Source organism: Phormidium tenue FACHB-1052, from assembly GCF_014696675.1.
GTDB lineage: Bacteria > Cyanobacteriota > Cyanobacteriia > Phormidesmidales > Phormidesmidaceae > Nodosilinea > Nodosilinea tenuis_A.
In genome coordinates this window covers 113,076-226,748 of sequence record NZ_JACJQN010000002.1, presented here as the reverse complement: position 1 = coordinate 226,748, position 113,673 = coordinate 113,076, and the positions used below count along the sequence as shown (strand labels likewise).

At 54.8% G+C, this 113,673-nt stretch carries 106 protein-coding genes, 2 tRNA genes and 1 pseudogene (2 of these 109 running past the window's edge); 58 read left to right on the top strand and 51 right to left on the bottom strand.

Features of this window, described 5'->3' with window-relative positions:
• Together H6G07_RS04900 and H6G07_RS04895 are read right to left on the bottom strand one after the other, a co-directional pair.
• Window positions 1-1,325, bottom strand: partial view of a circularly permuted type 2 ATP-grasp protein gene (locus H6G07_RS04900; RefSeq protein WP_073607287.1) — the 5' portion only. The gene continues 157 nt to the left of window position 1, outside the view; the window shows 1,325 of its 1,482 coding nt (coding positions 1-1,325); the start codon lies at window positions 1,323-1,325; its stop codon lies beyond the left edge, outside the window.
• Window positions 1,326-1,690: 365 nt separating this feature from the next.
• The gene (locus H6G07_RS04895; protein WP_073607288.1) at window positions 1,691-2,878 is read right to left on the bottom strand and encodes a transaldolase; all 1,188 of its coding nucleotides are present in this window, start codon (window positions 2,876-2,878) and stop codon (window positions 1,691-1,693) included.
• A gap of 323 nt (window positions 2,879-3,201) precedes the next feature.
• On the opposite strand from H6G07_RS04895, the gene H6G07_RS04890 reads away from it, so the two are divergent.
• Window positions 3,202-4,602 (top strand): IctB family putative bicarbonate transporter, encoded by a 1,401-nt coding sequence (locus tag H6G07_RS04890; RefSeq protein WP_073607289.1) that lies wholly within the window; start codon window positions 3,202-3,204, stop codon window positions 4,600-4,602.
• Between the two features lie 91 nt (window positions 4,603-4,693).
• Here H6G07_RS04890 and H6G07_RS04885 read toward each other — a convergent pair whose 3' ends face one another.
• Both H6G07_RS04885 and H6G07_RS04880 read right to left on the bottom strand, forming a co-directional pair.
• Complete coding sequence (locus H6G07_RS04885) at window positions 4,694-5,020, bottom strand: hypothetical protein (protein WP_073607290.1); 327 nt, start codon at window positions 5,018-5,020, stop codon at window positions 4,694-4,696.
• Between the two features lie 335 nt (window positions 5,021-5,355).
• Window positions 5,356-5,934, bottom strand: coding sequence for an SRPBCC family protein (locus tag H6G07_RS04880; protein WP_073607291.1), 579 nt, complete (start codon window positions 5,932-5,934; stop codon window positions 5,356-5,358).
• Window positions 5,935-6,030: 96 nt separating this feature from the next.
• Here H6G07_RS04880 and H6G07_RS04875 point away from each other — a divergent pair, with 96 nt between their 5' ends.
• The gene (locus tag H6G07_RS04875; RefSeq protein WP_073607292.1) at window positions 6,031-6,543 is read left to right on the top strand and encodes a HugZ family pyridoxamine 5'-phosphate oxidase; all 513 of its coding nucleotides are present in this window, start codon (window positions 6,031-6,033) and stop codon (window positions 6,541-6,543) included.
• Between the two features lie 7 nt (window positions 6,544-6,550).
• Here H6G07_RS04875 and H6G07_RS04870 read toward each other — a convergent pair whose 3' ends face one another.
• A complete protein-coding gene (locus H6G07_RS04870) occupies window positions 6,551-7,429 on the bottom strand; it encodes a DMT family transporter (protein ID WP_073607293.1) in 879 nt (292 codons plus the stop codon).
• Window positions 7,430-7,592: 163 nt separating this feature from the next.
• Between H6G07_RS04870 and H6G07_RS04865 the strand changes: the two genes are divergently transcribed.
• Entirely contained in the window at window positions 7,593-9,191 is a 1,599-nt protein-coding gene (locus H6G07_RS04865; protein ID WP_073607294.1) for a hypothetical protein, read from the top strand.
• Window positions 9,192-9,290: 99 nt separating this feature from the next.
• Window positions 9,291-10,115 carry an alpha/beta fold hydrolase gene (locus H6G07_RS04860; RefSeq protein WP_073607295.1) on the top strand — a complete coding sequence of 275 codons (825 nt, stop codon included), beginning with the start codon at window positions 9,291-9,293 and terminating at the stop codon, window positions 10,113-10,115.
• 133 nt (window positions 10,116-10,248) lie between these two features.
• Here the strand turns inward: H6G07_RS04860 and H6G07_RS04855 are convergent, their stop codons facing one another.
• Window positions 10,249-10,542 carry a DUF1816 domain-containing protein gene (locus tag H6G07_RS04855; RefSeq protein ID WP_073607296.1) on the bottom strand — a complete coding sequence of 98 codons (294 nt, stop codon included), beginning with the start codon at window positions 10,540-10,542 and terminating at the stop codon, window positions 10,249-10,251.
• Window positions 10,543-10,587: 45 nt separating this feature from the next.
• Window positions 10,588-12,165: a 23S rRNA (guanosine(2251)-2'-O)-methyltransferase RlmB gene (rlmB, locus tag H6G07_RS04850; RefSeq protein WP_073607297.1), complete on the bottom strand. Its 1,578-nt coding sequence runs from the start codon at window positions 12,163-12,165 to the stop codon at window positions 10,588-10,590.
• A 383-nt stretch (window positions 12,166-12,548) separates the two neighbouring features.
• On the opposite strand from rlmB, the gene H6G07_RS04845 reads away from it, so the two are divergent.
• Entirely contained in the window at window positions 12,549-12,944 is a 396-nt protein-coding gene (locus H6G07_RS04845; RefSeq protein WP_199311913.1) for a winged helix-turn-helix transcriptional regulator, read from the top strand.
• Here H6G07_RS04845 and H6G07_RS04840 read toward each other — a convergent pair.
• The 3 genes and pseudogenes from H6G07_RS04840 to lipA form a co-directional block, all read right to left on the bottom strand.
• Window positions 12,941-13,183 (bottom strand): DUF4327 family protein, encoded by a 243-nt coding sequence (locus H6G07_RS04840; RefSeq protein WP_073607298.1) that lies wholly within the window; start codon window positions 13,181-13,183, stop codon window positions 12,941-12,943. The genes H6G07_RS04845 and H6G07_RS04840 overlap by 4 nt on opposite strands.
• A 281-nt stretch (window positions 13,184-13,464) precedes the next feature.
• The gene (locus H6G07_RS04835; protein ID WP_084172901.1) at window positions 13,465-13,989 is read right to left on the bottom strand and encodes a CAP domain-containing protein; all 525 of its coding nucleotides are present in this window, start codon (window positions 13,987-13,989) and stop codon (window positions 13,465-13,467) included.
• 152 nt (window positions 13,990-14,141) lie between these two features.
• Window positions 14,142-15,023: pseudogene (lipA, locus tag H6G07_RS04830) on the bottom strand (lipoyl synthase); the annotation flags it as partial.
• A gap of 118 nt (window positions 15,024-15,141) precedes the next feature.
• Between lipA and H6G07_RS04825 the strand changes: the two are divergent.
• On the top strand, window positions 15,142-15,717 hold the full coding sequence (locus tag H6G07_RS04825) for a L,D-transpeptidase (protein WP_073607300.1): 576 nt from the start codon (window positions 15,142-15,144) through the stop codon (window positions 15,715-15,717).
• A 17-nt stretch (window positions 15,718-15,734) separates the two neighbouring features.
• On the opposite strand, the gene H6G07_RS04820 is transcribed toward H6G07_RS04825, so the two are convergent.
• The 3 genes from H6G07_RS04820 to H6G07_RS04810 all read right to left on the bottom strand — a co-directional run bounded on the left by H6G07_RS04820 (window position 15,735) and on the right by H6G07_RS04810 (window position 18,809).
• Complete coding sequence (locus tag H6G07_RS04820; RefSeq protein WP_073607301.1) at window positions 15,735-16,778, bottom strand: Gfo/Idh/MocA family protein; 1,044 nt, start codon at window positions 16,776-16,778, stop codon at window positions 15,735-15,737.
• A 316-nt stretch (window positions 16,779-17,094) separates the two neighbouring features.
• Window positions 17,095-18,540: a hemolysin family protein gene (locus H6G07_RS04815; protein ID WP_073607302.1), complete on the bottom strand. Its 1,446-nt coding sequence runs from the start codon at window positions 18,538-18,540 to the stop codon at window positions 17,095-17,097.
• Between the two features lie 17 nt (window positions 18,541-18,557).
• Entirely contained in the window at window positions 18,558-18,809 is a 252-nt protein-coding gene (locus H6G07_RS04810) for a hypothetical protein (protein WP_073607303.1), read from the bottom strand.
• 172 nt (window positions 18,810-18,981) lie between these two features.
• On the opposite strand from H6G07_RS04810, the gene H6G07_RS04805 reads away from it, so the two are divergent.
• A tRNA-Ile gene (locus tag H6G07_RS04805) sits at window positions 18,982-19,054 on the top strand.
• 78 nt (window positions 19,055-19,132) lie between these two features.
• Here the strand turns inward: H6G07_RS04805 and H6G07_RS04800 are convergent.
• Window positions 19,133-19,528, bottom strand: coding sequence for a hypothetical protein (locus H6G07_RS04800; RefSeq protein WP_073607304.1), 396 nt, complete (start codon window positions 19,526-19,528; stop codon window positions 19,133-19,135).
• Window positions 19,529-19,712: 184 nt separating this feature from the next.
• On the opposite strand from H6G07_RS04800, the gene pyrE reads away from it, so the two are divergent.
• Window positions 19,713-20,330, top strand: coding sequence for an orotate phosphoribosyltransferase (gene pyrE, locus H6G07_RS04795; RefSeq protein WP_073607305.1), 618 nt, complete (start codon window positions 19,713-19,715; stop codon window positions 20,328-20,330).
• A complete protein-coding gene (locus tag H6G07_RS04790; RefSeq protein ID WP_073607306.1) occupies window positions 20,330-20,806 on the top strand; it encodes an SAM-dependent methyltransferase in 477 nt (158 codons plus the stop codon). The genes pyrE and H6G07_RS04790 overlap by 1 nt, the downstream gene beginning before the upstream one ends.
• Window positions 20,807-20,890: 84 nt before the next feature.
• Here H6G07_RS04790 and H6G07_RS04785 read toward each other — a convergent pair whose 3' ends face one another.
• From H6G07_RS04785 to pedR, 3 genes are all read right to left on the bottom strand, one after another.
• Window positions 20,891-21,799: a ferritin-like domain-containing protein gene (locus H6G07_RS04785; RefSeq protein ID WP_073607307.1), complete on the bottom strand. Its 909-nt coding sequence runs from the start codon at window positions 21,797-21,799 to the stop codon at window positions 20,891-20,893.
• Between the two features lie 147 nt (window positions 21,800-21,946).
• Entirely contained in the window at window positions 21,947-23,275 is a 1,329-nt protein-coding gene (gene hisS / locus H6G07_RS04780) for a histidine--tRNA ligase (RefSeq protein ID WP_073607308.1), read from the bottom strand.
• A gap of 70 nt (window positions 23,276-23,345) precedes the next feature.
• A complete protein-coding gene (gene pedR / locus H6G07_RS04775; protein WP_073607309.1) occupies window positions 23,346-23,633 on the bottom strand; it encodes a photosynthetic electron transport-dependent transcriptional regulator PedR in 288 nt (95 codons plus the stop codon).
• Window positions 23,634-23,712: 79 nt separating this feature from the next.
• Here pedR and H6G07_RS26815 point away from each other — a divergent pair, with 79 nt between their 5' ends.
• On the top strand, window positions 23,713-24,249 hold the full coding sequence (locus H6G07_RS26815; RefSeq protein ID WP_244901902.1) for a DUF4168 domain-containing protein: 537 nt from the start codon (window positions 23,713-23,715) through the stop codon (window positions 24,247-24,249).
• A 6-nt stretch (window positions 24,250-24,255) separates the two neighbouring features.
• Here the strand turns inward: H6G07_RS26815 and H6G07_RS04765 are convergent, their stop codons facing one another.
• Window positions 24,256-26,175 carry a transglycosylase domain-containing protein gene (locus tag H6G07_RS04765; protein ID WP_073607310.1) on the bottom strand — a complete coding sequence of 640 codons (1,920 nt, stop codon included), beginning with the start codon at window positions 26,173-26,175 and terminating at the stop codon, window positions 24,256-24,258.
• Window positions 26,176-26,498: 323 nt separating this feature from the next.
• Between H6G07_RS04765 and tyrS the strand changes: the two genes are divergently transcribed.
• Complete coding sequence (tyrS, locus tag H6G07_RS04760; protein WP_073607488.1) at window positions 26,499-27,731, top strand: tyrosine--tRNA ligase; 1,233 nt, start codon at window positions 26,499-26,501, stop codon at window positions 27,729-27,731.
• A gap of 86 nt (window positions 27,732-27,817) precedes the next feature.
• Here the strand turns inward: tyrS and H6G07_RS04755 are convergent, their stop codons facing one another.
• Entirely contained in the window at window positions 27,818-28,585 is a 768-nt protein-coding gene (locus H6G07_RS04755) for a phycobilisome rod-core linker polypeptide (RefSeq protein WP_073607311.1), read from the bottom strand.
• A 230-nt stretch (window positions 28,586-28,815) separates the two neighbouring features.
• Window positions 28,816-29,532 (bottom strand): ribonuclease PH, encoded by a 717-nt coding sequence (gene rph, locus H6G07_RS04750; RefSeq protein WP_073607312.1) that lies wholly within the window; start codon window positions 29,530-29,532, stop codon window positions 28,816-28,818.
• A 302-nt stretch (window positions 29,533-29,834) separates the two neighbouring features.
• On the opposite strand from rph, the gene H6G07_RS04745 reads away from it, so the two are divergent.
• Window positions 29,835-30,389, top strand: a complete 555-nt coding sequence (locus H6G07_RS04745) for a P-loop NTPase family protein (RefSeq protein WP_073607313.1) — start codon at window positions 29,835-29,837, stop codon at window positions 30,387-30,389.
• Window positions 30,390-30,408: 19 nt separating this feature from the next.
• Complete coding sequence (dcd, locus tag H6G07_RS04740) at window positions 30,409-31,008, top strand: dCTP deaminase (RefSeq protein WP_073607314.1); 600 nt, start codon at window positions 30,409-30,411, stop codon at window positions 31,006-31,008.
• 68 nt (window positions 31,009-31,076) lie between these two features.
• On the opposite strand, the gene H6G07_RS04735 is transcribed toward dcd, so the two are convergent.
• Window positions 31,077-31,574 (bottom strand): DUF2165 family protein, encoded by a 498-nt coding sequence (locus H6G07_RS04735; protein ID WP_073607315.1) that lies wholly within the window; start codon window positions 31,572-31,574, stop codon window positions 31,077-31,079.
• A 40-nt stretch (window positions 31,575-31,614) separates the two neighbouring features.
• Here H6G07_RS04735 and H6G07_RS04730 point away from each other — a divergent pair, with 40 nt between their 5' ends.
• Window positions 31,615-32,298: an N-acetylmannosamine-6-phosphate 2-epimerase gene (locus tag H6G07_RS04730; protein ID WP_073607316.1), complete on the top strand. Its 684-nt coding sequence runs from the start codon at window positions 31,615-31,617 to the stop codon at window positions 32,296-32,298.
• An 87-nt stretch (window positions 32,299-32,385) separates the two neighbouring features.
• Here the strand turns inward: H6G07_RS04730 and H6G07_RS04725 are convergent, their stop codons facing one another.
• The 6 genes from H6G07_RS04725 to H6G07_RS04700 all read right to left on the bottom strand — a co-directional run bounded on the left by H6G07_RS04725 (window position 32,386) and on the right by H6G07_RS04700 (window position 34,762).
• Complete coding sequence (locus H6G07_RS04725; RefSeq protein WP_071527210.1) at window positions 32,386-32,505, bottom strand: photosystem II reaction center protein J; 120 nt, start codon at window positions 32,503-32,505, stop codon at window positions 32,386-32,388.
• An 83-nt stretch (window positions 32,506-32,588) separates the two neighbouring features.
• Window positions 32,589-32,708, bottom strand: a complete 120-nt coding sequence (psbL, locus tag H6G07_RS04720; RefSeq protein WP_073607317.1) for a photosystem II reaction center protein PsbL — start codon at window positions 32,706-32,708, stop codon at window positions 32,589-32,591.
• 9 nt (window positions 32,709-32,717) lie between these two features.
• Window positions 32,718-32,852 carry a cytochrome b559 subunit beta gene (gene psbF, locus H6G07_RS04715; RefSeq protein WP_073607318.1) on the bottom strand — a complete coding sequence of 45 codons (135 nt, stop codon included), beginning with the start codon at window positions 32,850-32,852 and terminating at the stop codon, window positions 32,718-32,720.
• A gap of 31 nt (window positions 32,853-32,883) precedes the next feature.
• Window positions 32,884-33,132, bottom strand: a complete 249-nt coding sequence (psbE, locus tag H6G07_RS04710; RefSeq protein WP_073607319.1) for a cytochrome b559 subunit alpha — start codon at window positions 33,130-33,132, stop codon at window positions 32,884-32,886.
• 97 nt (window positions 33,133-33,229) lie between these two features.
• Window positions 33,230-34,234 (bottom strand): photosynthesis system II assembly factor Ycf48, encoded by a 1,005-nt coding sequence (locus tag H6G07_RS04705; RefSeq protein WP_073607320.1) that lies wholly within the window; start codon window positions 34,232-34,234, stop codon window positions 33,230-33,232.
• 99 nt (window positions 34,235-34,333) lie between these two features.
• Window positions 34,334-34,762 carry a rubredoxin gene (locus H6G07_RS04700; RefSeq protein ID WP_084172903.1) on the bottom strand — a complete coding sequence of 143 codons (429 nt, stop codon included), beginning with the start codon at window positions 34,760-34,762 and terminating at the stop codon, window positions 34,334-34,336.
• 320 nt (window positions 34,763-35,082) lie between these two features.
• Between H6G07_RS04700 and ndhC the strand changes: the two genes are divergently transcribed.
• From ndhC to H6G07_RS04675, 5 genes are all read left to right on the top strand, one after another.
• Window positions 35,083-35,445, top strand: a complete 363-nt coding sequence (gene ndhC / locus H6G07_RS04695; protein WP_073607322.1) for a photosynthetic/respiratory NAD(P)H-quinone oxidoreductase subunit C — start codon at window positions 35,083-35,085, stop codon at window positions 35,443-35,445.
• Window positions 35,442-36,179 carry an NADH dehydrogenase subunit K gene (locus H6G07_RS04690; RefSeq protein WP_171972971.1) on the top strand — a complete coding sequence of 246 codons (738 nt, stop codon included), beginning with the start codon at window positions 35,442-35,444 and terminating at the stop codon, window positions 36,177-36,179. The genes ndhC and H6G07_RS04690 overlap by 4 nt, the downstream gene beginning before the upstream one ends.
• Window positions 36,180-36,728: an NAD(P)H-quinone oxidoreductase subunit J gene (locus tag H6G07_RS04685; protein WP_073607324.1), complete on the top strand. Its 549-nt coding sequence runs from the start codon at window positions 36,180-36,182 to the stop codon at window positions 36,726-36,728. It abuts the gene before it with no gap.
• Window positions 36,729-37,333: 605 nt separating this feature from the next.
• Window positions 37,334-39,532 carry a GumC family protein gene (locus H6G07_RS04680; RefSeq protein ID WP_073607325.1) on the top strand — a complete coding sequence of 733 codons (2,199 nt, stop codon included), beginning with the start codon at window positions 37,334-37,336 and terminating at the stop codon, window positions 39,530-39,532.
• Window positions 39,533-39,549: 17 nt separating this feature from the next.
• Window positions 39,550-40,659: a polysaccharide biosynthesis/export family protein gene (locus tag H6G07_RS04675; RefSeq protein ID WP_073607326.1), complete on the top strand. Its 1,110-nt coding sequence runs from the start codon at window positions 39,550-39,552 to the stop codon at window positions 40,657-40,659.
• An 840-nt stretch (window positions 40,660-41,499) separates the two neighbouring features.
• Here the strand turns inward: H6G07_RS04675 and H6G07_RS04670 are convergent.
• Window positions 41,500-42,768 (bottom strand): O-antigen ligase family protein, encoded by a 1,269-nt coding sequence (locus H6G07_RS04670; protein WP_073607327.1) that lies wholly within the window; start codon window positions 42,766-42,768, stop codon window positions 41,500-41,502.
• 635 nt (window positions 42,769-43,403) lie between these two features.
• Between H6G07_RS04670 and H6G07_RS04665 the strand changes: the two genes are divergently transcribed.
• Window positions 43,404-45,203 (top strand): ABC transporter ATP-binding protein, encoded by a 1,800-nt coding sequence (locus H6G07_RS04665; protein WP_338420680.1) that lies wholly within the window; start codon window positions 43,404-43,406, stop codon window positions 45,201-45,203.
• 114 nt (window positions 45,204-45,317) lie between these two features.
• Here the strand turns inward: H6G07_RS04665 and H6G07_RS04660 are convergent, their stop codons facing one another.
• The 9 genes from H6G07_RS04660 to surE all read right to left on the bottom strand — a co-directional run bounded on the left by H6G07_RS04660 (window position 45,318) and on the right by surE (window position 55,113).
• Window positions 45,318-46,469, bottom strand: coding sequence for a hypothetical protein (locus H6G07_RS04660; protein WP_139296933.1), 1,152 nt, complete (start codon window positions 46,467-46,469; stop codon window positions 45,318-45,320).
• 71 nt (window positions 46,470-46,540) lie between these two features.
• The gene (locus H6G07_RS04655) at window positions 46,541-47,284 is read right to left on the bottom strand and encodes a precorrin-2 C(20)-methyltransferase (protein ID WP_073607330.1); all 744 of its coding nucleotides are present in this window, start codon (window positions 47,282-47,284) and stop codon (window positions 46,541-46,543) included.
• Window positions 47,285-47,335: 51 nt separating this feature from the next.
• Window positions 47,336-49,294: a cation:proton antiporter gene (locus H6G07_RS04650; protein WP_073607331.1), complete on the bottom strand. Its 1,959-nt coding sequence runs from the start codon at window positions 49,292-49,294 to the stop codon at window positions 47,336-47,338.
• Window positions 49,295-49,360: 66 nt separating this feature from the next.
• Window positions 49,361-50,602, bottom strand: a complete 1,242-nt coding sequence (gene mltA / locus H6G07_RS04645; RefSeq protein WP_242026633.1) for a murein transglycosylase A — start codon at window positions 50,600-50,602, stop codon at window positions 49,361-49,363.
• Window positions 50,602-50,856, bottom strand: a complete 255-nt coding sequence (locus H6G07_RS04640) for a hypothetical protein (RefSeq protein WP_073607332.1) — start codon at window positions 50,854-50,856, stop codon at window positions 50,602-50,604. Before H6G07_RS04640 ends, mltA begins: the two co-directional genes overlap by 1 nt.
• 132 nt (window positions 50,857-50,988) lie before the next feature.
• The gene (locus H6G07_RS04635; RefSeq protein WP_073607333.1) at window positions 50,989-51,897 is read right to left on the bottom strand and encodes an AAA family ATPase; all 909 of its coding nucleotides are present in this window, start codon (window positions 51,895-51,897) and stop codon (window positions 50,989-50,991) included.
• Between the two features lie 130 nt (window positions 51,898-52,027).
• Window positions 52,028-53,065, bottom strand: a complete 1,038-nt coding sequence (locus H6G07_RS04630) for a bifunctional riboflavin kinase/FAD synthetase (RefSeq protein WP_073607334.1) — start codon at window positions 53,063-53,065, stop codon at window positions 52,028-52,030.
• 89 nt (window positions 53,066-53,154) lie between these two features.
• Window positions 53,155-54,063: an MBL fold metallo-hydrolase gene (locus tag H6G07_RS04625; RefSeq protein WP_073607335.1), complete on the bottom strand. Its 909-nt coding sequence runs from the start codon at window positions 54,061-54,063 to the stop codon at window positions 53,155-53,157.
• A 213-nt stretch (window positions 54,064-54,276) separates the two neighbouring features.
• The gene (gene surE / locus H6G07_RS04620; protein ID WP_073607336.1) at window positions 54,277-55,113 is read right to left on the bottom strand and encodes a 5'/3'-nucleotidase SurE; all 837 of its coding nucleotides are present in this window, start codon (window positions 55,111-55,113) and stop codon (window positions 54,277-54,279) included.
• A 118-nt stretch (window positions 55,114-55,231) separates the two neighbouring features.
• Here surE and pheS point away from each other — a divergent pair, with 118 nt between their 5' ends.
• From pheS to H6G07_RS04595, 5 genes are all read left to right on the top strand, one after another.
• Window positions 55,232-56,233 (top strand): phenylalanine--tRNA ligase subunit alpha, encoded by a 1,002-nt coding sequence (gene pheS / locus H6G07_RS04615; protein WP_073607337.1) that lies wholly within the window; start codon window positions 55,232-55,234, stop codon window positions 56,231-56,233.
• A gap of 334 nt (window positions 56,234-56,567) precedes the next feature.
• On the top strand, window positions 56,568-57,806 hold the full coding sequence (locus H6G07_RS04610) for a Zn-dependent hydrolase (protein ID WP_073607338.1): 1,239 nt from the start codon (window positions 56,568-56,570) through the stop codon (window positions 57,804-57,806).
• A 220-nt stretch (window positions 57,807-58,026) separates the two neighbouring features.
• On the top strand, window positions 58,027-58,692 hold the full coding sequence (gene msrA, locus H6G07_RS04605) for a peptide-methionine (S)-S-oxide reductase MsrA (RefSeq protein WP_073607339.1): 666 nt from the start codon (window positions 58,027-58,029) through the stop codon (window positions 58,690-58,692).
• Window positions 58,693-59,293: 601 nt separating this feature from the next.
• Entirely contained in the window at window positions 59,294-60,313 is a 1,020-nt protein-coding gene (locus H6G07_RS04600; RefSeq protein WP_073607340.1) for a glycosyltransferase family 2 protein, read from the top strand.
• Between the two features lie 71 nt (window positions 60,314-60,384).
• Window positions 60,385-61,632, top strand: coding sequence for a glycosyltransferase family 4 protein (locus H6G07_RS04595; protein ID WP_073607341.1), 1,248 nt, complete (start codon window positions 60,385-60,387; stop codon window positions 61,630-61,632).
• A 3-nt stretch (window positions 61,633-61,635) separates the two neighbouring features.
• On the opposite strand, the gene H6G07_RS04590 is transcribed toward H6G07_RS04595, so the two are convergent.
• The 5 genes from H6G07_RS04590 to H6G07_RS04570 form a co-directional block, all read right to left on the bottom strand.
• A complete protein-coding gene (locus H6G07_RS04590) occupies window positions 61,636-62,085 on the bottom strand; it encodes a hypothetical protein (RefSeq protein WP_139296934.1) in 450 nt (149 codons plus the stop codon).
• Between the two features lie 78 nt (window positions 62,086-62,163).
• A complete protein-coding gene (locus H6G07_RS04585; protein ID WP_073607343.1) occupies window positions 62,164-63,402 on the bottom strand; it encodes an alpha/beta hydrolase in 1,239 nt (412 codons plus the stop codon).
• Window positions 63,403-63,437: 35 nt separating this feature from the next.
• Window positions 63,438-63,728, bottom strand: coding sequence for a hypothetical protein (locus tag H6G07_RS04580; RefSeq protein WP_073607344.1), 291 nt, complete (start codon window positions 63,726-63,728; stop codon window positions 63,438-63,440).
• A gap of 124 nt (window positions 63,729-63,852) precedes the next feature.
• Complete coding sequence (locus tag H6G07_RS04575; RefSeq protein WP_073607345.1) at window positions 63,853-64,896, bottom strand: ABC transporter permease; 1,044 nt, start codon at window positions 64,894-64,896, stop codon at window positions 63,853-63,855.
• 8 nt (window positions 64,897-64,904) lie between these two features.
• Window positions 64,905-65,753, bottom strand: coding sequence for an Npun_R2479 family HD domain-containing metalloprotein (locus tag H6G07_RS04570; protein ID WP_073607346.1), 849 nt, complete (start codon window positions 65,751-65,753; stop codon window positions 64,905-64,907).
• Between the two features lie 642 nt (window positions 65,754-66,395).
• Between H6G07_RS04570 and H6G07_RS04565 the strand changes: the two genes are divergently transcribed.
• The 3 genes from H6G07_RS04565 to H6G07_RS04555 all read left to right on the top strand — a co-directional run bounded on the left by H6G07_RS04565 (window position 66,396) and on the right by H6G07_RS04555 (window position 68,574).
• Window positions 66,396-66,467 (top strand) — tRNA-Gly (locus H6G07_RS04565).
• A gap of 232 nt (window positions 66,468-66,699) precedes the next feature.
• Window positions 66,700-67,863 (top strand): site-specific integrase, encoded by a 1,164-nt coding sequence (locus H6G07_RS04560; RefSeq protein WP_073607347.1) that lies wholly within the window; start codon window positions 66,700-66,702, stop codon window positions 67,861-67,863.
• Between the two features lie 33 nt (window positions 67,864-67,896).
• Window positions 67,897-68,574: a hypothetical protein gene (locus H6G07_RS04555; protein ID WP_073607348.1), complete on the top strand. Its 678-nt coding sequence runs from the start codon at window positions 67,897-67,899 to the stop codon at window positions 68,572-68,574.
• Between the two features lie 57 nt (window positions 68,575-68,631).
• On the opposite strand, the gene H6G07_RS04550 is transcribed toward H6G07_RS04555, so the two are convergent.
• Complete coding sequence (locus H6G07_RS04550; RefSeq protein ID WP_073607349.1) at window positions 68,632-69,282, bottom strand: XRE family transcriptional regulator; 651 nt, start codon at window positions 69,280-69,282, stop codon at window positions 68,632-68,634.
• Window positions 69,283-69,378: 96 nt separating this feature from the next.
• Between H6G07_RS04550 and H6G07_RS27000 the strand changes: the two genes are divergently transcribed.
• The 3 genes from H6G07_RS27000 (at window position 69,379) to H6G07_RS04535 (ending at window position 72,595) form a co-directional block, all read left to right on the top strand.
• Window positions 69,379-69,705 carry a helix-turn-helix domain-containing protein gene (locus H6G07_RS27000; protein WP_073607350.1) on the top strand — a complete coding sequence of 109 codons (327 nt, stop codon included), beginning with the start codon at window positions 69,379-69,381 and terminating at the stop codon, window positions 69,703-69,705.
• Window positions 69,587-69,883, top strand: coding sequence for a helix-turn-helix transcriptional regulator (locus H6G07_RS04540; RefSeq protein ID WP_073607351.1), 297 nt, complete (start codon window positions 69,587-69,589; stop codon window positions 69,881-69,883). Before H6G07_RS27000 ends, H6G07_RS04540 begins: the two co-directional genes overlap by 119 nt.
• 315 nt (window positions 69,884-70,198) lie before the next feature.
• Entirely contained in the window at window positions 70,199-72,595 is a 2,397-nt protein-coding gene (locus H6G07_RS04535; protein WP_199311912.1) for a DUF3987 domain-containing protein, read from the top strand.
• A gap of 162 nt (window positions 72,596-72,757) precedes the next feature.
• Here H6G07_RS04535 and H6G07_RS04530 read toward each other — a convergent pair whose 3' ends face one another.
• Genes H6G07_RS04530 through H6G07_RS04520 form a run of 3 tightly spaced genes read right to left on the bottom strand, consistent with a single transcriptional unit; the run spans window position 72,758 to window position 73,831 of the window.
• Window positions 72,758-73,066 (bottom strand): type II toxin-antitoxin system RelE/ParE family toxin, encoded by a 309-nt coding sequence (locus tag H6G07_RS04530; RefSeq protein WP_073607353.1) that lies wholly within the window; start codon window positions 73,064-73,066, stop codon window positions 72,758-72,760.
• A complete protein-coding gene (locus H6G07_RS04525) occupies window positions 73,066-73,332 on the bottom strand; it encodes a ribbon-helix-helix domain-containing protein (RefSeq protein ID WP_073607354.1) in 267 nt (88 codons plus the stop codon). Before H6G07_RS04525 ends, H6G07_RS04530 begins: the two co-directional genes overlap by 1 nt.
• 16 nt (window positions 73,333-73,348) lie before the next feature.
• Entirely contained in the window at window positions 73,349-73,831 is a 483-nt protein-coding gene (locus H6G07_RS04520; protein WP_073607355.1) for a Fis family transcriptional regulator, read from the bottom strand.
• Window positions 73,832-74,014: 183 nt separating this feature from the next.
• Between H6G07_RS04520 and avs2 the strand changes: the two genes are divergently transcribed.
• Window positions 74,015-78,241 carry an AVAST type 2 anti-phage system protein Avs2 gene (gene avs2, locus H6G07_RS04515; RefSeq protein WP_073607356.1) on the top strand — a complete coding sequence of 1,409 codons (4,227 nt, stop codon included), beginning with the start codon at window positions 74,015-74,017 and terminating at the stop codon, window positions 78,239-78,241.
• Window positions 78,242-78,268: 27 nt separating this feature from the next.
• Here the strand turns inward: avs2 and H6G07_RS04510 are convergent, their stop codons facing one another.
• Together H6G07_RS04510 and H6G07_RS04505 are read right to left on the bottom strand one after the other, a co-directional pair.
• Complete coding sequence (locus H6G07_RS04510) at window positions 78,269-78,712, bottom strand: carboxysome distribution maintenance protein McdB (protein ID WP_073607357.1); 444 nt, start codon at window positions 78,710-78,712, stop codon at window positions 78,269-78,271.
• Window positions 78,705-79,481, bottom strand: coding sequence for a ParA family protein (locus H6G07_RS04505; RefSeq protein ID WP_073607358.1), 777 nt, complete (start codon window positions 79,479-79,481; stop codon window positions 78,705-78,707). Before H6G07_RS04505 ends, H6G07_RS04510 begins: the two co-directional genes overlap by 8 nt.
• Before the next feature lie 741 nt (window positions 79,482-80,222).
• Between H6G07_RS04505 and H6G07_RS04500 the strand changes: the two genes are divergently transcribed.
• The 17 genes from H6G07_RS04500 (at window position 80,223) to H6G07_RS04420 (ending at window position 104,011) form a co-directional block, all read left to right on the top strand.
• Window positions 80,223-80,699, top strand: a complete 477-nt coding sequence (locus tag H6G07_RS04500; RefSeq protein ID WP_190740683.1) for a hypothetical protein — start codon at window positions 80,223-80,225, stop codon at window positions 80,697-80,699.
• Window positions 80,700-80,768: 69 nt separating this feature from the next.
• A complete protein-coding gene (locus H6G07_RS04495) occupies window positions 80,769-81,104 on the top strand; it encodes a hypothetical protein (RefSeq protein WP_073607360.1) in 336 nt (111 codons plus the stop codon).
• Window positions 81,052-83,865, top strand: coding sequence for a putative type IV secretion/conjugal transfer ATPase (locus tag H6G07_RS04490; protein ID WP_199311911.1), 2,814 nt, complete (start codon window positions 81,052-81,054; stop codon window positions 83,863-83,865). The genes H6G07_RS04495 and H6G07_RS04490 overlap by 53 nt, the downstream gene beginning before the upstream one ends.
• A complete protein-coding gene (locus H6G07_RS04485) occupies window positions 83,862-84,584 on the top strand; it encodes a hypothetical protein (RefSeq protein ID WP_073607362.1) in 723 nt (240 codons plus the stop codon). Before H6G07_RS04490 ends, H6G07_RS04485 begins: the two co-directional genes overlap by 4 nt.
• Window positions 84,585-84,624: 40 nt before the next feature.
• Window positions 84,625-85,725 carry a hypothetical protein gene (locus tag H6G07_RS04480; RefSeq protein WP_073607363.1) on the top strand — a complete coding sequence of 367 codons (1,101 nt, stop codon included), beginning with the start codon at window positions 84,625-84,627 and terminating at the stop codon, window positions 85,723-85,725.
• A 23-nt stretch (window positions 85,726-85,748) separates the two neighbouring features.
• Window positions 85,749-86,483: a hypothetical protein gene (locus tag H6G07_RS04475; RefSeq protein WP_073607364.1), complete on the top strand. Its 735-nt coding sequence runs from the start codon at window positions 85,749-85,751 to the stop codon at window positions 86,481-86,483.
• Window positions 86,483-87,964: a TrbI/VirB10 family protein gene (locus tag H6G07_RS04470; RefSeq protein WP_073607365.1), complete on the top strand. Its 1,482-nt coding sequence runs from the start codon at window positions 86,483-86,485 to the stop codon at window positions 87,962-87,964. The genes H6G07_RS04475 and H6G07_RS04470 overlap by 1 nt, the downstream gene beginning before the upstream one ends.
• Window positions 87,961-88,689, top strand: coding sequence for a hypothetical protein (locus H6G07_RS04465; protein ID WP_073607366.1), 729 nt, complete (start codon window positions 87,961-87,963; stop codon window positions 88,687-88,689). Before H6G07_RS04470 ends, H6G07_RS04465 begins: the two co-directional genes overlap by 4 nt.
• A gap of 154 nt (window positions 88,690-88,843) precedes the next feature.
• The gene (locus H6G07_RS26810; protein WP_190740682.1) at window positions 88,844-90,427 is read left to right on the top strand and encodes a peptidoglycan DD-metalloendopeptidase family protein; all 1,584 of its coding nucleotides are present in this window, start codon (window positions 88,844-88,846) and stop codon (window positions 90,425-90,427) included.
• A gap of 11 nt (window positions 90,428-90,438) precedes the next feature.
• Window positions 90,439-90,957: a hypothetical protein gene (locus H6G07_RS04455; RefSeq protein ID WP_139296936.1), complete on the top strand. Its 519-nt coding sequence runs from the start codon at window positions 90,439-90,441 to the stop codon at window positions 90,955-90,957.
• Complete coding sequence (locus H6G07_RS04450; protein ID WP_073607369.1) at window positions 90,957-92,687, top strand: type IV secretory system conjugative DNA transfer family protein; 1,731 nt, start codon at window positions 90,957-90,959, stop codon at window positions 92,685-92,687. Before H6G07_RS04455 ends, H6G07_RS04450 begins: the two co-directional genes overlap by 1 nt.
• Window positions 92,688-92,697: 10 nt before the next feature.
• Entirely contained in the window at window positions 92,698-93,096 is a 399-nt protein-coding gene (locus tag H6G07_RS04445) for a hypothetical protein (RefSeq protein WP_073607370.1), read from the top strand.
• Window positions 93,084-94,754 carry a hypothetical protein gene (locus H6G07_RS04440; RefSeq protein ID WP_073607371.1) on the top strand — a complete coding sequence of 557 codons (1,671 nt, stop codon included), beginning with the start codon at window positions 93,084-93,086 and terminating at the stop codon, window positions 94,752-94,754. The genes H6G07_RS04445 and H6G07_RS04440 overlap by 13 nt, the downstream gene beginning before the upstream one ends.
• Before the next feature lie 2 nt (window positions 94,755-94,756).
• Entirely contained in the window at window positions 94,757-101,425 is a 6,669-nt protein-coding gene (locus H6G07_RS04435; protein WP_199311910.1) for a strawberry notch C-terminal domain-containing protein, read from the top strand.
• The gene (locus H6G07_RS04430; protein ID WP_073607372.1) at window positions 101,422-101,724 is read left to right on the top strand and encodes a hypothetical protein; all 303 of its coding nucleotides are present in this window, start codon (window positions 101,422-101,424) and stop codon (window positions 101,722-101,724) included. The genes H6G07_RS04435 and H6G07_RS04430 overlap by 4 nt, the downstream gene beginning before the upstream one ends.
• Window positions 101,696-103,222 carry a bifunctional DNA primase/polymerase gene (locus tag H6G07_RS04425; RefSeq protein WP_073607373.1) on the top strand — a complete coding sequence of 509 codons (1,527 nt, stop codon included), beginning with the start codon at window positions 101,696-101,698 and terminating at the stop codon, window positions 103,220-103,222. Before H6G07_RS04430 ends, H6G07_RS04425 begins: the two co-directional genes overlap by 29 nt.
• A 189-nt stretch (window positions 103,223-103,411) precedes the next feature.
• Window positions 103,412-104,011, top strand: a complete 600-nt coding sequence (locus H6G07_RS04420) for a Uma2 family endonuclease (RefSeq protein WP_073607374.1) — start codon at window positions 103,412-103,414, stop codon at window positions 104,009-104,011.
• Between the two features lie 14 nt (window positions 104,012-104,025).
• Here the strand turns inward: H6G07_RS04420 and mobF are convergent, their stop codons facing one another.
• Together mobF and H6G07_RS04410 are read right to left on the bottom strand one after the other, a co-directional pair.
• Window positions 104,026-106,719, bottom strand: coding sequence for a MobF family relaxase (gene mobF, locus H6G07_RS04415; RefSeq protein WP_073607375.1), 2,694 nt, complete (start codon window positions 106,717-106,719; stop codon window positions 104,026-104,028).
• Window positions 106,720-106,729: 10 nt separating this feature from the next.
• Window positions 106,730-107,047, bottom strand: coding sequence for a hypothetical protein (locus tag H6G07_RS04410; RefSeq protein ID WP_035985554.1), 318 nt, complete (start codon window positions 107,045-107,047; stop codon window positions 106,730-106,732).
• Window positions 107,048-107,648: 601 nt separating this feature from the next.
• On the opposite strand from H6G07_RS04410, the gene H6G07_RS04405 reads away from it, so the two are divergent.
• The 4 genes from H6G07_RS04405 (at window position 107,649) to H6G07_RS04390 (ending at window position 110,739) form a co-directional block, all read left to right on the top strand.
• Window positions 107,649-108,770, top strand: a complete 1,122-nt coding sequence (locus H6G07_RS04405; protein WP_073607377.1) for a ParM/StbA family protein — start codon at window positions 107,649-107,651, stop codon at window positions 108,768-108,770.
• Between the two features lie 205 nt (window positions 108,771-108,975).
• Window positions 108,976-109,311: a hypothetical protein gene (locus H6G07_RS04400; RefSeq protein WP_199311909.1), complete on the top strand. Its 336-nt coding sequence runs from the start codon at window positions 108,976-108,978 to the stop codon at window positions 109,309-109,311.
• A complete protein-coding gene (locus H6G07_RS04395; protein ID WP_139296937.1) occupies window positions 109,308-109,676 on the top strand; it encodes a hypothetical protein in 369 nt (122 codons plus the stop codon). The genes H6G07_RS04400 and H6G07_RS04395 overlap by 4 nt, the downstream gene beginning before the upstream one ends.
• A gap of 628 nt (window positions 109,677-110,304) precedes the next feature.
• Window positions 110,305-110,739, top strand: a complete 435-nt coding sequence (locus H6G07_RS04390; RefSeq protein WP_242026631.1) for a GNAT family N-acetyltransferase — start codon at window positions 110,305-110,307, stop codon at window positions 110,737-110,739.
• 104 nt (window positions 110,740-110,843) lie between these two features.
• On the opposite strand, the gene H6G07_RS04385 is transcribed toward H6G07_RS04390, so the two are convergent.
• Window positions 110,844-111,553, bottom strand: a protein-coding gene (locus tag H6G07_RS04385) for an IS1 family transposase (RefSeq protein ID WP_422393852.1) whose coding sequence is annotated in 2 segments (ribosomal slippage) — window positions 110,844-111,268 and window positions 111,268-111,553 — 711 coding nt in all. Because the reading frame shifts where the segments join, the coding sequence is not laid out codon by codon here.
• Between the two features lie 95 nt (window positions 111,554-111,648).
• Between H6G07_RS04385 and H6G07_RS04380 the strand changes: the two genes are divergently transcribed.
• The 5 genes from H6G07_RS04380 to H6G07_RS04360 all read left to right on the top strand — a co-directional run.
• Window positions 111,649-112,059 (top strand): heavy metal-responsive transcriptional regulator, encoded by a 411-nt coding sequence (locus H6G07_RS04380; RefSeq protein WP_073607380.1) that lies wholly within the window; start codon window positions 111,649-111,651, stop codon window positions 112,057-112,059.
• Window positions 112,060-112,265: 206 nt separating this feature from the next.
• Entirely contained in the window at window positions 112,266-112,640 is a 375-nt protein-coding gene (locus H6G07_RS04375) for a nuclear transport factor 2 family protein (protein WP_084172905.1), read from the top strand.
• A 183-nt stretch (window positions 112,641-112,823) separates the two neighbouring features.
• Entirely contained in the window at window positions 112,824-113,111 is a 288-nt protein-coding gene (locus H6G07_RS04370; RefSeq protein ID WP_139296938.1) for a hypothetical protein, read from the top strand.
• 74 nt (window positions 113,112-113,185) lie between these two features.
• The gene (locus tag H6G07_RS04365) at window positions 113,186-113,494 is read left to right on the top strand and encodes a hypothetical protein (RefSeq protein WP_139296939.1); all 309 of its coding nucleotides are present in this window, start codon (window positions 113,186-113,188) and stop codon (window positions 113,492-113,494) included.
• A gap of 49 nt (window positions 113,495-113,543) precedes the next feature.
• Window positions 113,544-113,673, top strand: the beginning of a protein-coding gene (locus tag H6G07_RS04360; RefSeq protein ID WP_073607381.1) for an efflux RND transporter periplasmic adaptor subunit. 1,169 nt of this gene lie beyond the right edge of the window; the window shows 130 of its 1,299 coding nt (coding positions 1-130); the start codon lies at window positions 113,544-113,546; its stop codon lies off the right edge, out of view.

Here is a 113,673-nt window from a genome sequence, read left to right as displayed (position 1 = left end):
ATGTCCTGGCCGTAGAGAATGTAGGGCCGGAGATCGACGTGGCAGCCCTCAAAGCTGCCGTCAATCAGGGTAGGTACCCGCGAGAGGCAGAGGGTGGGTTGAGCGATATAGCCTCGGGGGTTGGCGCGAATGCGATCGCCAAACTCAGCCCGCTCCTCAGCGCTGGCGTGGGGGCCAACCAACATGCCATAGCCGCCAGAAGCATTGGTGGCCTTCACCACTAGCTGGTCTAAATTATCGAGAACGTGAGCCTGCTGGGTAGCGTCTTCGCACAGATAGGTCGGCACGTTAGGAATCAGCTGGTCTTCATCGAGGTAGTAGCGAATCATCTCGGGCACATAGGCATAGACCAGCTTGTCGTCAGCTACCCCAGTCCCCAGGGCGTTAGCCAAGGCCACCCGCCCAGACCGATACACCTCCATCAGCCCCGGTACCCCCAGCAGCGAGTCAGGCCGAAAGGCCAGGGGATCGATAAAGTCATCGTCGATGCGGCGATACACCACGTCGACCCGCTCCAGACCCTTAGTGGTGCGCATTTTCAGGTAGCCGTCCGACACTACCAGGTCGCGTCCTTCCACCAGTTCGGCCCCCATCTGCTGGGCCAAAAAGGAATGCTCAAAGTAGGCCGAGTTGTACATGCCGGGAGAAAGCACCGCCACCCGAGGGTTAATCAGCGTCTCGGGCACCAGGTTCAACAGGGTTTCGAGCAGCTGGCTAGCGTAGTCGTCCACCGCCGCAATATCCATCGCCGCAAACAGGTGGGGAAAGGTGTTTTTCATCACCCGCCGGTTTTCGAGCACGTAGGAGACGCCCGAGGGGCAGCGCATGTTGTCTTCAAGCACGTACCAGGTGCCGTCTTTGTCGCGCACCAGGTCAGTGCCGGTGATGTGGCACCAGATATTATTGGGTGGGTTGAGGCCCATGCAGGGTTTGAGAAATCCAGGGGCCGACTCCACCACATGGCGCGGAATCACGCCATCGTTGAGAATCTTCTGATCGTTGTAAACGTCGTGGATAAAGCAGTTGATCGCGTAGATCCGTTGCTTGAGGCCCTTTTCAATCCATTCCCATTCGTGCCCCGGCACGATGCGCGGAATCACATCGAAGGGAAAGATGCGCTCGGTGCCCTGGTTGTCGTTGTAGACATTAAAGGTGACACCTAGCTTAAATAAAGCGTTTTGCACTGCTTTTTGCCGCTGCTGTAGCTCTACCAACGACATGGCGTTGACCCGCCGCACCAGCAGCTCGGCTTCGGGGCGAGGCTGGCCCTGGCTTAAAAACAGTTCGTCAAAAAAGTCGCCGGGGTCGTAGGCGTCAAATAGCACTAAGGGTCTCCTAAAAATCCAGGTTGGGGGTCATCTCTACAGGGTGCCCGGGTGGCCAGTCAGCACAGCAATAGGAATGGGGCAGGGCCTTCTCTCAGGGGTAGAGAGCAGCCCAGTAGCTCTAACCAATACTGGGGTAGGGGCGCGGCAAGCTGTAGCGCTCAATACGGTTTCGCGGAAACACTCTGGCAGAGCCACTCAGCCCAGCCCGGCAATATTGGGCTAGGCAACTGGTCAAAGCAATCGCCAGCCGAACCCGACAGTTGGGCTCAGCTGGCGATCGCTAACCAGCTCAGATTTTCTCATGCCCGTATCGACGACGAGAAAACCTCGGATTCTCACGGGATTATTTCAATTCCCAAAAGTTAGACCGAAGCAACCTCAAAGGCAGGCCCCAGTCCGGCCACAATCTCCGAGGAGGAAAGCTTGCCGTCGTGGTCAAGGTCAAGGGCATCGAAGGCGGCATCGGTGCCGAGCCATTCTTCCCGAGTAATAAAGCCGTCACCGTCTAAGTCATAGGCTCTAAACAGGTCAAACTGGTCATCTCGAGCGGTAGAGGTCGTGCCGGTGCTCTCGGTGAGCTGGGTCAAACGGTTGGCAAGTAAGCCCTCTAGGGTTTCGAGGGCCTTGCTAAACCCTTTGATGCCTTCGTCGAGCTTTTCGGTGGCCATGCGATCGCTCTCATGCATCGCTCGGAAAGTCGCTTCATCAATGGAGCTCTGCTCAATGTCCAGTGATGCGGCCTTGTCGGGGTCAAGCTTGCGGGGCAGGTCGGCCTGGGTCTCGTCGAGCTTGGCCAGCAACTGCGGCGAGATGGTCAGCAGGTCACAGCCCGCCAGCTCGGTGATTTCGCCCACGTTGCGGAAGCTGGCCCCCATCACCTCAGTCTTGTAGCCAAATTTCTTGTAGTAGTTGTAGATCTCGGTGACCGAGAGCACGCCGGGATCTTCGGGGGCGGGGTACTCTTCGCGACCGGTGTCTTTTTTGTACCAGTCAAGGATGCGACCCACAAACGGAGAAATTAGGGTGGTGCCCGCCTCGGCACATGCGATCGCCTGGTGAATGCCAAACAGCAGGGTGAGGTTGCAGTGAATCCCCTCTTTCTCAAGAATCTCAGCCGCCTTGATGCCCTCCCAGGTGGAGGCAATCTTGATCAGCACGCGCTCAGGGGTAATGCCGAGCTTGTCGTATTGGGCGATGATATCGCGGGCGGTGGACACCGTGGCTTCGGTGTCGTAGGAGAGCCGAGCATCGACCTCGGTAGAAACCCGGCCAGGGATAATGCCCAAAATCTTGTGGCCAAAGGCAACCGCTAGGCGATTAAAGGCCAAGTTAGCCACGTCTTTATCCGACGCTCCCTCTCCGGCATCTGCCTTTGCCTTGAGCAGGGTGTCATCGACAATGGCTTGGTACTGGGGCATCTGCGCCGCCGCCGTAATCAGTGAAGGGTTGGTGGTGGCGTCGCGAGGGGTAAATTTCTCAATGGCTTGGATGTCTCCGGTGTCGGCGACAACAACGGTCATTTGCCGAAGCTGCTCTAAGAGGCTGGCCATGGGTTTCTCCTGAAATTTGGGGGCAAAAGGGGATTTCTGGTTTTATCCCCATTGTAAACAGGGGATTCTGAGCCGGGCATTAACCCTTAGTTAAAGCTACAGGGCAGTTACAAAACATTGTGTGCCCTCCAAACGATCCCCTATTCCTAACGGTTTCTTAAAGGTTCAGGGTTCAGGGTATAGGGTTCAAGGCGGCATTCTAACCCTATACCTTGAACCCTATACCCAGTTTTCACTGCCAAAAGAAATTAATCGATTGCTTCAACTCGGTCAAAGCTTGGCATGATGGGAGGGATTTTATCGGCGATCGCCCCTCGATATTAATGCTGACTGACTTTTGGCAACAGCTCACCCTCTCTGGTTTTGCCCTAGAACAGTGGCGCGATGCCAGCCTGATCCACCGGCTGCTGGCCCCGCTGCGGCGGTGGCGGCAGGATAGTTGGCTGCTGCGCTGGGGCGACTGGATTGGCCTAGCTATTGTGGTGCTGCTGTTTGCCCTGGCCCCCTACGTCTCGACTACGCTGATTGGGGTACTGCTGTTAGCGGCGGCGGCCCTGTGGGCCTTGCTTACCCTCACCGATGAAGCCGGGGCGGGCCTGTCGCCCGTTCACTTGACGGTGGCGGTCTACTGGGGAGTAATGGTGCTGGCCACGGCTTTTTCGCCCGTGCGGGGGGCGGCTGTCAGCGGACTGATCAAGCTGACGCTGAATATCTTGCTGTTTTTGCTGATTGCGCGGGTAGCGCGACAGCCCCGGGCCAGGGGCCTGCTGATTTTGGCCTACATTTTGACCACTCTGCCCGTATCGATATATGGCCTGCGGCAATATTTCTTTGGGGCGACCGCTTTAGCCACCTGGGTAGACAGCAACTCGGCAGTAGCCGATGTGACCAGGGTTTACAGCTTTTTGGGCAATCCTAACCTGTTGGCGGGCTACCTGATTCCAGGGGTGATGTTGAGCGCGGCGGCAGTGTTTGCTTGGCCGCGCTGGGTGCCAAAGGGGCTAGCTATCTTGGCTACCCTGGTCAACACGCTATGCCTGATTTTGACCCTCAGCCGCGGCGGCTGGATTGGCTTTTTGATTGCGGGCTTTGTGCTGATGACACTGGTGGTGCAGTACTGGAGTGTTTGGTTTTCGCCTTTTTGGAAGCGTTGGGCGCTGCCGCTGTTGCTGGGTGGAGCAGCGGCGGTAGTCATAGCAGGGGTAATCTCGGTTGATTCGCTGCGGGCGCGGGTGTTGAGTATCTTTGTCGGTCGGGCCGACAGCAGCAACAACTTCCGTATGAATGTATGGGCCGCTGTCATTGACATGATTCGCGCCCGCCCCGTTTTGGGCATCGGCCCCGGCAATGACGCCTTTAACGCGGTTTATCCCCTCTTTCAGCGACCTCGCTACACCGCCTTGAGCGCCTACTCAGTCTTTTTAGAGGTGCTGGTGGAGGGGGGCATCATTGGATTGACGGCGTTTCTGTGGCTGCTGCTGCTGATTTTTCACCAGGGCTGGGTGCAGCTCCAGCGACTGCGGGTCACCCAGGATCAGCAGGGCTACTGGCTGATGGGGGCGATCGCCTCGATCACCGGCATTCTCGGCCAGGGCATTGCCGACACCGTGATGTATCGGCCTCAAATCAGTACGCTGTGGTGGATGGCGATCGCCCTGGTGGCTAGCTACTATCCAGCGCAGCAAGTGTGGAGCGGTCGCTCGTTTAAGGTGCGCCAGGAGTAGCCAGTTGCCTGGAACAGCTAACCGGCTCAGAGCTATAGACCCAGTGATCTATAACCAAAGATAGATTCGTCTCCTGAGCTGCCAAAGTACGTTAGTAGCTGTCTTCCATGCCTTCGGTGCCATCCCAAGTGGGGTGGGGCAAAAGCCTGACTTTGCCTTTTTGAGGCAGCTCTTGACCAACGGATAGAGTTCCCCCGTTGAGCGCCAAGTGAGCCTTTAAGCGCCTTTTGGCCTCCGCCATGGAGTTGACCCGGAAATTGAGAATGTAGAGGTAGGGCGAGGGGCTCTGATCTAAGTCAGTGGCACTTTCCCAAATGCGCAACCGGATGCCGTCGGCATCGGGCACGATCTTGTAGAACAGCAGATGATCGACGTCGGGGGCATAGCGGCTGAGGTTGGTGGAAAGCGGAGTTTGCATGTCCCAAAGACCAGAATCAAACGACCAGAAGAACGATTAGCCGGCAGCAGCACCTTCACCTTCTTTGAGAGTACCCATAGCCAGGGTCACAATCTAAGGGGGCTTTATGAATTCCTTACAATCAATTCGTGGAATTCCCGGAACAATCGGCATCCGGATAAACATTCCAAACTGTAAGAAATCGGCCTTGGGTTTGGCCTAGGTTCTGATAAAACTACCCTAACGCTTATAGAGCAAAGCGTTGGGGATCATTGATTTAAGTATCGAACAAGTTGCGACTGCCCGTCGACCTTTTTGCTCTGATCTGCGTAAAAATGCCTAAGACTTTATGTTTCCTAAAGATTAAGCGAAGTTGCCCTGCGTTCCATCTCGCCACGCAGGGCCTTGATGGTGTCGACTAAGCCAGCCTCAAACAGGTTATAAAACATTGACTTAAAGGGGCCGACATCGGCTTCGGCCCGCACTTGCTGCGAGAGCAAGCGCACTGGCTCGGTGCCTGGCGCTAGGGTGGCGGTATCGATGCGCCAGTGGCCGTACATGTATTCCAAGTTGCCCTTGAGCAGCCGGAAGCTGATCTGCTGACCGTCCAGCTCTAGGTTTTCGGTCAGCACCGTCGATTCCATAGTGGTGAGCAGAATGCGGCGGCGATCGATTTGCTCGACCACGGTGCGATCGCCGTCAATCTCGACCACGCGGCTTTTTACCACCGTCGGCAAGAACTGATAGAAGTTGTCGTAGTCGGTGAGCACGTCCCAGGCCATGGCGTGGGACACCGGGGTAGCCGCCATAATGCCGTACTGGCCCTTGCCGCCCTTTACCAACACATCGCGTTTGGCTAGGGTCGCCCAATCAGCCGGGGTTAGTTTGCCCAGATAGGCCTCAGCGGGCTGAACCTGACGAGATAAACGCGACATAATATCCAGAGTGCCAAACCTCAATTACTCTAACGCTAAGCCGCAGCGGCGGCATAGCCTTGCTCTGTTGTTTCTATAGCTTACTGCCATTCGCCAATGCCTAGTTTTGCAGCGGTTTTAGCGGCCTACCAAGACTTGCCCAACCGGGTACACAGCCTGATGCTGAGCACCGTCAACGGTGCTGGGCTACCCCACGCCAGCTATGCGCCCTACGTCATCGATGCGGACTACCAGATCTATATCTTTACCAGCGGGCTGTCGGCCCACACGGCGAACCTGCAAAGTAGTGGTTTAGCCAGCGTTCTGCTGATCGAAGACGAGGCCGCTGCCCCCCAGGTGTTTGCCCGCCAGCGGATTGCCTATGACTGCCAGGCCAGTCTGCTGCCCCGAGGTACTGCCGCTTGGGAAGCGGTGGCTGATCGCTTTGAGCAGCGCTTTGGCGAGATTATCCCCATGCTGCGATCGCTCGATGACTTTCAAATTTTTTGCCTCAGTCCCCAGGCCGGGCGGTTTGTAATGGGGTTTGGGGCGGCCTACGCTGTTGATTCTGAGAACTTGAATCAGCTGGTCGGCCCGCCTCAAACTGGCCCCGATAATGCCTCGGCCTAACTGCTGCCTAGCCGTTCACCAAAATGCCGATGCCGACTAGGGCCACGATTGCTCCTACGATCGCTCGGAGGCTGACGCGATCGCCCAGGGCCGCTGCCAAGGGCAGCACAAACAGCGGGCTGGTAGAGGTCAGCGCCTGGGCGACACCAGCAGCGGCATATTTCAGCGCCATCTGCTGAAGGTAAATCGCTAGGTAGGTGCCGAAGCCCGCTGCCAGCGCTACCCCGGCCAGCAATTTGGGCGATCGCAGGGGTCTGAGCTGCCCCACCACTGGCCCCTGCCAGCGCAAAATTCCCACAATGATAACGAAGCCGCCCCCCAGCCGCAGTAGCGAGCTCCACATGGGGGCGATCTCGGTGTCGGCCAGCACGGCCCGCGACATCACCGCCCCGGTGGCCTGGCCCAGAGCCGCCAGCACCCCATACAGCACGCCCCGGTAGTCAGCCCGGCCCGGTGCGGCCCCCGGCACTCGCTCAGCAATTACCCACACCACCCCGGCCAGGGTGAGGCCCATGCCCAGCCAGGCCCGACCGCTGAGGGTCTCCTGCAAAAACACCAGGGCCAGCAGGGCTGCCAGGGGCGGAGCTAGGGTTTCGAGCAGCAGCGCCCGTCGGGGGCCGAGGTGGTTAATGGCGGCAAAGTAGGCTGTATCGCCCAAACCAATACCAATTACGCCGCTGAGGGCCAAGATGCTTACGGCTTGGCGGTCTAGGCCTGCCGCACTCTGACCTATGAGCACCAGGGTTAGGGAGAGCAGCACCAGGGCGATCGCCCCCTTGGCCAAGTTGAGCACCAGCGGCGACAGCGCCTTGCCCAGCCGCCCAAACACCACCGTGGCAACCGCCCACAGAAAGGCCGCCGTCAGGGCCGCTAGTTCACCTCGCATAACTAGGTAAAACCTGCTTTACAACGTTTAAATTTTGCGTAATGTCACCATAGCGGAATGCAACAGAATCTTTACACTTCTGCCCCAGGAATGTGCTGATCGAAGGGGCGATCGCCGTAGAGAGAACCAAGACAGACTGACCAATCCTAGGAAAATTTGAGTTATGCGTGTCTGGGCTCTAGCATCATGCAGCGGGCTACTGGCTTTGGCCGCCTGTAGCGCCGAACAATCCAGCTCTCCTAACCCGAGCACGGCTCCCCCCGATGGGGACGCCGCTGAAATTAACACTCAACCAGGGCTCATCGCTACGGCGTCTAGCCCCATGGCCCGCCCCGAGGTGCGCCCTCGGCAGGTTATTCAAAGCGGCTATCGCCTCAACCCGACTGTGGGCAGGGCTTCTACCACAGCCAGGAGCGATGGCCAGACCATACCCCAGGCGACAGTCCTGCGCGATCGGCTACAGCGCCTGCGGAGTCAACAGGGGGCTCGGCTATCGCCATCGACATCGGTGACGGCTGCTCCCCAGCCCGCAGCCCTGGTTCGGCCAAATCTCTCTCAGCCCAAGACAGAGATTCCGGAAAATCCAGCTTTTAACGTTACCCAGGGCAACACCTTCAGCACCCAGGGGATCGCCCCTCTGCCCACGCCCTCCCGGCCTACGCCCATTATCCCCGAGGCAAACCCTTCCGCCGTCAATACTCCTGGCTTCAGTAGCGCCGCTTTGAACCCAGCACAGTCGGCCAGCGCCGCCCGCACCTATCCCATAGCCCCGCTCGGACACCAGGGCTATAGCACCCGACCCCAACAACAGGCTCCTGTGTTGACCATCGCCCAAGCCGAAGCAGAGACAGCCTCTAGCGCCCGGCTCCATGGGGGAACCCTAACCGCTCAGCAAGCAGATCCTGCCCTTGGAGGAACCCCAATTCCTCAGGTTGCTGTCCGCCCAGAAACGCTCTCTGGGCCTAGCAGCCCGACCAGTGCCGCTGCCATCAGCAACTCGGCACCCGTTAGCGACCTACGGGCAGCATCCCCTACCCCAGCCGCCCAGTCTACCGCCCATCAGTCTAGTGGCAGCGTAGCTCTGACTCCTACCCCAAGCTCAGTTAGTCAAACAAGCGCCGCAGACCACCAGAGTCAGGCGGGATCTGCGGTGGTAAACCCTGACCCCGTTGGTCAGGCACCCGTGCTGTGGGAGTCGGTTCGCTCAGTAGCGGCAACTGGCGAAGCGATCCCTTCCGGAGCCCTTCCCGAGAGCCTGCCTCTCAACGCGGCAACCCCTCGGCCTAATCTCGTTCCTCCCCAGCTGGCCCCATCGGCAGCTAATGTTGGCTCTGCCCCAAGGGTCACGCTGGCGGAAGAAGCTGCGATCGCGCCTTCACCCGTTGAACTGACAGGCATGCTCCCCAACCCGGACGCCCAGCCTGAAACTGCTGCCTTGAGGGACGACGCTGCACCAGTCCTACATCACCAAAGCCAGATTGGCTCCGAAACGGTTCACCTGATCCCGACCGCCGATACTCCTGCCAAGGGGTTGCCGATGGCCTACTGCCTGTCGCCTAGTGGTCAGCTCTTGCCCACTGCACTTGAAGCTCAAGGCTCGTTAGCATCACTGCCAAAATTCAGCTCCTCTAGCCCGAATGCCCCCAGCCTTGAGTTGGGAGCTAATCTGAGCGCTTTGAGCAAAACCGACGCTACCGAACTCTGTATGGGCTTGCCCGCTTCCACCCCGGAGCCGACTACCACCCCCGCCACCCCAGACTAAAGCCGTTTTGCTGAGCGCAAACCCAAGGTTGTCTAGCAACATCCCGCCCGGCCAAGCTATGGTAAATCGGGTGCGCTACAGCGGGGATCGCCACACACGATGAAACTTCATTGCACCATCCAGGGCCAGGGCTTTCCCATTCTTTGCCTGCATGGGCACCCGGGGTCGGCCAAAACCATGGGGGTGTTTACAGAACGGCTGAGCGATCGCTACCAAACCATAGCCCCTGACCTGCGGGGCTACGGCGCTAGCCAAACGCGATCGCCCTTTGACCTCGCCGACAGCCTCGCCGACCTGGTGGAACTCCTCGATACCCAGGGCCTTGATCGCTGCCTAGTATTGGGCTGGTCGCTGGGGGGGATTTTGGCGATGGAGCTGGCCCTGCGCTATCCCCAACGGGTGGCGGGGCTGATTCTTATTGCCACCGCAGCCCGCCCTGTAGGTGCTCACCCGCCCACCACCTGGCTAGAATTGGTCAACACAGGGCTGGGATCAATCTTAAATGTGATCGCTCCTGGTAATGGACTGGTGCGCTACGGGCTGGGGCCGCGATCGCTCTACCGCTATCTGCTGCGGCAGCATACCCCCCACGCCTATCACCGTTTGGCCAAAGAAGGTTTTTGGGCCTACCTGGGCACTTCGCCCCTGGCGAACCGCGCCCTCAACCGGGCATTGGCCCGCCGCTATAACCGACTACCCGACCTAGGGGCGATCGCCGTTCCCTGCTTAGTCCTCTGTGGAGCAGACGATTGCCACATTACTGCCCAGGCCAGTCTCGAAACCGCTGACCATCTTCCTAGGGCAGAGAGCCACTGTTACCCCAACACGGCCCACCTACTGCCCTGGGAAATTCCAGATCAGCTGCTGGCCGATATTGATAACTGGCTAGAACGGCATGGAGCCGAGCTAACGCTAACAAACTGACAGCCGGGCAAGATAAACCCGCTCAGGTGCAATCGCTTGCCGTGGCGAATCTACGGCAAGCCTAGCGAGATGAGCACGCGTCTCTAACCAAGATGTCTCAAAAGCAAAACTCATCAGCAACCGCCTTAGTTACCTAGGGATGGCCACTGAAGGCCGGGGTCGAAAATTTTTCCGTCGGGGTATCCCACTCATCGGTGATGGTGAGCTGCTTAGGGGGGCTGCACAGTGAAACTGATAGCTGAATGTTTTGCGCCCCTTCCTGCTCCAAATCTTCAACGTAACCGCCCTTGGCGCTGTGGGCCTCAGACTCGCTATCAAAGGGGCCAAAGTAGTAGGTGCAGGCGGGCTGACTGGTCTTAATCTCAACCCACCAAGCTTTACTCTGGCCTAAAATGCTGCTTAAAAAGCGACCTAAAAGGTTATTCATAGATCCTGCCTATCTGCCTGGTTTCAAATGTTTCTCAAGGGATAGCTACGGCTCTAGGCCATTCTTAGGCAACACCGCACCATTTTTCGTTATACTGCCTTGCTTTTGATTTTGCAAAGAGGAAATTTGTTCTTGGGCCACCCATTGATGACGATAGATCTCATAGAGAGCCATGCCTGTAGCCACCGATGCATTTAGGCTAGGAACTGTCCCCCGCAGCGGAATTGATATCAGCGTGTCGCAGCTCTGCTGCACAGTCAGGCTAAGGCCACTGCCCTCAGACCCGACTACAATCACCGTTGGGCGATCGAAGGTGGCGCGGTGCGCCGGCTGACTCGCTTCTGAGGACAGCCCGTAGATCCAAAATCCCTTTTCTTTAAGGGTATCGAGGGCGCGCTTTAGGTTAACGACCCGGGCTACGGGCAGACTTTCTAAAGCGCCAGCGGCCACTTTTGCCACGGTTGATGTCACCCCTACTGCTCGCCGCTGCGGGATCACGATCCCTTGAGCACCCAGGGCTTCGGCGGTGCGAATAATCGCTCCCAAATTGTGGGGATCAGTAATGCTGTCGGCGGCAATAATCACCGGCACCTTAGCCGCTCCCAAGGAGGTTTCGATCATCTCATCAAGGTCGTGGTAGGCGTGGGCGGCGGCTTGGGCCGCGATCCCCTGGTGGCTGGCTCCGGCAGTGATTTGGTTAAGCCGTATAGTATCTACTTCATCAATTACCGCGCCGTTGGCCTTGGCCTCATCGATCAACGGCAGAAACCGGGGATCGTAGCGAATGCGATCGTTAACCCACACGCGATTTAGGGGCCGCTGAGCCTGGAGAGCGGCTTCTACGGCGTGACGCCCGTAGATCAAATCGGTTTCGTCTTGCACATCGTCGCCATCCCCCGCCCCCTGGCTGCTGACCCCAAACGAACGTGGAGCAGCGGCAGCGCGATCGCCGCCCTTATAGCGAGACTTACCTTCGTCATAGCGGGGCTTGCCGCTCTCATACCGAGGCTTACCACCCTCGTAGCGAGGTTTGTCGTCTTTAAAGCGAGGCTTACCTTCGTCATAACGGGGTTTATCGCCTTCATACCGAGGCTTGTCGCCGCCGTAGCGAGGCTTGTCGTCTTTAAAGCGGGGCTTGCCACTGTCATAGCGGGGTTTTTCATCCCCTTGACGGGGCTTACCACCCTCGTAGCGAGGCTTGTCATCTTTAAAGCGGGGCTTACCGCTGTCATAGCGGGGTTTGTCGTCGCCATAGCGAGGCTTGTCACCGGCATAGCGGGGTTTTTCATCCCCATAGCGGGGCTTGTCGCCCCCTTGACGGGGTTTGCTGCCCTCGTAACGTGGCTTGTCGTCTTTATAGCGAGGTTTACCGCCGTCATAGCGGGGCTTCTCGTCGCCGTAGCGGGGCTTGCTGCCTTCGTAGCGAGGTTTGCCTTCACCATAGCGGGGTTTGTCGTCTTTAGAACGGGGCTTACCGCTGTCGTAGCGAGGTTTATCGCTGTCATAACGGGGCTTGCCCTCACCGCCCTGGCGAGGCTTGCCGCCTCGGTAACCCTCAGCATTTTGGCGAGGCTCCGACCCAGAAGAACGGTTGGGGTTGCGGAAAGGCTTTTGGGACGACATGGCCACACCTGATAGGAGTTAAAAACCAAAAAATTAAGCAGAAAGCCTAGGCTAGCACGGCATACGACTAACCCTATCATTCCTGATTTTTGCAAGCCGACTGCCTAAGTACTGATTTGGGCGGGCAAGCCCACTCGTGACAAGAGCCCCAACCCCTTAGACTACTGCTGTATCAAGAGCTTGGTGACTTCCCCACTGGCCCGGGTGCTGCCAAGCTCACCTTAGCCCAAGTACCTGTTTGCTTATCGTGACTCTATTCCAAAGAGCTTGGGGATAGATCTAAAAAGAAGCTTAAATTCTCGGCATCCAGTACCGAAGTAACCAACATCCCCGGAATAATCCTTCACAATGGAAAATGACACCCCCATACCGGAGTGATGCCTATGCCTCACACATCCAACGGTACGAAGCTCGATTGTCCGGTTCATCTGGTGTTGTCATACATTGGCGGCAAGTGGGCCATTCTTATCTTACGAGAGCTATTTCAGGGCAACCGCCGCACTAATGAGTTTTTGTCGGCCCTGCCCGGCATTAGCACTAAAACCCTGACTGCTCGGCTGCGCGAGCTAGAAGGCTACGGCTTGGTTAAACGTACGGTGTTTCCTGAGGTTCCTCCACGGGTTGAGTATTCGCTTACCCCTAAGGGACATGAAGTGCAGCCGATCATGGCAGCTCTTAGCCAGGTGGGGGAGCAGTGGTTAGTGCACAGGCCTGGTGATTCGCGCAGCGATCGCCCTGGAAAGCGCCCTACTACCCTCTATGGTTCTGGAGGTCGCTAGTCATTGCTCCAGGTTTCGTGGGGGATCAGATCGCCGATGCGATCGCGCAGACCGTAGTCGTGATTCTCCAATTCAGCCTCAATAAACGGCCACTCTCGGGCGGCAATGTAGCCGCACAGCGCACAGATGGGCTGACAGCGATCTAGGGTGCCGCAGTCCACGAGCTGCTTAGCCTCATCGCGAATATCGTCTAGGGTGTAATGCCGAGTCAGGGTCGAACTAGATGCTGTAGTAGTCATGGAATTGCCCTCCAATAATTGGATGGCAATGAGGATATCTACTTACCACCCAACTACATAGTGCAACCCCAATAAAAGGGAGCAAAGCAGTTAATACGCATCCTTAACGTTTGTTCACATGACGCAACATTGTAGCCTGGTATACCGTTAAAGCCTGTTCGAAAGCGGCCAGGGCTGGATGAGTACTCCAGTGATAATGATGCCATTGCGCATAGGCACTCATCCCGGCCACTGGTCTAGGTTGGCATTAACCTACCCTCAAAGACATGCCTTGAGTGGGTCTAGCGCGGTCTGGCAAACACCTGGGCCCAGTAGGGGCGATTTGCCCCCGTGGCATAGCCCACCCCTAGCTCCGTAAAGGCAGGATTGAGAATATTCTGGCGGTGGCCAGGGCTACTCATCCACGCAGCCATGACGGCAGCGGCGGTGGGCTGCCCCATGGCGACGTTTTCGCCAATGGTTGACCAGTTGTACTGGGTGGCGTCAATGCGCGATCGCATGGTTGAGCCGTCCGACCCGGTGTGGCTCATGCGGCGGCTCGTAGCCATATCTTGAGCGTGGCGCTGGGCGGCGGTGGTGAGCTTGTCGTTAAGCACCAGGGGCGGCGCATTAACCCGCTGGCGTTCGACATTGACCAGGCGCAAAATCTCTTGGGCGATCGTCACATCGGCCTGGGCTACTGTGACCGGCGGGCGTTGGGCGATCGCCGCTGGCCCTATTGCCACCGGCAGCAATCCTGCCCCTAGGGCCGCCAGTAGGGCAACGCTCGTCGAGCTAGTGCCTAAAACCTGTTTCCATCGGTGCATGGGTATCTCCTGAGGTGAATGCTTGAAGGCGATAGACGACCCTGCTATTCCTTTGACGGCAGCGCAGAATTCGCGGTTCCATTCGATTCACCTAAGATGCCCAGGTCTAATGCCACAGGCCAATTTTAGAATCTCAGCAGCGATCGCAGGCTCTAACGGGGATTCTGAGCCATCAGCCGCTGTACATCTTCGGCGTGGTATGAGCTGCGCGTCAGCGGCGACGATACCACCTGCAAAAACCCCTTGGTCTCACCCACCTGTCGCCAGGCATCAAACTGGGCCGGGGTGACAAACTCCGCTACGGGCAGGTGCTTTGGCCCCGGTGAGAGATACTGCCCCAGGGTCAAAATGTCGCAGTCTACAGCCCGCAGGTCATCCATCACCTGCTGCACCTCGGCGTCGGTTTCACCCAGACCCGCCATTAACCCCGATTTGGTGTAGACCCAGGGGGCTAATTCGCGGCTGCGGCGCAGCAGTTCGAGCGATCGCCCATAGTCCCCCTGGGGCCGCACTCGCCGATAGAGTCGAGGCACCGTCTCAGTGTTGTGGTTGAGCACGTGGGGTCGAGAGGCCAAGATCGTCTCCAGCGCCTGCCAGTTGCCGCACAGATCGGGGATCAGCACTTCAATAGTGGTGTCTGGAGTCGTCTGCTTAATCGCCTCGATGCAGGCGACAAACTGGCTAGCTCCACCGTCAGCCAGATCGTCGCGGTTGACCGAGGTGATCACCACATGGTTGAGTTTCATGCGCCGCACTGACTCAGCCAGGCGCAGAGGCTCAGTGGGGTCAAGGGCCTGGGGCTTTTTCTCAAAATCTATGTCGCAGTAGGGGCAGGCGCGGGTGCAGGCCGGCCCCATAATCAAAAACGTGGCCGTCCCCGCCTTAAAACACTCGCCAATGTTGGGGCATGAGGCCTCTTCACAGACGGTGTTGAGACCGAGGTCTTGCAAGATTGCCTTGACCTCGCCCACCCGCTCCCACTGGGGCGCTTTAACCCGTAGCCACTCTGGTTTTACCGCCACCGTCTCAAACCCCGACCTTGTGTTTGCGCTTTCATCATATCAACCCTCAGCATCACTTGTTGGGACTGTGCTTTGCCCCCGAGGGATAGCGCTATGCTGAAGAAGAGTACTGGGAGACTACACCAACTCGATGGATGCGCCCTCTCCCCTGAAACGCTGCCTCATGGTGCTGTGCTTCGGTGCAGCGGGGCTGCTGGCCGCTGGAGCATGGCAAGACCAGGTCAGCGATCGATGGCGGTTCGAAGAACCCTTTGCCCGCACCCGCCTGGTGCGGCTCGCTACCGTCATTACCCAGGCTCCAGACACCCTGATGACCGCTAACACTCGCGTGGTGATTAGCCTCAGTCGGCGGCGGCTCATTCTCTATCAAAACGACGAAGTACAGGGCGAGTTTTCGGTAGCCATTGGCCAAGACGACTGGGAAACCCCAGCGGGCGAATTTGTCGTCCGCGACATGCGCACCGACCCGGTGTGGCAACACCCAATTACCAAAGAAGCCATTGGCCCTGGGCCTAGCAATCCCCTCGGTTCCCGGTGGATTGGCTTCTTGGTGGAGGGGCAGTATCACATCGGCATCCACGGCACGAACCAGGAAACCCTGATTGGCGAGGCCGTCTCCCACGGCTGCGTGCGTATGCTCGAAGCCGACATCAACACCTTGTATAGCCATGTCAAAGTGGGCACTCCCATTAAAGTGGTGCCCTAGTTGAATCACGATAGAACTTATACAGCTACTGTCAGCTCTTTGCCAAGGGCCGTTGGGTCGAAGTGATGCCAGGGCTTGCCGTCTAGGGCCATCTGCTCAATCAGGCTGGCTAGGCGCAGCGCCTTGAGGGCCTGCTCGCCACCGACTGAGGGCTTTTCGCCGCCGCGCACGCAGTTCACAAAGTGCTCCAGCTCGGCATGGAGGGGTTCAATATTGCTGGTGTAGACCTTTTCAATCAGGCCGTCCTGGCGGTAGAGCACCTGGCCGTAGTCGGTGGAGCAGTCGGCGGTGGTCTGGCGGTGAATCAAAATCTCGTTGTTGAGAAAATCGGCATCGGTGAGGGAGTTTTTGCAGTGGGCCGTAATGCTGCGAATTTTGCGGTGGGTGACTTTGCTGGAGGTCAGCGTGGCCACGATGCCATTGCTAAAGCCCAGGGTAGCGGTGACGTAGTCGAGGTAGCCCGAATTGGAGGCGCGACTGCCGCTGGCGGTTAGGGTAGAAACCGTAGAGCCTGCCAACTCCAGCAGCAGGTCGATGTCGTGGATCATGAGGTCAAGCACTACCGACACGTCGTTGGCCCGCTGGGAGTAAGGGCTCATACGACGGGCCTCTAGGGCCAGAAGTTCTTCGGTTTTGAGTACCTTATGGAGCTCTTGGAAGGCAGGATTGAATCGCTCAATATGCCCCACCTGCAAAATGCAGTTGGCGGCGGCGGCGGCATTCACTAGCGACTCTGCCTCGGCAATGCTGGCGGCGATGGGCTTTTCGATTAAGACGTGAACCCCGGCCTGCAAGCAGGCCATACCTACGGTGTGGTGCAGTCGGGTAGGCACCGCTACGCAGACGGCATCGACGTGCTTGAGCAGCTCTTGGTAGTCTTCAAAAAACCGCACTCTATATTTGCCAGCTGTGTCAAGGCCTCGCTCTACGTTGACATCAGACACACCTACCAGTTCGACATCTTTAAAGCGGCTCAGCACGCGGGTGTGGTGCTGGCCCATATTACCTACACCAATAACGCCAACGCGGATGGGATCGGGCAAATTTCGCGATAGGTGCATGTCTAAGGCAGATGACAATATGGGTTTTTGCACGCCTGTCCTTCCTCTAGGAGACAAAGATACGCCGACAGTTGATAGGGTGCGAACGTCAGAGCGAGTGGAGAACTGAGACGGCCAGGTAAAATTACTCAGATACTATCACAATGCTTCACACTGTAAAGAATAGCGACATTCTTTGATGGAGAACCACGGATTTATAGCGCGATCGCGGTCTAGCAGACCATTTCTTGGTTTTCTCGCTGTTCCATTTCACCTTACCGAGACTAAGTTGGGGTGCTCAATGAGCTGTGGCAGTTCTTAAGCTGTCTAGGTGAGGTTAGCTGAGGGGAAAGCCATCGGAGTCGGTGGCCGCCGCTGCCGAAGCATTAAGCCCGCGCCCAGACGGAGGGGGCAAATCGAGCGATCGCACCAGAATGTCGCCGAGGCGGGGGCCATCAGTTGATAAAACCACCCATTCGCGATCGGCAAACACTAGGCGATCGCCCGCGTGGGGAATTTTTTGCATCTGAAAGATCAAAAATCCTCCCAAGGTTTGGTAGTCATCCGAGTAGGGCAGCGTGAGGTTGAGCAGCGTGTTGACCTCCTCCAAATCGGTGTGGGCTTTAACGCGGTACGACTGGTCTTCGAGCAGCTGCACGGGCTGCTCAATATCACTGTCGGGCTCGTGGATTTCGCCAATAATTTCAGTGGTCAAATCACGCAGGGTGAGCAGACCAGCGGTGCCACCAAATTCATCGACCACCACAACTAACTCCTCGCCAGTGCGCTGCATCGTGGCCAGCAACTCATGCAGGGACGTGTACTCGGGCACAAAGCGGGCGGGCTTGACCCAGGGCCGAATGGGGGTATCAGCGTTGATCTGCTGGTGGGCCAGAGGCTGCAAAAACTGCTTCAGTTCAACCATGCCCTGGATGTCGTCGAGGGAATCACCGATCACCGGGTAGCGAGAATGCTCGGTGTCAGCCACTACCTCAATCAGCTCACCAAAGGTCGCCGCCAGAGGAATGGCGTTGATCTGGGTACGAGGCACCATGATCTCTCCGGCGGTGACGTCGCGAAACTCAAATACGTTGTTGAGGATCACACGCTCTTCGGCCTCTAGGCCAGGGGTTTCGGCGGTGGTGCGAATGATTAGCTGGAGTTCTTCGGGGGTGAGGCGGCTGTAGCTCACCTGATCGCTGTACTGAATGTTGACTAGTCGCAGCAGCAGTCGGGTTGACTGGTTCAAGATCCAGATAAAGGGGTTGAACAACCGGGCGATGGTGAGGCTGGGAGGGCCTAGAAACCGGGCTAGCTGCTCGGGATAGAGCATTGCCACCGATTTAGGGCAAAGCTCTCCCAGCACGATTTGCAGATAGGCTACTAGAAAAAAAGCCACCGGAATGGCTAGCGCGTGGGCCAGGGCTTCGCTCTGGGCAGCACTTAGGGGGGTTTGAGTAATCCAAAAGGCCAGGGTGACAGCCATCGTGCTTTCGCCCACCCATCCCAGAGCCAAACTCGATAGGGTAATGCCTAACTGGGTGGTCGAAAGCAGGCGATTGAGGCTGCGCTGGAGCTGCTGCACTGTCTTTGCCTGTACATCCCCCTGGGAGACCAGTTGGCTGATGCGCGATCGCCGCACTGACACCATTGAGAATTCTGCCGCCACAAAAAAGGCGTTGATGCTGATTAGCAGCAACACCGCTAGCAGTCGTGACGCGATCGCAGCGGCAGGCAGCTGCTCAGGAATAAAGACCGTTGATAAATGAGGTAAAACGCCCATGCTCCAGCGCCTAAACGCTACTGGCCACCGCCATTAACGCGAGCCTTTACCTGCTCCAAAACCTCAGCCTCGTTGATTAAGACCACATTTCCGTGGCTTGCGGCACCCGCCTCGCGGGCTACAGGAGACCCGCTAGTCGGTCGAGTTTCTGGCTGACGCACACCAGTCAGCGCCTGCCGACCCAGGGTAAAGCCCCAAGACGCACTCACTACCCCAGAGCCAAGCATCAGCGAGAGCAGGATCAACGTAAACGCTACGGCAGGGTTCATGGCAGAGGCAGGGTAAAACCTTAGAACAAAAATACTTTATACAGCTCAGTCTGAACTAGACTCAGACGCACCTCAATTATAAGGTTTGAGCCCCAGACAAAATTTTAAGATCTGATTTTCGACTCAAGCCCTACAATAGAACATGTTTTACCACAGGGTTAAACCATAAATACCAGGGTTGGCCGAGCGGAGTAGGCAGCGAACTCATAATTCGCGTTAGGCAGGTTCAACTCCTGCACCCTGGACTAGCACTCGTTATCAGAGCACCCTTCTGGGGCGGTTGGACGCTGAACCTGCCTGGTCGGGAAGCGCTTGCTCAGCGATTAAAAATCCTCAAAAATAAACTCAGAGCCAACGTAGGGTACGCTGCTGCTGGGTTGGGTGAGCAGCGTCGTGGTATAAGGGCTCGCTAGGTCGGGCACCCGAATAGTGGGATCAGCGGTATTTTGCAGCAGCATAATGTCTCTCACTGCTGCCGCCGTGGCATTAGCATCCCAATCGAGGGATCGATCGGGAAAGTCAAGGCCAAACATCCGCTTAGCCTGACGGACGAGGCCCCGATTTCTGAAGTGATCCCCAGAATAGGTGGTAGTCAGCTCGTCCATCGCCTCGGGAATGGTTTGGGGGGTTTCTTGGGTCTGCCCTGCCGGAGCCACAACAACGGCGGCAGCTAGCAGCGCCAGCGTCAGCCCAGAAATATGATTTAATTGAATGCCCATGGCCAAGCCTCCTCAACTCGTTGGATTGGTGCGATTCTGGTGGTGCTCAAACCCCAAGCCTCGCACTATCTAGAGCCCCAAGGCCCTCCGATCATGCGAAACTCAGCCGCACCGATCACCCAGTGCATGTCCTTTATAGCGCGATCGCAAAAAACCGGAGCATTTTTAAAGGAATTACTCACCCATGGATCAGCTTTTGATTGATATGCCCGTCGCCACCCTCCTTAGCCTTGAGACCGATGAGCTGCGATCGCCCCTGCTCGACCTGTTTTGCCGCGGTGCTTACCAAGAGGGTGACTTCGTGCTCAGCTCGGGCCAGCGCAGCACCTATTACATCAACGGCAAGCTGGTGACGCTGCACCCCCAAGGGGCACTGATGGTTGGTCGTCTGCTGCTAGACCTCGTACCGCCAGAAACCGTAGCGGTGGCCGGACTTACCCTAGGTGCCGACCCCCTAGTTACCGCAGTGAGTCTGGTGGGCGTCTATAGCGAACGCACCCTCTTCCCACTGATCATTCGCAAAGAGGCCAAGGGCCACGGCACCCGCGCCTACATTGAGGGACTTGAGCTATCCTCAGGCAGCCCGGTTACCGTGCTTGAAGACGTTGTTACCACGGGACAATCAGCCCTTAAAGCCGTCGATCGCCTTCAAGCCGCTGGGTATCAAGTTAACCAAATTCTTGCCCTAGTTGATCGCCAGCAGGGTGGTGCCGAACTTTATCAGAGCCATAATCTACCCTTCAAGGCGCTATTCACTATCCAGGATATTCAGGCCCACTGGGCCACCCTTAACCCTGCCTAATGACAGCGTCCCGCCCCGACATTGGCTTTATACCAACTCCCGCCGATGCCATAGTGGCCATGCTCAAGCTGGCCGATCTCAGCTCCAGCGATGTGGTTTACGATTTGGGCTGTGGCGATGGGCGGCTGCTCATTCGGGCGGCTCTAGACTATGGCGTTCGAGGTGTTGGGGTCGATGTGGATGCGGCCTTGCTGCGCCAGGCTCAGGCCAGGGCTGAGCAAGAGGGAGTAGGCGATCGCCTCACCTTCCAGCAGAAAAACCTGTTTGAAACCGATCTCCGCAACGCCACCGTGGTCTTCATCTATCTACTGCCTCACCTCAACCTGCGCCTGCGGCCTCGGCTCCAGACCCAGTTGCAACCTGGTAGCCGCATCATCACCCACATGTTCGACATGGGCGACTGGCTGCCCCACCTTACCTTGCGCCTGGAGCCGTCCGAGGAAGATTCGGTGCTCTATCTGTGGCGAGTGCCCTAGTTTTGGGCACTCGCCTCGCCATTTTCGGGCTATTCAAGACAAAGTTGGATCGACTAGACCCTTAGTAAACGTGTCCCAGGCTTTTTAGGGCTCAACACCTGCGGGCTTAGAAGCGGCGATCGGCTGCTTTTTAATACCCTCTAAGAACATGGGTACAAAGGTTTTCATAAACGCCTCTGGGTCTCGCTGCCACGCTTTTTGAGCTGCGGTGAGGCGAGTCTTTTGAACTTCGGGGGCCAGCAGCGTGGCAGGTAGACGCTCCATTAGATACCCAGGCCGTTCCCACAGGGGAAGGGTGTTGGCAATATCCAACAGGTTACTGACTCGTCGGAATTCGGCTCCGAGAGTGATATCCATGCCCGATTCAAAGGCCGTTTGCTCAATAGCCGTATATTTGCGCTTGGCTGACTCAACTTTTTCTCGGTGAGCAGGGCTCTTGCGGGCGATCTCGGCTAGCCGCCGCGTACCCCAACGGACGTGCCCAGCTTCCTCAGGCAAAATGCGCTCCAGAGTTTCGCGAATTTTGACGTTTTCAGGGGTTTGGGGAGCCGATTTAAGCGCGTGAATGTGAGCGGCAAAATATTCGCAACCGCGTTTCTCGGTCACGTTGATAGACACAAGCGCTGCGATGACGCCACCCTCTAAATCATTGGCGGTTTTGAAGTTTTCCTGGTCGAGGAGACGCTCAAATTCGTCAATATAAGAGAGACCTGGTGGGGTGCTAATATCTGCCCCCAAATCTACCAGCAGATCGGTCAGCCACACCGCATGGCGAGATTCATCTGACACATGGTGGGAGAGGTCTTTGACCAAGTCGGCAGGCTTGCCGTTGAGAGTTTCGATGAGATCGGTTAGATCTTTACAGCTGCGCTGCTCGTTGTAGCGGTATCGATTCAGCGTGATGTAGTGGATTTCTGCATCGTTTACCACCTGCTTCATCACATCACGGGCGCTCAGGGTATTGAGAAACTTTTTTGGGTAGGTAACAGCCATTGGTTTATTGAAGTTTTGTAAAACTCAACTGAATTCTAACGTACCTGCCCCAGGCGTGGGAGGAAGGCGCAGCCAAAAACCACCTGACCTTAGGGCATAGATCAGGCGTGATTTTTAGCCGGATTCGCGCTACAGAGAGCCGAGCTTCTAGGGGGCTGGGTGATTGGTTTGAGCTGTCCTAATTTGGTTGAGCAGTCCGTCTTTGTCGAGCAATAAACTGGCCTGGGATAGACTACTCTGCTCTCCTGAACCGAGCCACTTAATTTGCACGGTGCCTTGGGCCGCTTCGTCATCACCCATGATTAGACAGGCGGCGGCTCCGCTGCGATCGGCCCGCTTAAACTGCTTGCCAAAGGCGGCCCCGCTGAGATCTAGCTCTACTGCTAACCCTTGGTGGCGCAGTTTTTGGGCCAGCTGTAGGGCGTTGGCTTCAGCCTGCTCACCGCGTGAAACCAGATAGATGTCTGGAACTGCGGCCTTACCCTGCTCTAGGGCTTCGAGCAGCAGGGTGAGGCGCTCTAAACCAATGGCCCAACCCACGGCTGGGGTAGCCGGCCCGCCCAGTTCTTCTACCAGACCGTCGTAGCGGCCACCGCCGCACACCGTAGCTTGAGACCCTAGATCGCTCGACTGAATTTCAAAGGCGGTATGGGTGTAGTAGTCAAGCCCTCGTACTAGACGTGGGTTGAGTTCGTAGACAATACCCAGGGCATTGAGCTGGGCCAGCACTTGGTCAAAGTGGCGCTTGGAGTCTGGGCCCAGGTAGTCCAAAATACTGGGGGCCGCCTGAGTAATGGCCTGGGTTTTTTCGTCTTTGCTGTCGAGAATGCGCAGGGGGTTGCGGGTGAGGCGATCGCGCGAATCCTCATCCAAATCTGCCGCGTAGGGGGTGAGGTAGGCGACTAGGGCCTCACGGTAGCGGGTGCGATCGCCCCTGTCACCCACCGAGTTTAAGTAAAACGTCAGATTCTTGAGGCCCAAAGCCTGCAAGATATCTGTGGCCAGGGCAATCACCTCCACATCGGCGCGGGGGTCGGCGCTGCCCAGCACCTCGACGCCCACCTGGTGAAACTGGCGCTGGCGACCTTTTTGGGGGCGCTCGTAGCGAAACATGGGGCCGGTATACCAGAGACGCTGCACGCCGCCCTGGGCGTAGAGACTGTGCTGCACATAGGCCCGCACGACCCCAGCGGTACCTTCGGGACGCAGGGTGCAGCTGCGATCGCCCTTATCCTTAAAGCTGTACATCTCTTTGCCCACCACATCGGTGGCTTCGCCAATGCCCCGCTCAAACAAAGCGGTAGATTCAAAGGTCGGGGTGCGAATCTCGCGGTAGGCGGCCCGGCCCAAAATTTCTCTCGCCGTCGCTTCTACCCGCTGCCAGGTATGAATGTCGGCCACCTTCAAGTCTTGGCCCACAAACTGCGCCTTTGGCAAGATGTCTTCGGTTCCGGGCAGCGATTGAATCGACTCCATAACGGGGCAGGCGCTCTCAATGGGCAATACAGAACACCCATCATAGCCCGAGGTTGGCCGGTGGCGGTGCCTAAGCCTCCTGACTCTCAGCCTTGACTTCAGGCAGTAGGCAGCAGTTGACTTCGTCGATGCAGACCTTGCCCGACTGGAGCGCCCATCGGAACAAAGCCACCCGGTTGCCCGTAGCGGTCTTGGTCAAAATGTTGCTGATGTGGTTGTCGACGGTGCGCTTGCTAATCTCCAGTTTCTCTGAAATTTCTTGGTTAGTTAGCCCCGATGCCACTAGCTCAACGATCTGTAGTTCTCGGTCAGAGAGACTCCCTTGACCAGGCACTGGAGCCGTATCATCGCTTGCCATGGCAGTCTGTTTCCTTCGTCATTATGTATTTATGCTTAGGCTTAGTACCACTATAGGCCATCTGGTTTCGGGTAGGCTGGTGAAACGCGTTCTGAGCCGTCGGTCTATGGATTTTGGGTGGATGACTGCTGCTGTTGAGCCCTACGTTCGGTGGCTGAAACAGTGGGGCAAAACCTGGAGCAATTCTTCGCTGGGGAGGCCAAGCCAGCGCCTGATGCATCGGGTGGTGTATCTGAGCGCAGTTATCCTGCTGGTGCTGGGTATGGCCACCCCCGCCCTTGCTGTCTCCTCATTACCCATGGCAGACGTACCAGCGGCAGCGGTCTCCCCCGCACAACCCGATGCCAACGATATTCCCTCAGAAACCGTTAGCCGCTTTGTCAATGCCTATATGGCCGTCGTCAAGCTGATCGAGTCGCGCGAACTCGGCTTACAGCGAGCCGAAACCGACACCGAATCGCGCCAGATGCAGCAGGAGATTCAGGCTGCAGCCCTCGACCTGATTCAGGCCAATGGGCTCACCCTCTCCGCCTACTGGGAACTGCTGGGGCTGGCTAACAGCGATCCGGAATTTCGCGATCGCGTCCTCGCCCAAATCGACGAAGCCAATCTTTAACTGTCCTTAGGGCTGCACAAATTCCGAAGGTCGCTTGAAGTTTTCGGCTGGCGTGTTGGCCAGGGCCTGCTGCATAAAGTCTCGCCACACTGGCGCAGCGTAGGTGCCGCCCGTCGTTCCAGAGCGCATCGGCGAGTAGTCATCGTTGCCAATCCACACGGCGGTCGAAAGCTGGGGGACATAGCCGACAAACCACACGTCCCGCTGGGAGTCGGTAGTGCCAGTTTTGCCCGCTGCTGGTCGCCCAATCTGAGCCGCCTTACCAGTTCCCCGAGCAATCACCCCTTGCAAAACATCGGTCAGCGACGCAGCCGCCCAGGGGTCGAGCACTAGCTGAGGCTGAGGGGTGTTGTCGAGCAGCACATTGCCGCTGCTGTCGCTCACCTGCACGATAAAGGTCGGCTCAGAGTGCCAGCCGTTACTGGCAAAGGTGGCGTAGGCTCCGGCCATTTCCATAGGGGTGAGATCCACGGCACCTAGGGGCAGCGAGGTGACCGGCTGCATCGGACTGTCAATTCCAAGTGTGCGGCACAGCTCAATAATTTGGTTCACGCCCACCGCCTGGCCCAGCTTCACCGCTGGCACGTTGCGCGAGGTTTCCAGCGCCGTGCGAATGGGAATATTTCCCATAAAACTGCTGTCGTAGTTCTTGGGGCTGTAGTAGCGATAGCCGTCGGGATAGCTGACCGGCGTATCGGCAATGCTGCTAGCCGGGGTGTAGCGCCCCGTGGCAAAGGCCACATAGTACACAAACGGCTTAAACGCTGAACCCGGCTGGCGGTACGCCTGAATCGCCCGGTTGAACTGGCTGGTTTGATAGTCGACCCCGCCCACCATAGCCTTCACAAAATGGGTACGGGGGTCGATAGACACCAGAGCCATCTGATCGGCAATGTGGCTAATGCGGGCATTGTGTCGCTGCACCGTTGCCTCGGCCATGCGCTGCATGTTGAGATCGACGGTGGTTTGCACGCGCATACCGCCCTTCACCACCGCTTCGTTGCCAAAGCGCTGCTTCAACTCCTGTACCGCCGCTTCGGTAACGTAGGGAGAAATACTGGTGCGGAAGGACTTCACTTCGCCCACCAGTAGGGGCGCATCTCTGGCGGCCACCTCGTCTTCTGGGGTAATCCAGCCCAGCTGACGCATGCGGTTGAGCACGACGGCCTGACGCTCCTTGGTGGCTTCGTAGTTTTGGAAGGGGCTGTAGCTTTCTGGAGCCTGAATCAGGCCTGCCATTACAGCGGCTTCGGGCAGGGTGAGATCTCTGGCTGACTTGTTGAAGTAGCTTTGGGCGGCGGTTTCGACCCCATAGTTGTTGTGGCCCCAGTAGACCTGGTTGAGATACATCTCCAGAATTTCGTCTTTGCTGAAGATTTGCTCTAGGCGCAGAGCCAGCACGGCCTCTGCCACTTTACGGCTGACGGCCCGCTCAGGGGTGAGAAACAGGTTTTTTACTAGCTGCATGGTGACGGTCGAACCACCTTCTACCGTGCTTCCAGCTTGTGCGTTGGCCAGTAAGGCCCGGCCCACGCTGCTGGGGTTGATGCCGTTGTGTGAGTAAAAATAGCTGTCTTCTACCGCTAGCACGGCCCGTTTGAGGTGCGGCGACATCTCGTCGAGGTCGATGACTTCGCGATTCGCTTCGTCGTGGAGGCTGTGTAACAGGGTGCCGTTGATATCGTAGATATAGCTGGTCTCGCTGGGCACGTAGTTGCGCAGTACCCGCACGTCAGGCAAATTGCGAAAGCTAATGGCCAGGCCCACCAGCCCGCCCGCCAGTACCGAACTGGCAATCATGGTGGTGCCGAGCAGGGCTGCCGCCGCCACTTGCCCCACGTCTTGAACATACTTCAGCGCGTTGGGCGCTCGGCGCAGGGGCTGAGGCTGACGTCGGCTTTTGTGGCGAATGGTGTTAGTTGACACGTTGGCTCTTAAAGGCTGCTTATAAAACGACGGTGCGCGTAGCGATGGAGGGCTATTCGTAGGGTGTAGATGGCCGTCGGTAGGTGACGGTTAGGCCATTATAATGACCCTCTAGATAAGTGAGCGCCAGCAGTGGTCTCAAAGACTGCTTGAGGGCGATCGCAGGCACGCCTATCCTAGCCTTACAGATGGTTATAAGGAGAAGCTAAGGGCCACTTTTGTCACAACTTATCCGTCCATGGCTTTAGTGCCCTAAACCTGTTTTCTCTGGCCCCTGGGCAATCCCAACCCGCCGTCCCTATCCCATGAACTCAGTTTTCACCATGACCCAGGCTAACCCCAGCTCCTCCCCGGTTGAATTTGAGAGCATTTATCGGGGTATCAGCGAGGTCTTTCCCCACCAGCCCGACTCTAGCGACCCAGAGCAAAACCTGACGCAGCGGCTGCTGAAGTGCGATCGCCCCCTCCGGGTCAAGCTCGGCATCGACCCCACTGGCGCTGAAATTCACCTGGGCCACAGCATTCCAGTGCGCAAGCTGCGCGCCTTTCAGGATGCTGGCCATACTGCCGTGCTGATTATTGGTGACTTCACTGCCCGTATTGGCGACCCCACTGGCAAGTCGGAGGTGCGCCGCCAGCTCACAGAAGCCGACGTTAAGACCAACGCCGAAACCTACCTGGAGCAGGTGCGGCCCATTCTTGATTTCGACACACCTGGTCGGCTGGAGGTGCGCTACAACTCTGAATGGCTGTCTGCCCTCGACCTGGGCAAGATCCTCGACCTGCTCAGCACCATGACCGTAGGGCAGATGCTGGCCAAGGAAGGGTTCTCCGAGCGCTACGGTAAGGGTGATCCGGTGTTTCTCCACGAGTTTCTCTACCCCCTGATGCAGGGCTATGACTCAGTAGCGGTGCAGTCCGATGTGGAACTAGGCGGTACCGACCAAAAATTCAATATTGCCGTCGGGCGCGATTTGCAGCGCCACTTTGGCCTGCTGCCCCAGTTTGGCCTACTCGTACCCCTGCTGTTAGGCACCGACGGCATCCAAAAAATGTCGAAGTCCTTGGGCAACTATGTGGGGCTACAGGAAGATCCTTTGAGCATGTACTCCAAGCTCGAAAAAGTGCCCGATGCGCTGATTCAAGACTACTTTGAGCTGCTGACGCCCTTCGCGCTGGATACCCTGCCGGAGAATCCGCGCGATCGCCAAAAGCTGCTGGCCCTAGAGGTCACCCGCCAGTTCCATGGCGAAGCGGCGGCCCAGCAGGCCCAGCAAGCCGCCATCAGCCTGGTTCAAGGCACCGGTGAACCGGCTGCCGGGGTGCCCGAGTTTTCTCTAGCTGAAATTAATTTTCCGGCCAAACTGTTTTATCTGGTCGGGGCTACCCCGCTGTGCGCCAGCAGTAGCGAGGCCCGCCGCCAAATTCAAGGGGGTGCGGTAAAACTCGATGGCGAGAAAGTGACCGATCCCAACCAAGAGTTTGTCAGCCCTGATGCCCTGATCGGCAAAGTGGTGCAGGTGGGCAAGAAAAAATTTGCCCGCTTCACCTCTTGACAGCCCACGGTGAAGCCGAACCCCTAGGTTAGTTCGCATCCACCACTATGGAACTGCGCCGCTAAATGATGTGATTGCGCGACTACCTATCGGGCGGGCTGCATCAGCAAGTGGCGCAGCTTATCGCGCTCAGTGGCAGATAAGGTAGCGGCAAAGGCTTCCAAATCCTGAGGCCCCATCGTGCTCAGCACCTGGTGCAGCGCCTCTGCTCCCGATATGGCTACGGTAGCCGCTGCCGTTGTCCGCAGGGAATGGCTAGATTGTATTGAGGTTCCCGGCAAACTACAGCTGCCGCCGTCGCAATTGAGCTGAAGGTCGTGCCAGGTCATTGTGGGCACAATCCAGCCGCGCCGCCCGTGCAGCTCATGCAGCAGCACTTCGGTTTCCCAAAATGTTCTAGGAGAGGGGTAGCTGTCCTCAGCCCAAGCATGGGGCACGGTAAAGCAGCCAAAATGCTTACTGTAATCTTCAGAGTCGAGCAGGGCTGTGATCATCGCTTTAACGCCCTGGCGCATCAAAATGTCGCAGTAGCGACGCATTTCGGCCTGATCGCTGGGGGCACGGCCAATAAAGTGCTTAAAGCACAGCTCAATAAATTTTTGATTAGAAGAATTGTAGTAAAACTCATTGAGATAGACCTCAGAATGGCCCAACTCGCGCAGAAACCGCTTGACGCCAATTTTGTTCCGCAAGAACTCTGCCTCAATTTTGGCGAGCTGTTTGCGTTCAAATCCATAGGGCTGTCGTTCGAGCACCTGTGCGTAGATTTGATGTAGGGCTGCCTGGCGCTCTTCTCCCGGAGACTGCCGACTCACCGTGATTTCTTTAACCGAAAACGCATCTGTAGATGTCATGGCAAACCTTCCTGCGCGAGAAAAAATACGATTCCAGACTGTGGCCTAATTTCAGACTGCCCAAGGGCAAAATTTAGCTGATAGTCTTGATGCGTTTCTTAACGATAGGAGTTGGTTTTACTCTCTTGCACCCCAGCAGAGGGGTGCCTAGGGCGATCGCTACTCTGAGCAACGCCCCCAGTTTTGGCAGGGCAGCGCTAGATAAACAGCCATCAACCCCAATGCCATGCCTACAGCAGCGCTGCCTGCTGAGCCGCCAAGAGCTGCTTAATGCCCAGCTCACCCACCTCTAGAATCTGGTTCATTTGCTGACGGCTAAAGCTACCCTCTTCGGCCGTACCCTGAACTTCAACAATGTTGAGGTTCTCGTTGAGCACCAGATTGAAGTCTACGGCTGCCGCTACGTCTTCGTCGTACTGCAAATCGAGCAAGACGTTGTCTTCAATGAGGCCAACGGAAACAGCGGCAACGCTGTGTACAAGGGGCGATCGCGCCAACAAGCCCTGCGCTACTAGGCCCTGCACCGCATCGGCCAGAGCCACATAGCCCCCCGTAATCGACGCCGTACGTGTGCCCGCGTCGGCCTGGAGCACGTCGGCATCTACCAAGAGGGTGCGTTCCCCCAGCAGTTCAAAATCGAGAGTCGATCGCAGGCTACGGCCAATCAGACGCTGAATCTCTTGGGTGCGACCCGATAGCTTCATGATCTCGCGGGCCTGCCGCTGGGGAGTAGCCCCTGGCAACATACGGTACTCTGCCGACAGCCAACCCCGACCCGACCCCTGCAAAAATCGCGGCACCCCCTCTTCTACAGATACAGTGCAGAGCACCTGGGTGTTGCCGCAGCGGGTCAGCACAGAGCCTGCCGAAAATTTCGTAAATTGGCGTTCAAAACTCACTGGCCGTAGCTGGTGAGGTTGCCGACCATCTGGACGTTGCCAAGCCATACAAAGGTGCCCCTAATGCCCTCCCTAGAATACAGCAGACTCCCCTAGCCTAGGCGGGTTTTTCACCTCCTCAAGCGCAGTTTCCAGAGGATCATCAATCGGGCTGAGCTATCAGGGGCAAACTACAGTACATAGGCACTGTATGAATGCATATAGAGTAATTCGTCAATTCACGGTGGGGGAATCACGCTATATTTAGCCCTACAATCCAAGCTACCCAAGCCAGAAATGTAGCGTTACGCTGCTACCCGCTTTGGTGGTCAATGGATAACCGCCATTCTTTGCCCTCGATGGACTAGCCCATGGTCTCCCAGATCAAACCTCTTTCCCTAGCGCCGTCCCCTACCTCGCTCGTTCGTCATCCGCTTTTACGAACAGTAGAGGGTACTGTACAAGTCTTTACCGCCGTACATCGCAACTTTTTTACCAACGTTATGGTGCAGGCACTGCGCGTCGCCGACCAGGGCAAGGCTGTGTTGATCGTGCAATTTCTCAAGGGAGGCATTCATCAGGGGCCTGATCAACCGATGCAGTTTGGCCAAAATCTAGACTGGATTCGCGCCGATATGCCGCGCTGCATCCATGACCCAGCGGTGAGCCCTAGCGAACAGCAGGCTATTCAAGACCTGTGGTCTCATACCAAAGCGGTGATAGCCCGAGGTCGCTATGGGCTCGTCGTGCTCGATGAACTCAGCCTAGCCCTCAACTATGGTCTGATTCCTACCCAAGACGTTGTAGACTTTCTCAAGCAGCGCCCTCCCCAGGTCGATGTCATCCTCACTGGCCCCGACATGCCAGATCCGCTACTCACAGTGGCCGACCAGGTGACCGAGTTTCGCCGTAACTTTTTGCCCTAGCCGCCCAGGAAGCTTTGCCATGATTAAGAACGATGCCTGGATCGACAAAATGGCTAAGGAGGGCATGATTCAGCCGTTTCAGCCTTCTCTGGTGCGGCAGTTGGAGAACGCCGACCATTCTCTAGGGCAGCCGGTTATCAGCTATGGGCTGTCGTCCTACGGGTACGACATTCGGCTATCGCCTGCCGAATTTAGGATCTTTCGCCATGTGCCGGGTACGGTAGTTGATCCCAAAAATTTCAGCCCTGCCAATTTAGAACCCACTGCTCTTAAAACTGATGAGAGCGGCAGCTACTTTATTTTGCCGGCCCACTCCTACGGGTTGGGAGTAGCCCTGGAGAAAATCTCCGTCCCTAACAACATCAGCGTGATTTGTATCGGCAAATCGACTTATGCCCGCTGTGGCATCATTGCCAATCTGACCCCAGCTGAAGCGGGGTGGCGCGGCCACCTGACCCTAGAGTTTTCCAACTCCTCTAGCGCCGACTGTCGCATCTACGCCAGCGAGGGAGTCGTGCAGCTGATTTTCTTCGAGGGTGAGCCTTGTCAGGTTAGCTACGAAACTCGCCGAGGCAAGTATCAAGACCAATCAGAACAGGTGACATTGGCTAAGGTTTAGATGGGCTGCAACTGGGGGTTAAAGCCTGGTTAGGGGATGCGATCGCCCATCCCCAATCCGAGGCCAACCTACTCAGGCAAGTCGCTGTCAGTCAGGCTGAGGTAGAGCAGCACAAAGCCCACACAGCCAATAAAGCGAAAGGCGGGCTGCTGTCCATTCCACTCCAGTGACTGCCACATGGTGAACCACTCCCCAGCCACTACCATGAAGCCCACAAACCAAAATAGAAATGCCAAGGTCAGCCCGTAGATGGCCGTAGCCTTAGCGCGGTTAAAGGTGATGCTGTCGCAATTGACAACTTTTAGCAAGCGCACGGCTCCACTTAGACAGAGAACGGCGATCGCCGACTCCACCCCGATAATCGCCCCGTAGGCGATCTTTTGCAGGCCGGGTGAGGTCACGGCTCGCCAGGTCAACTGGCTGTCTGCAAAGACAGTATCCATGCTCAGCACGTGCTGAATGTACCTAAAATTGGCGTTGTAGTCCGTCAGGTTATTGAGCACAATTACCAAAGCCAGTAGACCAATAGAGGCCACCAGCAGAGTTTTTGAAATCCGAGTTGCCATAGATCAAACTAGATAGCGCTGTTGTGGAGTACGTCCTACCTTGAAGAGCATTCTGGAATCACTACGGGGCGGGCTAATCGTATCGTGCCAGGCTCCGGTTGACTCGCCCCTGCACAATGCGACGGCGATCGCAGCCATGGCCGAAGCTGCCCTTAACCGTGCAGCCGTCGGAGTACGCATCGACACCCCTGATCACATCCAAGCCGTGCGAGTACGCTGCCAGGCCCCCCTCATTGGCCTGTGGAAGCAGGTGATGCCGCCCTCGGAGGTCTACATTACCCCTCAGTTCCATCACGCCGAGGCCGTGGCCCAGGCCGGCAGCGACATCATTGCCGTTGATGCCACTCAACGCCTCCGCCCTGACGGCGAGACCCTAGAACAAATCATTCAGCAAATTCACGAACGTCTAGGCCGCGCTGTTATGGCCGATGTCGATACCCTTGACAACGCGCTAAAAGCCATCGACGCTGGGGCAGACTGCGTTGGCACTACCCTGTTCGGCTATACCGCAGAGACTCAAACCGAAACCCCGCCTGGGTTTGACCTGCTCAAAGCCATGGTAAAACAGTGCCCTGTGCCAGTTATCTGTGAAGGCGGCATTGCTTCCCCAGCCCAGGCTAAGCAAGCCCTCGATTTAGGAGCCTATGCGGTTGTGGTCGGCACGGCAATTACGGGTATCGACTATCTAGTGCAGCGCTACGTCAGCGCCCTCGATCGCCCCTAACCATGCACTAGACCTACTTAAAAGGCTGGGACAAGCGGGTCTAGCCCAACTCGCCCCAGCCTCTAAATCTAGAACTGCTCGAAGCAGCTACATAGCAGACCCTACACCAGCGTAGGCACCGTAGAAAAACAGACCCACCACCACCAGCACACCCGTACCGGCAACAGTTGCCACAATCCACAACGGAATTCGTCCACTCTGAAGCATGATATCCACCTCCTACTAATCGGGTCAGAAACTCAACACAGTCTGAGCACCGCAGCCATGTCCGCTAAGACAATTCTGGGAGCCTAGTTAAAGAAGTAGCTAGAGAACAACAGGCCCAGTACAAAAACCAGCAGCAACCCCAAAAACAGGGACGTGCGGTTAAGTTCTACCGGTTGCTTATTCGGGTTTGGACTACGATCCATGGTTTTCTCTTACCGTTGAATAAACTGCATTGCCGCGATCGCCCCGAGGAAAAACACGCTGGGCACCCCTAAGGTGTGCACAGCTAGCCAGCGCACGGTGAAGATCGGGTAGGTAATGGGCTCGTTGGGAGAATTGCTTTGCATAGGTTCAATCAAACGTTGGAATACTAAAGCGTTATCGATTTGAGAACGTGTCGATCTGATCTTTCGCCTCAAAGCGATCGCTCACAATCGGCAGCTGCATTTGATTGTCGGGGTAGTAAGAGTTAGGGCGAGGCGTGCCAAAAGCATCGTACGCCAAACCCGTGCTCACAAAGAGCCAACCCGCAATAAACAACATGGGAATGGTAATGCTATGGATAATCCAGTAGCGAATACTCGTTACGATGTCGCCAAAGGGGCGCTCACCTGTAGAACCTGCCATATCAACGTCTCCTCTCTGAACAGGAAGAATCTGATCTAATCATAGAGAACCCCGGAAACCCTAACAAGCTATTTCAGCGAAGTTCCCCCAACTTTCCTTAGGCAACCTCAGGTTGATACTTGAGGATCGTCCCATCCTGACCCAGGATGAAGCCTTTCTCTGGCCCCAAAAACTTCACTCTATAGAAGTTAGAGGGCACATCCCCAACTGATTTATCCTTCAACCAGGTTTTGCCACCGTCAAAGCTACAGAGCAGATTACCACCACCGCCAGTGATCCAGATCTCATTAGCGGTGCGAAAAGCCATGTCCAGCAGTCCCCAGCTTGTACCAAATTCGGGGCTGAGAGCCTCAGTAAAGTCATCGGAGGAGCGGGAGTTAGAAAACCTTACCTGGCCACCGCGGGCAATTACCCAGAGCTTGCCATCATCGTCAAACCCCATATTTTGCAAACGCCTTGAATTCTGGCGGTTGTGAGGAATCCACTGATCTTGTCCCGGCGCCCAAGTAGAGTAAAAATTTCCTCGAGACGACACGGCCACGTACCGACCGTCGTCAGAACGAACCATGTTCCGCACTACCCCAACAGCACCCTGCACCAAAGCTTTCCAGGTACGGCCACCATCCTCTGTGCGGTAGATTGCACCAATGTCGGTCGCCATCTCAGCCGACTTATTGCCAACCGCTGTGACTAAAAAGGGCGAACCCGGCAATTCTTTGCTCAAGGGCACGCTTTCCCAGGTCTTGCCCCCATCGCCAGTATGCAGTAGAACCGATGGCAGCCCCGAAACCCATCCCTCATTACCGGCAAAGTCGACGGAGGTAAACGTATAGGATTGGTCTTCCAGGGCCAGCTCGCGAACTTGCCAGGTGCTACCGCCATCCTGGGTCTCTAGTAGGGTATTGCGACTGCCCACAATCCAGCCATGGTTGGCGTCTTGAGTGAATGCAATGTCGGATAGAGTAGACTTCACCGGCACCTGGATTACTTCCCAGGGATGCACGTCTGCGTCCGCCAAAAAATAACTAGAGCAGCTGGTTGTCAGCAGCACCGCCACCAGCATCACTAGGCCTCGCTTTAACCAGTCAAACGCAGCGTGCATAGATAATCAGAACCCGTACTTCCTAAACAACACTTAAGTTAAATCAGCGCAGGGCAAGCTCTTTACCCTTGAGGCTCTTCCCAAATAGCGCTTACGGCGCTATCTCAAGCCATAGAGGCTGATGAAAAACATAAACCCTACGGCCAAAGCGCCAAAAATTAAAATATTTTTCTGGCTAGGCGTCAACCGATTCACGCCCAGGCCATAGCTCAAATTTTCCTTGAAGCCAGAGGGAGAGTTAACTGGGCCAATATTGGCAAATCGCTTTTTCGGAGCGCTACACACTGGGCAGCGCCAGTTTAAGGGTAAATCTTCAAAGGCAGTGCCCTGAGGAATTTTAGCTCGGCTGTCGCCCTTGACCGGCTCGTAGGAGTAGCCGCAAGACCGACATTCGTAGCAATCCATCTCCTTAGGAGAAAGGATAACCACATCAGCTAGGCTGTCCTTAAGGCCGTCAGCCCCCTCAGGAGTAGCAGCCAGATCTACAGATTCAGGTGAATTAGCCGAAGGATCAGACTCAACACTCATAGGACTCACGCACCTTAAGTTCAATCAGAGCTAACCGGGATGGTTGAGAATTCTCCATGGACCGTCCTCTGTAGCCAAAGAGAGTTCACTGAAAACGAGCAGGGCAAAAATGCTCGTTGTAAACAATTATGACACAGTTGGGCCATCCAGTTTTTTGGCTAATCATGGGCTTAAGTTTGCGATCGCACAACCAATCTCCCATCGCCAAATCAACTCTGACCTTAGTTTCTCAGCCAAATTGCTCTAGAATACACCTGAAGCGCGTGGGCTGCTAAGTCTCAGACCGCACTGTGTGTATAGCCTTCTAGGGTGGTGAACCTGTGTTCGTCTTATCTGGTTACGAATATTTCCTAGTCTTCTTACTCATATCTTGTCTGGTGCCAGTAGCGGCCTTGACAGCCTCCAAATTGCTGCGTCCTGTTAGCCGAGGCCCTGCCCGCAGAACCACCTACGAATCGGGCATGGAGCCCATTGGTGGCGCATGGATTCAGTTCAACATTCGCTACTATATGTTCGCGCTGGTCTTTGTTATCTTCGACGTGGAAACCGTCTTTTTGTATCCATGGGCAGTAGCGTTTAATCAGCTAGGCTTGTTAGCATTCGTAGAAGCACTGATTTTTATTGCCATTTTGGTCGTCGGTCTTGTGTACGCTTGGCGTAAAGGAGCCTTGGAATGGTCATGATCCCCCCCTCAGCCACCGATCCGTTTTCTCTGGCCCCAGGGGAAAAGCTCGCCAATCCTTCAGCACTGCCTGCTGTAACCCACGGGCTATCTGAGAACGTCATTTTGACTACGGTTGATGACCTTTACAACTGGTGTCGGCTATCCAGCTTGTTTCCCTTGCTCTACGGCACAGCCTGCTGCTTCATCGAGTTTGCAGCGCTAATTGGTTCTCGGTTTGACTTCGACCGCTTTGGATTGTTGCCCAGAGCCAGCCCTCGTCAAGCCGATCTAATCATTACTGCTGGCACTGTCACCATGAAAATGGCTCCTGCTCTAGTGCGACTCTACGAGCAAATGCCGGATCCTAAGTACGTGATTGCGATGGGAGCCTGTACCATCACAGGCGGCATGTTTAGCACTGATTCTCCTTCAGCCGTGCGTGGTGTCGACAAGCTCATTCCTGTCGATGTTTATATCCCTGGCTGCCCTCCCAGGCCGGAGGCAATCATTGATGCAATCATCAAGCTTAGAAAGAAAGTGGCTACAGAGTCTATGCAGGATCGGGCTTACACCCTGCAAACCCATCGTTTCTATGAGCGCAGTCATCAGCTCAAGGCAGTGCCTGCGATTTTAACAGGTCAATACCTACAGACAGGCACTCATACGGTGCCGCCCAAAGAACTCATGGAAGCTATGGGAATGCCCATGTCTGAAACTGTAGCGGAGCTGACTCCCGAGAATAATGAGGTTTAAATGGCTGAAGAAGACTCCAAAGCATCATCCCCGCAGCCGGAGTCTACCGGTGAAGCGACAGCGCCTCTAGTAGAGGCAGGGGCTGTGTCTGGTTGGTTAACCGAAAATGGGTTTGCCCATGGGCTCATGCCCCGCGACCATCTGGGAATAGAGATAATTACGGTAGAACCGCAGTTTCTCATTCCAATTTGCACTGCCCTATACGCCTATGGCTTTAATTATCTTCAGTGCCAAGGAGCCTACGATGACGGCCCGGGCAAAGACCTGGTGAGCTTTTACCATTTGGCAAAATTAGACGACAGTATCGACACCCTCGAAGAAGTTAGGGTTAAGGTATTTTTGCCTCGCAATAACCCTCGAGTACCATCGGTATATTGGATCTGGAAAGCAGCTGATTGGCAAGAGCGAGAAAGCTATGACATGTATGGCATCGTTTATGATGGCCATCCAAACCTGAAGCGACTGCTCATGCCTGAAGACTGGGTGGGCTGGCCGCTGCGTAAAGACTATATCTCTCCTGATTTCTACGAGCTTCAAGATGCCTATTGAGGCTTGAACATTAGGTTCACATGTGTAAGGCGATCGCAAAAGGTGGTTAACTGTTACCCTGCAAACTTTTTGTCTCGCTTGCAACCAAGATTGTGAATTTAATGACGTTCAAGAGACAGCCTGATGGCATAAAACATCAGGCTTTTTTCTAGTAGCTATCTACCCGCTGCCGATCTTGCTCGCACTCAGTAGAATTTAAAGAGCATTCGGGAGATAAACAGCCTAGGCCGATGATTAAGTGAATAAATCAGCAACAGCAAGTTCCTGATGAGCCTTGAAGATCACAGAATCGTCATTATTGTTAAGACAGTACTAGGCAGCTCGATGCGCCTTCCCCCGCCGCTGCTTTCATAGGATATGCTTGCGTAAAGGGTTTAAGCGTCTATATTAAATTACACAGGTAGCTGTAGGAGTCGTTGACTCATTATTCAAACCTACCAGCGTTCACTACTAGGGCGACTTAGATATTTTCACGTAATGTGATCGACCGCAGGCTAGAGTCTGTAGTCCAAGCAATCGAGTTGTCTAGGTGGAATGGGGCAGTAGCTTACCGCCTTGCGTAAGTAACCAGACTGTTTTCAGGCGTATCTCACTTCTATTCGTCTATGACTAACAAGACCTACCAAGATTACGTTGAAGAAATTGACCTACAACGCTACTGGCTCGTTCTAAAACGACGTTGGTTGCCAGCGACTCTTGTGCTAGGCACCTGTATGGCAGGTTCGGTGCTCTTCGCCTTGACCCGGGATCCGTCTTACAGCGCGGAAGGCAGCATACTGGTCAGGCCAGACCTGACTCCAACACTAACTGGAGTAGGGACTGACATTAGAGAACTGCCGCTCTCGGTGAACAACCTGCAGAACCAGAGTTCTGTTGTGCTGTCGACTGCGGTTATGGAGTCTGTCATTGACAATCTGGGTCTTACGGACGATGACGGTTTACCTTTGAAGCCAGCGGACTTAAGCACCACCCTCAAAGTGGAGTCCGCAGAGCAGGCGGATATCTTACAAATCTCCTACAGCTCCGATGATCCCAATGAGGCGGCTAGCGTTGTCAACGCAGTAATGGACGCCTACCTAGAGCGAGACATTCTCAGCAATCGCTTAAAAGCAGCTACAGCTAGAGAGTTCATTGAGCGGCAATTGCCTATTGCTGAAGCTGATTTAGACCGCTCGGCCGCAGCGCTGCAACAGTTCAAGGATGCCAATGGCATTGTTGTTCTTGAAGACGAAGCGGTGGTAGCCGTGACGGCGATCGCTGAATTAGACACCCAGATTCGCGATGTATCGTCTACTCTCGCCAGTGCCAACACTCAGGCAAGCGAGTTGCAAGAACAATTAGCAATTCCCCTAGAGCAAGCCAAGCGCATTGAAACCTTAAGCCAATCTACGGCTGTTCAGCAAGCATTAACCGACTTGCAGCTAGCCCAAGCTGAGTTGGCCAGTCAGCGCAGCCTCTATCGAGAGACTCACCCTACAGTTATTAACCTAGAGCGTCGAGTAGAGTCGCTACAAAGCCTGCTTAGTGAACGAGTTGAAGACATCGTAGGGACAACTGCGCTAGCGAGTCTCGGTAATCTGCAGATGAGTCCTCTAGATCAGCAGCTCACTACAGAGTTGGCTACGGCAGTCGTAAACCGCTCTAGTTTGGCTAGTCAGTTGCAAAGTTTAGTTGAATCTCGGAATCGTTATGCCGAGAGAATTCAAGCATTTCCAGCTCTTGAAAAGCGCCAGTTGGAATTGACTCAGCGCCTTCAATCAGCTCAGCTAAACTATGAAAATCTTTTAGCAGCCTTTCAACAAACTCAGTTAGCCGAAAACCAAACCGTTGGTAGTGCCGAAATTTTGGAAAGGGCCGAACCTGCGGAGGACGCTGGCAGCTTACTGGTTCCAGCCCTTGTGTTGGGAACTTTCCTAGGCGGTTTACTTGGGATTGCCTGTGCCTTCTTCCTAGATTTAGTCGATAAATCGGTCAAAACCGCTAAAGATGGCGAAATGCTGCTCGGCTACACCCTCATCGGTCTAGTTCCTAAGTTTCGCACTAGACCTGAAAGTGAAGGTTCCGCAGCTTACCTTGCTGGTAGACTTGACCGCTCTGCTTATGTTCCAGCTTTGGATAGAGACCAACCCATGGTCTCGGCAGCTTTTCAAATGCTTCAAGCGAATCTAAAGTTCACCAGTTCTGACACCCCTCACCGCATCATTGCTGTAACCAGTTCAGTGTCAGAAGAGGGTAAATCTGCGGTCTCGGCTAACTTAGCTGCAACTTTAGCCCATTCCGGTAAACAGGTATTGCTTATTGATGCCGATCTGCGATCTCCATCACAACATCACATTTGGGACGTCATTAATCGGGCTGGCCTAAGTCAAGTGCTGATTAGAGAAGAAACTCAACAAGATGTTATACACCAAATTTCTGAGAATCTAACTCTTATGACGGCTGGGGCTCTTCCCCCTAACCCCCTAGCTATCCTCGATTCTGAGCGTATGGCGGATCTACTTCAACAGATGAAACGGCAGTATGACTATATTTTGATTGACACGCCACCGCTGCTTGGGGCTGCGGATGCAGCGGTGCTAGGGCGCATGGCTGACGGTGTCTTGTTAGTACTAAGACCTAGAAAAGTAGATTCTGCAAACGCACTAGCAGCGAAGTCTTTCTTAGAAAGATCTCAGGCAAATGTCCTAGGCGTAGTCGCTAACGGCGTAGATATCAATAACGAGCACGGTGACTATGTTTCTCGCATTAAGGCAGGCGAGTATGGCAAGACAACTCTCTCAGAAATGCAGACAACGGTTCGTTAGATTTATCGCTTAAGACTATGAAACTAGATAAACGTTCTATTGCGCTAATTTCGCTCTCAGCTGCATTAGCTCATAACTGTCTATGGAGTTTTGGGGTAGTACATGCTCAACAATCGACGGAATTTAATGCTCCGATCATCGATCTCCAAGCTTCGCAAGCTCCTGGAAACTACATTCTAGGAGCTGGTGATCAAGTTGCTATTGAAGTCTTCGGCTATGAGGAATTTACTGGTTCACGGGTAGTTTTGCCTGATGGTACAATGCCTTTTCCCTTTCTAGGGTCTATTCGAGCAGCCGGAAAAACTGTCGATAACTTGTCCGAAGAAATTACTCAAGGTCTTAATGCCTATCTGGTAAATCCAGTCGTCAATGTTAGCTTAACGGCGCTACGTCCAGTAGTTGTAGATGTGGCAGGTGAGGTTTATCGTCCTGGGCCTGTACAGCTAAGTAGTTTAACCTCAGCTGAAACCCAACTGGACGTAAACGCCCGAATTACAGCATCTACAACAACACCAACTTTATCCTCTGCCCTAGTGTCTGCTGGTGGGATACGCCGTACAGCAGACATCCGGTCGGTTATTGTCCGACGACAATTGCCAAATGGTCAGGTGCAGGATATTTCTGTCAACCTATGGGACGCAATCGTCAGTGGCGGTCAAGGCAATAATTTGGTGCTTAGAGATGGAGATTCTATCTTTGTACCTAAAGCACAGCCCGGTGCTGAGATTGATCAGTCTTTGGTAGCCAGTTCAAGTATTGCCCCAGACAATGTTCGAGTACGCGTTATTGGCGACGGCGTAGTCCAACCAGGAGAAGTACAGATACAGCCAAACAGTTCGGTAGCGGGTGCGATCGCTGCTGCTGGTGGCCCTAATTCTGATGCGGCTTTAGGAGAAGTTCGCCTAGTACGCCTTTCAGAGACAGGTCAGGTTGAAGAACAAAGAGTAGATCTTTCTAGTTTGGTAGATAACTATCAAGTCCAGGATGGAGATGTTATTTTAGTACCGAAAAAAGGTTATCTAGTCGGTATTGACAACATTAATCGGGCCTTGTCTCCAATTCTGGCTCCTTTGGGTGGCATTCTTAATATTCTAGATGTCTTCAACATATTTGATAATAATGACTAGATAAGTATGTTGAGCCAGGTTTGATTGCAGCAGCAAACTCTGTTAATTTAGGGATGCTAGTAGATCATCTGTTGGCATTCCAATTAAAGTCACTCTATTAAACCTAAACTCCTTGTTTCATAAGCAAGGAGTTGTTTTTTATAATGGCTATTCATAAAGACAATGTTTTACCGTTCATTAAAATGCAGCTATTTACGGAAAAACTTGTAAGAGATCCTCTATCCCTCTCTTAAGAAGTGAAGGATAGCTGCAAACCTTATTCTCCGGCGTTAGTGTCCAAGTTTTGTATTTATTAGACAGTTAACGTGGAAAACTCAAAATTTAACTGTCAAAAAAATAGACTCTTTAGTTAATACATAACCTTATTTGCTATACCAATATTAAGAACGTTGTTGCTCAATTCTCATTTTAGGGAAATGTTTGAAAAGTCTTGTCTCTTATAGCAAGAGTGGAGAATCCCGTATCCTTTGAGAAGCCGTAAACGTCTATGAAAAGGGAACTTTTACCCCTCTTTTTTAAGGGTTATGGGGAATCGGTAAGTGACTAAAACTACAGCACATTACTTTGAACTGCCCTCTTAGTCTGACTAATAAATACACTGTTAAAGTGTTGAGCAGTTTTTAAGATAGATACGAGTCAAATCATTTTTAATGTCATTCGTCAAACGGTTATGGAATTAGCATTTTGGGCTGAATGTGTCATAAGACTTAGTATCTGTAAGTTAGCCTATTTTTAATTTAAAAAATAGACTGCTGCAAAGGCATTACGTAGTTTGCTGTGTAATACCTTTAAGTTTCCTAGGCTAAAAATACAACATTGTCAGCGCTCAATAGGAATGATCTAGTCTTTAGATGCAAGAACCTTTGGAGTTAGAGAAAAAGCTAAGATAATTAAAATGATCCAATACAGGGTCGTCAGACGAGCGAGATAACTTTCAAAGGTATTGAACAGAATAAGCATCGACAAAAATAAAAGAGGCCACAAATAAGCCGCTTCTTTCTTATCATAAGCAAGCCTTGCTGCTCTAACATAGGTTATAAACCAGGTAACACAAAAGAAAGAGAAGCCGATCAAGCCAACATCTAGAATAAGATCTAAAAAGCCGTTGTGCGCGTGTGGTGGAACGTGATATGCAAAGGATTCAAACCCAGTTGTTAAAGCTGGTGAATCCCAAAAAATACCCCTGCCATAGCCAAGATATGGGCTGCCTGGAATTTTTGAATTAATAACTAGATGCCAGATGAGCGTTCGTGTAGATAGCGTAGGATCTCTGTCGAAGAAATCAAGGATATCTACCCAGTTAGAAAATAAAGTATAAAAGAAGCTAACTGAAACTAGCACAAATAAGACACCTAGCAGAACCGAGCGTTTACCCAGCCAAGCAAAACGACGATAAAAAATCGTTAGTATCAGCCCTACAAAAGAAAGAGTTAATGCTGTAACAGAACTGCTGACGAGTAACGCCGCAAAACATCCTCCGAGAAGTATTAATGCCCATCGCTGCTTCTCTCTAGCATAATTAGCTAACATATAGAGAGCTATGAGCGTCATTGTTGAGTGCGCACCAAACTGATTTTTTTGTGCGAATACGCCTTTCCAGCTTCCAATAAAAGGACCCGCCGTATGACGCCCTACTCCCGGCATCGCGATTGCTAAGGCCACGCTCTCTAAGAAAACTATGACTAGAACCCATAGAATGATCTTAAATTGCTGTTCTAGCGTAAATCTAGAGGCAATATAAAGACTCAGCAAAAACATAGGAAGAAATTCTTTCCATATGGAGTCTATTGTGACTGATGGGTCGTAAGACCATAAAAAGGAAATAGACGTAATAAAAATCAAACCCAGCGCCCATTTGTTACTAAGGGCTGTCTTGAGCGTTTCTGTGGGGCGCAGTGACAATAACAGCAAAACAACTGCATAAGCAGCGTATCGAATCAAGGTAAGAATTGATTCTGGAATAACGGGAGATTTGGCGAGATCTACTCCAAACCCAAAAGCTCCGGCAAAAAACAATAGATAGAAAACTGCAAAGCATGTCTCCGCAAAGTCAATCTGTTTTCCGGAGACTACGGTGTTGCCGTTAAGGGTAAGTCTTTGAGCTTGCATGGCATCAGTGCTTAAACAAAGAAGCGGGAACAAATATCAGCGTTTTACGTCGCTATACCACCACAAAGCTTTTGGGAGCTATGCTAAATGTAATTATATTAGATGTAGGCAAGCCCTGCCCTTTTCCTGGATGTGCTTTATATAGTGAGGCCTAGGCACAAACATTTGATGAAATCTTACGGTTGCAAGTCCTAGCCTGCATGAAAATCCACAGTTTTCCCTTTAGCAATAGCCTGTTGGGGTGAAATTCTATTGATGAGTGTAGGAATTATTCTGGACTGACTTTCTCTGACAATGCAAAATCTCTGCGAAAAAATCCTCTGACGACAAAATTGTAGAGGTGGGAAGATGAGATGAAGCTTTCTTAAAGTATTTTCTAACATCATAAATAATTTGCTTGCTAAATCTATTCTTCCGTCATTATGGGTACTATAGTAGTGGGCATAGAGAGATCAAAATACTGATTGCTAGAAAAATGAAAGCTACTAACAGTCGACGCTAATTAGGTAAAAAATGTGACTAAGTTAAACAGTAGAGCATTGGTGTTACCCAATAATTAGGCTAAAGGGTTTGTGGGGCGCTTTTGCTCGACTAATTTAACTACAGAGTTTGGCAGTTGTTTTGAGGGAGAGATGGTGGGTTACTTTCAGAAATTTCTTTATGTTTTTTCCGGGCATCAGCGACAACTGATCTGGCTGGTTGGTATTTTTCTTGTCACATCTCTGTTGGAGGCCTTTGGTATAGGCTTGATTGGCCCTTTCTTGAATTTGGCTGGTGATCCAGGAAAGGTAGTTCGAGAAAGTAATACCTTTAGCAGAATCTATCAAGCCTTTGGATTCGGCAGCTTAGAAAAGCTAGTTCTGTGGTTTGGAATATTTATCATTGTAATATTTTTAATAAAAGGAGCTATTTACTTTCTCAGTAAGCGCTATTCTTACAAGGTTCTTTTTGATCAGAGGGCGGCTGTTCAGGAGCGTCTTTTCAATACTTATCTGCTTGCTCCTTACGACTTTCATCTGACCAGAAATACTGCGGATTACATTAATAAGATAACCAACGAGACGCACCGATTCTGCTTTATGGTTTCTTTGCCAATGGTAGAGTCAGTTTCTCATATTATTGTGGTTGCCACACTTTTAGTGTTAATGGCAAAGACGAATGTTTTATTGTTGACGGTTTCGTTGGCTGCTCTTCTACCCGCTTTTGTAGTCTTCTCTTTCTTAGTAAAGCGACTGAAGCAATGGGGTAAACTATCGACCATTGCTCGCGAAGAGACCATTAAGGCTGTCAATCACGGGTTGGGAGGCATTAAGGAGACACGAGTCTTTGGGTGCGAAAATTATTTTCGCAAGGAATTGGAAGAGCATGTACATGAGGAGGCTCGAGTAGAGATTCTTTTTCAGAGCGCTCAATTTGTCCCTCGCACAATGATTGAGACTCTGTTGATAACAGCTATCGTCGGATTTGTCTGCGTCTCTCAACTACTTATAGGGCAAGATTTTCAGTCAGCAATTGCAAGCATGGGTGTATTTGCCGTTGCTTCCTTGAGATTGATTCCGGCCGCCAGTAACTTGGCAGAATGTATCGGTAGGTTGCGGAACTCTGCTCATAGCTTAGATATGATGTACCTAGACCTTAAGGAGATTGAGAATAACGAGTTGAGCAAGTACGATAATTCTTCTTCGCTCACAACCTCTTCCCCCCATCCTGACAAAAAGTATTCCTCTGACTTTTCTAACAATCTGCAAATTTCCGACATATTTTATCAGTACCCTAGTTCTCCTAAACCTTCCCTGGTGGGCGTTTCTATGGAGATTAGGCGAGGAGAATCTATTGGGCTTATTGGTCAGTCAGGGGCAGGAAAAACAACTCTAGTGGATGTTATTTTAAGCCTTCTGGTTCCTCAGAGTGGTGATATTTTTCTCGATGGAAAATCAATTTATAGTGATCTATCAAACTGGAGAAGGCTAGTCGGTTATATACCTCAGTCTATCTTTTTGACTGACGACACTATTGAGAAAAATATTGCTTTTGGAGTTCCTAAATCTGAGATCGATAGTGAACGTTTGTGGTATGCAATCAAAGCAGCTCAGCTAGAAGAGTTGGTTCACGACTTGCCAAACGGCATTGATACTGCAGTGGGTGAGCGTGGAGTACGTCTTTCCGGCGGACAACGCCAGCGCATTGGCATTGCCCGCGCCCTTTATCATCAGCGAGAAATTCTCGTGTTAGACGAAGCGACTTCTGCTTTAGACAATGAAACAGAGCGATTGATTAGCGAATCGATCAGGGCTTTAGCTGGCTCTAAGACTCTGATAATCATTGCCCATCGGTTATCAACAATTGAGCACTGCGATCGCATCTATGTTCTCGATAAAGGCACAGTAGCGCGATCGGGAACCTACGCTGATGTCGTTCTCGCTCCTCAAAAATAGATAAATCCTAATTGAACGAGTCCCAGTGAGATTTCCTCAATTTTGCTGGGACTTGTTTAATTAAATTGCTAGGCGCTGAAGACCAGTTTCAACAGCTCGACCATCTAAAAACTCTTACTCAGCGGTTGAGTTATTGGGTTCTTCTGATGCACCTGTACGCGATTGCAGGAGAGCCTCACGACTGATGCAGTTTTGGTCGTCGTATTCTACTTCTACCGTGACCTGATACAAAGTATTAGCTGCCAACGTGTCGTTATCACTTTGTTGCTGAAGGTTTTGAAGTGCCTGTTCGGCGGCTTGGTTTAAGAACGGGTAACCTGTACTTTTTAGGACTGTCGTCCATAGTTCAAGGCTGTCGCTAGTTTCACCGGGTAAGCCGACTACCCCCAGTAGCCCATCGGCAGGCTCAGGAGATAGGCAGAGGCGACCGCTGTAGGGAACTTTGAGAACGATGGGTTCAGCAACTTCGGCGACCCCATCTCCTAATTTTTCTTGAACAGATTGTAGCCAGGCTGCCTTGGCAATTTCGACTTCACTGGCGCTGGTTTGGGCTTCGTTAAACTCGACCCGAGCTAGCAGTTCATTCGCTGGCTCGGTTTCTTGCCCGTCTGGGGGGGTGCCAGGGTTTGTCGGGTTTAGTGGAGTACTGCTGCTCTCAGTGCTCTGCTCAGCGCCTTGGGTTGATTCCAAATCAGCGGCACTATTTTCGGTTGTCTCTTCTGACGGCCCGGCAGTTGGTGTTGAAGCTGCTGGGGATGCAGTATCTCCAGCGGGAGGCCCAGCCGGGCGACGGATCGCGCCTCTGTTAGGTGACGCGGGGAAAGGGGTACGGCGAGGGGACAGCGTTATGGAGGAGCGGCCTGGGGAGGTATAGGGTGAGATACCTGAAGGGAAAGGGTTGGAGGGCAATCTAGGGGCAGGGATCGCCAAGGACGCACCGAAGTCTGAGCCGGGTTCAAGGGGTAGACTGCTGCCTGAGGGAGGAAGCAAACTAAACAAATCGTCTCCGCCGTCCAAAGAATAGGCGGGGGTTGAAAAGTCGGGCAGACGATTTTGCTCCTCGGGGGTAAGCTCAATTAAAGGAACCCGACGCTCTTCTGAGTTTGAATCGCTTTCTCCCATGGCGGTGGCGCTTAGGCTGGAAAAGGAGGGGCCAGCTGCAAACAGCACGACGTGAAACCCTAAGGACAATAGCGCTGCTATCCACTGGGGTTGACGGGCGGTTTTGAGCAGTTGGTTTAGCCTGGGCGCGTTAGGTGAATTCATGCCGTACTGTGCTGTTTGCGATCGCTAAGATGTATTGACTTGACCCTATACATCTGGGTTCCTAGTCCTCTCTAGGGTAGCGGATTTGCCCCCGACCTTATGACCATCAGCGAAAAGTACGGTAGGTCTAGATCGGGGTATGGTGTGAGGGGGCGATAGACCGTCTGGGTGGACTGGGTGGCATTGACAATGACCCAGCTATGCGCCAAGAGATGACGCTGCTGTAGCAACTGCCAAACCTGGTTATAGACTGACCCCACCTTGAGCAGCACCACGACATCCGCCCAGGCCAAAATAGCGTCTAGCTCATCCACTGTATAAAGAGCAGGCAGTATGACTAGCTTGTCTGATTGCACCGTAAGCGGCAACCCAAGGGCGCTGACCGCTGCCATCGGTGAGCAAATACCAGGAATACGGTTGATTTGTGCGGCTGGGTACCGACGCTCAAGGCTCAAGGCCAGGTAGTTGAAGGTGCCGTAAAAGCTGAGATCGCCTTCACAGGCAAACACTACGTTTTGACCTTGGCTGAGACAGTGCCAGACGCGATCGCCCGCCTGCTGCCAAGCGCTAGTGAGCTGGTCGGGGTCGAAGATGTAGGGAAACTCAAGCGGCAGTAGCTGTTGCTGCCCCAGATGGGGCGCGATGATAGTCTGGGCCAAACCGGGGCGACCGCTGCGCCCCTGGGGAAAGGCCACAACCTCAGCCGCCTGAAGACACTTGAGCGCTTTGAGCGTAATTAAGTCAGGGTCTCCAGGGCCAACGCCGATGCCCGTCAGCGTACCGAGCGCTGAACCGTGAAGTGAGTTAGAAGCCATAAGGTCGATGCAGATGAAGACTGGAGCGTCATAGCGTTAAAAGAATCCAGCTTATCTAGAATCTGACGAAACTGGCCCTTCAGACACGAGTGTTGCTGCTATGGCAGTTTCTGCTAAAGACTCCTTTGGCGCTGGGGGCACGGCCTCGACCACGGGCAATGTCTCTAGGGTGAGCCGAGTTGGCTGAATGCCGCCCGCAAGCTGTCTGAGCAGTTTGGGTTTGGAGTCATGCCAGAGGTAAATGAGGCGATCGCCCACCTCCCACCGGTCTTGCCCTAGGGCAACTCGCAGCGCATCGTCGCGCTCCACCAGCAGGGGCACCAGGGCACCGTTGTCCACCAGCGTAGCTAGGTGAGCCTGTTGAAGCTGACTATTCTCTTGCCGCAGCCAGGTCTCGCCCAGGCGCACCTCCCCATCGCTGAGGTAAGCATTCCACTGCCTAAGGGCTAGGCGAGGGGTTTGCGCTCCCTTTAGCTGTCCCTGATTCGGCAGATCGCCCAAGCTCTTTTCTTGAGGCACCACCGCCACCACTCGAGCCGGTTGAAATTCCTCCAGTGCCCGCTGCGCTACTACAGCATTGACTTCGCCGTTTTTGGTCATGGCCAGAAAAGTGCCGGCTTTATCCAGACCCGCTCGTTCTAAGACATCGCGATCGAGGGCGCTGCTAATCAAAAGCTCAATGCCCTCCTTTTCGGCAGCATCACAGGCGGCATCGTTAGTGTCTATGATGACTACCGGGTCGCCGTATTCCTTGATCAGGCGAGCGATTAACAAACTGAGCGGGCTGCACCCGACAATTACGGCTCCTACCGCTGCCGCCTTGGTAATGCCCAGCCAACCCGCTACGAACCGAGCGGTCAGCCCCTGCACCATCACCGTCATAATGATGGTGAGAAACACCAGAGCCTTGATGGCTTCTCCCCCACTGATGCCCCGCTCAGTCAGCAAAATAGCAAACAGAGAGGCCACCGAGGCCGACACAATGCCGCGGGGGGCAACCCAGCCTAAAAACAGCTTTTGACGCCAGTTCAAATCGCTGGAGCGGGTGCACAGCCAGACATTCACTGGGCGTACTACCACCATCAGCATTAGCACCGTCAAAACCGCTCCTTGACCCAGGGCAAACACGCTGGCAATTGACAGGTCTGCCGCTAGCAAAATAAACAGTACCGACACCGCCAGCACCGTCAGCTGTCCCTTAAACCGACGCAACAGCCGCTCGTCGGGCACCGACAGCCAGCGCACCATCATGCCTGCTACTACGGCAGTCATTAGCCCTGCCTCACTACGAATGCTCTGGGCCAGCCCAAATAGGCCCCATAGCCCTGCCAGCACAACGAGGTTGCGCAGATCTTCTCCCAAAAAGCTGGCCTGCTTCAGCAAAAGACCCATCAGGCCGCCGCCGACTATGCCAATCAGCGTGCCAATGCTCAATCGCAAAATCAAGCCGCCAACCACTGTAGTGGGATCGGCGTCCCCGTTGAGAATAATGTCGAGCACCACTACCGCTAGGATGGCTCCAATCGGATCAATCAGCACGCCTTCGCCCTCTAATAGGGTGGCTACCTTGCGATCGACCGCTACCTGACGCAGCAGCGGCCCGATTACGGTAGGGCCAGTCACCACTATCAGCGAAGCGTAAAGAAATGCTAGCGACCAGGGAAACTCTCCCAGCCAGTGGGCTGCCATACCACCGCCAATCAGGGTGACAAAGATACCGATAGTAACCAGGTTGCGCAGACTGTTCGACACCTGGCCGAGTTCACTCAACTCTAGGCTTAACCCGCCCTCAAAGAGAATTAGCGCCACGCTAAGGGCCACAATGACCTCTAGCCCAATGCCTAAGTCTTGAGGATGGAGTAACCCAATGCCATCTGGCCCCAAACCAATGCCAAACAGCAGCAAAAAAATAATGCTGGGAACCCTGGCTACTTCCCCAATGACCTGCGCAGTAACTCCGGCCAGCACCGTGAGCACAATCTGTAGGGTGAGGGCAAAGGAAGTATCCATAGGCCTATAGGGTAACACTCCAATTGCAGCAAACCTCAGGGAACAGCGCTAAATAGCACTGACCTCTCAGGGCCGTAACAGCAGGTAATATAAGCGCCCTGTCGTGTTGATCCGTCCAGCTAGCTCCCCAGCTTGGCTACCCGACCCCACGTACAAATCGACCCGTCCAGGGCCTTGAATGGCCCCGCCGGTATCTTGGTCGAGTACCAGTCGGGTGGTGGGTTGGCTAGTCCATTCGCCCTGGGGCGTTTGCTGGGGTAGTGCCAGCTGAATGGCCGCGATCGCCCCTGGTGGCATCAGTAACTTATCGGTAGCGATCGAATAGCCAGCCGTCACCGGCACACTCAGGCTGCCTGAAGGTGGCCCATCGCTGCCCTCGCGAAAAAAGATGAACCGCTCATTTTGTGGCAAATAGTGATTCAAATCTGCGGGATGCTCTTCAAAGTAGGCCAGCAGATTGGGCAACGAAAGACTATCTGGGGCGATTTTGCCGTCTTCGACCAGGGCACGACCAATGCTGGTGTAGGGATATTCAGTACGACCCGCATAGCCCACTGACATAACTCGACCATCGGTGAGTTGCAGCTTGGCCGAACCCTGCACCTGTACTAGAAACGCCTCTAATCGATTGGCCAACCACACCAGTTCTAAACCAGCGAGGGCACCCTGCCCACCGGCCAAGCCATCTGCGCCCTCCAGCTCTAGACGGGTTGGGTGGGGTTGAGGCCAAGCATCCAGGGTCGGAGGACGCTGGTAGAGGGGGTAGCGATACTCGGCAGTGGGAACCGCGCTGGCTCGATACTGCGGCTCAAAGTAGCCCGTGTAGGCAACGGTGCCCTCGCCATCAGCGCCCACCGATTCATAAAGGATAAATTCTTGCCTGAGGCCCGCTTGAAAAGCTTGATTGCTGGGGCTAGTGGCGACTAGCTGCCGCAGCCGTTGCAGACTTTGCCACACGCGATCGCGCGTGATGCCCGGCACCCGATAAGCCTGATAATCGGCTGCCGCCTTGGGCGTTGCCAGGTAGGTCAGGCTATGGTTAATCGCCTCGATCAACGCTTGACGGTCATCGGGCAGCACAAGTTCAGCCCAGAGAGAATCTTCCCCATCCCCGATCAGTGGTCTCAGGGGCAGAGCCGTTGAGGGCTGGGCATCAGCAGAAAGATCGGCAACGAGTAGATCCTGAGCGTCGCCCCGCTCAACCGCCAGCGAGAGCGATCCGCCGCTCTGAACCATCAGAAAGGCTACCGTCGCCACACCTGCTGTGAGCAACCGAGTATTTGTGCTTGCCTTACCCCAACCAGCCATTAATACCGCTCAACGCTAGAGCTAAATACCGGCTCTACCCGAATCGCACTGACTCGGGACGGACGGATGACCATATATTCGCCAGGATTGACCTTAGGCAGGGGCACGGTAATGAACTCATCGGAGGTGGCCTTGGGCATCAATTCGCCGCTATACCACTTTTGGAAATCCTGAATGGAAGAGAAGCGTACCTCTTCGTGGTGGCCGCCATCCAACAGCATGTGAATGATGTACTCACTGGGCGTTCTTGGCATAGGAAATTGCGATCCTTCAGTTCACCGCCCTTATTATGGGCTGTTTGGCCGTAAAAACTACCATTCTCTCCAGGGGAATTTTGGTTGACCTGGTTTCGCAAAAGCGGCACAGCATCTTCAATGAGCACGGCTTTACGGAATTGGCGTGGTTTCAAGCAGGTCAGCCACTAGCCGCTGCGCCCGATGGTGGCCCGCCGGAATCAGACGATGGGCCAACACGTGGGGGGCCAACTGCTTGGCATCGTCAGGGATGGCATAGCTACGCCCTTCTAGATAGGCCAGAGCCTGAATCGCTTTGTGAAACGCCACCGAGCCCCGAGGGCTGACCCCGAGGGTAATGTCGCTGTTGGTGCGGGTGGCCCGCACGAGGTCGAGGATATAGCGCTGCAGCGACTCTTCTACCGTGACTCGGGCACATTCTGCCCGCAGCGCCATGACCTCATCTAGGGTGATACAGGGCTGAATGTCGTGGGGAGAGGTTCCACCCCCAAGACGCTGGAGCATGCTCAGCTCTTCGCTCTCAGTCGGGTAGCCGAGGCTAAAGGAGAGCGCAAAGCGATCCATCTGGGCCTCGGGGAGGGGAAAGGTGCCCTGGTATTCCACCGGGTTTTGGGTTGCAATCACAAAAAATGGGGCTGGCACGGGGCGGGACAGGCCGTCTAGAGTCACCTGGTGCTCTTCCATCACCTCTAGGAGTGCCGACTGGGTGCGGGGGGTGGCTCGGTTGATTTCGTCAGCCAGCAGAATGTTGGCAAACACCGGCCCCGGCATAAACTGAAACTCGCCGCTGTTGGGATTCCAGATATTGGTGCCGGTCACGTCGGTGGGCAAAAGGTCAGGCGTGCACTGAATGCGCTGAAATCGACCATCGATACAACGGGCCAGAGATTTGGCCAGCAGAGTCTTGCCGACCCCAGGCACATCCTCCAGCAGAGCATGCCCGCCTGAAAACAGCGCTACTAGCACCAACCGAATGGAGTCTGATTTGCCGACGATGGTTTTGTCTAAATTCTGAACTAGCGTTTCGATCCGCTCGCGCATGCTGGTGACCCCTGCTATACCAAGTCTGGCTGGCAACTGCGGTTTACCTGTAGGAAAACCGTTACCTCTGGACGTGACTTAAGTGTGTTTAGGCCTATGATGCCCCGATCGCGCCCCAACTGCCTACCGGCTATCGCGCCAGTTCGCCTAGCGCCTGTTGGCAATCGCGTTGAATTTGGGTCTTGAGATCGTCAAGACTGCCAAATTTTTGCTCGGGCCGTAGAAAACTATGTAGATGTACCTCTAGCGTTTTGTCGTAGAGATTGCCCTCCCAGTTAAGCAGGTGGACTTCAGCGGTGAGTGCTGCTCCCTTCACCGTGGGGCGGGTGCCCAGGTTCATCACCGCCGGTACGAGGGGATAAGGGGTCTGGGTTGCCCCATGCACCCAAACGCTGTAGACCCCAGTCTGAGGCAGAAATTTCTCGGTGGGCAATTGTAAATTCGCCGTGGGGAATCCAATCGTTCGCCCCAATTGCTGCCCTTTAACCACCCGACCAACCAAGCTGTAGGGTCGCCCCAGCAGCGCTTTGACCGTATCGAGATCGGTGTTGGCCAAGGCCTGGCGAATGCGAGAGCTGCTAATGCGATCGGCACCTAAATCAACGACGGGAGCAATGTGCACCTGAACTCCATAACAGGCAGCTAGTGCTTTCAAGTCATCTACGGTGCCCTGACGTTGCTTGCCAAAGCAAAAGTCTTTGCCCACGCTGATGTGCTGTACCCGCAAATACTTGACCAGCAGGGTTTCCACAAAGTCTTCGGGCGACAGATTGGCCAAGGCTTGGTCAAAGGGCAGGAGCACCAGTTGACCAATGCCCAAGCGGCTGATCTGGGCCGCTTTCTCAGGTAAAGGCGTCAGGAGCGACCGAGCTTTCCTGGCAAAGAACTCCTGCGGATGCGGGAAAAATGTCATCACGGTAGGAATTGGGGTCGCCGCTGGCTGAGAGTTGGCGGTCGGCAAGCTGAGTTGAGTTCTCTGGCGATGGCTCAACCCTCGCAGTGACGCTTCAGGCAGCGGCAAGTTGACAGGCGGCTCGCCTTGACCCTGATTTCCTAAGGGCACTACCGAGCGAATGACGGCCTGATGCCCTAGATGGACGCCATCAAAATTCCCCAAGGCGATCGCCGTTGGAGTAATAGCTGTTGTAAGCGAAGATGTAATCCACACGCTTTACATTTTTACACAGTCTGTAAGGCTCAACCTAGCGGAGAAGCAATTGAACTAGTGCCAGGTTCGGAGTGAATCAGGGCAAGGGATCAGGAGTAATTCCCTAGAGCCTTAGTACCAATAGCTTTCGACGGCAGAGTAGTGCGGGCGGCAGTCAGATCAAGCACCATGCCTTCTTTGGCCACCACTGCATTGGGGAATACTGCCTTAGTTTGAACCGCCACCTGATCCATAAAGTCATCGTCGTGGGCGGGGTCGTGGTGGAAGATGACTAAGGTCTTGACTCCAGCCGCCTTGGCGACCTTCACGGCTTCCTGCCAAGTGGAGTGGCCCCAGCTAACCTTGCTCGATTTGGGGTCGTGGTACTCGTCGTCGGTATAGGTGGCGTCGTAGATCATGACATCAGCATCGCGGGCCAGCCACACCGCGTTGTCGTCTAGGCGATCGGGGTAGTGTTCGGTATCGGTAATGTAGGCGGCCACCTGATTTTGCCAGGTGACCCGATAGCCCACCGCTTCGCCAGGGTGGTTGAGCAGGGCGTTTTCAATTTTGATGTCGCCTATGTGTAGGGTTTCGCCCACTTCGATGTCGCAGAATTTGAGGTCGGCCCCCATGACCTGGAGCGGCACCGGAAAGTTGGGGTGCAGCATCTGGTCGTTGAGGCGCTGCTCAATGGTGGAGCCGTTAGGGGCGATCGCACCGTAGATATTAAACCGATTGCCCCGCACAAAGGCCGGGACAAAAAAAGGAAACCCCTGGATATGATCCCAGTGGGAGTGGGTAAAGAACATGTTGGCCTCGACGGGCATTTCGGCCAGCAATGACAGCCCCAGCTCGCGCAAACCAGTCCCCCCGTCAAAAATCAGGCGATGCCCCCCGACCAACATCTCGACACAGGAGGTGTTGCCGCCGTAGCGCACCGTAGACGGCCCTGGGCAGGCAATGCTCCCACGCACGCCCCAAAAGCGGACTAAAAACTGCTCAGTAAGCTCAGCCATGAATCTCTCGGGGATGGGAAAGCATGGAATATCAGGCTAGAAATACGAATGCGCCTTGGGATAGAGCACAACCTGAGATTTCTTCAATAGTAATGAACTCTAATCAAAATGATCAGGGTGGAGCGCCCCCTACCTAGAAGATCTCAGCGTGCTCCTAGATGCTTTGGGCTCAGTGTGCCCCGAAGCGCCATGAGATTTACGGTAAACTCTATTTTACTCTAACCGCTCTGGCAGTAGCAGCCGCTGACCCTGAGCTAAATCTAACAGATCGCCTATGGCCGTCAGGTTGTATTGCAGCGGTGTAACCGAAATATAGCGATCGCGAATGGCCTGCACATCGGTCGGGATAGCCGCCATCGCCTGGGTCAACTCAGGCGGCCAGCCTTGGTTAGGCAAAGGATCCTCGATGTCTTCGACGGCTTCTCCCGCCAGCCAGTAGTAGGTTTTGCCCCGAGGGTCGAGGCGTTTTTCAAACTGGTCGAAATAGCGGCGAATGCCCTGGCGGGTAATTTTGGCCCCTTTGATCTCGGCTGCCGCTACCGCCGGTACATTGACATTGAGCAGCATGGGGCGCGCTAGGGGGAAGCGATCGCGATCGGCCAGCAGGCTACAAATAAAGTCGGCGGCGGGGGCAAAGCTGCCCTGGGTAAAGCTGGTCAGACTGACAGCGATTGCCGGAATGCCCTCCATTACCCCCTCCATCGCCGCCGACACCGTCCCGGAATAGACCACATCGGTGCCCAGGTTAGCGCCGTGGTTAATGCCGGAGACCACCACATCTGGAGGCGTTGTCATCAGCGCCCCCAGGGCCAGCTTGACGCAGTCGGCGGGGGTGCCAGAGCAACTCCAGGCCTCAATGTCATCTTTAAACACCGACTCGATCATCTCAGCGCGAATCGGCTTGTGCATCGTCAGCCCGTGACCCGTGGCCGATCGCTCGCGATCGGGGCACACCACCGTGACCCGGTGCCCCGCCGCTGCTAGGGCAGAGGCCAGGGTGCGCATGCCCAGGGCAAAAATGCCGTCGTCGTTGCTGATCAGAATATTCATGACTGTTCCCCTGCCACACTAAAATAGTCAAAGCCCAAAGCTAGCCTAGAGCGCCAAGGTATCGCCCAGAGCTAGCCGGGTTAGCCTCCCTATATTGTTGTTGCACCCTACACCCAGAATGACCGCCGCACCCACCTCGCTCGAAACCGACCTGATGGCCATGAAAGAGGCCGCTAGGAGCGCGATCGCCGCCGCCGCCACCCTAGACGAACTAGAGCAGCTGCGCATAGGCTACCTGGGCAAAAAAGGCCAGCTCTCTAAGGTTTTGGGAGGCATGGGCAAACTCTCCGCCGAAGAGCGTCCCCGCATCGGTGCGTTGGCCAACGAAGTTAAAGAACTCATTCAAACTCAACTCGACCAGGGTAAAAGTGCCCTGGAGACCGCTCGCATTAAAGCTCAACTGGCTACTGAAACCCTGGATGTCACCATGCCCGGCATCTTCCAGCCCCAGGGCCGCATTCACCCCATTAACAGCATCATCGATCGCATTGTCGATATTTTCGTGGGTTTGGGCTACACCGTCGCCGACGGCCCCGAAATTGAGACCGACTACTACAACTTTGAAGCCCTCAACTTTCTGCCCGACCACCCGGCCCGCGACATGCAGGACACCCTGTACCTGCCCAACGGCCATCTGATGCGCACCCACACCTCTAATACCCAAATCCGCTACATGCAGGCCAACGAGCCACCGCTGCGGGCCGTAGCTATTGGCCGCTGCTATCGCCGCGACACGGTAGATGCCACCCACGCTGCTGTGTTTCACCAGATCGAATTCTTCGCGGTGGATACCGACATTACCTTCACTGACCTGCGAGGCACAATCAAGGTGTTTTTAGAGGCGCTCTACGGCGAGATTCCCGTACGGTTTCGGCCCAGTTTCTTCCCGTTCACTGAGCCCTCCGCCGAGGTCGATGTAGAGTGGCAGGGCAAATGGCTAGAGGTGCTGGGCTGCGGCATGATCGACCCCAACGTGCTGAAATCCGTCGGCTACGACCCTGAGATTTATAGCGGCTTCGCGGCAGGGCTAGGGGTCGAGCGTTTAGCTATGGTTCAGCACCAAATCGACGACATTCGCCGCCTTTACACCAGCGATCTGCGGTTTTTACGGCAGTTCTAAATACCCGCTACCCCTGGCCTGTTTAGGGGCAAGCTAGGGGTAGCTGACCCAAGTTCTTAAATAGCTGATGTGCCCCTAGCTCAAAGATCCGATTGTCTGACAGTTCATGCATTCCGACATGACAGGTCGCCGAGCTGATCTCAGCGTTACTGTTGCGGCTTTATGGAACCCTTTTGGCCATCATTCCACAGAACGTTCTCTCTAAACAGAACTCCGAAAGTCTTTGTATACAATGGACTGTATACAGAAGCGTCACGGTTATGTGATGGTCTGTAACGTTTTGTGGAGTCAAACGTTTTATCTCTTCATTAAACTCGCCCTTAACTGAATACCCATGGCTCGTCTACAGACCCTTAGCATCAATGGCAAGCGACTCAATCAAAGCATCGACGACCTGGCTCAAATTGGGCAGCTCAACAACGGTGGCATTTGCCGATTGGCCTTTAGCTCAGAAGATTTTCAGGGACGCGAGCTGGTGCGACGATGGATGGTAGAAGCGGGTTTGAGCACCTGTATTGACACCGCTGGCAACCTGATTGGTCGCCGCAGTGGTCGCACCAACGCTCCAGCGATCGCCACCGGTTCCCATATCGATACCGTGCCCTGTGGCGGTAAGTTTGACGGCAACCTGGGTGTGCTAGCGGGGATTGAAGTAGCCCGTACCCTTCACGAAAACAACATTACCCTCGACCACCCCTTTGAGGTAATTGTGTTCGCTGATGAAGAAGACACCATGGTTGGGGGCCGTGCCATGGCCGGCACTGCCTCACTCAATGCTGCTGACTACCACCGCAAAGATGGCCGCCCCATCGACGAGTGCGTCAACGCAGCCGGGGGCAATTGGGATCAGCTCTCTCTCTCTCAGCGCACTCGCGACGACATCTGCGCCTTTGTCGAACTCCACGTCGAACAGGGTGGCGTGCTCGAAATGGCTCAAAAACAAATTGGCGTAGTGCAGGGCATTGTGGGCATGCAGCGTTACCAAATCCACATTACCGGGCGGCCCAACCACGCTGGCACTACCCCGATGGATCAGCGACAGGATGCCTTGGTGGCAGCAGCTCAGGTGGTACTGGTGGTGAATCGCCTGGGCAAGCGCCCTCCGGCCCAGCAGGTAGCGACGGTGGGGGCGTTGCAAGTGTGGCCCAACGCTGACAACATCGTGCCTGGGCAGGTGCAGTGTAGCGTTGACGTGCGCGACCTCAACCAGCACGTGATTAACGATCTAATCGACGATTTGAGAGAAGAACTGCGGCTGATTGCTCAAAACACCGGCGCCCAGATCGAGATCGTGCCCCAGCTCAATGTGGCCCCCAGTCCGGCAGCCGATCATATCCAATCTGTTATTGCTGAGGTCAGCAACAACTTAGGTCTGAGCCACATGCCGATGCCCAGTCGGGCTGGGCACGATGCCCTTGAAATGGGTCGCTTTACCGATATGGGTATGATCTTTGTGCCCAGCGCAGGTGGCTTCAGCCACTCTGAGGTAGAGTACACTACCCCTGAGGAATGTGTTGACGGGGCCAACGTGCTGCTAGAAACGGTGTTGAGGCTCGATCGCCACTATCGCTAAACTCTTAAGGAGTTGGCGCAGCTAGAGATAGGGTTAGCGGTTCATCAACCTCCAAAATTCACTAGTGCCTGAACCGCAAAGGTTTGGGCATTTTTGTGTTGGACTGCGATCGCCCATTCCCTCCGATCTCAAAGGCTGGAGACACTTCCTCTCTCAGGAAATACCAAGGTGTTGACGTTATAGTTGAGTTAGTTCTTCTACACAAACTGCAAACATTCCTATGGTTTTCTTCGGTTTAGGCAAAGGCAAAAAGTCAGAGATGCCCGCTCCTAACGAGGCCCTGCCGGGTCGAGCCACAACCATGCCCGTGCCTGAAAAGCACTATGTCAACGGCAACCGCATGGCCCCTCCTTTCCCACCTGGCATGGAGCTAGCTCTGTTTGGTATGGGCTGCTTTTGGGGAGCCGAGCGCAAGTTTTGGCAGCTAGAGGGTGTTTACTCTACCTCGGTTGGCTATGCCGCTGGCTATACCCCCAACCCCACCTACCAGGAAGTGTGCTCTGGGCTGACTGGCCACAACGAAGTGGTGCAGGTCGTATTTGACCCTAAAAGAGTTAGCTACGAGCAAGTTCTCAAGACATTTTGGGAAAATCACAACCCCACCCAAGGTATGCGCCAGGGCAACGACGTCGGTACCCAGTACCGCTCAGGTATATACGTGTACTCTGAGGCCCAGCGTCAGCTAGCAGAAGCCTCCAAGCAAGCCTATCAAGTCGCGCTCAATGCGGCTGGCTATGGCCCCATTACTACGGAGATTTTGGAGGCTCCAGAGTATTACTACGCTGAGGATTACCACCAACAATATTTGGCTAAAAACCCAGGTGGCTATTGCGGCTTAGGGGGCACCAGTGTAGCTTGCCCAGTGGGCTTAGCCGTAGAGCACTAGAGCTGTCTAAGCCGCTAATTTCTTAAATCATCCCTGATCATGTATGGCCGAGAAAACGTGCTGATACTGACATGATCAGGGCTTTTTTTGGGCAAACTACGTATAGGCAAACCCTGTTTTCCTATTAGAGGTCAGTGAGTGCTGATCTGAGCGTTCTAAAAACACTAAACTTTTGAGAAAAAGCTTGGTAGGTCTATCTCGTGGATAAAATTCCCTGCAAGCGATTGCATTGTTAATGCAAGGCTTACTCTTTTCAATAATGACTTCACAGCAAAATAAATTTTAACTTGGCACTTGAATTCAAGGAGGTCTGTGTGAAAAGTCGACCTTAAAATACACGTTGTCAAAAGCAAAGTATCCCTCGAAAGAATGAGATCTTTTTTGAGCTATCCTGGTTCAATTGGGTACCGCTTTAAAGCTTATTTTTCTCCTAGAAATTGTTATTCCAAGGTGTTCACTAAATTCGCTTTTGAAGTAAATTTAACCTTGTCTTTAGCGGGTGGCCTTATGAAGTCTTAGTAAATTTCCTGGTTTTGATCTCGGCATTTTATATATAAACCTGTATTTTTAATGTGAGCTTTAGTCGTTAATTCTCTTAGACATGCATCAGATTGGCGTTGTGACTATTGGCCGTAATGAAGGTGAGCGTCTAGTTCGCTGTCTCAGGTCTTTGCAGGACAACGTACCCTCGGGCAGTCCCATCGTCTATGTAGACTCAGGCTCTACTGACGGAAGCGTTGCTAAAGCTCACGAAATGGGTATTCATGTTGTCGAGCTCGATATGTCTGTGCCGTTTACCATGGCACGGGGGCGCAACACGGGCTTTCAGCACTTAGTTGAGAATTTCCCCCAGCTCACCTACGTACAATTTATCGACGGCGATTGCGAACTCCTGCCCAACTGGGTAGAGGCAGCTGTGGGGTCGCTAGAGAGCAACAACACTCTCGCCATTGTCTGTGGACGACGGCGAGAGCGATTTCCTGATGCCTCTCCCTACAATCGCCTGGCCGACATAGAGTGGAACACTCCCATAGGTGAAACCCGAGCCTGCGGGGGCGACATGTTGGCCCGTGTAGAGGCCATTAAAGCGGTGGGAGGCTACAACCCTAAGATGATCTGCGGTGAAGAGCCGGAGATGTGCATTCGCCTTAGGCAGAAAGGCTGGAGAATAGAGCGTATTGCTGCCGATATGACCCTGCACGATGCAGCGATGACTCGCTTTGGTCAGTGGTGGAAGCGATCGATTCGTGGGGGCTGGGCCGTTGCAGAGGGAAAAGCTATGTATGGTCAACCACCCGAGTCATATATGGTGAAGGAGGACAAGAGCGGTTTGCTGTGGGGGGCGATTATTCCAGCGCTGACCCTTGGCTTAGCTTGGCCTACCCACGGGCTCAGTCTGCTGCTGCTGCTGGGCTACCCGGTTTTAGGGTGGAAGATTTATAAGTATCGCCAGAGTCAGGGCGATGAGGCCAAAAACGCTCGGTTGTATGCTTCTTTCTGTACGGTTTCAAAGCTCCCTCAGGCGATTGGGCAAGGCCGATATTGGCTTAACCGCTGGCGCAATAAGCCCGCTACGCTGATTGAGTACAAGCCTGTTCCAGTGGCAAGTCCAGAGTCTTAGTCACAGCCCTAGAGTTGTTATTTCCTCCAGTTTTTTGATTTTTAATATTATTACTAATGGCGAGAAGCCCTATGCGCATTGCCTACTTTACCGGCACCTACCCTAGAGCCACAGACACGTTTATTCAGCGTGAGGTTATGGGACTGAGAGATCTGGGGTTAGAGGTTTTTACCTTTGCAGTACGCCGTCCCGGAGACGACAACATTGTAGGCCCTGAGCAGGCTGCGGAGCGATCGCAAACCAACTACCTGCTGCCATTTAATCTGGGGCTGATGATCAAGGCTCATCTGGCATTGCTGTTGGGTAATCCGAGCCGTTACTTTAGTAGCATCAAGCTGGCTTGGGCCACGAGCCAGCCTGGTCTAAAGGGCTTTCTCTACCAGCTAATTTATTTTTTAGAAGCGGGTATCTTAGCTCATCTCATTACCACCCAAGATATTACTCATTTGCACAACCACATTGCCAGCTCTAGCTGTACCGTAGCGATGTTGGCCGCCGAATTAGGTGGGTTTACCTTTAGCTTTACAATGCATGGCCCCCACATCTTTTTTGAACCCTACCGATGGCGGGTGGATGAAAAGATTAAGCACGCTAAGTTTGTGGCCTGTATTAGTCACTTCTGCCGCAGTCAAGGCATGATTTTCTCGCGGCCCGATCAGTGGGAAAAATTACAAATTGTACATTGCGGGGTTGACCCAAGTTTGTTTGAGACAGTGACCCATCAAGGCGTTGGCAAACGGCTGCTCTACGTGGGCAGATTAGCAGCCGAAAAAGGGTTGCCGGTGCTGCTAGAGGGGTTGACAGAGCTGATCGACATTGAACCTGACGTGATTTTAACTGTCGTTGGGGATGGCGGCGATCGCGCACTATTGGAACAGCAGGTGAGCGACTTAGGGTTACAGAACCACGTGCGATTTTTGGGCTATCAATCTCAGTCGGCAGTGAGAGAACATCTCAAGAATACAGACATATTCGTGCTGCCCAGCTTTGCTGAGGGCATTCCCGTTGTGCTAATGGAAGCGATGGCGGCGGGCGTTGCGGTGGTCGCCACTCAGGTTGCTGGGGTGAGTGAACTGGTGCAGTCAGGGGTAAATGGCTACGTGGTGCCGCCGGGTGATCGCCAGGCTCTGTCAGATTGTATTAGTTTTCTAATGAAAGACGCTGACACCCGCAACCGTTTGGGTACTGCGGCTAGAACCAAGGTTGAGCAAGAGTTTAATGCTTTAACAGAAGTTGAGAAACTCTACCGACTCTTTACTGGAGAAGCCTATGGGCAGGCAGATGCGGCGGTTAAAGCTGACACCAGTGCCGTTGTCTAAGGGCTAACCTGGGTTTTCTGGCCCATTCTCGCTTGCTGTCAAGAGCGGAATGGCTTGCCACTTAGGAGAATCTCCGCTCTGGACATTAACTGGCTCTAGCAGCAGCCACTGGTCTTTGGTTGCGCCCCGCTGGAGATAAACATCAAACTCTCGGGTCTGGCCTCGTTGGGCATTGGTTAGGCTGCCCCCCTTGAGGTGGTAAGTGCCGACAACTTCTACGGTGGGTTGCCCGGAAAGCTCAGTCCAATGATGGTCAGTAATGCGAATGCGGCCCACCTGAGTTCGATCGGTGGGGGCTGCGGCAAACTGGCGGTAAAGAACGGCCTGGGTTTGAGAGAGCTTTTGGGCGATCGCCCCCTCAACCACCGCCCTAGGGGGTTTGGGGTTAATTAGCCCGCACCCTAGCAGCGACAAGCAAAGCATACACATCAAAAGCCATCCGATTGGCCGCATCGAGTATCTCTCCTCTAAAGCCGCTACCTTCAGGCTACTGCCTTACGTGCCCGGAAGAAATGGGTTGGGCATGAAAGGCTACGGGTTGGGACGCAGCGCCCAAGCCAAAAACCGCTCGGTATAATACAGGGAAATTTGATTGCTGGGGCCGCGAAACACCGCATCAAAGGCATGTTCGGCCCAGGGCAGGGCAATCCACGCCGCCACATTACTGCTAGCTTGGAGTTGTTCGTATAGCTGCTGACCGTAGCTGGGTTTCACCACATGGTCGCGTTGCCCGTAGATCAACAGCGTTGGCGGCAACCCCGACCTAACCGAGAAAATTGGTGAGGCCTGCTGGTAAAGCGCGGGGAACTGCTCTGGGGAACCGCCCAAAAAGGTTTCTAATACAGCACGGGTATTAATGGGATCAGGTACTGGTGGGTCATAGTAGCCTGCCGACAGATTGATCGGGCCGTAGTAGTTGACCACCGCTTGTACAGGCAATGCCCCAGGTTCATAGGTGGCTAGCATGGCCAAATGGGCTCCGGCAGACCATCCCACTAGGGCTATGCGGCTGGGATCGATGCGGTAGTCTGGGGCGCGATCGCCCACCCATTCCAGAGCGGTCTGCACATCCTTAAGCTGGGTGGGGAAGCGGTACTCAGGCGCGTGGCGATAGTCGATGGCCACAACTGTATAGCCCTGGGCTGCCATATAACCGCTAAACCGGGCTGTTGCGGCGGGTTCTCCCCGTTGCCAAGCGCCGCCATAGATGGTGATGATAGCAGGGTGCAAATCGGGTTGGGTGGAAGATTCAGGCGGCTGGTAGATATCCAAAGCCAGCGTGGCACCGTCTGGGGTTAAGACGGTCTGGCGCTGTGGCTCGATTGCAGGCTCTGGCAGCCCCCGAATCAAATCCCTCAGGATGAAGGGGCGCGATCGCAGCAAGGGCCGCACCTGAGCCGGAATTTGGCTGCTGTAGTTTTCGCCCAAAGCCCTTTGCATTTGGGCTTCTGCCCGCCGCACCGTGGCAGGCAGTTGCAGCAGGGGCAAGCTGCTCAGCACCAGACCGGTAGCGCTGAATCCTAGGGTTAGAAACCACACAAAACTGCGCGATCGCCCCCGATTTCCTATCTTTGCCCCCCGCAGCACCAACGCCAGCGCCAGCACGATTCCCTGACCCAGCAGCAAAAATGGGCTGACCTCTGGAGCCCCCACGCCTAAGGGCAAGAGAAAAAAGGTTGGTGCGGGAACGACAATCCAGAGACTTAGAAACAGGGCGATCGCAGCGCTAGCCGCGATCGCCCAATCGACCAGTTGCCACAGAACTACCATGCAGAGGCTAACCGTTCACTGTGTTGTCTTTGCCCCTAGATTCTAGGACGTCCCACCAAAAGCCGATTCAGCAGCGCCAAAATGAGGGTAAAAATGGTGGCTCCGATGATCGACCAAATGATTGGAAAAGACTGCCCGCCAATTTGCAGAGCAAATAGCTCTGGCAAGCCCAGATTGCGAGCGATTAACACGCCCAAGTATGACCCGACAAAACCTACCACAATCGAGGTTAGGCATCCCCCCGCTGTATAGCCTGCCAGCGATTGGCCAATGCCACCACAGATAGCCGCCACAACTAATAAGACCAGCAGCTCAATAAGTCCCACAAGCCACCTCCAGCCTCAATAATCAGCAGCTTAGTTGTGAGCTAGCCAGACGACACCTAGCACAAGACATAGCTTCTAGAAAATCCTGGGGCAGACACGCTAACGACCTTGCCCCTTAGCCTAACTACTGCTTCAACGTTCGCGGATCTAGAGCATCGCGGAGGCCATCACCGAGCAGGTTAAAGGCCAAAGATGTCACCACAATCAAAATGGCAGGGGGCCACACCAGCCAGGGCTGGAGAACGAGGATAGAAGCATTGGTAGCCAGGGTGAGCATGTTGCCCCAAGAGGCGTCGGGCTGCTGAATACCCAACCCAATGAAGCTCAATACCGCCTCTGCCAAAATAAAGCCAGGAATCGCCAGGGTGGCGGCAATAATACCGTAGGTAGCGGTTTGAGGCAGAATGTGTCGGGTGATGATGTAGAGCGATCGCCCCCCCATCACCCGGCTGGCCTGCACAAACTCCTGCTCTTTGATCGACAGCACCTGGCCGCGAATCACCCGCGCCAGCCCAGCCCAGCCCACCAGCGACGTGATCAGTACAATTAGCAAAAAGCGCTGGGTGCTAGAGATGCCCGCAGGCAGCACCGCCGCCAGGGCTACCAGCAAATAAATACTGGGGATAGTCATTAACACTTCCACCAGGCGCATCAGCACGGCATCGACCGCGCCGCCAAAGTACCCAGCCATACCGCCCACCAGCATGCCCAGCGGGAAAGAAATAGCGATACCAATTAGCCCCACGCTGAGACTAACTCGGCTGCCGTGGATCAGCCGACTGAACTGGTCACGGGCCTGCTCATCGGTGCCCAGCACGTTAATGCGGGCGGGGCCAGCGGTATCAAACAGGGTCAGCCGCCCTTTATCATTGCGGTGGAAGATGCGGAGGGCAGAGGGCTGGGTGCGATCGACGACGATTTTGCGTTCCCCAGTGTTGATGTCTACCGGCCCTTGGGTGGTGGGATAAACGTGGGGAAAGAACCGCCCCGTTGCGGCATCGCGCCAGTACACATGCGTGGGTGGCAGCAGTGACCCATTGAGCTGAGACTCGTAGGGACTGTAGGGGGCAAAAAAGTCGGCCCCCAAGGCCACGGCATACAGGGCGATCAGCAAGATCGCCCCGAGCTGGGCCAGACGATTCGTTCTAAGCTTGCGCCACCAGGTCATAGACGGTACTAGGTGTGGATTACGGTTTGCTCGTTCTCCACCATAAACACATTTGAATAGAGGTTAGCAATTATTTGCTTACCTTCTTGGGTGAGCGACAGATAACGCAGCCCATCTTGGATGTAGGGATGCACCACATTCCAGTAAAACTTGGGGTAGTTGGCCCGCAGATCGCCAGGATGATCGTAGCTCAGGTACTTGTTCTGCCCCGTTTCCTCAAACTCGTAGTACAGCGCCCCAATCTTCTTCAGATAGCGGGGGTCGCTGAGCTGGCCAATCAGGTCGGCCGCCCGCACCAGGCCGGGGAAGTGCTGGGTGTCTTGGTGGTCTTCTTCTTTGGGCACCGGAAAGCGGGTGAGTTCAATATTGCGCTTGATCGCGTCGGCTTCAATCACCGGGTTGCCGCCGAAGCGTTCTTCAATGAATCGCTTGCCCCGATCGACGTGGTAGGGGGTGAGGGAGGCATCGGAGGCACCGGGCTGGAGCATGACCATTTCGTCGCCCTGGCCGGTGGCGTAGAGATGGTTGCGGTCTTGGTCGCTGCGGCAAACTCCTTTCACATAACCAATGTCATGGCAGACCAGGGAAATGATGAAGTGCATCCAGTCTTTGCAGGTGACACCGCCTTCGCGAATGTGCTTGCCCCGCAGAATCTCTTGGCCCACTAGAGCGACTAAAACGGTGTGCTCAACGTTGTGGTAGAGCGCGTCACTGTTGGCGATGTTTTCAAGCGCCATGCTGCCCGCCCAAGCAATAATATCTTCGTAGTCGGGATTTTGGCCGCCGTAGGTGCGGTGGTAACCCACCCGCAGCTTGTCGACAAAGTCACTGATGAGGATTTCGGTGGCGTTAAACATTCCCAAGACCTGCCTTTCTAAGAGTCGAGCCGTTGGCGTGAGAGAGCAGTGACGACGGGGTGAACCAAGCTCACGCATATCTATGCTATTAGACCAAACCTTCCCCATTCGGGTGTGTGATTCGAATCAGTAAAAATCATGAGCTTGGCCCCTCAAAACTGGTTGAGAAGGCAATTTCCCTGGAAAATCAAGCGATCCCAAGGCTGTAAGGCTTTCGGCTATAGCGGGGAAATCAATATTTCGTAACCTACCTAGCTGCTAGTCAAAGGTTGTGACTGTGCAAAATTGCCATGCTTCTGCTCCTCTAGAGACCACAGCTGGTTCATCGGTTGAGCAAGATGAACGATCGCGCCCCATTCTAATGACCTCTGACCTGAAACTAGGAGCCGGGAGAGAAACTCGCAGCTCCACGGCGATCGCAGGGTTGGGGCTTTACCAGCTCTCATCCTAGTGGTGCCAGGGTTGTTTACCTCGATCGCCTGGATAACAGGGCGATCGCAGGGTTCTTGAGCCGTTTTAGCAGCAGCCCCTCCATTTCCGGCCCGCCCGCCAGATCAAAAACTTCGACAAAGAAATATACCTTGAGCAAATAATCGTATAATGAAGTCGCGCTAGCAACCTGGCTTGCTCAGCGACATCCTTGCGGGTGTAGTTCAGTGGTAGAACGTCAGCTTCCCAAGCTGAATGTCGTCGGTTCGAGTCCGATCACCCGCTTTCAAATGTTTCAGCCTCAAACGCCTTTCCAGAAAGGGATTCAGCCATCAAGATGTTGATTTCTTTTTGGCAAAGTGGCCGTGATGTTGGGTCACTTTGGGGCAGTTTGGGGGTAAAAACTGGTACGAAATTGGTATAAACCTCCGGGCACGAAAAGCGGATTGATGGGGTCTGGAATAACCGTAGATAACGGCAAGGGTGCAGGCGATGTACTTTACCCCCACTCCGAACTATGGCTAAAGGACAAGTTAAAGTCGAAGTTTATTCCGAGCGCTTGCGGTTGCGGTGGAGCTACCGGAGCCAGCGCTACTGCTTGTCGGTTGGCTTGCCAGATAGCATCATCAACCGCAGGGTCGCAACGCAAAAGGCCCAGCAGATCGAGCTAGACATGCTGAGCGGCAATTTTGACCCCACGTTGCAAAAATACAAGCCTGAGGATCCGCTGCCAATGGTTGCACCTGGGTCTGAGACGTCTCAGACCTATACCGACATCTTTAAGCAGCATTGGGATGAGTTTGTTGACGATAAGGGGCAGCGGCTAGAGAGCCCCTTCACCATCGTGAGCATGTACAACCCAATTCCCAAAAAGGTGCGCAATTTTGGGCGCAAGATCCTTGGCCGCCGTGAAGCCCAAGAGTTCGTCACGTTTATGCTGCAAAGTGCTTCTGCTGCCACCATTAAGAAACAGGTGATCATCCTGAATGACTTTGGCAACTGGGTGCAGCAGAATAAATTGGTGGACGCAAGCTGGGAAAACCCTTTTACCGGGCTGACGGAGATGTGTCACCCGGTGCCACCGCTCAAAGTTCCTCCCTTCAGCGAGGCGGAAATTAAGCAAATTATCGGTACCTTTCGCGACGATCGCTACTACGCCCACTACACCGACTATGTTCGGTTCTTGTTTATGACGGGCTGTAGAACCAGTGAGGCCATCGGCCTCCAGTGGAAGCACATCCGTCGCGACTGTACTGGGATTACGTTTAACGAAACCCTGGTGCGGAAGGGCACCGGCACGGCTCGCCTGCGCAAGGCCACAAAAACGAATCGGGCTCGGTTCTTCCCCTGCAATGGTGACCTACAGAACCTGTTGTTAGCCGTTCGCCCTGAAGACTACAAGCCCGATATGCTGGTCTTTCCCAGCCCCAAGGGCAAACCGATTGATGCGACCAACTTCTTAAATCGGGCCTGGCAGAGCATTTTGAAGAAGTGCGGCATGACTCAAGAAAACGGGCTGTATCGCACCCAGTACAATACCCGGCATACGTTCATTAGCCACATGCTGGCGAAGGGGATGTCGGTGATTGAGGTGGCCAAGCTGACTGGCCATGATCCTAAAGTTCTGTTGGAGCACTATGCTGGCCTCATTAGTCAGATCGAGGTGCCTACGTTCTTTTAGGGGTTGTGGTTTTGTCGAGGAGCGCTATCCGTCATGACCTGGAACACCAATTTTGGCAAGCGCGTGCTGGAGGGGGCAGAGGCTAAGTTTTATCTCCACATTCTCCAAGCGGCGGTTGAGTTCAGCCAGGAAGCGGTTGAGTTCGACAATGTAGAGGTTATCACTGGAGACCGCATCTTCGACAGCGCCCGTTTTGAGCAACGGGTGGTGTTGTGGCATCGGTGCCTGGAGGCGTTACTCAAACCCGAGGTGCCGGTGCCACCCCTCACCAATGTGCTAGAAGCAGCTGCCTATTTCCCTTTTGCCTGGTTGACCCAACGGGTGGAGGATGAAATCGCCTTCGCTGACTGTATTGAGGAGGATGACGACCCGTTTTACTGGCGAAGACTGATTTGGGAAACTCTGAACGCCCTGGGAATGCTTAAGGTTTTAGAAGCCGAGTTTGAGGAGGAGGAGGACATTCTGCCTATTGAGGTGGACTGCGAGGACTCGCTGGAATGGGAAAACTGCATTGATGAGCTGGCCGATCGCATCTTTTGGGATCGTGACTGGCAGGTAACCTACAACCATCCTCAGTTGCTAGATGGCATTGAGGAAGAGTTTGCCAATCAAACGGGAATCTCGGAAGACTATGTCCAGAATCGTCTGCCTAAGGTGACACAGGCAGAAGCGGATGCTGCGTTGCAGAAAATTTTAGATTGGCAGAATTAGAAGGAATAGTAGCCAGTCTGACGGGCCTCAGCAAGTAAATACCAACTATCACAAAGGTCATACGAGATGTAATTTGTGGCCAACCCAAATAACTCTACCCATAAGGCTTAATCCACTGGCTTGGCTCGACAAGGCGAGGGAGAAAGCTTCGTAAGCCACATTATCACTCAGAACTCGAATTGTCTTCTCAGCAACATATTGCAGGCGTTTAACCAAAATTCGGTCATCCAGCTTGAGTAGATAGATGCCATGAGTCACCGCCCCCAGATCTCGATCTGTGGTGTCTACCAACACCAGCGCTCCTACTGGCAAGGTCGGCTCCATACTGTCATCAACCACCTGGATCAGCATCAGGTGCTCAAACGAATCCGGGAACTCTGTCTGTAGCCATTCCGTCTCAAAGGCCAGCGGATTTTTTTGAATGTACTTCTCAGCTAACGCTTGAGGTGAGTCGTGAGGAGCTGTCCCAGGCTGACCCGTTGCCAGCCACTCTACGCTGATATTAGCCGTGCGGGCTATAGCGAGCAGTGCCGGTCGAGTTGGCTCGCTTTGGCCATTGAGATATTGGCGGAGTACGGTGTCAGAAAAGCCGCAGTCCCTGGCAAAGCCCCGAATGCTCTTGTCGCCGACCGCTTGCTTCAGGCGGACTGGAAACTGATCAACTGCCGTGGCATCCGCCTGCGCCTCATCAGGTAAGGGATTAGTCATAGGGTTACATTAATTGCAGATGCAAATTATAACACTTGACATGCAAGTTATTTGTTGCTAACTTCATCGATATATTGATGGAGCTAAGACAATTCTATGCATGTAGAAGACATTAAAGCAGCTCTACGCAAGCAGGGCTGGACTCTGACCAGCATTGCGAAAGAACTGAATATTGGCACCTCGGCAGTCTCCCATGCCTTGACTCGACAGCGATCGCGCCGTATCGAGCAAGTGGTGGCGAGCAAACTTGGCCTGCCTCCCCATGAGATTTGGCCCCAGCGGTATAAGCGAGGAAGAGTAAATCATGGCCCAATTCATCAGCAAGCGGGAGGCTATTCAGTACCTCAAGCTCAGCGATACGACACTGAAGCGTTATCGGTTGCAGGGGGTGCTGATCGAGGGCATCCATTGGGTTCGCATTAACAGCCGCTGCATTCGCTACAACCTGGAGCTGATGCAAGACTGGCTACACAATCGTCATGACCCGGTTGCTCACCAGCGAGCCATCAGAATTTACCAGGCCAGCTTGTTGAGTAATCGTAAAAAACCATCTCACTCCACCACTCGAAATGACTCAACCAAGCTGAAAAACAGCAAATAGAGCTTTCAGAGTTTAGTCAAATTGTTGACAGCTTTCTAGCCTCATTCTTTAAGCTCAAGATTGATTGAAAAAACACCCCAACTACTTGCTAGCTAGGGTGCCGAGTTCTTTTTTTATTTTTCACAGCCGGGTTAATCAACGTCTTGAAGCGGTTTGTCAGAACCACTTCGCTCATTAACCTGCTACTGAAACATGTGTTTTCAACTATAGCAAAGTCATGGGCAATGTCCAAGACTACGAGGCTGATTGGGCAATCTACTGAGCCCAGTGGCAGGTTAATTGTGGTGGCCCGGCTCCTAAATTTAGGAGCTAACCATGGCACAGTATGTTTACTCAGGGCGATCGCGCCCCTGTCCGATTTGTGGACGCACTAAAGACCAAGACTGCCGCTGGAATGAGGATGTGGTGTTCTGCCATACCTACGTAGACCAGGATGCAACGGCAGATGGCTATGTTTATCGAGGCGCGACAGCCGATGGCATGTGGGGGCAATACTTTGCAGCCACTACCTCACCCGAGAAGCCCGTTCGCCCCCAGCAGCGACAGGATTACTTTTATCCCAGCCGGGCAGGTCAACCACTGGTGAAGGTGACGCGGGTAGATCGGGGCAACGGTGCAAAGTTTTTTGTGCAGTACCACTGGAACGGGCAGCAGTGGATCAAGGGGCTAACCCCTGAGATTAGAGCCCAGGTGCCGGTCTACCGCTACCGGGATGTCCAGAATACCCTATCCATCGGTCAATCCATCTGGATGGTAGAGGGGGAAGGCTGCGCCGATGCTTTGTGGGCGATTGGTATTCCTGCGACCACTACCCTGGGGGGCTCGAAGAAGTACCGCAGCTATGGGGATTACCGCCAGGATTTGCAGGATGCCAGCTTGGTGCTGTGCCCGGATCGCGATCAGGTTGGCATTGCTCACATGGAAGAAGTCGCCCAAGACTTTCCCTCGGCCCAGTGGTGCTACCCCTACCCTGACAGCCTGCGCTGGCACAATCTGCCCAAGCATGGCGGGCTGGATGTGGTGGATTGGATTCACGATGGGGCTACAGCGGAGCAGATTCGGGCGGCGGTGCAAGACCGGCGGCAGATGGAGGTCAACCCTCCCCAAGGCCCCGAGCGACTGTCGGTGCAGGCCTTGCAAAACCAGATTCGCACCTATCTGGGCTCCAGCCCCACCGAACTAGCCCTGGCGGCGCAGGTGGTGCAGTGGCACCAGGAGACGGGGATATCGGCCAGGGATATCGGTAACCTGGTCACTTTGGTGCAGGCGGAGCTGGAGCAAACCGAGGAACGGGACGATCGCCGAGCTGAGATTCACCAGCTGCTCAAAATTGGCGACTACCAGCTGTGTCTAGGAGAGTATCTTCACGCCGACCTGGCGGAACCCCTGGAGCAGATCGCTGATTGGATCGGGGCGACGCCAGCGGCCATGTTGGTTACGCTACTGCCGGTGGCGGCGTCATTGCTGCGGGTGGGCACAGAGCTGGAGATTGATGCCGGGATGGGGTTCTCGGTGCCGCCGATTGTGTTCACCGGGTTAGTGGCCCCCTCGGGCAGTAAGAAGAGCCCGATTCAGCGGCAGATTTTGGGGCCGCTTTCACTGCTCCAGGCGGAGGCGGATCAAGAGTATGAGTATGCTGCCTCGGAGTATGAGGTTGACCTGCGGGATTGGGAGCAGACTAAGGTCGAGGATAGAGGCATTCGCCCCAGAAAGCCGATGCCACGGGAGTATCACACCTCGGATGCGACACGGGAGGCGATCGCCCGCATTCAGTCCCAGCAGCCGGAGCGGGGTATTTTGGTGACGCCGGATGAGCTGGCGGGTTTGTTCAAGGGGCAGAACCAGTACCGCAATGGCCGGGGTAACGATAAGGAGTCGCTGCTGACGGCCTTTGATGGCTCGGGGCTGAAGGTAGATCGAGCTAGTGGCCTGCGCATCAGCCTGCCGCGCACCAGCCTGAGCCTGACGGGGACGATTCAGCCCGATATTCTGCGGGAGATGATGGGGGATTGCTCAGATGCCAGTGGCCAGTGGGCCAGATTTTTGTGGTGTCTGCTGCCGCTGAAGCCTGCGCCGTTTCCCCGACGGACGGTGCGCTATGACGTGTCGGAGCGGCTCTATGGCGTCTACCAGCAGCTGGAGGGGTTGACGGCCCAGTGCTATCGGCTGAGCCCTGAGGCCAAAGCATTGTTTGCGGATTGGTATGACCAGTTGGATCAGCTGCGGGTGACGGAGACGCACCCAGGGTTGCAGGCGGTGTATTCCAAGATGCAGGGCTATACGGGGCGACTGGCGCTGATTTTGCACTGCCTGAATGCGGTGGTGGAGGGGCGTTTGCCGACTCATGCAATAGATGCAAGTCAGATGCAGGCAGCGATTAAGCTGGGGCGCTGGTTCATTGGTCAGGTGAAGCTGCTCTATGCGGACGGGAATACGGTGGATGGGGCGCTGGAGCCGGTCTATACGAAGCTGATTCAGCTATCGCGGGTGCGGGGTTGGCTGCGGGCGAAGGATGTGCGGAATTATGAGCGCAGCTTACGGAAGGCGGGGGTGGAGGTGATTCGTGCTCATTTTTTGGAGCTGGAGGCGATGGGGTATGGGGAAACCCAGGGGATGGGGAATCGGCTGCGGTGGCGGGCAACGGTAGACACGGTAGACAGATTTGAGGAAACGGTAGACGGGGTGTCTACCGCTGAAAGTATTGGTGGATAAGGGTTGTAGCGAAACGGTAGACAAGTAGACAGGGTTTGCCAATGGGGAATTACGAGGAAAGTGTCTACCGTCTACCGAAATGGCTGAAGGGCTTGTGGATAAAGGCTTTTGCCCGGTAGACAGAGTGTCTACCGGGCGTCTACCGTGTCTACCGAAAATCGATTACTCTTCGTCGTCTGTGAACAAGCTCGTCAGATTGCGGTAGCCACTGACGACTCGCAAGATGTCTACTCTAGACTCTGTTGAGGTGTAGAGAATAAGGTAGCTCTCCATTGAGAGGCTGCGCAGCTCTGGGAGGATTTCGTCGCGTGGCCGCCCCAGATTAGGGAATTGGGTAATTCTGACGAATTTGGCATCGAGCTTTGAGAGGAAGCGCTCGGCCTGCTGGAGCCCAGTCTGACCGGCGATGTAGTCTGCAATAGCCTCGATGTCTTGAATGGCGGGCTGGGTTAGGTAAAACTGAGGGGGCATTATTCGGGGGATGCGTGGCGAGACCGCAGGTTTTCTCGAATCTGGGCCATGGCGGTGGGGCCTTCGACTAAGTCGCCGCGTTGGGCTGCTTCCCAGCCGATCTGGGCATCTTGCTGGAGTTCGGCGAGTCGCCCTTGATAGATGTCGTCTTGCTGGTCGAGCAGGTGTATACCTGCTGTGATGACATCTAAGGCAGATTGGTATTTACCAGCAGCAATCTGGCGCTGGATAAGTTGCTCTAGTTCAGGGGTAAGGACGATTTGCATCGGGATGACACCAGCCTCAACTTTTCTGAGTTATGTCTCCCATTTTAAGGTCTCCCTCAACGCCTAGGTTACGACCAACCACCTGCTCTGCGGATCCGTGACTGCTTACTTGCTCAATATTGCCGATTTCTGCACTGCCCTTGATTCGCACCGTATCCAACACAACTTGAATAGACGGGGATTGAGCCTGGATTTGCTGAATCAGCTCTTGCAACTGAGCCGCAAACCTCTGATCTTCTTCCATCTGGCTGACCAGTTCTCCCTCCAGCACCTGGATATTCTGTTCCGTAGGCTTTTCCTCAGCCCGCTTCAGCAGACCAGATGTTCCCGCCGATTGGAGTTTGTTCTGTACCGTTTTGCGAACCAACTGAACAGTCTCGCCACTTTTCTCAATGGCCGCCTCACCAATCTTCTCACCAATTTTTTCGCTAGCTTTCTCCAGCACCTTGGGCAAAACGATGGTAGTCACGACACCAGCCAACACAGAAAAGGGTTCCATAAACTTCTCCTTATGGGTGAGCTTTAGATACAGCCTCTACGACCGTCCGTTCAGAGGGGCGCTATCTTTCATTCTATGAGCGGATTGAATTATCACCTCACTGGCCTTTTTCGGGCCAGGTATAATTTGCCACAAAGGTTCGGCTACCCTCCTCCTTTTTCGTGCTTCTATTGAACTCAAGCCATGAGCAATCGCCCAGACCCCCAAAATCCACAACAGCGTGTTTTCGAAAATGTCAAAGTCGAGGGGAACCTCACGACGGGCGATATCCATCAAACAATTAATGTACAAGAAGTTCAGTCTCACAAGCCCGAAATCACCCTTCGGTGGATGCAGCGGAACTTTGAGGAAGTGAAGGCGAATGCTGGGGCACGTTACACACCAGAGATTCATGTTGCCCTACCCGAAGCATGGGTTTTTGAGGGACTGGGTAAAACCGATGCCTTCTTTGATCGTATTCAAAGCCTATACGGTCAGCTATATCGCAGAAGTAACAAAGCAAAACTCAATAACACCTTACATCAAAGATTTCCAGCTATCGCTCAAAGCCTCGAAGCGTTGCAGCAGCCAATTGCTGCCCTGATTACTGCCTTGCAGCAGATTGAAAGGGATAGTCTCTTAGAGATCGATTTCCAACACATTGCCGAACTTGCTGCACATGCACAGACTGAAGAACACAACTTCTACACTACAACCTGGGATGCAGAATCTTCCTCAAAAACTGATACTTCACAAGCAGTTCAGCAGACTGAACCAACTTCCCGGCCTGACAAAGAAATCATTGGAGGTGTACGCCACAATGTTTCTCAGCTTTTAGATGCTGTACGAGAAATCGCTGAGCTTGTCATTAGCGCAAGTGCTGAAACGGCTAACAAAAAGGCGCTTTTAGTATTGGGGGAAGCGGGTACAGGCAAAACGCATCTCTTCTGTGATGTGGCCAAACGCCGTCTGGAGCAGGAACTCCCCACCATCATCTTGCTAGGCCAGCATTTTAACCAGAGCGAACCTTGGACTCAGATTTTGCAGCGATTGCAGCTGCCCTTTCGCGATCGTGATGAGTTTCTCACCGCTTTAGAAACAGCCGCTCAAGTCCGTGGAAAACGAGCCCTGATCTTGATTGATGCACTCAACGAAGGAGACGGAAAACATCTCTGGTGCAATGAACTGCCAGGAATAATCAGGATCTTAGAAAACTATCCACGGATTGGACTAGCGGTTAGCTGCCGAACCTCGTATGAGCGAATTGTTATTCCTGAAGGTCTGGTTCCTGAATCAATGACGCAGGTCAATCATCGAGGGTTTGCAGACCATGAATACATCGCTACAGCAACCTTCTTCAACCACTATGGGATTGAACGCCCCAACATTCCCCTATTAGTACCGGAGTTTTCCAATCCTCTATTCCTGAAAATCTTCTGCCAGGGGTTAGCAAAACGAAAGCTCACTCGTGTTCCTAAAGGACTCAAAGGCGTTACAGCAATTTTCAACTTCTTCATTGATGCGGTTCATGACACTCTATGGCGTCGGCTTGACTATGACCCCTCAGCAAACTTGGCTCAGCAAGCTGTCAATCTGATTGCTCGACGTATGGCAGAAACAGGTCAGCCCTGGGTTGAGCGAGCAGATGCCAGTACCCTTGTGAATAATCTTCTTCCTGGAAGCAGCTATCAACAGTCTCTGTTTGCCAATCTTTTGAGTGAGGGCTTACTGAACGAAGATTTGGTGTACCGGCCTGCCAGATCCGAGGGTAACGATATTCAACAGATTGATATTGTCAAGTTTCCCTATGAACGGTTCAGTGACCATTTGATTGTCCGACATCTGCTCGATACTCATTTGAATACAAGCAATCCTGCGACTTCTTTCACTCCAACACAATCACTGGGTAATTTAGTAACTGATGCATCTCAGGCGTGGAGTAATAGTGGCTGGATTGAAGCATTGAGTGTACAAATTCCAGAGCGAACAGGATTAGAATTAGTGGAACTGATACCTTCCATAAAATCCTGGGATCTTGTGCAACGTGCTTTCCTTCAGAGCCTCATCTGGCGAGAACCGACAAAGATAACAGAAGCAACCAAGGATTACCTTAATGAGGTTTACATCGAAGGGGATCGCGTTGAAGAAGTTTATGACTTAATGCTTACTATCGCAGCTGAACCAGATCACCCCTTCAATGCAAAGTTTCTACATCAACATTTGGTGAGACTAGATATGCCCGATCGCGATCAAGTTTGGTCCATCTATCTGGCTCAAAACTACGATCAGGAAGAAGCAATTGATCGTCTTCTGGAATGGGCTTGGAATGCAGAAAAATCCCATATCTTGGACGAGTCAATTGAGCTTTGTACGATCGCACTGACTTGGTTTTTGACGACTTCTCACCGTTATGTACGCGATCGTGCGACAAAAGCATTGGTTTCAACACTATATCCAAGGCCACAGATTCTACTCAACTTGCTTGAAAAGTTTGGTGAAGTCAATGATCTCTATGTGGCAGAACGGCTTTGTGCAGTTGCTTATAGTGTCTCCATGATGAGTGATAACTCTGAGGCTATTGGAGAACTAGCGAGTAGAGTATACACATGGATATTTGCTAAAGGTGAGCCTCCTGTTCACATTCTGCTTCGCGATTATGCGCTTGGTGTGATTGAAACAGCCAATCATCGAGGAGCTTTGCCACCAGATATAGATATTGAAAAAGCACGTCCACCATATCAATCTGAATGGCTGGCTAATATTCCTTCAGAAGAAGAACTTAAAGCCAGTGGGAAGTTATCTACTAGCGGCAGAGATTTTGCTGGTGGGGGACTTACTGCTATAAAATCATCAGTTATGGGATTTGGGGATTTTGCTAGATACATCATTGGTACTAATTACGGGTTTTTCCCCTGGTCTTCCTGTCGATTAAGTGAGAGAAAGAAGGCTGAAATTTTAGTAATTAGAAAACAAAAAACTGAAGAGTTTGTTAATTCGCTAACTGAGCGCCAAAGACATGCTTGGGGAGAGTATGAAACGATTCAATACAACATTCAACAATTGAAGCGGCAAGATGAAGCCAAACAAATAGAAATCTTAGGTCAGGCACTTTCTATAGAGCAATGGGATGAGTTTTCTGTTAGGGGAGAAAATAGATTTCTGAGAACACTAGGCAAGAAGAAGCAGCAATGCTTCAAAGACTATATTCTACCTCATAAGCTAGATCCGCAGGGCAATAAGCTTAATTTTGATCTAGCAATAGCTCAACGATGGATTTTTCAGCGAGTATTTGAATTAGGTTGGACAGAGGAGAAGTTTGATTGGTTTGACCGGCATCTCAATCGGAATGGCTATGGGCGCCACGCCAATAAAACTGAAAGAATTGGCAAGAAGTATCAATGGATTGCATATCATGAGTTCCTTGCGTATGTTGCCGATAACTTCGAGTTTCTTGGAGATGAGGTTGACGATTTTGAGGCTAAATATAATGGTTCTTGGCAAATTTCTGTTCGGGACATTGATCCTTCAATGCTCTTAAGAAAAACACCTAATGAAGATCGTTTTAACAGCTCATTTACTTGGTGGAAGCCAATCCAATATGAGTTTTCGGAAGCAACTCCAGAAGATAAAACCAGTTGGCTCGTTCAAAAAGAGGATTTTCTCGATCCGTTTCAACTTCTAGAAGTTATACATCCGGCAAGCGGCAGGAATTGGCTAGCCCTTGAAGGATATTACAATTGGAAGGAACAAGGACCAGTTGAGGAAGAGCGCTATGAAGGAATAAGGCGTAATATGTGGTTTCAGGTTAGAAGCTACATTGCCCGTCAAGCCGATTCTGAAGAATTATTGGAATGGCTTAAAGAACAAAACTTTATGGGAAGGTGGATGCCTGAATCAGTTCAAATGGATGAAGTCTATGTCGGAGAGTTTCCTTGGGCAACTGCTTCCACTCAGTTTAGGAGCCAGGAAAATATCTGGGGAAGGCAGAGAGAGCGCTTACCTGCGCCAGTCATCGTAACAACTGTTAACTATCTCTGTGAGAGCAGTACACATGATTGTTCAATTGATGAAACTATTTCTGCTCTAATGCCATCTGCATGGCTGATAGAAAATATGGGATTGCGATGGTCTGCGGGCAATTTCCGATATGTAGATTCGAGCGATGAGCTTACTGCATTTGATCCTTCAGTTGAGGAAGCAGGGCCAAGTGCATTACTAATTTCTAAAGAGAAGCTAGCTAGCTTTTTAGAAGAGCATCAGCTAGTACTAATTTGGACAATTCTTGGTGAGCGTCTTCTTACAAATAGATATGAATGGACAGGAAACGTAGAGATGTCAGCAGTTCATTCTTTTCAAAATGGCATCTTAATAAATGGATCGCTTAAGGCTTGGCAGAGGCTTGCACCTGGCGAGAAATTCCTTCTGGAGTAAGTTTTACGACTTCTCGCCTTTTCACAATTATCCCCTCAATCGCTTCTGCATCGTCTCCAGCTTCCTCAAATCCGCTGCTCGCTTCCGCCGCTGGTAGCGCTCCTTCGCCACTCCATTCACCGCCTGCATCGCCTTCGGATGCTCCGCCAGGTAAAGGTACGCCGCCTCAAACCACACCTCCTTGGTGATCTTCTCATCCATACAGAGGTGGCGCAGGGCCTTATCAATCTCTTCTTCCAACCGGGTCGTCGTCCGCACCAGCTGCGGTAACTCCGCCTCATCACCTTGGCTAACAGACATACTGACGTCAACACCCGTAGACTCGCTAAAGTCACTATATCCCGACCCATTGCCCTCCACTGCCACCTGTTGAGGAGACTTCACAGGTAACTCTGCCCCCAACCCATCGGCACGGGGCGGTACACTCGGGCGCTGCCGCTGCATCAACCGTTCCAGCGCATCCTCAGCCATTTCCTTGCCCCTGCTCTAACGCCTCAATCACCCTACGTAAAGGGAATTCTAGATCCGCGTACCCAATCTCCGACAGCCGCTGTCCTTGCCGAATCGCCTGCTTGTAGCGCTCACTCTCCACAATTGACGGCAGCACCGGGATTGAGCCCGCCACCTGCTGCATCGCGGCGATCGCCTCTCGGCTATCGGTTGCCTGAGACCGACCAAACCACTTATCTCGAAACGGCAGCACCCCCAGCACCTGGCCCCTAAATGCCCGTATGCGCCCCATTTCCTCCAGCAGTTCTAGGCTGCGCAGTAGTGAATTTACCCCCTTGGTGGAGGCCTCCGCTGGAATTAGCACCCAGTTAGAGGCACCCATCACCGACAGGCAAATCTGGGTGCGCTGGGGTGGCGAGTCGATAATGCAAACGTCAAACAACTCCTTCACGGCCTCCAGGGCATGGTGCAAAGCCAAGGCTCCCATCCCGATGGTGGCCAAGTATTCCTGGGCCTTGTGCAGCCCCTCATCGGCTGGAATCAAAAACAGATTCGCTGTCGCCAGCGGATAGATGCCATCGGCTGTTTCCACCTGGCCCTTCAGCACCTCCAGCAGGGTGGGTTCATTTGCCTGAACGTCATGGCCTAGATAAAAGGTGAGATTCGCCTGCGGATCGGCATCCACCATCAGCACCTTCTGACCCTGGTTTGCCAGGAGCCGCCCCAGCAGCAGCGAAACCGACGTTTTCCCCTGCCCTCCAGAGAGCGACAAACAACTCACCGTCTTCATAGCTGTGTTTCACTCCTTGTGTAATGCCCAGCTCCTGATCACCTCTACAAGGCTCGCCTTACCCAAACCCCTGCCGCCTTTAAGCTTGTGATTCTAGAGACATCAAGACGTATTGACGTCAATACACTCGTTTTTGTGTCTGCAAATAAGTTGTCATGTCATTCTGTCGGTTGAAGCTTGACTATTGGACTGAAAATATCTGCGACAAAAGGGAACCGATGAACATGGCAAAACGTCGCTTTTGGAAGTTTTTTTATAGATCAATTTCGATTGCAACCATAGAGTTCTTGCGTGCAGCTAATCGTATTTATAATTGACAGTAAATTTTCGATTGATAGTGGCAATTCATGACTTCAGTATAAAAAGAATCTCCATTTTTAAAAGTCTACATAGATTGCTCAATAGCTTGATTAACATCACGCAAGATTACAGAATCAGACCCGATATTAGCTGTCTTGTATAGGCTTTAGACATAGCTTTGAGCTGTCTGAGCCTGAATCCACAATTTAGTTTCTCATTTCCCCACCGCTGAAAAATATTGCTATATTGATCAAATCTTTACGCAATTCGAGTTGAATACTTCACTCATTGGTGAGCACGCGAGTCATGTCATCTGACTGATTTCAGGAGACTTCAATCATCAGTCAGACTCAATTCATTTGAGCCATGAAAACTCTCTACGTTTTTCCGTTGATGGAACGACTGGTAGGTCGGATGAGGCCTCTTCCAACCCCGTCGCTATTGGTCGTAGCGTTCCTGGGCCTTACGCTAGATGTCCTCTTCCACGGCCCCACCTTACTCACGGTGCTAGCCGTGGCAGGGTTTACAGGCCTTGCCTGGAGGCAGGACATAGTACCCTCCCGTTCCCTATCCATACGGGCATCTAAGGCCCAGGGCTTTAGGCGAAAGGCTTGGCGACACCTAGGTCTAGGGCTGCTCTGGCTAATCACCCTACTGGCCTATCCCGCCCAGGCCCAGTTCTTTGGCGGAGCTGAGACCTGGATGACTACCAACTTTGGTACCGCTGCGGGCGACGCCATTCCCCTGGTCTTCAACGTACTGCGGGGCCTGTTTTTGCTCTACGTCGGCATCTCTCTAGTGCGAGTAATCAACAGTGCTCGCAATGACGAGGATTGGCAAACTATTGCCCGCACACCGTTAATTATCATCATTGCCGTTACTGCTGGCGATGTGTTGACGACACTGATCACCGGCTAGTTGTCGCTATACGGCTATTCAGATCGAGGGTGCAGCTCTACACCGTTCTTTCAGCACCAGTAGCGGCTTATGGCATCTAAATTTCGTCCCGTTAACACCATTCTGGGGGCGCAACCCCGGTTAGGCCCCATTCCAGCCGACCAGATCATTCCCTGGTTTTGCATCACGGGGGTGTCCTACCTGCTGGGCCGAGGGTTCAGCCTCAGCTGGATTTCGATTGGATTCATTGCCGCCTGGGGCATGTCTACCTGGTGGATTCTCACCGGAGGGCAGAGCTGGAAGTTCACCGCAAAATTTGTGCCGACTCCCACCTGGAGTCGCGGCTATGCCCGATATCTGAGGTTTACCCACGATGAAACAGACCATCGGCAAACATCGACTCAAGCTCGGCAGCCAGTTCGTTAGCACGTTGACGCCCTTTGAAGATGCCCTAAACCTCGCCGCTATGCTACGCATTGAGCTGCGGGGGCGACAAGTAGGAGCCTACGTCCTCACGAAGGGCAAGAACCGTGAACACCTCTGCTTTGTGTTTGGCTTCGACTGCCGGGGCATTCACAACACCCTGACCGATGAGCAGGTAGAGATCGTCTTTGACCAGCTGGAATCAGGGCTGAAGGATTTACCCAACGGTGAGCGGCTAACGATTCACCTGGGGTCATTTTCGGCGGACTGCGATCGCCAACATGCTCTAGCCCAACTCACCCAAATTGCCCCTAACCAGGCTCTCAAGTTCCTGCTCACCGCTGAACGCGCTCGAGTCCAACAACTCACCCAGCAGGGCCTGCGCAAACCCAAGTTTCTGCGGCTGTACGTCACCTACACCGTCCAAACGGGCTCTGAAGGAGCCCAGGACATCATCGAGAAGGTGATCAGCAGGGGCGAAAACCTGTGGAAGTCGTTCACGGGTGAGCTGCGCCAGGCCAAAAATCAGCGATTACAAACGGTGATCACCAAGGCCTTTACCGATGGCTTTCTGCTCTGGGAGCAGGTGCTTTCAACCAAGATGGGTCTCTCAGTCAAACCCTTGGGTGAAGGGGATCTGTGGAGCCTGCTCTGGAACCGCTTTAACGCCAGTGACCCCATCGACATTCCCCAGCTGATCATCCTGGATTCTGATGGCCTACACGAGCAGGTCAACTCCGACATTCACAGCACCACGCTGCTGACTCGGGCCGGGGTGCCCACCGCTGGGAAAACCTGGGTCAAGGTCAAAGGCCAGTATGCGGCCCCGCTGACGTTCCTCGAAAAACCAGGAGGCTGGGCCAGCGAATCAGCCCAGTTGCGCTACCTGTGGGAGATCCTCTCCCGCGAGACCGTGGCCGACACCGAAATCTTCTGCCAGCTGACTCGGGCCAACGAAACCCTGGTAAAAACCACCGTGCAGCGGATGCTGAAGCAGTCAAACCTGACGGCTACGTTAGCTGAAGACAGTCACTCGGTAGATGTGGCCGCTGAGCTAAAGATGAAGCGCTCGATTGAGGCCCAGGAAGAACTCTTCGAGGGTGCCCTACCGATCCACACTGCCGTTGTATTTCTGGTGCATCGACCGGATCTAGAGCAGCTGGATGAAGCCTGCCGCTATATCCAGAGCTGCTTTCGCCGCCCGGCCTGGGTAGAACGCGAGCAGGACTACGCTTGGAAAGTATGGCTTCAGACGCTGCCGATTGTGTGGGAAGCGCTGATGGCGACCCCCTTCGGACGGCGACAGCTTTACCTGACCGGCGAAGCACCAGGGCTGATGCCATTGGTGATAACCCAGCCCTGCGATAGGAGTGGCTTTGAGCTGATTGCTGAGGAAGGGGGCCAACCCATTCACCTGGATTTGTTCAACCAGCACCAGAACCTGGGCCTGTTTGCCACCACCCGAGCGGGGAAGTCTGTCCTGGTCTCCGGCATCCTCACCCAGGCGCTGGCCCACCGCTTCCCGGTGGTGGCGCTTGATTTTCCCAAGCCCGATGGCTCCTCCACCTTCACCGACTATACCCAGCTGGTGGGCGGGGCCTACTTCGACATCTCCCGCGAATCCAACAACCTGTTCGAGCTGCCCGACTTGCGCCATCTGCCCGGTGACGAGCGCAAAGAACGCCTCGACGACTTTCAGTCATTTCTAGAGTCAGCCCTGTTGACCATGATTGTGGGCTCAGGGGCCAATAGCTCGGTGATGACTCAGACCATTCGCTCGATTTTGGTGCTGGCGCTCAATGCCTTCTTTGCCGACGCCCCCATTCAGCGACGCTACCTGGAGGCGATGGAGGGGCGCTTAGGTTCAGCGGCCTGGGCACAAATGCCCACCCTGGCTGACTTTCTCGACTTCTGCACGCCTGAACAACTGGATCTGAACCAGGTGGGCGGCAATATCGCGAAGGCTCTAGACATGATCGATCTACGGCTCAGGTTCTGGCTCTCCAGCCGGGTGGGGCGGGCGATTTCTGCCCCCTCCAGCTTTCCGACCGATGCCCAGCTACTGGTGTTTGCCCTGCGCAATCTATCTAACGAAGAAGATGCTGCCGTGCTGGCGCTTTCCGCCTATGCCGCTGCTCTTAGGCGTGCCCTGGAAGCTCCGGCCTCCATCTTCTTTATTGATGAAGCCCCCATCCTGTTTGAGTTTGACGAAATTGGAGCCCTGATTGGCCGACTCTGCGCCAACGGAGCCAAGGCAGGGATTCGGGTGATTATCTCGGCTCAAGATCCCGATACCGTCCATAAATCGCCCGCTAGCGCCAAGATTTTCCAGAACCTCACCACCCGGCTGATTGGCCGCATTCAGCCCATGGCGGTAGATAGCTTTGAGCGCATTCTCAAATATCCCAAGGCCGTCATCAGCCGTAACGCCAGCGAAAGCTTCTTTCCCAAACGGGAGGGCATTTACAGCCAGTGGCTGCTTGATAACAACGGTCTCTACACCTACTGCCGCTACTATCCCGCCTTCGCCCAGCTCGCCGCCGTGGCCAATAACCCCGACGAGCAGACGACCCGAGACTTGGTGCTGCGCCATGCCCCCGATACCTTCACAGGTCTGGCGGAATTCGCCCGACTGCTGGTGCTCTCGATTCAGTCCGGGGAACCCCTCTCGGTGATCACCGAGCGCTGGTTTGCCGAGCGCAATCCCCATCCCGAAGTTCCTTTGTCTTCCTTCAACTCCCTACCCACTGGAGGTCATTCATGAACCCGCGTCTTCGCGTTGCCCTCATTCCCATCTTGGCCACCACCCTGTTGGTGGCACCTATGAAACCTGCCGCTGCCTCGCAGGTGGATACCACCTTCACCGATATCTTCAGCATTTTCCGCCAGGCCTTTGAGACCAGCAAAACCTACATCGAGCAAACCCTCTCTGGCCTGCTCACTCCATTGCCCGGTGATCTAGAGGGCGTAATCCAAAACGCCCTGGGGGATCTGGGCCTGGTTGACCCCAATCGGGTACGTTCTGAAATCTCGACGGAACTGGCGACCATCCTGGAGGGCGATCTAGCCCAGTCCGACAGTATCTATGCAGGCCTTGAAACCGCCAATGAAGTTGACCGGCAGCTCACCCGCGCCCAGGTTGATGCGGTGCTGGGTCAGACCGGGCAGGCCGCCACCCGCGACAAAATCACCTGGATTGAAGACACCATCGGCCAGGTGCAGCAGCACGCCGACTCGGCCCAGACCGCTGTGTCCACCCAGGCGGCAATCAAGCAAATGGCCCAGCAAAATGCGCGTCAGTCGGAAATTCTGGGGGCGGTGCAGTCAGAACTGCTGCAATCTCGACAAGACGCTCAGTTGACCAACCTCAACCTGGCTAACATGTCTCAAAACCTGGATCAAGAGGCCCGTGCCCGTCGCCTGCAAGAGCTGGGCAATGCCCTCGACACGCTGCAAATTAGCGCCCAGGCCCGCTTGTTCTAGACGTCTGTTAGTCATGACGTCAACTTGGATGTGAATTCCCATGCTGCTGGATTGGCCCATTTCACCCATTGCCCAGTTACCCCGCGACACTGCCGACATCATTGAGGGCGGCGCTGTCGCGTCTGAAGCCGTGGCTGAAAGCTGGAACCAGCTCTGGGAGAGCGTGCTTCAGGGTGGCCTTTACTTTGCCCTGGCTCGGGTGGGGGTCTTGTTCGCTGTCGCGACCCTACTCCTGTTCATGACCCAGTGGACGCGGCAGATGGTGGAAGGGGAAAGCAGCCGCGCCTACGCCGATTTCATCTGGCCGCTGCTGGTGATTGTGCTGCTGTCTAACAATGGCGATCGCCTGGCAGCCATTACCCTGGACATCCGCAACTACATCAACCAGGTCAACCAAGATGTCCTGTCCTACACTGCTGCGGATATCCGGCTGCAAGAGGCCTATCAGGCGGCGGTCTTGGAAGGGTCGGTGGAGCAGACCATTATCCAGCGTCGCAACCAGTGCTATGAACTTCAAAACCCCGAAGAGCGGGCGAATTGCATTGAGCTAGCAGCAATTGAAGCCCGCGAGTTTATCGAAGACTATCGCGCTAGAACCGGTAATCCTAACGCCCTATCCCGTGCGTTGGAGGCGGCTCAGGCTGGGGATAATCCCCTCGATTCAGGTCTGAGGTTTGGCGGGGCGCTAATGGGTTCGGGCTTTCAGACCGTGACCCGAGGCCTGTTGATGGCGCTGCACATTGCCTTTCAGTGGCTGATTGAGGCCTCGTTGTTGCTGACCGCCACCCTGGGGCCGCTTGCTGTGGGCGGCTCATTACTGCCGGTGGGGGCTAAACCGCTATTCGCCTGGCTGACGGGGTTCTTTTCCTTGGCGATCGCCAAACTCAGCTTCAACATCCTCTCGGGTCTGGTCTCCCTAGCGGTGCTGAATGCCGGGGATTCCCATCCCCTGATTGCCCCATTCTTTCTCGGCCTGCTGGCTCCCATTCTCTCTCTGGCCCTGGCCTCGGGCGGTGGCATGACGGTTTTTGGAGCCCTGACCAGTACCGCTGGGGTGATCGCCGGGACAGGTGCTATGGGTGGCATCGCCCGTGCCCCTGGCTACTCGGGCCGACGTCGGGCCTATCGCGTGCGTCGCTGACCTCACTCACAAGGACATATTCCATGGTGCAGTTGATTGAGAAACGCAATACAAACTACCTGCCCCTGTTCGTCTTGGGCAGCGTGGGGTTGCAGCTGGTAATGCTGGTGGTCTTGTTTCTTCAGGCTGGTGCCTTGAGTCGTCTCAGCCGCCAAGATGCCCCCACCCTGGTGCAAATGCAGGACGGACAGGCGATTCGAGTCGGCACTATGGGCTCTCGGGAGCGCACCCCAGAAACAGTCCGGCGCTTCGTCAATGACACTCTGGTGCTGATGTTCAACTGGAGCGGCAGTCTGCCTGCGACCACGGCAGAGGAGGCCAGTCAGCCCAGGGCCGACCCTGGCCTCCCGATTGAAGTGGAACGGGGTCGGCGCAATATCGCCACCGCCAGTTGGCAGGCCAGCTTTGCCTTTTCCGAAGACTTCCGCCAGGACTTTTTGAAGCGGGTAGCCGAACTGACGCCACCGGGAGTCTTCACTGGCACGAGTCAGGTGGTGATGGTGATCAACCACGTTGGCAGCCCCGAGGTGGTTGGGGAGGGCCGCTGGAAGGTGACGGTGGTGGCCCATCTCTATGTCTTTAACGACGCCAATGCCCTAGGCCAAGCCATTCCCTTTAACCGGGAGGTGTTTGTCGAGGCCGTCACCGCGCCAGCTGTGCCCGATGGTGATACCCCGTTGGAGCAGGCCATCTACAGCATTCGCCAAACCGGCCTGCAAATCTATGCCATCCGCGAACTTGAACGGGAGGACTTGTGATGACGACACCTAACAACCTGTGGGATGACCAAGAGATGGCTGACTTGGTGGGACTACACCTACCAGAACCTGCCGCTACCGGAGAACAGGCTGCTGATTATCCAGTTGCACCCGCTACCACTCTGGAGCCAGAACCCCTACTGGATGCTGAAGATATTGACGGGCAGGCCTTAACCACTCGCAAGCCCAAGCTATCCCTGGCGGCTAACCCCTTCACCAAGCTGGGTGTTGTCGCCGCTGGAACGGGTCTAGTGATAGGGGTTTTAGCGGTCTTCACCAGCGGGGTGATGAAAAATGACTCTCCACCGGCTGAGGAGGTGCAAGCCGATTTTCCAGAACCTATGGTCGAGGGAGAGGAGCTGAGTGCCACCGATGACCGGGGACAGCTGCTGACCGATTTAGCAATGGGGCATCAGCAAGCCGAACTGGAGGCCCTGGCCAATGAAGAGCCTGCGGCTCAACCGGAAGCGCCAACGGCCAGAGAAACCCCTGAATTTTCTCCGGCTCCTCCACCCCCGTCACGACCGCCCCAACCCGTGGCGGCGCGACCCACCCCGGCACCGCTACCGCCTCGACCAGTTCCTGTCTCCCCCGCTGTTTCAGCTCGCCCTGTGGTGTCCCAATCTGCGGCTCAATCCGCCGTCGATCCAACGGAACGATGGCTAGCGCTGTCCCATTTGGGGAGCTACGGACAGGGCAGTCCCTTACCGCAGGAAACCTCTGCACCGCTAGTCACGGCGGCTTCAACGCCAGTCCCCGCGTCAGTGGCTCAAGTCAGCACACCACCCCCATCCCGTGACATTAACCATGTCGAAGAAGCGGCCATTCTCCAAGGCCAGCCAGTGGCATTGCCCCCGACAGCGCCCCTGCTGCTGACTGGCACCCAGGCCCCAGCCGCACTGAAAACGCCGTTGGTCTGGGCGGCGGAGACAGACAGCCCTCAGTTCGTAGTGCAGCTGACCGCCCCCCTACTGACCGCCGCTGGAGAGATCGGAATACCAGCAGACACGTCGTTGGTGGCACAGGTGACCTCGGTGGCGGACAGTGGCCTGGTGCAACTGACGGTAGTCTCATTCATTCAGGCCGGGCAAGAGATCCCGCTGTCCGCTGGAGCCATTCAACTGCGAGGGGTGGAGGGCACTCCCTTGATAGCCCAGAAGTATGACGACCCAGGCATGGACATCGCTCGTATGGATGCCACGATGGCGGCTATGGCTGGGTTATCTCGGGCAGCGGGGTTGGTCAATCGGCCCAAGACTTCCTCGGTCATTACCTCTGTTGGAAGCAGCGCGATCACCCAGGACACCGGAGAGCCCAACCTTCTGGCCGGAATTCTTGAAGGCGCATTTGAGCAGCTCTCGGGGCAGATGGAAGCGCGGAATCAGGCGGCCCTAGACGAAATCTTGAATCGCCCTGTCGTCTGGTATTTGCCAACCGGCACTGAGGTCGAAGTGTACGTGAATCAAACGGTGGCGCTATGAAAACACCTTGGACTCCCTGGATTGTGGTTGGGGCGCTTTCTCTAGCGGGTATCTCCTCCCACCCCGCCCAAGCTCAGTCAGCCTATTCCGTTTCTGCCAGCCATGCCCAAGGGTTAACCGGCAGTCAGGCTCCTGTCATTCACCTTTGGCCTGGCTATGGCACCAACCTGAGCTTTATTCCCACGAACGAAAGCATCGTGCGGGTGTGGATCGATGATCCGTCCCGAGTGGCCCTCGATTTTGATCAACCGCTCTGCCCTACCGCAGCGGATTCAGGCTGTGTCTCGGGTCAGCCCTCGGTGATTCATCTGAGACGGATTCAAGGATTAGCCTTTGAGAATTTGCCCAGGGCCAGTGGCACCCTGCTGACGGTAATCACCGAGACGACTGGAGGAGATCGCCGCCTCTACGAATTCCGCATCGCCTTCGGTACCGGCGAGCCCGACTATCACACCGTCGTCGTGAACCCTGCTTCTCCCATTCACCCACTGCTGGGGCCAGGGGATGTGCGCCGAGGGCTTCAGGTAGCTGAATCCAGAGGACTGATCGCTCAAAACCAGGATTTGTGGAATCGGCTGCAAACCTTTCTGCGGCTGTCCCAGGGTAGTTTACCCGTGCCTGCTGCCGCCGAGCAAGCAGGGGTTTCTTCTGAGGTGATCACCCAACTGGCGCAGTGGGGGGCCAATGCCCGCGATGACCCGCCTTTGAACTCTACCGCTCGCTAGGTTCTTCATTCAGGTGAAAGCCATGACCTTATATCTTTTCAGGCGCAGGCGGCCATGGCGGCCTGTGATCGGGATTTTTGTTCTCATTTTGGCGATCGCGCTCCATGGCTGGCGGGTGCCACCAGCCCACTCCAGCCTCCAACCGGGAACACCTGTGCCCGTAATTCAGGATCAAATTCGAGGCACCAAGCCTGACTGGGTGCAGATCACCCTGCGCACCCTGCCAGCGGTGCTAGAGTCTGGCTCCTTCGAGGCTCCAGCGGATCTGATCCGTCTGCTGGGCTACGACCCATCGCGGGTCTGGCAGGCCGGGCAAACCGCTGACCAGTACATGCAGCTGGGCGATTTTCAGGAGAGCTTTCAGCTCCAGCAGTTCTCGCTATATGAGATTGCCGCTCTGGTAGGGCTGGATTGGCCTGCCCTCCGGCTGGCGGATTTTGCCCTGGTGGCCTGGCAAACCCTGGAGGACTTGGTGCAGGCGGTGCCGGATTTAGCCAATCGCCCGGTGGAGTCCGTGGCCCCGATCGCGGATCTACTTAAGGGAGAAGTCGATCCGCAAACCGCGATCGCCGAGGTGCTCCAAGACGAGGCCCTGGCATCGCTCAGCCTGGGAAACCTCAACCTGGAGCAGTACGGACTGGCGGATATTCCAGGATTGATGGAGGCCCCATTAGAAAGTTTCCGCGACTGGCAACAGTCCGTCATCGATCAGGTGCCCGGTCTAGCCGATGTCCCCTTCGCCAATTTTCCCAACCCCATCGTGGAGCAGGGCGTGGTGGTGGGACAGGTGGATGTGGTGTTCGGCCCAGCGGAAGGCGATCGAACCAACACCATCAGCGGTAGCTATGTGGAGGGGTTCAATGTGCCCTGTGAGGCTGACTGCGCTCACCTGGAAATCGGGCAACCCACCCTGGTGGAAGGCACCCAGTGGGTTTCCGGTAAATACCAACAGGTGCGCGGCGGACGTGGGGCCTTGGCTGCCGCCAATGGCGGGGTTGAACCTACCGGTCGCCATCCTTTTGGCAATGCGTTCAAAGTGGCGGTGTTAGAGACCGATGAGGCCTCCGGCACCGCTGAAACCGGGCTGTATTTCCGCATGTGTGTCCGCAACCTGTTTGTGGACTTGGGCTGCACCCCCTACTTCATCGGCCCCATTCCCTGGCTACCGGTGCAGGAAGAAGGCATGGTCTTCTTGGGGCAAATCAAGGAAGGTCTTTCGAGCACTGATTCAGCCGACGCCGCTAGGGCGAAAGGGATTGACCCACAGACCGGGGAAACTAGACCCACCCCGGCTCCAGTCCAAGCGCCCAGAGGTTCAGGATCTCCTGGTACCGCTACTGGACGGTTCATTCACCCGGCACCGGGCTATGACGTCACCAGTAGTTTTGGCTATCGCACTCACCCAATCCATGGCGATCGCCGTCTTCACAGTGGTACCGATTTTGGTACTCCCACCGGCACCCTCATTCGAGCGGCTGACGGCGGGCAGGTCACCTTTGCGGGCATCAGCGGTTCCCTCACCAGCGGCTACGGCAGGCTCGTCATCGTCAATCACAGCAATGGCTTAGAGAGCTACTACGCCCATCTACAAGGCTTTTTTGTGCAAGCGGGCGACATCATCGCCCAGGGAGATCCGGTCGGTCGCGCCAACAGTAGCGGCTGGTCAACAGGGCCGCATTTGCACTTTGAGGTGCGCCAGAACGGCCAGCCCCGGAACCCCATGAACTATCTCAGTTAAGGAGTGTAGCGATGAGACTTAACCGTACTGTCTTTGCTGGTTTAGCAGGACTCTGTCTCCTGCTTGTGGGTCTAATTTCTGTCGTGGGCCTCAATCTGGCTCGGGCGTCAGACCCCATTCCAGAAGCGGTCTACGACTGCCTGCCCCCTCAGACCCAGGCCACCAAACTCTGGGGCCTGGTGGAGACCGCCTCCGGTAGCTACCTCCTAATTGGGGCCGGTGAAGGCGAGACCTACCAAGAAGTGTTGATTTACCTGGATGCCCAATCCGCCTGCCGATCGCTGCTGCCAGAAGATGACCCGGTGCTGAGCCACTACATCCCCCTGAACTTGGCCCGCGAGTTAGCTCTCCAGCGCTATACCCAGGTACTGCAAGAACAGGGCGGACGCGACGCCTACCAGCAGCAGTTGACCGAGTATCTGACAGCGGCACCTGAGGGCACCCGCAGCCAGTTTCCTGAGGAATACCTCTGGGCGCTAGAGCAACTGGGCATTGAGCTACCCCCCAACAGCTATGAGGTGCTGCGCTGATGCGTTACCACACCGAACACACACCCATTCTGGGTCAGGTGGATTCCACCTCTACTCAATCCATCTCTCAGCTGGTGACCTCACTCCAGTCTCGCCAGGGGCTCACCCTGCTGGGTTGTGCCGTGCTGATTGCCGCCTTCTCCCTGATGAGTCAAGGCAAGAAAGGTAAGCTCGCCACTAGCCGCTTTGGTGGCAGCCCCGAGAAATCCGCCGCCCGCAAGCGTGCGGTACGGCAGATTCAGGAGCGCAAACGCAACGCTGTTTCCCTCTACATCGGCAAACCTACCCGCAAGCAAGATGCTCGGTCTCTATACCTGCCCGACCTTCAGCGGGGCATCGCCGTTTGTGGTGGGCCAGGCTCCGGCAAAACCTTTAGCATCATTGACCCATTGATCCGCTCTGCCCTTGACCAGGGTCTACCGGTGGCAATGTACGACTTCAAGTACCCCACTCAAAGCGCTCGCCATGCCGCCTATGCCGCCAAGCTGGGCTACGACGTGCGAGTGCTGGCCCCCGGCTTTCCCGAATCCGAGGTGTGCAACCCCATCGACTTCCTTCGCAGCGAGTCCGATGCCGAGATGGCGCGGCAAATCGCTACGGTGCTGAACAAAAACTTTCGGCTGATGACCCAGAGTACCGAAGACGGCTTTTTTGCCGCCGCTGGCGACCAGCTGACAGAGGCACTGCTGATGCTGGCCAAATCCACCCAGTACCCCGACATCATGACCGCCCAGGCGGTGCTAGGGCTGACCAACCTGGGCAACCGGGTGGCTGCCGCTCAAGGTATGAACAGCTGGATTCGGGTGTCTTTCAACCAGTTGATTGGGGTCAAGGATGCCGAGAAAACCGCCAGCGGCATTGTAGGCAGCGCCAGCGAAACCTTTACTCGCTTTATGAAAGAAGGGGTACTGGGGGCCTTCTGTGGTCAAACGTCTATCCCCCTCGATTTGACCGGCAAGCAGCTGCTGATTCTAGGGATGGATCGGGAACGGCGGGATGTGGTGGGGCCGCTGGTCGCTACGGTGTTGCACATGCTGGTCACCCGCAATGTGGCCCAGCGGCGGCAAGATCCGCTGATTGTCGCCATTGACGAGCTGCCCACTCTTTACCTGCCTACCCTGGTGCAGTGGCTGAACGAAAACCGCGAGGACGGTCTAGCCGTCATCCTCGGCTTTCAAAACCTGGTGCAGCTAGAGAAAACCTACGGTCGTGAGCTGGCCCGCGCCATCTTGGGAGCCTGTGCCACTAAAGCGGTCTTCAACCCCCAAGAATACGAAGCGGCCCGCATGTTCTCAGACTTTCTGGGGGATGAAGAAATCCAGCACAAGCAAAAATCGCGGAATCGGGGCGGCGGTAAGTCCAGCACCACCATCTCTGACCAGGAGCGCACCCGCAAGCTATTTGAACCCAGCCAGTTTCTGCGCCTGCCGCCGGGTAAATGCATTTTGATCAATCCCGGCTTTACCTCCCGAGGGGAAGCCGCGATTCCCATTCAGCAAGCGATCAAGATTCCCAAAGCCGATGTGCAAGCCAGTGAGGGCAGCGAAGCCCTGTGGGCCAAGATCCATGCTCGCCTAGTGCGTCGCAGCCCCCAGCAGATGCCTACTGCCGCCGATTTAGAAAAACGACGACAGATGGTGGAAGCGATGCTGCCCGAACCCCAAGCCCCGGTCAACTCGGCCTATCCCGACCCCGCTGGCCTAATCGACAAATACAGCAGTTTGCTTTAGGAGAAACCCGATGACGGCAACGATTCAATCCCCTGATCTCATGCTGGCGCAGACCTTGCGAGCGAAGCTGCCTGTGGATACGGTCACCGCCCTACTGGCCTACCCCAATATCGCCGCTGATCTGGCATTGGTGTTAGATCAGCCGCCCTTGGGCGCTGACTACGTGCCCCGCGAAATTGAGGTGCTGTACGACGATGTGACGATATTTCACTGGCGGGATGGCCGGATTCAGGCCCAGTGCGCCGATGTGGAGATCGACTACATGCCAACCCTGGTGGAGTGGTTGATCGATGGCGACACTGCCTACTTTTCGGTCCAAGGGCTGGAGGTGATTAACCGGATCAAAATCATGCCCCTGATGGATTTAGAAAGCCTAGACCCCTTAAAGGAGGAACCATGCAAGCCGTAGTGAATCCCGGAGAAGCGAAACAAATTGAGCAGGATTATGCTCACACCACCCTGGCCTCTAGCGAAATGGCAGCGGCCACGGCTCAATCAACCGCCGAGGCTGTACAGGCCTTTATTCAGATGTTGCGCGAGCGGCTCCAGGCGGCTCGACAAAAGGAGCAAGACTCGGAAACTGAAGCACAGGATGCTCAGCCTGGGGATGCTGTAGATTTGCCCCAAGCTGTTGCTGAGCCTATCGAGATCAAGATGGGTCGCGAGATTGTCTACCGCGAAGGCTATGTCGATAAAGACCCCGTCAACAAGCTCAATGCCAATACGCTGAAGCTGCTCCAGGCCGCAGTAGATGCGACTCCGCAGGCGGGCGCTGAGGCGACTACCGGGGCCAAAGGGACAATCAACATCAAGGCTGGAGATGAGCTGGTTTATCGGATGAGCAAGGGGGCGGTTGAGACCAACCGGCTAAAGCCGGATCTGGTTAATCAGGCGGGAACGGCTTTCCCGGAGGTTTCTCAGGAGGAGCCGCCGCCAGAGATGCCCCAATCCAGTCCGACAGAGGTGTCTTCCCCGAAGGCATTATCCGCTGGCGATCCCAAGCTGGCGGGTGAGACTGTGCCGCCTGTGTCCTCAGCAGAAGCCGCCACAGAACCTGAGACAAAGGAGACCTTGGCCCCTGGGGCAGGTGAAGAGTCCCGACTGGCAGATAAGCCTGTGCCTGATGTCCCTTTGGCTTCCGTCAAAGCAGCCACGGAACCTGAGCAGCAACCATCTGCAAGTCAGCCTGCGCCCACCCGAGTCGCAGCTCAGCCCCTGGCCATGGCTTCACCCAGGGTAGTCTCCATCCTCGACGTGATGGAACGTCAGAATCAGCAGGTGGTTGAAAAAGCTACCCAGAAATGGATGCAGCAGACCACACGGGTGATGCGGCGCTCGTCCCAGCAGTTGACTGAACGGGTGGTGGCCCTGGCGGCGAATATCCGCAGTCGGCAGGTCGCCTCTACGGCGGTGGATTTGCTTCAGAAGTACGGTACTGCCTATAGCCCTGGTCGAGGCTTCTACGTGGCGGAGAACTACGTGGTCAGCTCTAAGGGCCGCATGGTCACCGTCTCAGACCGCGAAGGCATCGAATTAATGACGGCTCGAAAAACTCGCTGGGGGTTGGACATCCTCAAAAACGACATGGTGGCCTCCCAAGAGGCTGACTTCATGAAAGCCCGCCAGCAAATTCAGATTCAGGGGATTGATGGTCTGTCCCCAGAGCCCCCCATGCGGGTACGACAGTTGGGCAACCTTGCACCAGCCGGGGACATGGGCATCACCCGAGATCTCACGGCCCTGACCCTGGCGAAAACCGCTCGCAAACTGCTTGATGTCACCGGCAGCCGTCCCAACGTGCAGGGCAAGCGAGTCTTCCAAGGGGGCAGTCAGTACCGGATTGAGGAGACCCCCAACAGCCTGAAAATTCAGGCGGGTGAGCGGGGTCAGATTCTCAGCATTGACAACGGCAAAATCAAGTCTGATCTCACGTCTAAGGATGTGGCCTATTTCCGGTTCATCGACCGGGAACTTAGCCAGGATCTGCAGCGGCACCAACCGGCGACAGTGACACCTCTGAACAGCCGACAACGCAGCCGCGCCGTGGGCATGGCCATGGGTGAGTAGGAATGGTAGAAGACGCTCAACAGCAGCTGGTGAACCACTTCACTTCCCATTTCCTGGGGGGTGAAGGGTTTACGACGATTACTGCCGCCCGGCAACAGGCGGCGTTAGTGTTGGGCACGCCCGTCAACCCCGGTACGGCGCTGGCGAAGCAGGTGGATGAAGCGGTCGAGGGGGCGGTGGTGCGAGCGGCCCAGGGGATCCTTCAAACCTCGGCGACAACTCACGACACCTATGATCGGCTGGTCGAGTTGTGCGATCGCCAGCCCGCCCTGAATGTTCGTTCCTCTACCAGCGTGTTGCAGCAGGCTTACAGTACGCCGATCCCCATCGCGTATCTGGCCTCTACCCTGGCGGGCATTACCCCAGACACCACCGTTTACGAGCCCTCTGCTGGGCACGGCGCATTGCTGGTGGGAACTGACCCTACCCAGGTGACCGTCAATGAACTCAATCCAGATCGCGCCGCTGACCTACGGGCTCAAGGCTACACCGTCACGGAGTGGGATGCAGCAGAGTATCAGCCAGAACGCCTGCACGATGTAGTGATCGCCAACCCACCCTTTGGTGCCGTGCGAGACGCGCAGGGGCAGCGTAAACGGTTCAGGTTGCCGTGCAATCTGCGGGGGACAACCCAGATTGATCAGGCGATCTCGTTTCAAGCTCTAGGAGCGATGAAGGACGATGGTCGCGCCGTGCTGATCCTGGGCGGCAAGCTGGGAGTGGATGAAGAGCTACGGTCTGAGCGCTACAACACCCTGGAAAGTCGAGGCTTCTTTTATGCCCTGTATCAGCAGTACGCCGTTACCCAACATATTTCCATTTGGGGTGACCTGTACCGCAAACAGGGCGCGGGTTTTCCGATTGATTTGATTGTGATTAAGGGTCGAGGCCGGTCGGAACGCCCGTTACCTGCCGCTGATGTCCCGGTTATCTACAAGTCGTTTGCTGAACTTAAGGAGTTGATTCCCCATGAACCTATCCACCACGCCCGTATCCCCCTGGACATGCCCGTTCATGACCAGCCAGTACCCCAGCTTTCCCAACCTCTGGACGCTGGAGGGCATGGGAACGCTATTCATCGTCAAGGTGCCACCAACATTAGATCAGCTGAGCGAAGCAACTTACTTGCAGCTGATGCAAACTCGGCTGGACAGGATGATTCAGGACTCCGTCTCGGAAACCTCCCAAATCGAGACGCAACAAGGGCTGGCCACCATCCTCAGCGAATTGGACCCGGTCCAGCACACGCCGATACTGGAGCCGGACGACGACCTGGAGTATTGGCGGCAGCAGTGGGCAGAGACCTTGATTCGGAGCAACTGGCGGTTTCAGGAACGATTGCGCCACTACGGGGGGAGCTTTCCGGTAACGCCCGTAACCCCCAGCTATCCGGACTATCTGGACTGGCTGAGTCTGCACGACGAGACCACGCTAGAGGCGTGGCTGAACGAACTGAGTCTGTAGCCCTTCACCCAGAACTCACCATGAATACTTCCCTTTCAACCGACGAGGCTGTGACTTCGTCGGCAGACACTTACGATGTCCAGCCCCGGCAAGTGGCCTATGTGCCCAAAAGCAAGGGCTTTTCAACCCAGACCCTGATTCCCTTCAACATGGCCAGTGCCGCGCAGCAGGCGCTGGAGCGATTCGAGCAGCAGCACGGCGACATTGATGAGTACCTGTCCACTCGCCTGGGCTATGGTTCTGTTTCTGAACTGCACCAGTACTTTAGCGCTGAGCAGGTCGATGCTTCAGCTCTAGCGATCAGCAATATCGAGCGGGGAGCCGGGTTCATCACGGGCGACCAGACCGGCATTGGCAAGGGCCGCATCTGTGCCAGCATCATGCGCTATGCCCAGCAGCAGGGGAAGATCGCCCTATTCATCACTAAGGACAAACCCCTCTATGCCGACATGATGCGGGATGTGGGGGATATCGGGATGCGGCGGTTTTCGCCCTTCATCACCGATAGCGGTACCGAGATTCCGCTGGCCAATGGCGCGGCATTGAAGACCGCTGGGGCGGCGAAGCAGCAGGCGGAAATGCAGGCGATGATTCAGCAGGGCAATCTGGGTCGCTACAGCGCTGTATTTACGACCTACAGCCAGCTTCAGACCGTAGGGAAGAAGGAACCGCTACGGCGAAACTTTCTGCGCAAAATGGCTCCCAACGCCATCTTGATCCTGGATGAGGCCCACCAGGCCGGGGGCAGCAAGGGTGGGTGGAAAGAAGCGGGGCCACCGGATCGGGCGGATTTTGTGCGGGAGTTGATCGACCTGTCTTCGGGAGTGTTTTACTCGTCGGCGACCTACGCCAAACGGGCCGATGTGATGGATCTCTATGCTCGGCGCACTGACCTGCGGCTGGGCGTGAGCAGCATGACGGCGTTGGAGAATATCTTGACGCGGGGTGGGGTACCGCTTCAGCAAATTGTGGCCAGCAAGTTTGTCGCCTCCGGGCAGATGCTGCGCCGCGAGCGCTCCTATGAGGGCATTTCCTTTCAGGCCAAGACGGTGCCAGTGGATCGGGAGGTAGCGGACGACTTCTCGGCGGCAATGCGAGCCATTAAGGACTTTGACCGGGCTAAGCAGAAGGCGGTGAAAGCGATTAGTGATCAGGCCAAGGCAGAAGCGAAGGCCCTGGGGCAGGATGGAGCGATTGGCGATCTGGGAGCCAGGAGTACCAACTTCACCTCGTTGATGCACAACTGCATTGAGCAGAGTCTGTTGGCCCAAAAGGCGGATGCGACAGTGGAAGAAGCCATTGCGGCCCTGAACCGAGGTGAAAAGCCCGTGATCACAGTGGCCAACACCATGGGCAGCTTCATTGAGGCCTATGCGGAGTCCCAAAATTTGAGTCCTGGGGATGGGATGAACTTGTCCTTTGGGGATCTGCTGGAACGGTATCTGGAGCGATCCAGAGACGTGATGGTGACAGACTACCAGGGCCACTCCACCCGGCTGCGCCTCAGCGATGATCAACTCGGAGCCGAGGCAGTTTTGGTCTATGAAGAAGCGCTGGACTGTATTCGCGAGTCCGACTTCAGTGGCATTCCCATTAGCCCGATTGACTACATCGAGCAGCAGTTAGAGCGATCTGGCTACCGGGTTACCGAAGTCACCGGGCGCAAGGCGGGCATTGAATACGGGGTCGGTGGATCCATGGCCTACAAAGTGCGGTTGGGGGAGGAGACCACCGCTAAGGGCAAGATCGATGCCGTGGCCAAGTTCAACGCCGGAGATGCCGATGTCATTCTGCTGAACTGCTCGGGCTCGACCGGGATTTCACTCCATGCGTCGGAGAAGTTTGCCGACCAGCGGCCTCGCCACATGATTGTGGCCCAGGCGGAGCGGGACATCAACGTGTTCATGCAGATGCTGGGACGGGTGCATCGTACTGGGCAGGTAGCGCTGCCCAACTACACGCTGTTGATGGGCGACCTTCCAGCGGAAAAACGACCGGGAGCAATCCTCTGTCGCAAGATGGCCAATCTCAATGCCAACACGACAGCGGCACGGGAGACCGATATCTCGCTCAACACCGTGGTGGATTTTATGAATCCCTACGGCGAGCAGGTGGTGACGGAGTTGCTGGCCGATGACCCCGAACTGAATGCCAAGCTAGACTTCCCGTCTGCCCAGGGGGATAGTGGTGCCTCGGATATTGCCCTGATTAAAAAGATGACCGGGCGGATTCCCTTGCTACCCATTGCAGAACAAGAAGCCGTCTACAGCCTGATCGAATCGGAGTACCGCGACCTGGTGGATCAGGCGCGGGCGATGGGGGAGAACATTCTGGAAGCGGATCAGCTGGATTTGGAGGCCAGGCCCCTGGCGCGGATGGAGGTAATGGCGGATGACAGCGAGACCGCTAGCGAGTTCACGGGGCCAGTGTACCTGGAGCTGGTGGAGGCCAAGAGTGAGAGCAAACCGCTGACCCAGCTTCAGGCGATCAATGTGGTGAGGGAGTCGGTGGGGTTGGCGGAAGTGGCATCGGTGGAGACCCATGACTCGGATGCTGTAGCCGCGCAGGCGATGCAGCAGGTGGCGGCGACAATTACCGAGTTGGAAACGCAGACGAACCAGTATCGGCAGGCGGCAGTGGCCCAAAAGCAGGACAGTAAAGCCATTGAAAAACTGAGCGACCGCATTGAGCAGCAGTTCCTACATGTCTCTGGCGTGCTGGAACAGTTCGTGCCCGGCACACCGCTGCGGTTGGTGACTCCGGCCAGTAAGACGATTCTCTATGGCGTAGTGGCTGGGGCGGATGCCAAGAAGCGATCCGGGAGTCCGGCAGCACCGAACCGCTGGAAGCTAAGGATTCTGGTGGCCGATTCAGCGCGGCAAATTACGGTGCCCTTGTCGAAGTTCAACACGGGTAGATCTGGGGCGATCGATGCCACGGTTCAAACCGACGACTGGTTTGGCAATAGCGTCTATTCCCTGTTCGACAAGCAACAGGAGGCTGGGCGAGTTAACCGACAGATCTTCACTGGGAACCTGATCAAGGCCTTTGAGAAGTATTCCAACGGCAAGTTGGTGAACTATACGGACTACCGGGGTGAGGTCTGCCAGGGGCTGATCATGCCCAAGGGGTTTGATATTGAGTCGGAGCTAACTAAGGAGCCGGTGGCCTTAAAGGAGCCGCAGCAGGTGTTTAGGTTCCTCACAGATCTGACGAACCGGCAGGGGACAGTGAAGACCCTCGATGAGCTGTTGCTGCTGAAGCCGCAGCAGGCGGGGAATGGGTTTATTCTACAAGCGCCCAAATCAAAGGAGTCTGGCGGGCGGTACTACTTGGATGAGGAACTAATTGCGGCGGCGGGGTCAGATTTTTACTCCGTGGCCGATCGCATGGAAGTCGTCATTCCGCCAGAGCGGCTAGAGCGAGTGTTGGGAGTGGTAATGCACCAGCGAAACTACACCCTGGCAGCGTTTGAGTTTAAGGAGGTGGCGCGGCAGTTGATGGGGGTGTCGTTGCCGACCTTGGAGAAGGTGGAGGTGGAAGCCGTTAAGCCTCCAGTTGTTTCTCAGCCGGTTGTGTCTGCTGCTGTAAGTCAGCCACGCCCAGAACCAGCCATGGAAAAACCTGCGGTTGAGACAGCAGAAAATCCAGTGTCCCCAGCCGTACCCAATCAGCCCCCGATGGGGCAACTGGAGAAACGGATTCTACGGTTTTTGAGGAATGCGGGGATTGAGCAGGACGTAATGACATCCCAGGAGTTTCACCTGCGGATTGAGAATGAGCCTTTTATTCCGCTGGTGGTGGAGCGGCAGGGGGATGAGCTATATCTGACCCACTACCTGACCCAGAACGGCGATATGTTCATCGACTCGGAGATGGTGTTTCGGGTGCGGGCCGAGGGGCACATCGAGTTTAAGGAGACAGCGGTGCAGAGTCTGCAGGGTGGGGAGTCGCGATTGCCCGATCGCGCTTTTGCTCAAATCTTCTCCAAGAATATTGTGCAGCAGGGGTTTGCAGAGGCGGCTCAGGCTCAAATCCAGGCCCAGGCGGTACCTGAAGTGAAGCAAGAACCTGAGGATGAGCGATCGCAGATGCCCAGTGATATGCGGCTGTATTTGGCGGTAAAAGAGCAGTATCCCGATGCGATCGCACTGGTGCAGTCGCCGGATCAACGGTTCTATGAGGCGTTTTTTGAAGGCGCTCGGCCCTTGATTGAGCATCTGGAGATGATTGGCACCAGCATGGAGTCTGGGGTGAAGGAACTGGGGCGGGTGCCGGTGGCGGGGTTTCCGGTGGGGAGTTTGCACAAGTATTTGGATAGGCTGACCCAGCAGGGGGAGGTGGTGATTGCGGAGGGGGAGGGGACGATCTCGGTACATCCCCATCAGCCCCCCGAGACACCCCTAGAAGCACCGGCCCAGAATCCTGTTGAACCCATTCCCCAACCCCAGGCTTCAGCACCAGCGGTTGAGGAGCCTGAATTTCAGATACAAAATCTATTTGACCTCGACCAGTTCAATGGGGCACAACAAAATGGACATAGGGAACGCCAGACTGCCGATCCAGCCTGGACTAGCTTGGCAGAAGAGCCAAAACCAACCGCGCCATTGTCAAAGGCGACCGTAGATCCGCCTATCCACCATTTGTCTAGCCCCACTGTTCCAGAGGTAGCTGACCAGGAGCAACAGGCAAATGATGCAGCGCCAAAGTCGCTAGAACCGTTGCCGCGTACTGCATTAGACACCTTGCGCGACTGGTACCGCGCTGCCCGCGATTTGGGCCACGACCCGCTGCACCTGGAACAGATTAAGCAGTTAGGCCTCTCAGCCAAACAAGCCAACGGCAACAGCTTGGGCCTCGCGCCAAACCTACAGCAGGCGATGGCACAAGATCTAGCCCAATATCAGGCGTTGCAGCAGCGGGGAGAATATGTGGCTCAAGCCTCTCAAAAAATCTTGTCGGCGATCGGGCAGACCCGAGGCCCCCATACCCAGTTTCGCGGCAAAGTCTATGAACTGAAACAGACCGCTGACCGGCTGACCGTCCGCCGGGTGACGCCTCAGCCCCAGACCATTCTGGAAATGGCCCAGGGAAAAATTCAGCGCACGGTGGTGACGGCTGAAGACTGCCAGCGGTTTCAGCGATTTGTGCAGCGCCTAGAATCAGACCGTGTTCCCACCCCGACCTCAGCAGGACTTGAACGATGATGACCCTGGCCCCCTTACCCGCCGACTACCGCCCCCAGTCCATCGTGATTTTGTGCGATGGGCAAAAGGCCGTGCATGTGGAGGGCAACGAAATGCAGCTCGATGTGGAATGGACGGCGGAGCGCGAACCCGATCGCCTGGAGATGTTTTGGGATGGGGTGTTGGTCTATGCGCTGGTGAACCAGCAGCTCACGGTCAACCGGCTGGAGTTGGTCACGGGCGCTGTCCACCCCATGGAATGGATCTTTCAAACCCCAGCGGGTCAAGCCGATGAACCCAGCCCTTTGCGCCACGTTTGATTGGCTCCAGGTTCAGGGCCTGCCGCCGCTTCCCGTCGCCCCAGCCCAAGACCCAACGCGCTACCCAGCCCGCAACCGGGATGGCAGCCTGAAGCGCGACAAAGACGGGGTTCTGGTGCCCGCCTTCACCGGCAAGAACCCCAGCTATGTGGACAGCCGTGGGATTCCCCATCTGATCCGGCATACCCAGTATCAAAATCGGATGCCAACTCAGGCTGAGCTTCAGACCTGGTTTGCCAACCCTATCAACGGTATTGGCACTCTGGGCGGCTGGCACAATATCGTTTGGGTCGATGTGGATGTGAAGCAGTTTGAGTCGCAGCTGACCTGCGACCAGCGGATCGCCGATTGGCTGGGCAAATACCCACTCTTACAGCAAACCTTTACTGAACGCACCCACAGCGGCGGCTGGCGGCTAGCAGTGCGAGTCCACGAAAAGAGCTTTACCAATTTCTCGCTGAATGAGGTAGGTGGCCAGCACATGGGGGAGGCTCTGGGGCAAGGACGCTTCACCGTGCTCTCGCCGACAGTTGGCCCAAGTGGGAACGCCTATGTCAATGTGCAGCGGGTGCCGCCGGTTTGGGTAGCGCGGTTGGATGCGATCGGGCTATACCCGGTGAGTGGTCGCAGGGAGCAAGGCCAATCCCGCCAGTCTCGACCTCGAATCCAGTCTCAGCCTCCTCAACTGGGAGTCTTACGGCTAGAAGATCTAGCCACAGCGAAGGCTCAGGCGGTGCTGCATGGGGATAGTCCGTTGGCATCGCGATCGCACTCTTTGACCTATGCCCTGCGGGAGTTCTATGGCTGGGAGAACTGGGCTGCCCAGAATCGGATACCGATTAGCGGCAATGTGGAAGAGCTGGCACGAGCGGCAGGGGCTGCGTTAGGGATTGACGCTGAGAGGGTGGAGCGAATTATTGGGAGCATTTCTGACCCAGGCAGTTGCGCCCCAGCGGCGGTTTTTGCGGGGGGCAAGACCAGTGCTTGGAAGCGGGTGTGGAAGCTAGACCGAGGAGTCTATGAAGAGCTATGTCCTGACGCTACCAAGCAGGCTATCAAGATTACGGCCAAAAGGAACCATCACGTTCTGACCGTGGGCAAACCTCAAAAGAGGCAAAACGCTGTCATCAAGACTTCAGCAGCCCATCAGTCCGCAATCTCAGCAGATCAGATTCAAACATTCGTGCGCCAGGCCCGAGAAATTCTGGTCTATGCCCACCAGCTAGGACAAGGGAAGGTGACTGGTAAGGGCTCAGCGGTAGATCCCAAATTTTGGGTACAGGGGCAAATTTATCAAATCGCCGCTGAGGGGCAGAATCTGACTATACAGGCACGTGGCCGGGGCGCTATTTTGCAGGCTAAGGGTGATACTGTCACCTTGGAAAACTTGACTGTAGTTGATCTGAAGCGGTTTCAGGCTGAGATGTTGAGGCTTCAGCAACGCCATGGCCATTATGCAACGACTCCAGGGATTTCTCGCCAAGGTCAGGAGCGCTGAGTCTGCATTATTGATTGGTTAAGCAAGCCATGAACGTCTGCCGTAGGTTGACCTGGATCTTTGAAGATTGGGTCGTTTGGGCCAGGTTAACTAAAAGCTTTTTATCCGAGGGGTAGCCTGGGCAGGCCAGAGATTAGGTAAAGCCATGCAGCACGCTAGGATGAGAGCAACGTCTGCGGGGAAAAGGCTATGACCCAGGCTAAGGTAAAGCTCGCTTCCTTTGAGGAATATCTTGCCTACAGTGATGAGACGCAGCTAGAGGGGCGTTTTGAGTTAGTGCGTGGGGAGTTAGTCGAATTGCCACCCGAGTCAGAACCGAATAATTGGCTGGCTAACTACCTGCAATTTCTGCTGGTCGCGGCCAACGTCGCTCCCCTGCGGTTAATCAAAATCCATGCGTTAGAACTGCAAGTGCCGGTCTTGCAACCGAGCGATGCGGCCAATCGCTACCCCGACCTGGTGGTTCTCCGCCCTGAGCATCTGGAACTGACTCAGAGGCGGTTAACGATCACCCGCAATATGCCGCCGCCTCGCTTGGTGGTTGAGATTGTCAGCCCTGGCAAAACCAATCAAGACCGCGATTATGTCTCCAAACGGGCTCAGTACGCAGCCCTTAGAGTGCCGGAGTACTGGCTAGTTGACCCCGCAGCACAAACCGTCATGGTGCTTTCGCTAGCCGGTGAGACCTATCAAGAGGTTGGAGTATTTGGGTTGCAGAGGGCCATTACCTCAGTCGAGTTTCCAGATCTCACTCTAAAAGCAAGCCAGATTTTTGAGGCTGATCGATAGCTTCGGCCAATTCCCTATCGTTCAACGCCTCTATCTTGTCTGTTGGAACGGCTGTCATGCGTTGTGTGAGACAGGTTTGCCTGTTGACTGGCCATAGCAACTAAATTGTCCAAATTGGTCGGTAGCGGCAAATCAGCGGGCTGAGAGCAGCCACTACTGATACCCGTAACCTCTCCAGGGTTTTCCTTTGCCCGCGATCGCTCCACCCGCTCAATCAGCCGATCCAAATCGTCCGATGCATACAGCCGCAGCTCCCGCTTCACCCGGCTCACCGCCACATAAAAGCTCTCCCGCGCCACATGGCGATCCAGCGCCCCAATTACCCTCTCTGCTGACTTACCTTGAGCTGCATAGGTGGTACTGACCAGCGCATAATCCAAATGAGCTAGCGCTGAATTCTCGAAACACCCTACCTCCCCTCGCCCCCAGCGAATCAGCACCTGTCCATCCTCCAGGCCCACCACCTCAAACTCCTGGCCATTGCGTCGCCCCAAGGCATGGTCATTGCGCGTCCACCGCAGGCGATCGCCCACTGCAATTTCCATCTCCTCCACCTCATAGACCGACTTCCGCCTAATCTGAGCTGGATCCACCTGCAACGCCGCCCCGGCTTGCCCTCGCAGCATCAGCCCATTACTGTGGCTATCCGTCGTCAGCACCTCGTAGCGCTTCCCCTTCTCAAACCCCAGCCGCTTGTAGCTGGCCTGGGGAATCAGCACATTTCCCGGCTGAAAATGGTGGGCATAGCTCGATTGGGTCTCTGTCAAATCTCTCGCCTTCAGCCGCTTTACCGTCAGGCTCTGGCCGAGGGTTCCTTCTGCTTTTAGGCCATCGCGCACCAGCTGAGTAATTGCTAATCGCTCCTGGTTGGTGCCCGCTAATAGCAGGGTCTTCTTTCGCTCGTCTGGGGCCAGGGCCAGATAGTCACGGGCGATCGCCGCTGCCCTCGCCTCCTGGCTACTCACCTGCTGAATGTACGGCTTCAACTGCTGCACCCCCGCCGCAATTTCCCCAGCAGCAATCAGGTCAACGCCTGCCTTGATCTGCTGATTCTTCTGCCGCAAGGACTGGGTGAGGTAGGCCGTCGCCATCCCCGCCTGCTGCAAACTCTTGAACGGGTTCCCCGCCTCCACCGCCGACAGTTGCCGGGTATCTCCCACCAAAATCACTCGGGCTTGCTGTGCCTGGGCCTTGGTCACCAAGGCCAGCGCATCCTTGGCACTCAAGAGCCCCGCCTCATCTACAACCCAAACCTCGGGCTGAGCTGGGTTCGGTTCCGCCGGTTGAGCACACAGCAACGCCGCCACCGTTTCCACTGGCTGAATTTGGGCCGAGTCGCCCAAGGATTTCGCGGCTTCCGCACTGGGGGCAAAGCCCCGAACGGTGTAGCTCTGGGACTCTGTGATCTGGCGAAATTGATTCAGAGCATAGCTCTTCCCCGCCCCGGCCACCCCCTGCCAGGCGATGACGCGATCGCGGGTTGTCGCCGCCAACATCACTCCTTGCACCTGCCCCTCGGTCAGGCCCTGATCGCGCAGGTGCTCTGCCACTAAAACTGGAGAGGCAATACTCCCCACATCTCCCCGGCCATCCAACACTGTGCGAATGGTCTCCAACTCCCGCAGCACCGCCGTCTGAGTGGTCAGCCGCTGGTCATGGGTGTGAATCACCTCTGGCTCGGTGTCCAAGGTCTGCTGTACGTCGTCAAAGCACTGCTGACCCAGATGGTTCTCCAGGGCAAACCGCTCCACTTGCTCGCGATGGAACACCGCCTCCCGCTCAGCGCAGTGGGTGAGCCCAGCTTGGGTGGCCCGCTTCGGCAGGCTCTGCCAGTCCATCAGCTGGGGGTGAGGGTGCTCCAGCTTCAGCGCCTGGGCCTGCTGCTGCCAGTAGGTGCGCAGCTCTTCCCGAGGGATTTCTTTGCCTTTAGGTGCTCGGGTCATCAGGGTGGCCAGCTCTCGCTCTTGGGCCGTCGCGTTCTCCTCCACCGCCGCCAGAATCTGCTCCCGCCGTTTGGAGAAGGTCTGGAGGTCTTCGGCTTGATATCCCCTGAGTTCAAACTGGCCGTTGGCCCTGGGCTCAATGCCATAGCCCAGCCGCTGCACCTCCACCGCCAGCTCGTTTTGGTAAATCATCCCCAACAGTTTCTGCTGATTGAAGAGGATGTCATTGTGGAGCGACTGCCAGCGGCCATTGTCCAGCTGTGTGGCATTGATCACCACACAATGGGTGTGCAGCTGCGGATCCTTCTCGCGGGAGGTGTCGTGGTGGAACTGGGCGACGATCAGGTTGCCAGTGCCAACTGCCTGCCGTCCCTCCGGTGTCCGTACCCGTGTTTGGGCATAGCGCTCCTCGATGATGGCCAGGGTGCGAGTGACGGCTGTGCGATGGGCTTGCTCTATCGCTTCATTCCCCCCGACCAGGGCCGCCAGGCTGATGCTCTTGGGCGCACTAAAGGTCAAATCCAGCCCGGCCCGATGACGCTCCGGATCGATCTTTCGACCCGATAGGGTTTGGTGCCCTCGGGGATGAGAGCCATGGAGCAGATTCTTGAAGTCGCCTCCCTGCACCTGGCATGCCAGACCTAGGCTCTTGGCCCCTTGGCCCCACCAGCCGGAATGTGCCTGGTTCTCTTCGCTGGTGTAGTAGTTCTCGGCGGTGTAGTAGGTTTCGCCTTGGTTGGCGCTGATCACCGTCAGGCTGAGCATGGCTGACCTCCTAGCCTTCTACCAAACCCTGGCGCTTGCGAATTTCCTGAATCAGCGCCTTGCGATTTTCCAGCGCCTGTGGCCCTCGGGCATTGGCCTGCTCCAGGGCGATGGTCTCCAGCAAAATCTGGAGTCCCTGAAACTGCACTTGCAGCAGCTCCATCCGAGCCTTCAGGTCATCCACCTGCCGTTCCAGTTCGCGGCGCTGCTGACCATCGCGCATCATCAGGCGAATGATGCTGGCGGCGGGTAGCCCCAGCCGATTGGCCTCTTTCTCGACGATTGCCGCCTCTTCGAGGGGCAGCGAGACGCTAAATCCTTTACCCATGAGCTTTTCCGTGAATTTGTCAGTGATTCGTAAATAACCGGCCATTAGCTCCCATGACTAGAACCCCTGTTAGAGCTGGGTTTCAGCAACCCCCTGGCCCAGGGCTGGGCGTGGTGTGTGAAACGCGGAGCAACGAAACGCAGTGGAGTGGCGTAGCCCCCAAGGCAGCCCATCAGGCATTTGCCGGGGCATTCCCTGGGGAGAATACAAGGGGCAATACTCTCTGTTTTAGCCCACAGAAAATGTCCGTTCTGTTCAGTCTATCGAGCTGCAAAATTTGTTTTTATTCATCAATCTATTGACTGGAATCTGTGCCCTATAAAAGGAGAAGTCGTTATCAAGTCGTGAATGATTGGGTGATTCCAGGCTTGTCTTGGATTCTAGGCAGGTAAGTCGTTATCAAGTCGTGAATAAGTCGTGAATGAAATTTTCGGCCATCAAAGTCATGATGGATTTTGCTGAAGATAACAATTCAGTCGTTATTAAGTCGTGAATAAAATTGGCAATTCAGAATACAGATATCTATCAAGCAGCTTGAAGGCATTTTTCGCTTCTCAAGATGTTGATGAAACGATGAAACGCTGTTGTTGGTATCCAAACTATGACTCAAATTATCCAGACCTATATCGACATGGGCAGCTCTGCCACCAAGTGCCTCTACTGGCAGGACCAGCCCTACCTGCTGCACCTTGACCCCCAAGTGGCTCGGTTGAACCCGGCTCGACTCGACCGGCTAATGCTGGGCGGGCTGACTAGCCAGGAACCAGAGGACAGTGCCTATGTGATGGTGGGCAATAGTGCTTATGCGATTGGAGCCTTGGCAATCGCTCAAAAAGGCGACTCGGGCCTGGCTCTGCCCAAGCGCGATCGCGCCGTCTACAAAATTCTGGCTACCCTCGGCGTCATCGCTGAGAAGACTCTGTCAGCCCAGGACTCTGGCTCGGGTTGTGAGTTTACTGCTCAGCTGGGCCTGCTGCTGCCACTGGAGGAATACTGGCAAGACCGTAAGGAGTTGAAAGTCCAGATTCTGGGGGCGATCGCCGACTTCAGCTTTCGAGGTCGGTCTCTGTTCGGACAGCTAGAGCGCATCGAGATGCAGCCAGAGGGAGCTGGGCTGTACCTGGCCAAGGGATTGCAGCTGGCACGGGCTGGGGTGGGGATTCGTGACTCTACTGTCGTCGTCCTGATGTTTGGCCACCGCAATCTCTCCATCCTCACCTTCGAGAAGGGCAGCACGCCCCAGGAAACCAACAGTACCTCTCAAGGCCCAGGGTTCGTGGAATACCTGAAGCAGTGTGCCACTGAGCTACCGGGTGTCGCGCCAGATGATCCGGCTTTGCTCGAAGCAATTTTGCAGGGGCACCCCACCTTTCACGTCCCAGGCCGCAAGGAAGCTCTCGACCTGGCTAAGGCCTGTAGCTACGCCCGTGAGTTCTATCTGGATCGGGTGAACCAGTTTCTAGTGGAGTGGCTGCCCTCGGCAGAGGTGGAGGTAATTGTCGGCGGGGGTGCTGCCTATTTCATTCGGCCAGAGCTGGAGCAGTTTTTTGACCAACGCGGGCTGGCTCAGCAGATCACCTGGGCCGAGGCCCTGCGACAGGAGATGACCGACGTACTGCGGGGCCAGGATGGCACGGCGGAACCCGACTTGATCACCAGCGTCCGCTGGGCCGATGTCTATGGGTTGTTCAAAACGTTCATGTACAGCGCCAAATCAACCTAGGCTCGCTAGCAGCACGGCTATCCCAAGACAACCGAGATAAGGAATCACAGGAATGACCCAAACGTCAGAAACAAAGGCCCGGATTCAGTACTCTAGCCGGGATGAGCTGGATGTAGCGGTGATTGGTTACTGCCGAGGAAAGTCTCGACATGACCTCCATGCCCGTATGAGATCGGCGCTGAATGGCTGCTATGGCCCATTCGCGATGGCAGCCATTCAAGCCCCCAAAGATGAAGTTCGGCGGCAGGCTGTGCGATCAATTCAGCAGTTGACAACTCAGATTCTAGAAATCAAGGAGCGGTTCCTCCCAGAACTGGCAGCCTTCGATGATTTGATAACGCCACCCAAGACAGCTCTCCCACTGGTTGGGGCAAACCCACGACATCTACCATCGGCTAATGGCTCCACAGTATCCACCCCAACCGAACCCATCAAAACTCTGCCCGACCCAGGGCCGGTGGATCAGCCGCTGCGGGAGTTCTTGGGCGACGATGCCGCCATCATGGCGGGACTTAACCCTTTCATCAATGACCTGACGTGACCCCGCCGCGACCCAGAATACCTATCCCCGTTGACCGCCAGACCCAGGAGCAGATCGTGGGGACGGCGGTGCTGCTGCTGGAGCGGTTTTGTCAGGGGCAGCACCGGGGGCAGCGGGTGTTTGAAGGTAAGCAGTTTTACACGATTGTGGAGCGGGGGCGCGATCTGAATATCGAGTTCAGAGGCGATGCTCACCACCTGCCGGAGACGATTCTGACGCTACGCACTCAGCGAGAAAACGGGCAGACATTCTACGATATTGATGCCTGGCTTACCCAGGCAGATGTGCAGCGGTTTGCCCTGATTCGACAGGAACTACACAAGGATATGCAGGCCGTAGCATCAGAACAGATAACTCAAAACTAGTTACTCAGCACGATGCTAGTCGACAAGGAATAATCAATTTGGGGGTGCAGTGCAGAGGCTTTAATTTTTATATCTCCCTAATGCAGGATCTAGTAGTACCTTCGACGGCCACACTATTCCCACTCAGATTCGAGCGGGGTGGTTCTTTGGTTCCGATTCCCCACTGGGGATGCTTCGCGATCGCTTTGAGCCCGAGAGCGCATTTTTCCGCTGCACCATCGACCGAGCCCGCCACCGCTGATCGGCCTTTTCCCTCATCATGAGCCTGACGGGATTAGTGGGGGTACCGCTGGGGAATATGTAGGCGCGGATGATTGGGGCGGTATGCGGTAGTTACTCCAGTGGCGTTTTTGCTACTGGAAAGGGTGTGGGGTCGTGCTAAAAACTGAATCACAGACATAAATTGGGGCTGCCCTTTATCAAGGTAGACCCGCAATTGCAGGGGAAGATGCGTTGTCAAAATCACCTTGGCTCAGATCGTCAGCCAAGCCTGTTGACTCTTTGCAAGCGCCTTCCTATAGAAAAAACAATCCTCAGATTGTAGTATCTTGTATTATGTCGGTATTGTCGCTCAATCTCTAATTACGCCGATGATTCGACCGACGATTCCGGACGATACAGCCGCTCGATGGCACTGGCCGATGCTACAGGGCTTTTTCCGCCCGATGGACTCGTGTTTCTGTGCCAGCTCTTAGCTGATTCGCTGGGCAAAACCGAGCCTACAGACCCCTTTTGGCTGACGGATGAGAACGATGGCCCGGTGGGTATGGCCTACTGCGAACCAGAGCGCTTGGCAGAGGGTACCTGGAATCTGCAACTGATTGCGATTCATCCCGATCGCCAAGGGGAAGGTCGGGGAACTCAGCTTCTCCAGGCTGTAGAGCAGGCCCTGCAGCAGCGCAGCGGTCGCCTCCTGCTGGTAGAAACCTCGGGTCTGCCAGAACTCGCGGGCACCCGCACCTTCTATAAAAAGTATGGCTTTGAGGCCGAGGCCCGCATTCGCGATTTCTACACACAGGGCGATGATAAAGTCGTGTTCCGTAAAGTGTTGGCGGCCAGCTAGGGCTCCACCCCGTGCTCACCACGGCAGGTTGCACTATACCGATCGCATTAAAGAAACTCTGCCTTGACTCTCCAGCCTGCTGGAGGGTTTAGGATAGGGTAGTACTAGAGAGGTAATGATGCGTTGTAGTGGTGAATAAAATTCCACAACAGGCCGATGTGATTACGTAGGCTCTTCGAGAAGGCTAAGCTGCGTCTGACAAAGCGTGACACTCGCTGTCTGAGAGTATTGTTAAACCGCTCAATGTAACTCGTTTTGCCGCTCGACTTGCTGACAACTCGATGTCGTTGGTGGGGCAGTACCTGCTGGTACGCCTCCCAGGCATCGGTATAGATGAGCGCACACTGTCGATAAACCTTGGGCAAAGACTCCCAGAGGCGTTGGGCACTCTGGGCAGAGCGATCACCGACATGAGCCCCGATAATCTCACGGGTATCGGCATCGAGCGCTAACCAAACCCATTGTTTGTTGCCCTTGTGGTCGACAAACGACCAGAGTTCATCGCATTGCACCGTCAATGGCCCCTTTTTTTGGGCCGGACCGTGGCTTGAGTGGGCGTCTGGGCCGCTTTGCAGGTGACATAGTCTTGCAACCATTGTTCGGAAACCTGAACCGCCCGAGCGATTCCAGCCATCGAGAGGCGTTCCAACAAGAGCCGGTCGATTAGTTCCCGTGTCGGGGTGTCGATGGTCTTGTTGGTTGGGTTCTCAACAAACTGACGACCACAGTTGCGGCACAGGTACCGTTGCTTGCCCGTATGAATGTGGCCATTTTTGACCGTTCGTTCACAGGTACAGTCAGGGCAGGGTGGCATAGGCATCGTTGCATAGCTTCACTGTCACCCTAACAAATCCGTCATTACCTCTAGAGTTCTACCTAGGATAGATGTAATACTTGATGAGGTCAGCCATGCTCACAGAAGCTCCTCCCAAACTCATTGGCGCTGTTGCTAAGAAAAGCGGCCTACCCGTTAAAACCATCCGCTACTACGATGAGATCGGCCTGCTCAAAACCGCTGGTCGTACCGAGGGCGGCTATCGAGTTTTTGCGGAAGATGTCTTTACCCGGTTGGGCTTTATTCGGCGCGCCCAGAGCCTTGGTCTCACCCTGACCGAAATCAAAGAATTTTTGGAAGTGCATGATCAAGGGGACTTACCCTGCTCCCATATCCAAGTCAAGCTAGAGGATAAGTTGACAGAGATTGAAGAAAAAATTCAGCAATTTCAACTGCTGAGGCAGGAGCTATCTGGGCTTCTGATTGGGTGGCAAAGCACAGCTACTAAAACGGACGAAGCCATCTGTCCGATTATTGAAAGCTAGTAAATTTATCTTTTCTCCAACAAGTAATAACTGCCGAACTGGGTCTATTGATTAGGCCCAGTCTTTTTGTTTGAAAATCTTCTCTTGACACTCCAGTCAGGGGGAAGCTCTAGAGTGAGATTATGCCTAGTTAATCAGGAACAAAACCCTGCGCAAGGCATTGGATACACCAGAATTCACACCTAAAACTAACTGAGAGGAAACCTATGACGACTCAAGTGAATACTGAAATCAGTCTGCCAGTTGTTTTTGAGGATATTTGCCAGCTCGTACTCAAAGGTAGCGCGATGGAAGCCTTTGAAAAATACTATGCTGATACGGTAGTCATGCAAGAAAATGACGAACCCGCCACCGTTGGCAAAGAGGCTAACCGTCGCCGAGAAGAAGACTTCTTTGCCAAGATTCTTGATATTCATGAGGCCAAACTCAAGAACGTGGCCTTCACGGAGAATACAATTTTTTCTGAATGGTATCTGGACTATACCCATGCCGAATGGGGGCGACGCACCTATCACCAGGTTTCGGTACAGCAATGGCAAGATGGCCAAGTGATTCACGAACGCTTCTACTATGGATCTTAGCTAGTCTGAGTCCAAAAGGCTCTTGAACACATCTATTTGCCAGCTTTAGCTGGATTGAAAGGTCTGCGATCGCAGGCCTTTTTTATTGCCAAAAATTTCTTCAAATTAGCGCTTGACTGTCCAGCTAACTGGAAACTGTATGGTTTATCCATGGTTGACTTAACCGCTGTTGAGGAACATCTAATGAGCACTAACACCAACGGATTTAATACAGGCTCAGGCTTTGCTGAAGAATGGTTTGAGCTGGTTGACGAGAGCCCTAAGAAATGGAGCTTCAAACAGATCCTTCACCGTGTCTGGCATAGCCTAATTGAGCTATTTGCGCCATCCAGCGAGCTGAGAATTTTCACAGGTCGCGATCGCCACGGCAATACCTACTACGGAGTTTATGACGTATCGACTCAAGACTTCCATCGCTTCGAGTCTGAGGATGAGGTGCGTATTTGGCTAGAGCAACGCTATTACCGCTGAATGCGCTGCCCGGTTAATTTTCTGATTCCAATCTGATGTCCTATCTAGTATTTCCATCGAAAAAGGAGTCTGTTATGTATGAACTGCCGCCTGATAGCCCGAATGTCTACCGCGATCTTGAATGGCTTGAGTCATCCCTTGACAATAGGCCAAAATCGCCGGTTGGAGCATTGTTTGACTGGCTTTCACGCACCTCTAGGGAACTCTCTTTTGCGCTGTTTGGGGAAATGGAGCCCCGAGTTTGGGAGTACGTCGATCGCACCGGTCAGAGTTGGTGGATGATTCAAGATTCCTTGGCCGATCAGCCGTTTCGATCGCTCTCTATTAACGACGTTCGCGTTTGGCTAGAGCAGCAATATCTGGCCAGCCCCGACGATGTTTAGGCGGTTTTATAGCCTGACCTGACGAACACCTATTATCTCCAAATCAGTTATGGACGCCTTTGATTTCCCCATCGCTGATGCTCAAACAGAGCCAGCGGCAAGCCCCAAAAAACGACCGTGGCGATCGCGCCTTTGGATACTCTTTGCCCTGCTTTGGCTCACTGGCGGCAGCTTTGAAC

What these genes read in the sequence shown, in the direction of transcription:
- H6G07_RS04895 (WP_073607288.1), bottom strand. Translation starts at nt 2,878, where the DNA reads ATGGCCAGCCTCTTAGAGCAGCTTCGGCAAATGACCGTTGTTGTCGCC.
- H6G07_RS04890 (WP_073607289.1), top strand. Translation starts at nt 3,202, where the DNA reads ATGCTGACTGACTTTTGGCAACAGCTCACCCTCTCTGGTTTTGCCCTA.
- H6G07_RS04885 (WP_073607290.1), bottom strand. Translation starts at nt 5,020, where the DNA reads ATGCAAACTCCGCTTTCCACCAACCTCAGCCGCTATGCCCCCGACGTC.
- H6G07_RS04880 (WP_073607291.1), bottom strand. Translation starts at nt 5,934, where the DNA reads ATGTCGCGTTTATCTCGTCAGGTTCAGCCCGCTGAGGCCTATCTGGGC.
- H6G07_RS04875 (WP_073607292.1), top strand. Translation starts at nt 6,031, where the DNA reads ATGCCTAGTTTTGCAGCGGTTTTAGCGGCCTACCAAGACTTGCCCAAC.
- H6G07_RS04870 (WP_073607293.1), bottom strand. Translation starts at nt 7,429, where the DNA reads ATGCGAGGTGAACTAGCGGCCCTGACGGCGGCCTTTCTGTGGGCGGTT.
- H6G07_RS04865 (WP_073607294.1), top strand. Translation starts at nt 7,593, where the DNA reads ATGCGTGTCTGGGCTCTAGCATCATGCAGCGGGCTACTGGCTTTGGCC.
- H6G07_RS04860 (WP_073607295.1), top strand. Translation starts at nt 9,291, where the DNA reads ATGAAACTTCATTGCACCATCCAGGGCCAGGGCTTTCCCATTCTTTGC.
- H6G07_RS04855 (WP_073607296.1), bottom strand. Translation starts at nt 10,542, where the DNA reads ATGAATAACCTTTTAGGTCGCTTTTTAAGCAGCATTTTAGGCCAGAGT.
- rlmB (WP_073607297.1), bottom strand. Translation starts at nt 12,165, where the DNA reads ATGTCGTCCCAAAAGCCTTTCCGCAACCCCAACCGTTCTTCTGGGTCG.
- H6G07_RS04845 (WP_199311913.1), top strand. Translation starts at nt 12,549, where the DNA reads ATGCCTCACACATCCAACGGTACGAAGCTCGATTGTCCGGTTCATCTG.
- H6G07_RS04840 (WP_073607298.1), bottom strand. Translation starts at nt 13,183, where the DNA reads ATGACTACTACAGCATCTAGTTCGACCCTGACTCGGCATTACACCCTA.
- H6G07_RS04835 (WP_084172901.1), bottom strand. Translation starts at nt 13,989, where the DNA reads ATGCACCGATGGAAACAGGTTTTAGGCACTAGCTCGACGAGCGTTGCC.
- H6G07_RS04825 (WP_073607300.1), top strand. Translation starts at nt 15,142, where the DNA reads ATGGATGCGCCCTCTCCCCTGAAACGCTGCCTCATGGTGCTGTGCTTC.
- H6G07_RS04820 (WP_073607301.1), bottom strand. Translation starts at nt 16,778, where the DNA reads ATGCACCTATCGCGAAATTTGCCCGATCCCATCCGCGTTGGCGTTATT.
- H6G07_RS04815 (WP_073607302.1), bottom strand. Translation starts at nt 18,540, where the DNA reads ATGGGCGTTTTACCTCATTTATCAACGGTCTTTATTCCTGAGCAGCTG.
- H6G07_RS04810 (WP_073607303.1), bottom strand. Translation starts at nt 18,809, where the DNA reads ATGAACCCTGCCGTAGCGTTTACGTTGATCCTGCTCTCGCTGATGCTT.
- H6G07_RS04800 (WP_073607304.1), bottom strand. Translation starts at nt 19,528, where the DNA reads ATGGGCATTCAATTAAATCATATTTCTGGGCTGACGCTGGCGCTGCTA.
- pyrE (WP_073607305.1), top strand. Translation starts at nt 19,713, where the DNA reads ATGGATCAGCTTTTGATTGATATGCCCGTCGCCACCCTCCTTAGCCTT.
- H6G07_RS04790 (WP_073607306.1), top strand. Translation starts at nt 20,330, where the DNA reads ATGACAGCGTCCCGCCCCGACATTGGCTTTATACCAACTCCCGCCGAT.
- H6G07_RS04785 (WP_073607307.1), bottom strand. Translation starts at nt 21,799, where the DNA reads ATGGCTGTTACCTACCCAAAAAAGTTTCTCAATACCCTGAGCGCCCGT.
- hisS (WP_073607308.1), bottom strand. Translation starts at nt 23,275, where the DNA reads ATGGAGTCGATTCAATCGCTGCCCGGAACCGAAGACATCTTGCCAAAG.
- pedR (WP_073607309.1), bottom strand. Translation starts at nt 23,633, where the DNA reads ATGGCAAGCGATGATACGGCTCCAGTGCCTGGTCAAGGGAGTCTCTCT.
- tyrS (WP_073607488.1), top strand. Translation starts at nt 26,499, where the DNA reads ATGACCCAGGCTAACCCCAGCTCCTCCCCGGTTGAATTTGAGAGCATT.
- H6G07_RS04755 (WP_073607311.1), bottom strand. Translation starts at nt 28,585, where the DNA reads ATGACATCTACAGATGCGTTTTCGGTTAAAGAAATCACGGTGAGTCGG.
- rph (WP_073607312.1), bottom strand. Translation starts at nt 29,532, where the DNA reads ATGGCTTGGCAACGTCCAGATGGTCGGCAACCTCACCAGCTACGGCCA.
- H6G07_RS04745 (WP_073607313.1), top strand. Translation starts at nt 29,835, where the DNA reads ATGGTCTCCCAGATCAAACCTCTTTCCCTAGCGCCGTCCCCTACCTCG.
- dcd (WP_073607314.1), top strand. Translation starts at nt 30,409, where the DNA reads ATGATTAAGAACGATGCCTGGATCGACAAAATGGCTAAGGAGGGCATG.
- H6G07_RS04735 (WP_073607315.1), bottom strand. Translation starts at nt 31,574, where the DNA reads ATGGCAACTCGGATTTCAAAAACTCTGCTGGTGGCCTCTATTGGTCTA.
- H6G07_RS04725 (WP_071527210.1), bottom strand. Translation starts at nt 32,505, where the DNA reads ATGCTTCAGAGTGGACGAATTCCGTTGTGGATTGTGGCAACTGTTGCC.
- psbL (WP_073607317.1), bottom strand. Translation starts at nt 32,708, where the DNA reads ATGGATCGTAGTCCAAACCCGAATAAGCAACCGGTAGAACTTAACCGC.
- psbF (WP_073607318.1), bottom strand. Translation starts at nt 32,852, where the DNA reads ATGCAAAGCAATTCTCCCAACGAGCCCATTACCTACCCGATCTTCACC.
- psbE (WP_073607319.1), bottom strand. Translation starts at nt 33,132, where the DNA reads ATGGCAGGTTCTACAGGTGAGCGCCCCTTTGGCGACATCGTAACGAGT.
- H6G07_RS04705 (WP_073607320.1), bottom strand. Translation starts at nt 34,234, where the DNA reads ATGCACGCTGCGTTTGACTGGTTAAAGCGAGGCCTAGTGATGCTGGTG.
- H6G07_RS04700 (WP_084172903.1), bottom strand. Translation starts at nt 34,762, where the DNA reads ATGAGTGTTGAGTCTGATCCTTCGGCTAATTCACCTGAATCTGTAGAT.
- H6G07_RS04690 (WP_171972971.1), top strand. Translation starts at nt 35,442, where the DNA reads ATGATCCCCCCCTCAGCCACCGATCCGTTTTCTCTGGCCCCAGGGGAA.
- H6G07_RS04685 (WP_073607324.1), top strand. Translation starts at nt 36,180, where the DNA reads ATGGCTGAAGAAGACTCCAAAGCATCATCCCCGCAGCCGGAGTCTACC.
- H6G07_RS04680 (WP_073607325.1), top strand. Translation starts at nt 37,334, where the DNA reads ATGACTAACAAGACCTACCAAGATTACGTTGAAGAAATTGACCTACAA.
- H6G07_RS04675 (WP_073607326.1), top strand. Translation starts at nt 39,550, where the DNA reads ATGAAACTAGATAAACGTTCTATTGCGCTAATTTCGCTCTCAGCTGCA.
- H6G07_RS04670 (WP_073607327.1), bottom strand. Translation starts at nt 42,768, where the DNA reads ATGCAAGCTCAAAGACTTACCCTTAACGGCAACACCGTAGTCTCCGGA.
- H6G07_RS04660 (WP_139296933.1), bottom strand. Translation starts at nt 46,469, where the DNA reads ATGAATTCACCTAACGCGCCCAGGCTAAACCAACTGCTCAAAACCGCC.
- H6G07_RS04655 (WP_073607330.1), bottom strand. Translation starts at nt 47,284, where the DNA reads ATGGCTTCTAACTCACTTCACGGTTCAGCGCTCGGTACGCTGACGGGC.
- H6G07_RS04650 (WP_073607331.1), bottom strand. Translation starts at nt 49,294, where the DNA reads ATGGATACTTCCTTTGCCCTCACCCTACAGATTGTGCTCACGGTGCTG.
- mltA (WP_242026633.1), bottom strand. Translation starts at nt 50,602, where the DNA reads ATGGCTGGTTGGGGTAAGGCAAGCACAAATACTCGGTTGCTCACAGCA.
- H6G07_RS04640 (WP_073607332.1), bottom strand. Translation starts at nt 50,856, where the DNA reads ATGCCAAGAACGCCCAGTGAGTACATCATTCACATGCTGTTGGATGGC.
- H6G07_RS04635 (WP_073607333.1), bottom strand. Translation starts at nt 51,897, where the DNA reads ATGCGCGAGCGGATCGAAACGCTAGTTCAGAATTTAGACAAAACCATC.
- H6G07_RS04625 (WP_073607335.1), bottom strand. Translation starts at nt 54,063, where the DNA reads ATGGCTGAGCTTACTGAGCAGTTTTTAGTCCGCTTTTGGGGCGTGCGT.
- surE (WP_073607336.1), bottom strand. Translation starts at nt 55,113, where the DNA reads ATGAATATTCTGATCAGCAACGACGACGGCATTTTTGCCCTGGGCATG.
- pheS (WP_073607337.1), top strand. Translation starts at nt 55,232, where the DNA reads ATGACCGCCGCACCCACCTCGCTCGAAACCGACCTGATGGCCATGAAA.
- H6G07_RS04610 (WP_073607338.1), top strand. Translation starts at nt 56,568, where the DNA reads ATGGCTCGTCTACAGACCCTTAGCATCAATGGCAAGCGACTCAATCAA.
- msrA (WP_073607339.1), top strand. Translation starts at nt 58,027, where the DNA reads ATGGTTTTCTTCGGTTTAGGCAAAGGCAAAAAGTCAGAGATGCCCGCT.
- H6G07_RS04600 (WP_073607340.1), top strand. Translation starts at nt 59,294, where the DNA reads ATGCATCAGATTGGCGTTGTGACTATTGGCCGTAATGAAGGTGAGCGT.
- H6G07_RS04595 (WP_073607341.1), top strand. Translation starts at nt 60,385, where the DNA reads ATGCGCATTGCCTACTTTACCGGCACCTACCCTAGAGCCACAGACACG.
- H6G07_RS04590 (WP_139296934.1), bottom strand. Translation starts at nt 62,085, where the DNA reads ATGCGGCCAATCGGATGGCTTTTGATGTGTATGCTTTGCTTGTCGCTG.
- H6G07_RS04585 (WP_073607343.1), bottom strand. Translation starts at nt 63,402, where the DNA reads ATGGTAGTTCTGTGGCAACTGGTCGATTGGGCGATCGCGGCTAGCGCT.
- H6G07_RS04575 (WP_073607345.1), bottom strand. Translation starts at nt 64,896, where the DNA reads ATGACCTGGTGGCGCAAGCTTAGAACGAATCGTCTGGCCCAGCTCGGG.
- H6G07_RS04570 (WP_073607346.1), bottom strand. Translation starts at nt 65,753, where the DNA reads ATGTTTAACGCCACCGAAATCCTCATCAGTGACTTTGTCGACAAGCTG.
- H6G07_RS04560 (WP_073607347.1), top strand. Translation starts at nt 66,700, where the DNA reads ATGGCTAAAGGACAAGTTAAAGTCGAAGTTTATTCCGAGCGCTTGCGG.
- H6G07_RS04555 (WP_073607348.1), top strand. Translation starts at nt 67,897, where the DNA reads ATGACCTGGAACACCAATTTTGGCAAGCGCGTGCTGGAGGGGGCAGAG.
- H6G07_RS04550 (WP_073607349.1), bottom strand. Translation starts at nt 69,282, where the DNA reads ATGACTAATCCCTTACCTGATGAGGCGCAGGCGGATGCCACGGCAGTT.
- H6G07_RS27000 (WP_073607350.1), top strand. Translation starts at nt 69,379, where the DNA reads ATGCATGTAGAAGACATTAAAGCAGCTCTACGCAAGCAGGGCTGGACT.
- H6G07_RS04540 (WP_073607351.1), top strand. Translation starts at nt 69,587, where the DNA reads ATGGCCCAATTCATCAGCAAGCGGGAGGCTATTCAGTACCTCAAGCTC.
- H6G07_RS04535 (WP_199311912.1), top strand. Translation starts at nt 70,199, where the DNA reads ATGGCACAGTATGTTTACTCAGGGCGATCGCGCCCCTGTCCGATTTGT.
- H6G07_RS04530 (WP_073607353.1), bottom strand. Translation starts at nt 73,066, where the DNA reads ATGCCCCCTCAGTTTTACCTAACCCAGCCCGCCATTCAAGACATCGAG.
- H6G07_RS04525 (WP_073607354.1), bottom strand. Translation starts at nt 73,332, where the DNA reads ATGCAAATCGTCCTTACCCCTGAACTAGAGCAACTTATCCAGCGCCAG.
- H6G07_RS04520 (WP_073607355.1), bottom strand. Translation starts at nt 73,831, where the DNA reads ATGGAACCCTTTTCTGTGTTGGCTGGTGTCGTGACTACCATCGTTTTG.
- avs2 (WP_073607356.1), top strand. Translation starts at nt 74,015, where the DNA reads ATGAGCAATCGCCCAGACCCCCAAAATCCACAACAGCGTGTTTTCGAA.
- H6G07_RS04510 (WP_073607357.1), bottom strand. Translation starts at nt 78,712, where the DNA reads ATGGCTGAGGATGCGCTGGAACGGTTGATGCAGCGGCAGCGCCCGAGT.
- H6G07_RS04505 (WP_073607358.1), bottom strand. Translation starts at nt 79,481, where the DNA reads ATGAAGACGGTGAGTTGTTTGTCGCTCTCTGGAGGGCAGGGGAAAACG.
- H6G07_RS04495 (WP_073607360.1), top strand. Translation starts at nt 80,769, where the DNA reads ATGGCATCTAAATTTCGTCCCGTTAACACCATTCTGGGGGCGCAACCC.
- H6G07_RS04490 (WP_199311911.1), top strand. Translation starts at nt 81,052, where the DNA reads ATGAAACAGACCATCGGCAAACATCGACTCAAGCTCGGCAGCCAGTTC.
- H6G07_RS04485 (WP_073607362.1), top strand. Translation starts at nt 83,862, where the DNA reads ATGAACCCGCGTCTTCGCGTTGCCCTCATTCCCATCTTGGCCACCACC.
- H6G07_RS04480 (WP_073607363.1), top strand. Translation starts at nt 84,625, where the DNA reads ATGCTGCTGGATTGGCCCATTTCACCCATTGCCCAGTTACCCCGCGAC.
- H6G07_RS04475 (WP_073607364.1), top strand. Translation starts at nt 85,749, where the DNA reads ATGGTGCAGTTGATTGAGAAACGCAATACAAACTACCTGCCCCTGTTC.
- H6G07_RS04470 (WP_073607365.1), top strand. Translation starts at nt 86,483, where the DNA reads ATGACGACACCTAACAACCTGTGGGATGACCAAGAGATGGCTGACTTG.
- H6G07_RS04465 (WP_073607366.1), top strand. Translation starts at nt 87,961, where the DNA reads ATGAAAACACCTTGGACTCCCTGGATTGTGGTTGGGGCGCTTTCTCTA.
- H6G07_RS04455 (WP_139296936.1), top strand. Translation starts at nt 90,439, where the DNA reads ATGAGACTTAACCGTACTGTCTTTGCTGGTTTAGCAGGACTCTGTCTC.
- H6G07_RS04450 (WP_073607369.1), top strand. Translation starts at nt 90,957, where the DNA reads ATGCGTTACCACACCGAACACACACCCATTCTGGGTCAGGTGGATTCC.
- H6G07_RS04445 (WP_073607370.1), top strand. Translation starts at nt 92,698, where the DNA reads ATGACGGCAACGATTCAATCCCCTGATCTCATGCTGGCGCAGACCTTG.
- H6G07_RS04440 (WP_073607371.1), top strand. Translation starts at nt 93,084, where the DNA reads ATGCAAGCCGTAGTGAATCCCGGAGAAGCGAAACAAATTGAGCAGGAT.
- H6G07_RS04435 (WP_199311910.1), top strand. Translation starts at nt 94,757, where the DNA reads ATGGTAGAAGACGCTCAACAGCAGCTGGTGAACCACTTCACTTCCCAT.
- H6G07_RS04430 (WP_073607372.1), top strand. Translation starts at nt 101,422, where the DNA reads ATGATGACCCTGGCCCCCTTACCCGCCGACTACCGCCCCCAGTCCATC.
- H6G07_RS04425 (WP_073607373.1), top strand. Translation starts at nt 101,696, where the DNA reads ATGAACCCAGCCCTTTGCGCCACGTTTGATTGGCTCCAGGTTCAGGGC.
- H6G07_RS04420 (WP_073607374.1), top strand. Translation starts at nt 103,412, where the DNA reads ATGACCCAGGCTAAGGTAAAGCTCGCTTCCTTTGAGGAATATCTTGCC.
- mobF (WP_073607375.1), bottom strand. Translation starts at nt 106,719, where the DNA reads ATGCTCAGCCTGACGGTGATCAGCGCCAACCAAGGCGAAACCTACTAC.
- H6G07_RS04410 (WP_035985554.1), bottom strand. Translation starts at nt 107,047, where the DNA reads ATGGGTAAAGGATTTAGCGTCTCGCTGCCCCTCGAAGAGGCGGCAATC.
- H6G07_RS04405 (WP_073607377.1), top strand. Translation starts at nt 107,649, where the DNA reads ATGACTCAAATTATCCAGACCTATATCGACATGGGCAGCTCTGCCACC.
- H6G07_RS04400 (WP_199311909.1), top strand. Translation starts at nt 108,976, where the DNA reads ATGGCAGCCATTCAAGCCCCCAAAGATGAAGTTCGGCGGCAGGCTGTG.
- H6G07_RS04390 (WP_242026631.1), top strand. Translation starts at nt 110,305, where the DNA reads ATGGCACTGGCCGATGCTACAGGGCTTTTTCCGCCCGATGGACTCGTG.
- H6G07_RS04380 (WP_073607380.1), top strand. Translation starts at nt 111,649, where the DNA reads ATGCTCACAGAAGCTCCTCCCAAACTCATTGGCGCTGTTGCTAAGAAA.
- H6G07_RS04375 (WP_084172905.1), top strand. Translation starts at nt 112,266, where the DNA reads ATGACGACTCAAGTGAATACTGAAATCAGTCTGCCAGTTGTTTTTGAG.
- H6G07_RS04370 (WP_139296938.1), top strand. Translation starts at nt 112,824, where the DNA reads ATGAGCACTAACACCAACGGATTTAATACAGGCTCAGGCTTTGCTGAA.
- H6G07_RS04365 (WP_139296939.1), top strand. Translation starts at nt 113,186, where the DNA reads ATGTATGAACTGCCGCCTGATAGCCCGAATGTCTACCGCGATCTTGAA.